Source organism: Streptomyces sp. NPDC048353, from assembly GCF_055587165.1.
Genome location: NZ_JBVJGU010000001.1, coordinates 624010 through 735392, shown reverse-complemented (window position 1 = coordinate 735392; position 111383 = coordinate 624010). Strand labels below are relative to the sequence as shown.

Here is a 111383-nt window from a genome sequence, read left to right as displayed (position 1 = left end):
CTGGTTCATCTACGTCCTTCCCCTGGCTCGCATCGGGGAGTTCGCCCTCGGCATCCTGCTGGCCCGGATCGTGCTGGAGAAGCGCTGGATCACCGTTCCCCTGTGGCTGGCCTGGCTCGTTCTCGCAGGTGGCTACGCGGTGGTGCTAAACGCCCCGAAGGACTACGCGATCGTCGCGGTCGGCGTCCTGCCGGTCGCGGTACTGATAACAGCGGCGGCCATGTCGGACGTACAGAAGCGCCGCTCCCTGCTGTCCGGGCCGGTCATGGTCTGGCTGGGAAACATCTCCTACGCGTTCTATCTCCTGCACTTCTTCGCGATCCAGGTCGTCCTCCACGTCATCGGGCTCGACTTCCGGGCGACCCCTATGAGTTCCATCGCGTTCGTTCTGGGCTCCCTGGCAGTCTCGGTCGTCGCCGCGTGGGCGCTGTACGAACTGGTCGAGAAGCCGATGATGCGGAGGTTCGCCACGAAGCGCCGCGGCGAGGGCCGGCCGTCCGCCGTCGTACGTTGACGGCGCTGGTGAGCATGCCCCCGTGAGGTGTCTGTCGCTACCCCACGCGGCAAGCCCCCCGAAAGGCAGGAAAGGGCCTCCGACGCAGGTCAGAGGCCCTTTCTCCGGCAAAGCCGCAGGTGAGCGGCAGACGAGTCGGGCTGTACGCCGGGTTCTGTACCCCGGGGCCTCGCGGTCGTCGGGGTGACGGCCATCCATCTAGGACCGGCGTTGCCGCCGGTCTCGTGCGGTCTACCCGCGAACTCGGGCGGGCCGCCCTCGATCGTTCGCGCAGGGACACCGAGGTGTCCCCTCTTGACCTTGCTCCGGGTGGGGTTTACCTAGCCGCCTGAGTCACCTCAGGCGCTGGTGGTCTCTTACACCACCGTTTCACCCTTACCGAGGACCGAGGTCCCCGGCGGTCTGTTTTCTGTGGCACTGTCCCGCGGGTCACCCCGGGTGGCCGTTAGCCACCACCCTGCCCTGTGGAGCCCGGACGTTCCTCGGGAGGATCCGGGGATCCCCACGCGGCCGCCCGCCCGGCTCGTCTGCCGTGCCGACCATGCTACCCGCCGCGCCGCGCCCGCTTGACCTTGTCGCAGCGTCAGGGTTTGTACTGGGCTCATGCGAATCGGCGAGATCGCCGCCCTCGTCGGGATCACCCCGCGGGCCGTGCGGCACTACCACCACCTCGGGCTGCTGCCCGAGCCCGTACGGCGCCCCAACGGCTACCGCGAGTACGGCATCCGGGACGCCGTACTCCTCGCCCGGATCCGCCGGCTGACCGAGCTCGGCCTCGGCCTCGACGAGGTGCGGGACGTGCTCGCCGAGGACGCCGGGCGGGAGCTGGTGGAGGTCCTGGAGGAGCTGGACGCCGACCTCGGCCGGCAGGAGGCCGTCATCCGGGAGCGGCGGGCCCGCCTCGCGGATCTGCTCGGCGAGGCGAGGGCCGGGCGGCTGACCGCCGAGGGCCCCGTCTCGCCCGAGCTGGCCGGCCTCTTCGCCGGCCTCGGTGAGGTCCCGGAGTCCCCGATGGCCGCCAAGGACCGGGAGCTGCTGGCGCTCCTCGACACGGTGGCCCCGGACGAGGAGCGGTCGCAGCTCATCGGTGCCATGCGCGCCATGACCGAGGACCCGCTGATCGTCGCCCGTGCCCACGAGGTGTACGCCCGGCTCGACGCCCTCGCCGACGCGGACGCGGACGACCCGCGCGTCGCGGAGGCGGGCCGGGCGCTCGCCGACATCCTGCCGGACACGCTCGCCGCGCAGATCGGGGACGGGGACGGCCTGCCGTCCGGGCGGCTCACCGACGCCTTCTTCGGCGACTTCTCCCCCGCCCAGTCCGCCGTCGTCCACCTCGCGATCCGCCTCGTCCAGGAGCGGTCCCGGTGACCGCCGTGATCCGCCTCCTGCGCGGCACCGGGTACGCCCTGCTGCCCGCCGAGGCCGTCCTCCTCGTCTGTCTGGTCAGCGGCGTGCGGACACCCGCGCCCGTCCTGGCCGTCACCGAGGCCGCCGGTCTCCTGCTCCTCGCCGCCGGACTCCTGGTGTACGCACGGCTCCGGCGGAGCGGGCTCTCCGCGCGCGGCGCCCTCGGGGAGCTGGTGCCCCTGCCGGTGCTGCGGCTCGTCGGACACGAGCTGCGGCTGCTGGCGAGCCTCGGCCTGTGGGCGGCCCGGCGCCGGGCCGGTGTCCGCCCCGGCGACCGCGTGTTCCCGCACGCCCGCGACCAGGCCGCGCTCCTGTACGGCTTCGCCTTCGTCTGCCTCGTCGAGACCGTCGGGATGTCGTACCTGCTCGCCGACTGGCCCGTCGTCCACGCCGTCGTCCTCGTCCTCGACGTGTACACGGTGCTCTTCGTCCTCGGGCTGCACGCCGCTTCCGTGACCCGGCCGCACGTCATCGGGCCGGGCACCCTCCGTCTGCGGCAGGCCGCCCACGTCGACCTGCTCGTCCCGCTCGACCGGATCGCCTCCGTCCGGCACGAGCTGGTGTTCTCCCACGAGAAGAAGGAGGGGGAGCTGAACCTCGCCGTCGGCTCGCAGACCTCCCTCACCCTGGAGCTGACCGAGCCGCTCGACGCGCCCCGGTTCCTCGGCGGGCCCCGGGCCGTACGGATCGTGCGCTGCCACGCCGACGACGCACGGGCGCTCTACCGCGCGCTCACCCAGGCCACGCAGGCCGCGGCGGTCGCTCCGGCTACGGGAGCTGCGCATGGCGCGGACTCCCCGGAGGTCACGCGGGAGCGAAGCGCACCTTCGCCGCTCCCGGGTCCGCCTGCGTCAGCCTGACCCGGAGCCATTCGCCGAGCGGGAGCCGGTCCGTGCCGCCCTCGATGCGGGCGACGACCGCGGGATCGTCCAGGTGGACGGTCCCGACGGCCGGTTCGCGCTCCTTCACGTCGATCACGTACGCGTCGAAGATCTCGCCGACCCGGCCGCTCATCAGCGCCGCCTCGACGATGTCGACGGAGTCGCGCTCGACGGCGTTCGCGCGCCGCGAGCCGGTGGCCATCTCGTCGGGGAGGGCGCCGAGCGCCGCCCGTACCCATTCCGGCGGCTCCTCTCCGGCCACGGCGGCGACGCACAGCTCTCCCGCGTACCGGTCGACGAGCCGCCGCAGCGGCGCGGTGCAGTGGGTGTACTCGTCGGCGACGGCGGCGTGGACGGCCGGGGAGGGGATGTCGCCGTCGGTGAAGACGGTGTAGCCGGCGCCGCGCAGCAGGGTGGTGCACTCCTGGAGGAAGGCGGCCTGGCGCGGGTCGGTGGGGTCGGCGGCGCGCACCACGTCCGCGTACGAGACGTGGTGCGGCCAGTCGACGCCGAGGGCGTGTGCGGAGCGGCGCAGGCGGGCGACGGCGCCGTCGGGGGCGGTGGGCAGGGTGCGGAGGATGCCGGTGCCGGCGGCGGTCATCAGGTCGGCCGCGGCCATGCCGGTGAGCAGCGAGATCTGGGCGTTCCAGCCCTCGGCGGGGAGCGGGGCGCGGTAGGCGAGGGAGTAGGAGCGGCCCTGTTCGACGATCTCCTGTTCGGGGACGTTGAGGGAGATCCCGCCGCGTTCGGTTTCCAGGGCCTCGCGGAGCAGGCCGATCTCGCGCAGCAGGGCGAGGGGTTCCTCGGCGGTGCCGGTGTCGATCCGCCGCTGCACGTCCGCGTAGTCGAGCTTGGCGCGGCTGCGGACGAGGGCGCGGCGGACGTCGGTGGCGACCCGGCGCCCTTCGGCGTCGAGGTCGATCCGCCACAGGAGCGCGGGCCGGGTCTCGCCGGGCAGGAGGCTGGCGGCGCCTTCGGAGAGGACGGCGGGGTGGAGGGGCACCTTGGCGTCGGGGAAGTAGAGGGTGAGGATCCGGCGGTGCGCCTCGGCGTCGAGGGCGGAGCCGGGGGCGACGAAGGCGGCCACGTCGGCGATGGCGTAGTGGACGCGGTAGCCGCCGTCGGCGCGGCGGGCCAGGTGCATGGCCTGGTCGAGGTCGGTGGAGTCCGGCGGGTCGATGGTGAGGAGCGGCAGGTCGGTGGCGTCCTGCCCGGGGAGCGCGGGTGCCTTCGCCACGGCCTCGGCCTCGGCGAGGACGGCGGGCGGGAAGGCCTGCGGGATCTCCGGCTCGCTGCGGAGCGCGCGCAGGGCGGCCCGCAGCGGAGCCTCGGCTGCGCCGGTCACGTGAAGGGGGCGGCGGGGCATGGGTCGAGCGTAGGGGGTGCCGTGTCGATCCGGCCGGATTCAGGGAGCGGCGTCTGGTGCCGTGGATCGCAAGGCGGAGGAGGGAGTCAACGCGGAGCGTTGGCGACCGACGACAACGCGGCGAGGCATGGTGCCAGACGCCGCGACCCCGGCAGGATCGGCACGGCGCGCCCTAAGGGGTGCCGTGTCGATCCGGCCGGATTCAGGGAGCGGCGTCTGGCCGAAGCCCGGTCCCCACGCCCCCCAGGGCGTGGACGGGGGACGGCGGGTCGTGCGGTGCTTTGTAGGCTGAACAGTCGGGGCCGCACCCCCACCCCGTACGTACGAAGGAGAACCGCCGTGCTCGTGCTGTTGCCGCCCTCCGAAGGAAAGGCCTCCTCGGGCCGCGGTGCGCCGCTCAAGCCGGAGTCGCTGTCGCTGCCCGGTCTGGCCGGGGCGCGGGCGGCGGTCATGGACGAGCTGGTGGAGCTGTGCCTCGCCGACGAGGAGAAGGCGCGCGAGGTGCTCGGTCTGAGCGAGGGGCTGCGCGGTGAGGTCGGCAAGAACGCCGAGTTGCGGACGGCCGGGGCGCGGCCGGCCGGGGAGATCTACACGGGTGTGCTGTACGACGCTCTGGGCCTGGCGACGCTGGACGCGGCGGCCCGGAAGCGGGCGCGGGCGTCGCTGCTGGTGTTCTCGGGGCTGTGGGGCGCGGTCCGGGTGGACGACCGGATCCCGTCGTACCGCTGCTCGATGGGGGTGAAGCTGCCGGGGCTCGGGGCGCTGGGCGCGCACTGGCGCGGGGCGATGGCGTCCGTCCTGCCGGAGGCCGCGGGGGACGGGCTCGTTCTGGATCTGCGGTCGTCGGCGTACGCCTCGGCGTGGAAGCCGAAGGGCGAGGTGGCGGCGCGGACGGCGTCGGTGCGGGTGCTGCACGCGCCGACCCGGAAGGTGGTCAGCCACTTCAACAAGGCGACGAAGGGCCGGATCGTACGGAGCCTGCTGGAGGCGGGTGCGGAGCCGGCGGGGCGGGAGGAGCTGGTGACGGCGCTGCGGGACCTCGGGTACGTGGTGGAGGAGGGCAAGGCGGGCGTGCTCGACGTGCTCGTGGACGAGATCCACTGACGCTTCCGTCTCCTCGCCACCGTCTCGTCGTTGCACTGTGCGCAACGCTCGTTGCGTGGATCGCTCGTCGTCGGCAGGATGGGCGCCATGCCGAGCGTGTATGACCTTGCCCCCGAAGCCCCTGTCGTCCCGGTCGTCGTGATCGAGGACGCCGCCGATGCCGTGCCCCTCGCCCGCGCCCTCGTCGCGGGCGGGCTGCCGGCGATCGAGGTGACCCTGCGGACGCCCGCCGCGCTGGACGCCGTCCGCGCGATCGCGGCGGAGGTCCCGGACGCGGTGGTGGGCGCGGGCACCGTCATCTCGGCGGCGGGGGTGGCGGACGCGGTCGCCGCGGGGGCGCGCTTCCTGGTGAGCCCCGGCTGGACGGACGGCCTCCTGGACGCCATGCGGGCGTCGGGGGTTCCGTTCCTGCCCGGGGTGTCGACCACCTCGGAGGTGGTGGCCCTCCTGGAACGGGGGGTGCGTGACATGAAGTTCTTCCCGGCGGAGGCGGCGGGCGGCGTCCCGTATCTGAGGTCGCTCGCCGGGCCGCTCCCCCAGGCCCGCTTCTGTCCGACCGGCGGGATCTCGCTCGCCTCGGCTCCGTCCTACCTCGCCCTGCCGAACGTCGGCTGCGTCGGCGGTACGTGGATGCTGCCCGGGGACGCCCTCGCGGCCCGCGACTGGGCCCGGGTCGAGTCCCTGGCGCGCGAGGCGGCCGCACTGTCCCGGGGCCCGCAGGGCGCCCCCGCCTGACCCGGCGCGACGAACCGGAGCGACCGGGTGGCCCGGCCGAGTGCTTGGGGGTCGCCCTGCCGTGAGCGGGGGGCTCCGGTTGCCCGGGCCCGCCGCTCACCGCCGGCCGCGGGTCACCTCAGGTGCGAGGTGTCGTTCAGGAGCCGTACGGAGGCGTTGCCGTCGGCGTAGTACGCGACCGCCGACAGCGAGGCGGCCGAGAGCTCCATCCGGAACAGCGACTCCGGCGGGGCACCGAGCGCCAGCCGGACCAGGGTCTTGATCGGCGTGACGTGCGTGACCAGCAGGACGGTCCGGCCCGCGAAGGCGGCCGTCAGCCGGTCGCGGGTCGCCGAGACGCGCCGCGCGACCGTCGCGAAGCTCTCCCCGCCGCCGGTGGGCGTGGCCTTCGGGGAGGCGAGCCAGGCGTCGAGGTCGTCGGCGTACCGCTCCCGCACCTCGGCGAAGGTCAGGCCCTCCCACGCGCCGAAGTCGGTCTCGCGCAGCCCGTCCTCGATCCGGACGTCGAGGCCCAGGCGGGCGGCGACGGTCTCGGCGGTCTGCCGGCAGCGCTTGAGCGGCGAACTGACGATCTCCTGGACCGTCCCGCGCGCGGCGAGCGCGGCGGCCACCGCCTCGGCCTGCCGCGACCCCGCGGCCGACAGGTCGGGATCCGTCCCGCCGCTCCCGGAGAACCGCTTCTCCGGTGTCAGTGCGGTCTCGCCGTGCCGCAGCAGCACGAACGTCGCCGGGGCCCCCAGGTCGGGCGCGCCCCAGCCGGGCGTGGACACGGAGCCCGCGGCGGCCTGTCCGGCGTGGGCCAGGACCCCCGCCTCCGCCTCGAAGTCACCGCCGGCCACGGCAGCGCCGCTCGCCTCGCGCTCGGCCGCGCCGGCCGAGGCGAGGGACGCCCGCGCCCGGGCCGCGACGGTCTCGTCGGCCGCGAAGAGCCCGCCGTCGGACGGAGCGCCGGACGCCCCGCCCGTCCCGGAGACCGCGCCCCGGTCCGGGGCCGCCCCGCTCCTCGCACCGCCACCCGCGCCGGCGCCGGAGAGGGCCGCTCGGGCGCGGGCCGCGCCCGCGGTGGCGTCGCCGGGCGGGCCCGAGGGGGCCGGGGCCGCGGCGTTGCGCGCCGCGCGGCTGTCCAGGCCGGCCGTGGAGGCCGAGGGCTGCCACTGCCGGCCCTGCTTGCCCGCGTCCATCGCCTCGTTCGCGAGGCGGTCGGCGTGCTTGTTCTCCGCGCGCGGAATCCATTCGTAGCGGACCCGGCCGGCGGGGAAGACCCGGGCCGCCTCGGCGGCCAGGGGCTTCATGTCCGGGTGCTTGATCTTCCAGCGGCCGGACATCTGCTCGACGACCAGCTTGGAGTCCATCCGCGCGTGCACCGTCGCGTCGGGGAACAGCTCGCGCGCCGCCTTCAGCCCGGCGATCAGGCCCCGGTACTCGGCGACGTTGTTGGTGGCGACGCCGATGTACTCGGCCGCCTCGGCGAGCGTCTCGCCCGTCACCGGGTCGAGGACCACGGCGCCGTAACCGGCGGGGCCCGGGTTGCCCCGGGAGCCTCCGTCGGCCTCGACGATCAGTTCCCGCACCGCCATTACAAGCCGGACTCTGCCGTGCGGACCAGGATGCGGCGGCAGTTCTCGCAGCGGACCACCGTGTCGCCCGCGGCCGCGCGGACCTCGTTCAGCTCGGTGATGTTCAGCTCGATGTGGCAGCCCTCGCACTTGCGCTGGTACAGCCGGGCAGCGCCGACGCCGCCCTGCTGCTCGCGCAGCTTCTCGTAGAGCTTCAGCAGGTCGGCCGGGACCGAAGCGGCCACCAGCTCCCGCTCCTTGCCGACGGTGGCCGCCTCGCCGTCCAGCTCGCTCTGCGCGGCGTCGCGGCGGGCGACCGCGTCGTCGGCCTTGGCCTGGACGGCGGTGGCGCGCTCGGTCAGCTCGGCGACCCGCTCCTGCGCGGACTCACGGCGCTCCATGACCTCCAGGACGATGTCCTCCAGGTCTCCCTGGCGCTTGGCGAGGGAGGCGATCTCCCGCTGCAGGCTCTCCAGGTCCTTCGGGGAGGAGACCGCGCCGGAGTCGAGGCGCTGCTGGTCGCGGACGGAGCGCTGGCGCACCTGGTCGACGTCCTGCTCCGCCTTGGTCTGCTCGCGGGCGCAGTCGCTCTCCTCCGTCTGCGCGGCGACGAGCAGGTCGCGCAGCTGGGTCAGGTCCTTGGTCAGCGACTCGATCTCGGCGTGCTCGGGGAGGGACCTGCGCTTGTGGGCGAGCTGCTGGAGGCGGACGTCCAGGGCCTGGACGTCGAGAAGTCGGATCTGGTCGGCGGGCGCGGCGTTCAGTTGGGGGCTCCAGGGGAGTGGTGGTGGGAAGACCAGGGGTCGGTGACCGTCGTCGAGACGTGGACCCGGAGGTCCCAGCCGTGGCGGTCGGAGATCTCGTCGAGCTGGGCGGCGGCCTGCTGGCACCAGGGCCACTCGGTGGCCCAGTGGGCGGCGTCCACCAGCCCCAGCGGGGAGTGCTGGGTTGCCTCGGACACCGGGTGGTGGCGGAGGTCGGCGGTGAGGAAGGCGTCCACGCCGGCGGCCCGCACGGCGTCGAAGAGGCTGTCGCCCGAGCCGCCGCTGACGGCGACCCGGCGCACGGTCATGGCCGGGTCCCCGGCGACGCGGATGCCCTGCGCGGTGGCGGGAAGCCGCTTCGCGGCGCGGGCGGCGAACTCGCCGAGCGTCTCGGGGTGGTCCAGCTCGCAGATCCGGCCGAGGTTGTTCTCGGGGACGAGCGGGCCGGTGACCCGCAGGTCGAGGGCTCCGGCGAGGGCGTCGGAGACGCCCGGGTCGGCGGTGTCGGCGTTGGTGTGCGCGACGTGCAGGGCGATGTCGTGCTTGATCAGACCGTGCACGACCCGGCCCTTGAAGTGGGAGGCCGCGACCGTCGTCGTACCGCGCAGATAGAGCGGGTGGTGGGTGACGATCAGGTCGGCGCCGAGCTCGACCGCCTCGTCGGCGATCTCCTGGACGGGGTCGACGGCGAACAGCACGCGGCGGACCTCGGCGTCGGGGTCGCCGCAGACCGTGCCGACGGCATCCCACTGCTCGGCCCGCTCGGGCGGCCAGAGAGCGTCGAGTTCGGCGATGACTTCAGACAGACGGGGCACGAGGAAAGGCTACCTGCCCGCCGCGCCGCGCCGTCCTGCCTGTGGGCAGCGGGGATTCCGCTTGCTCCCGGGCGGCTCCGCGCGGGTGCTGCGGCGGCGTCGGGAAGGGTGTACGGGGGCTCCGGTCGTCGGCGCCGTCGCGTCGTCAGGGGGTCGCGGCGCGGCCGCCGGGCGCCGTGCGCGCCGGCCGGATCCGGCCGGCGAGGCACAACCGTCCCGTCCCGCTCAGCCGAACCGGCACACGGCCACCCTTATGTGTGAAGTGACAGGGGTCGTGTTGTCCGGCTGGACGTGCGAAAACTAGCTTCGGTGGCCGGAGGTGACGAGTCGATGACAGCCTGTGCCATCGAGACGGCGGCGGAGGACGACGGCGCGATGTGGCCGACGAGGTTCACGATCACCGCGAACGGCGCGTACGCGGCCCGGCTCGCGGGGTCGGGAGACGCCCTGTACGCGGAGCGGTGGACCCTCGACGGGCCCGAGCCGTACGCCGTGCCGCTTCCCGTCGGCCAGCCCGAGGAGCCGACCGCGCGGCTGCTGCCGCTGGCGGACGGGCGGGTGCTGGTCGAGCGCCGGGTGGACGGCGACCGGCACACGTTCTCGCTGCTGTACCCCACCGGCCCGGGGACGGGCGAGCTGCCGCTCGGCGCGGTCGCGGCCGAGGAGCTGACGCTGCTGCCGCCGTCGCCGGACGGCATCTGCGCGTACGCGATGGTCGTCGGCCGGGACACCACCACGCTGTGGCTGGTGGCGGGCGGGGCGTTCGGCCCGGAGCAGGTCGCGGAGATCGAGGGCCGCTGTACAGGCGGGGTCTGGCTGGACCGTACGGGGCGGATGCTCGCGCTCGACCGGCGACTCGACGGCGGGCCGGTGAAGGCGGTGGCGGTCGACCTGGAGCGGGGCGGGGAGGTGACGCCGCTGCTCCAGATCACCGACGAGAGCACCGACCGGCTGCTGATGGCGGATCCGGACAGCGGGCTGCTGCTGATCCGCTCCGACGCGCCGTCCCCGGGCCACGAGCGGCTGGGGTGGGGGGTCCTGGGGAGTCTGCTGCCGATCCGCTTCCCCGAGTGCCTGCGTCTGGACGACGCGGCGGTGACGCCGTTCGCGGTGCAGCCGGGGCAGGTACTGCAGCCGGAGAGCTGCTCGGTGGCGCTGCGGATCGACGGGGCGGCGGGCAGCTGGGTGGGCGTGTGGCGGCCGTCGGGCCGCCGGATGCACCACCTCGCGGCGCCGCCCGGCTGGCTGGCGGGCGCGGGGCTCTGGACACCGCAAGGCGTCCTGCGGCTGCCGTACACGACCGACGGGGTGCGGTGCGGGCTCGCCGCGGTCGACGTCCCGACCGAACCGGAACCAGCGCCGCCGGAGCCGGTGGTGTGCCGCCCGGTCCCGTTGCAGCAGGCACCCCTCACGGACCGCAAAGCGGCTGGTTAGACTCACGGCCGCAGCAACAGCGATCAGTACGGGGTGAGTTCCACCATGTCGGAAGCACGCACGGACGGGATGGAGCCGCACGGCTCCGGTAGGCACCGCGGTGAGGCGGCGCCGTCGGAGGACTCCGGGTCCTCCGCACGCGGCCGCCACCGTCGCGACCCGGAAGAGCAGTGACAGGGAACGGGCCCCGGGGATCTCCCCGGGGCCCGTTCCTTTCCGACCGTCCCGACGCGCGGGGCCGTACCCGCCGCGGCCCCGACCGCCCGTCAGCCGGCGCTGTCGAGGAGGAGTTTCGCGGCCACCGCCGCCCCGTCGCGGCGGACCGCGCCGGCCACGGCCTTCGCCCTGGCGCCGGTCTCGGGGTCCAGGGCCGTCGCGAGCGCGGCCGACAGGGAGGCGACGGTCGGGACCGGGCCGTCGTGGGCGACGCCGATGCCCAGTTCGGCCACCCGGCCGGCCCAGTACGGCTGGTCCGCCAGCTGCGGCACGACCACCTGCGGGGCGCCGGCCCCCGCGGCCGTCGTCGTCGTCCCCGCGCCGCCGTGGTGCACGACGGCGGCCACCCGCTCGAACAGCCGCTGGTGGTTGGCCTCGCCGACGGCGAAGCAGTCGTCCCGGTCGTCGACGAGGCCCAGATCCGCCCAGCCGCGCCCGACGAGGACGCGGCGGCCGTGCGCGCGGACCGCCTCGACGGCCGTCCGGGCCGTGTCCTCTCCCCCGCTGACGGCCATGCTGCCGAAGCCGACATAGACGGGCGGCGCACCGGCGTCCAGGAAGGCGAGCAGCTCCGCCGGGAGCGGCCGCTCGTCGGGCAGGACCCACGCGCCGGTCTGGACGACGTCGAGGTCGGGCGTCTCGCGCCACGGGTCCAGGACCGGGTCCGTCGCCAGCCAGGGCCGGTCGCCGAAGGCGTAGTCGCGGACGCCGTCCACCGGGGGCAGGCCGAGCGAGGTCCGGTTGGTGTTGAGCGCCTCGCGGAACAGCGCGTCGATGCTGCGGGCGTCCAGCTCCCACAGAGCCCGGTTGTCGGTCACCTCCGGCGGGAACGGCCGTCCTGGGTACGCCAGCGGCGGGCGCTGCGGCGAGGGCAGGGTCAGCTGCTGGAAGATCGCGGACTCGTAGCGGATGCCCAGCTTCTCGGCCACCGACCGCGCCCCGGCGATGGCGGGCATCGCGCCCGTCGCCACCAGCACGTCGCAGCCCTCGGCCGCGGCGGGTATCACCTCGAACTGGCCGGCGATCAGGGCGGCCGCGCGCTGCGGCAGATTGGCCGCCGAGGGGCGCGTCGCCGAGGTCGTCAGGGCGCGCGCCGACGGCCCGAAGGCCACCACGGACACGCCGACGCCGGCCAGCCGCTCCGCGAAGTCCTCGTCCGGCGGCGCGCACACCCGCACCTCCGCGCCGTGTTCCCGCAACCGGACCGCGAGTCCCACCAGCGGTTCGACGTCCCCCCGCGACCCGTAGGTCGACAACAGCACACGCACGTCGTGCATCTCCTCGTTCGCGTCTTCTCGCGGCCGGGCCGGCCGTCGTGACGTGCGGCCCGGCCGTGCCTCACCTCCGGAGATCCAACCACCTCGAAGATCATTCCGTGCGACGTTCCCGGCCCCGCGCGCTCTCGCTCGGCCTGGTTCGGTCCCGGTCAGCCCTTCTTCAGGGCCAGGACCTCCGCGGCCGCGAACGTCTCGCCGGCCGGGCGCCCCGCGTAGTACGGCGAGAGCAGTCCGTCCAGCTCCTCGTAGGTGAAGGCGTCCTTGGCGGTGTCGAACTTCGCCGCGACCCTCGGCCGGTCCACGATCGCCACCATGCCGCCGTGGACGACGAGGAGCTGCCCGTTCACCCCGGCCGCGGCCGGTGAGGCCAGGTACCCGACCAGCGGGGCGACGTGCTCGGGTGCCAGCGGGTCCGTTTCACCCGCCGCCGGCTCGGCGAACCCCGCGAAGACGTCCTCCGTCATCCGCGTCCTGGCCCTCGGGCAGATCGCGTTCGCGGTGACGCCGTACTTGGCGAGGGCGAGCGCCGTGGACGTCGTCAGGCCCACGATCCCGCCCTTCGCCGCCGCGTAGTTCGGCTGGCCCGCCGAGCCTGCCAGGAAGGCCTCCGACGAGGTGTTGACGATCCGGCCGTACACCCCGGGCTCGCCCGCCTTCGCCCGGGCCCTCCAGTGCACCGCCGCGAAGTGCGTGGTGTTGAAGTGGCCCTTGAGGTGGACCCGTATCACCGAGTCCCACTCGTCCTCGCTCATCGAGAAGACCATCCGGTCCCGCAGGATGCCCGCATTGTTGACCAGGACGTCCAGCTTTCCGTACGTGTCCACCGCCAGGTCGACCAGGGCCCGGGCCGTCTCGAAGTCGGCAACGTCGCCGACGTGCGCGACCGCCCGGCCGCCGGCGGCCCGGATCTCCTCGGCGACCTCCTCGGCGGGTCCGGCCGAGGCCGCACCGGAGCCGTCGCGTCCCGGCCTGCCGTAGTCGTTGACGACGACGGCGGCGCCCAGCCGGGCGAGTTCCAGCGCCTCGGCCCGGCCGAGCCCGCGCCCGGCGCCGGTGACGATCGCGGACAGGCCCTCAAGAGGGAGTGACATCGCGTGGCGGTCCTCTCAGATCTCGATGCAGGTTCGCAGGGCCACACCCGTGCGCATCTGCTCCAGCGCCTCGTTGATCCCGGACAGCGGCACGCGGTGGGTGATCAGCGACTCCAGGTCGATCCGGCCGGCCCGCCAGAGCGCGATGGCCCGTTCGTACGAGCGCAGGACGTCGCCGCCGCCGTACATCGACGGCAGGATCCGCTTCTCGTCGAAGAACAGCTCGAACATGTTGAGCTGCAGGAAGTCGTCGAGGGCGCCCGCGCCGACCACGCACAGGGTGCCGCCGCGGCGGGTGGTGTCGTACGCCGTGCGGGCGGTGGCGGACTTGCCGACGACCTCGAAGACGTAGTCGAAGCCCTCGCCCGCCGTGATCCGCTGCTTCGCGTCGGCGAGGGCGTCGGGGGCGACCGCCTCCGTCGCGCCGAACCGCAGGGCGGCCTCGCGGCGGGACTCCACCGGGTCCACGGCGACGATCTGGGCGGCGCCCTGGAGCCGGGCGCCCTGGATGGCGGAGATGCCGACCCCGCCGCAGCCGATGACGGCGACCGAGGAACCGGCCTCCACCTTCGCGGTGTTGACGGCCGCGCCGAGCCCGGTGGTCACTCCGCAGCCGATGAGGGCGGCGATGTCGAAGGGCACGTCGTCGGGGATCGGGACGGCGCAGCCCGCGTCGACGACGACCTCCTCCGCGAAGGTGCCGGTCCCGGCGAAGCCGAAGACGTCCCCGCCCGGGCGCTTGAAGTTGGGGGTGCCCGCGTTCATGAATCCGGCCAGGCACAGCTGGGTCTGGCCGCGCTTGCAGGCGGGACAGCTCCCGCAGGCGGGGAGCCAGCAGATCAGCACCCGGTCGCCCGGGGCGAGTCCGGTGACGCCGTCACCGACGTCGAGGATCTCGCCCGCGCCCTCGTGGCCGGGGACGAAGGGGGCGGGCTGGGGAAGGACGCCGCTCATGGCGGAGACGTCGGAGTGGCACAGGCCGGTGGCCCGGACCCGGATCCGCACCCTGCCGGGGCCGAAGCCCACCGCCTCGACGTCGTCGTGGACCTCGAGCTTGTCCTGGCCGATCTCGTGCAGCACGGCTGCGCGCATGGTGCGGCTCCCTTCGGGATGGGTCTACGAGTGTTCGACGAGCGTGTCGGCGAGGACGGGCGCGTCGTCCCGCTCCACCGCCGTCACCGACACCTGGACGCGGCCGTCCCCGGCCCACATCCGCAGGCGCAGCGTCTCGCCGGGGAAGACGACTCCGGCGAAGCGCGTGCGGTACGAGCGGACCCGGGTGACGTCCCCGTCGAGGAGGGTGTCGACGACCGCCTTGAGGGTCATGCCGTACGAGCAGAGTCCGTGCAGGATCGGCCGGTCGAAGCCGGCCAGCTTGGCGAACTCGGGGTCGGCGTGGAGGGGGTTCCAGTCGCCCGAGAGCCGGTAGAGCAGCGCCTGGTCCTCGCGGACGGCGCGCTCCACGGTCCGGTCGGGCGCCCGGTCGGGGGTGGCGAGGCGCTCGGAGGGGCCGCGGTCGCCGCCCCAGCCGCCCTCCCCGCGGACGAAGATGTGGGCGTCGCTGGTCCACAGCGGGCCGTCGTCGTCGGCCGCCTCGGAGCGCAGGACGAGGACGGCGGCCTTGCCCTTGTCGTGGACGGCGGCGACGCGCGAGGTGCTGACCGCCCGGCCCTTGACGGGGAGCGGGCGGTGGAGGGTGAGGGCCTGTCCGCCGTGCAGGACGGCGGCGAGGTCGACGTCGATGCCGGGGGCGGAGAGGCCGCCGACGACGCCCATGCCCGCGCCGGCGACGGTGGCGAAGCTGGGCAGAACGTGGAGCTTCGACTCGAGGGTGTAGCGGAGCTCGTCGGGGTCGGTCGCCGGGGTGCCGGCTCCCAGGCCCAGGTGGTAGAGCTGGACGTCCTTGTGGTCCCAGGCGATCTCGGCGCTGCGGGGCTCGGCGGCGACGGCCTTGGCGGCGTCAATGGGCATCGGCTTGCTGCTCCTTGGAGATCCGGGCGGGTCCGTGGGGACCGGTGGACAGGAGAAGACCTCGGCACGACCGTCCGCACCGTCGGCCGCACCGAGGCCGTGCGGGGACCGTCCCGTACGCGCCCGCCGTTCTAGAACGCGTTCTAGGTCGGTGATGCACATGTATAGCCGAGCGGGTGGGAGTTGTGAACCCTCCTGACGGCGCGTCAGATGAACCGGTGCGGACCGGCGGCGCACCGGGGTCACGCCCGGGACCGCGAGCCGAACGAAAGACCCTAGACCTTGGTGCGCTCCGGCCTCGGGAGCCACAGCAGCATCAGGACCGCGGCTGCCACGAGGACGACTCCCGCCGTGCGGAAGGCGAGGGCGTAGCCCGCCGTCAGGGCCTCCGGGGTGTGGCCGCCCGCCGTCCTCGCGGCCGCGACGGTGGAGAGGACCGCGAGGCCCAGCGCGCCGCCCATCGTGCGGGAGGTGTTGACCAGCCCGGAGACGAGACCGGCCTCGCCGGGCTCGGCGCCGGCCGTGGCGAGGGTGGCCAGGGGCGGCATCAGCAGGCCCATGCCGGCCATCATCAGGATGCCCGGGCCCAGGATGATCGACAGGAAGGTCCCGTCCGTCGTCATCGTCGACTGCCAGCCGAAGCCCGTCGCGGCGACCAGGGCGCCGATGACGGCGAGGTTCCGCGCGCCGGTCACGGGCATCAGCCGGGGCGCCAGCTTGGAGCCGATGATGACGCTGACCGAGCTGGGGACCAGGGCGAGTCCGGCCTGGAGCGGGGTGTAGCCGAGGACGTTCTGGGCGTACACGGTCATGAAGAACCACATGCCGAACGAGGTCGAGGCGCACAGCAGCAGCGCCGCGTTGGCCGAGGTGACGGCGCGCGAGCGGAAGACCCGCAGCGGCATCAGCGGGGCGGCCGTCCGCGCCTCCACCGCGACGAAGGCGCCGAGGAGCGCGAGCCCGCCGAGCAGCGGGGCCAGGGTGACGGGGTCGCCCCAGCCCGCCTCCTCCGTCTGCACGATGCCGTACGCGACGGAGGCGAGGCCGCCGGTGACGAGGACCGCGCCGGGCAGGTCGAGCCGCCGGCCGCCGTGGGCCCGGCTCTCGGTCAGCCACACCAGGGCGCCCATGAGCACCAGGACGCCGACCGGGACGTTGATGAGGAGGACCCAGCGCCAGGAGAGCAGGTCGACCAGGAGCCCGCCGACGAACCCGCCCGCCGCGCCGCCGGCCGCGCCGACCGCCGTCCAGGTCCCGATGGCCCGGGTCCGGGCCGGCCCGGCGGGGACGGCGGCGGTGACGATGGTGAGCGTGGCGGGCGCCAGGACGGCGGCGCCGAGGCCCTGGACGGCACGGGCGGCGACCAGTTGCCAGCCCTCCTGGGCGAGGCCGCCGGCTATGGAGGCGGCGGTGAAGAGACCGAGGCCGAGGAGGAACATCCGCTTCCGGCCGAAGAGATCGGCCGCCCGTCCGCCGAGCAGCATGAAACCGGCGAAGGCGATCGAGTACGCGTTGAGGACCCACTGCAGGCCGGTGGCCGAGAGTCCGAGGTCGGCCCGCATCGACGGCAGGGCCACGTTCACCACCGACACGTCGAGGACGACGAGGAACTGCCCCGCGCAGGCGGCCAGGACGACGAGCCAGGCGCGGCGGTCGGATCGTAGGGAGGCGGTCTTGGCGGCGGACTGGGGCGCGGACCGTTCGGCGGCCGAGTCGGTGTGAACCATGCATGTCATGGTCGCAGAGCATGAATGGTCCGTACATGCTGCGAGGGATGTACGGGCCCCCGGCCCAGGGTCCTACGACCTCCCCGCCTCACGGCCTCCCGGCCTCCCGGCCTCATGGCCTCATGGCCTCATGGCCTCATGGCCTCCGGAGCATCGTCACCACCGCCGCGCCGCCCAGGCCGATGTTGTGCGCCAGTCCGACCCGTGCGCCCGCCACCTGGCGCGGCCCCGCCTCGCCCCGCAACTGCCAGACCAGTTCGGCGGCCTGGGCGAGGCCGGTGGCGCCCAGCGGGTGGCCCTTCGAGATCAGCCCTCCCGAGGGGTTGACGACCCAGCGGCCGCCGTACGTCGTCGCCCCCGACTCGACGAGCTTGCCGCTCGCGCCCTCCTCGCACATGCCGAGGGCCTCGTAGGTGAGCAGTTCGTTGATGGAGAAGCAGTCGTGCAGCTCGACCACGTCCACGTCCTCGATGCCGAGGCCGGAGCGCTCGTAGACCTGCCGGGCCGCCGCCCGGGACATGGGGCGGCCGACCGCGTCGATGCAGGAGCCGGAGGTGAAGGAGTCCTCGGTGTCGGTCGTCATCGCCTGCCCGGCGATCTCCACGGCCTTGTCGTGCAGGCCGTGTTCGACGACGAACCGCTCCGAGACGACCACGGCCGCCGCCGAGCCGTCCGAGGTCGGCGAGCACTGGAGCCGGGTCAGCGGGCGGTGGACGGTCCTGGCGGCGAGGACCTCCTCGACCGAGTACACGTCCCGGAACTGGGCGTAGGGGTTGTCCGCCGAGTGCCGGTGGTTCTTGGCGCCGACGGCGGCGAGCTGCGCCTCGGTCGTCCCGTACCGCTCCATGTGCTCGCGGGCCGCGTTACCGAAGATCTGCGCGGTGGGCGGGGACGTCTCGAAGCCGTGGGCGGCGGCCATGATGCCATAGTGCCGGGCCACCGGGGAGGTGCTGAAGTCGGCCGCACCGCCGGAGCCGCCGCCCAGCGAACCGCGCGCCATCTTCTCGAAGCCGAGGGCGAGGACGCAGTCGGAGACGCCGCCCGCCACGAACTGCCGGGCCATCATCAGGGCCGTGGACGCCGTGGCGCAGTTGTTGTTGACGTTGTAGACGGGGACGCCCGTCAGGCCGAGTTCGTAGGCGGCGCGCTGGCCGGCCGTGGAGGTCTGGAAGCAGTAGCCGACGGGCACCTGTTCCACCCGTTCGTAGGGGATCCCCGCGTCGGCGAGGGCGGCCGTCCCCGCCTCCCTGGCCATGTCCCAGTACTGCCAGTCGCGTGTCTCCGGCTTCTCGAACCGCGTCATCCCGACGCCGACGATGTACGCCTTCCCCATGGTCGCGTTCCCCTTCCGTTCAGTCTCGCGGCAGGCCGAGCAGGCGCTCGGCGACGACATTGAGCTGGACCTGTGTGGTGCCTCCGGCGATCGTCAGGCAGCGGGACATCAGCAGGCCGTGGACGGCCCGCTCCCCCGGCCCCTCGCGGACCGCGCCCGCCGGGCCGAGCAGTTCGAGGGTCAGCTCGGCGACCTTCTGCTGGTGGAGGGTCTGGACGAGCTTGCGGACGCTGGCTCCCGCGCCCGGTTCGAGCCCGGAGACCTGGAGCATCGTCGTCCGCAGGCCGATGCAGGCGAGGGCGTGCGCCTCGGCGGCGAGCGCCCCGATCCGGACGCGTACGGCGCTGTCGGCGTCGGCGGCCCGGCCGATCAGGGCTTCGAGGCCGCTGTCGAAGGCGACCTGGTCGGCCATGTGGACGCGTTCGTTGCCGAGGGTGTTGCGGGCGACCCGCCAGCCGTCGTTCACCTCGCCCACGACGGCGTCGGCGGGGAGCGGCACGTCGTCGAAGTACACCTCGTTGAAGAGCGCGTCTCCGGTGATCTCCTTCAGGGGCCGGATGTCGATGCCCGGGGTGTTCCTCATGTCGACGACGAAGTAGGTGAGCCCCTGGTGCTTGGGGGCGTCGGGGTCGGTGCGGGCGAGGAGGATGCCGAAGTCGGCCCACTGGGCGGCGCTGGTCCACACCTTCTGTCCGTTGATCCGCCAGCCGCCGTCGGCGGCGCGTTCGGCCCGGGTGCGCAGGGAGGCGAGGTCGGAGCCCGCGTCGGGCTCGGAGAAGAGCTGGCACCAGAGCAGGTCGCCGCGGAGGGTGGGGCCGAGGAAACGGGTCTGCTGCTCGGGGGTGCCGTACGCGAGGAGGGAGGGGACGACCCAGGTGGCGATGCCGAGTCCGGCGACCCGCACTCCCGCGTCGGCGGTCTCCCGCTGGACGGCGAGCTGCTGGAGCGGCCCGGCGCCGAGTCCGTACGGCGGCGGGAGGTGCGGGGCGGCGTAGCCGGTGGGGGCGAGGAGACGGCGGGCGGCGGCGGGGTCGAGCCCGGCGGCGGGGGCGACGGCCTCCCGGGCGCGCGTGCGGTGCTCGTCCGCCTCCGGGGGGAGTTCGAGGCGGAGTTCGCGGCGGGTGCCGCCGACGGCGAGGCGGACGGCGTGGGCGCGGTGCCGGTCGCCGGGGCCGAGGAGCTGGCGGGCGACGAGGGCGCGGCGCAGGTACAGATGGGCGTCGTGCTCCCAGGTGAAGCCGATGCCGCCGAGGATCTGGACGCAGTCCTTGGCGCAGCCGTACGCGGCGTCGAGGGCGGTGGCGGCGGCGAGCGCGGCGGACAGGGACCGGACGTCGGCGGGCTCGGCGGGTGCGGCCGCCGAGACGCGGGCGGCGTCCCAGGTGAGGGCGCGCGCCTGCTCGACGCGGACGAGCATGTCGGCGCAGAGGTGCTTGACGCCCTGGAACCTGCCGATGGGCCGGCCGAACTGTTCGCGGGTCCTGGCGTGTTCGGTCGCCGTCCGCAGGGCGCGGGCGGCGGTTCCGCAGGCGTCGGCGGCGAAGAGGACGGCGGCGAGATCCTGGACGAGGGCGGAGTCGATGCCGAGGATCCGGTCGGCGGGGACGCGGGTGCCGGTGGCGGTGACCTCGGCGGTGGGCCGGGTGGGGTCGGCGCTCTCGTGGGGCCGGAGGGCGAGGGTGTCGGCGTCGACGGCGGCCCAGACGGTCCCGCGCGCGGTGGTGGCGGCCAGGACCAGGAGCCCGGCCTGTGCGCCGCAGAGGACGGGCGGGGCGCTGCCGTCGAGGAGGAGCCCGTCGGGGGTCTCGACGGCGGTCAGTTCACCGGGCCCGAGGGCGACGGCGGCGATGCGGCGGCCTTCGGCGATCTCCGCGACGAGCCGGCCGAGGCGCCTCCGCCGGGCTCGGCGGGAGTCCCCCGCCTCCCCCGCCTCCTCCGCGCCCCCTGTCTCCCCCCGTTCACAGGCCGGGGGCCGGGCGGCGCGGGTGAGGAGTTCGGCGGCGAGGACGGTCGGGAGGTACGGCCCCGGCAGCGACGCCCCCGCCGCCTCCTCCAGTACGACCGCGAGGTCGACGAGGTCGCCGCCCCCACCGCCGTACTCCTCGGGGAGGTGCACCCCGAGGAGGCCCTGCTCGGCGAAGGCGTCCCAGTAGACGGGACGGCCGGTGGCGGTGGCGGGGACGTCCAGGTGCTTGCGGACCTCCTCGGCCGGTACGACGCGGGCGAGCCGGCCGCGGACGGATCGGGCCAGCTCCCGCTGTTCCTGCGTGATGGCGATGCCCATGGCACGGCAGACTAGAACACGTTCCAATCTGACGGAAGGTCAGATACGCGCCGAGTAGGAGACGACGGCGGGCCGGGGGTTCCCGGCCCGCCGTTCGCGGGATCGGTCGGTCTCAGGCGAACAGTTCGGCGAGCAGCTCCGGGCCGAGGGGCAGGGGGGCGGGCCGGTAGGCCGGCGGCTCTGTGCCCATCAGTGTGCGTACCAGGAAGTCCCAGGAGCGCTTGCGGACATAGGTCAGGCAGTCGATGAAGGTGTGCTCGGCGCCGGGCACGACGAGCAGCTCGAAGTCCTTGTCGGCCGCTATCAGCCGGTCGGCCAGTCGCAGCGTCAGGTCCGGGTGGACCTGGTCGTCCATCTCGCCGTGGACGAGCAGGAGCTTGCCGGCCAGCCGGTCCGCGAGGTCCACGTTGGAGGCGCGTGCCCAGGCCTCGGGCGCGTCCGCGCCGTCGTAGGACTCGGCGAAGCCGGCGTTGAAGTAGCGGAGGTCGTGCGAGCCGGAGAGGGCGGCTCCGGCCTTGTACACCTCGGGGAAGTCCAGCATCGCGCGCACCGCGGCGAAGCCGCCCCCGGAGTGGCCGAACACGCCCACCCGGTCCAGGTCCATCCACGGCCGGGTCTCGGCCAGCTGCCGCAGCGCGGCGACGTGGTCCGCCAGGCCGCCCGCGTCGGCGACACGGCCGTAGGAGGCGTCGTGGAAGGCCTTGCTCCGGCCCGGCGTGCCCCGCCCGTCCAGCGCCACGACCACGAAGCCGAGCGCCGCGAGGGGTTCCGCGTCCATGCCCATGCCGCCGGGGTCGAAGCACGGAGCGACCCGGTTGACCTGCGGGCCGGGGTAGAGGTTGTCCACCACGGGATAGCGGCGGGCGGGGTCGAACCCGCGCGGCCGGTAGAGCACGCCGTAGATGTCCGTGACCCCGTCGGCCGCCGTGACGCGGAAGCGTTCCGGGGCGGTCCAGCCGGTGGCGGCGAGCGCGCCGACGTCGGCGCGCTCCAGCTCGACCAGCACCCGGCCGGCCCAGTCGCGGACGCGGGTCACGGGCGGGGTGTCGACGGTCGACGCGGAGTCGAGGAAGTACTCCTGCCGGCCCGGCAAGGTGTCCGCGTGGTCCGGCAGGGTGACGCCATGGTCCTGGTCGTCGTCCGTGACCCTGGCGAAGCCGGAGCCGTCCAGTCCGACCCGGCAGACGGTGCGGCGGTACGGATCCCCGTCGACCAGCCCGGAGGCGGTGAAGTACACCACCCGCCCGGCCTCGTCGACGCGCAGGATCCGCCGCACCGCCCACGGCCCGGAGGTGACCTGCCCGAGCAACTCACCGGTGCGCAGGTCGTAGCGGTACAGATGGCCCCAGCCGTCGCGCTGCGAGTACCACAGCACCTCGTCGGCGAGGACCCGCACGATCGGCTGCTCGTACGCCCACTGGTTGGGCTCCACGCGGGTGTCGCCGGTCTCGCGGATCACCGTGGTGACCGCGCCGGTGTCCGGATCCAGCCGGTGCAGGGTGAGCGTGCGCACGTCGCGCGGCCGGTCGAGGTAGTACACGGCCGAACCGTCCGGGGCCCACCACGCCCAGGAGATCGCGATCGGCGACATCACCGGCATGAGGAGCGGCTCCGTCCGCGCACGGACCACCGCGCCGGTGGCGACGTCCAGGACGACGAGCTCGGCCTTCGGCACGTGCTCGTCACCGGGGTAGGCGTACCGCTGGGTGTGCGTGCGGGGCGCGCCGCCGTCGGCGGGCCGGCTCTCCCGGAGGTGGGTCTGCCGGACGCGGCGCTCGTCGGTTCGGTGGGCGAGGACCTTCGTCGAGTCGGGCGACCAGGCCACCGCGGGCGGCAGGTGGGGCAGGCCGATCTTGCGGAGCAGGGTGGGGTTGGCGGTGGACTCGGGGCCGTAGCCGTAGCCGTGGCCGGGCTCGCCGTCGGTGGTCAGCGGCCACTCCCTCCCGTCGGAGAGCGAGCGCGCCCACAGGTCGTGGCCCCTTCGGGAGACCGCCGTCTTCCCGTCCGGCGAGAGCACCTCCAGCGGGTTGCCGGGCGGCGCGGGCTCGGCCCGCTCGCAGGCGTAGTCGTCCAGGCGGCAGCGCCAGTGCTCGCCGAAGGCGTCGAACTCGACGGCGTCCTCGGCCGGATCGACGGCCGCGAACGGCAGGGCCTCGGCGTCGACCGGCCTGCCGGAGGCGGCGGCCAGCGCGGCGGCGAGCCGGCCGTGGTCGAAGGCCGGGAGGCGGGTGCCGGCCGCCGGGTCGACCCGCACGAACCGCCGGCCGGGCCCGTCCTCGACCGCGTACCAGAAGCGGGCCCCGCCGTCGGTCCACTGGGGCCTGACCTTGGCGCCGACGACCAGCTCGCCGGGCCGGAGCGGGCGGCGCAGGAGTCGTTCCGCGGCCTGGTAGTTCTCAAGGGTGCTCATCGGGTGGGGCCTTCCTCGGGTGTCGGTCATGGCAGCGGGTCGGTTCCGTGGGCCGCGAGCCCCGTGTCCGTCGGGGGGCTCGCGGCTCTGGCGGCGGGAGCCCGTAAACGTCCGGGGGCTCGCGGCACTGGGGGCGGGAGGCCGGTCTCCGCGCGGAGGCTCGCGGCGCTGGGGGCCGGTCTCCGTTCCGGGATCCGGACCGGGATCCGCTCAGAGGCTTCGGGCGGTGATGTCGCCGTAGCCCGTGGTGGCCTGGATGGTGAGGCCGGCGGCGGCGCCGTCGGCGTTCTTGAGGGAGTTGCGAATGCGGCCAAGGGAGGTGCCGGCGTCCAGGGTGGCGGAGACCCCGCGGGCGACGTCGACCGACACCTCGCCCGACGCGGCGCGCAGGACGACCGCGCCGCGCACGGCCTCGGCGACGCGGATGTCGCCCTTCTGGACGCTGATCTCCGCGGGGCCGCCGAGGCGGCCGACCGAGATGTCGCCGGCGAGGAGGGTGATGCGGGCACTCGCGACCTCGTCGATCTTGACCGGGCCCTGCGCGCTGTCGAGGACGACCTCGCCGAGGCGTCCGACGCCGCGGAACTCGACGCCCGCGCCCTTCGCCTCGACGTGGGAGCCGGCGGGCAGCTGGACCGTCACCTCGACGGAACCGGAGTTGCCGAGGACCGCGCTCTTCGGCCGTGCGGCCGCGATCCGCAGGACCCCGTCGCCGTACGTGACGCCGGTCTGCTCGGCCGCCTTCACGTCGCGGCTCTTGGCGGCGTCCGCGGGGAGGATCTCGACCGTGGTGTCCGCCCGGTCGGCGGCGATGAACCGGACGCGGCCGGCGGGGATGTCGAGGACGACGGAGACGGGGGCGGTGGTGGCGAACTTCTGCATGACGCTCTCCTTCTGCTTCAGCGTCCGCTCTCTGCGGCCGCTGTTTCCGATGAAGGAAAAGCTACGTTGCGTTCACCCAACCGACAATGGCGTTGTCGAGCATCAACGCCATAACTACTGGTCAAACAAGGGAAATTGTTGCACTGGTGCTGCAGCTTAATGCAACGATGCCGCCATGACGCGTTGCAATGAAATGGAAGCGAACGCTACTCTGGCCGCGCGAAGGAACCAGGGACCACGAAGGAGACCCCGACATGCCCGGAGGCAGGCTCACCCAGCAGGAACGCCAGCAGATCGCGCTGGGAGTGGCCGACGGCCTCGCGTACGCCGAGATCGCCCGGCGTCTCGACCGGCCCACCTCCACGGTCACGCGCGAGGTGATGCGCAACGGCGGCCCCACCGCCTACCGCGCCGATCTGGCCCACCGCTCCACCGAGCACCGCGCCCGGCGGCGCGGACAGACCCCGCCCCGGGAGGCACAGGCCCCGCCGCAGGCCCACGGGCGCGACGCCGAGGCGGTGCGGGCGTACGAGGAGGTCTTCGGCGCCGTCCTCATGCAGGCGGGCACGCCCAGGATGATGGCCCGGGTGATGGCCTGTCTCTACCTCACCGACGAAGGCAGCCTGACCGCCTCCGCACTCGTCCAGCGGCTCCAGGTCAGCCCGGCGTCCGTCTCCAAGGCCGTCGCGTTCCTCGAGAGCCAGGGCCTGGTCCGCCGGGAACGCGACGAACGCCGCCGCGAGCGCTATGTCGTCGACGACGACGTCTGGTACCAGGCGATGATGGCCAGTGTGCGGTCCAACGCCCTGATCATCGAGACCGCGCGGGAGGGCGTCGGGGTCCTCGGCTCCGGCACTCCGGCCGCGACCCGGCTGGAGAACATCGCCCGCTTCCTCGACTTCGTCTCCGAGGGCATCACGCGCGCGGCGGAGCAGTCCCGCGCGATCCTCCACACGAAGGCCGACACGGCCCCGGACGCTTCCGTCTGAGGCCGTGTCGGCTCCCGCGTACGCGGTTCGGCCCGCCCGCCCGACCGGCGGGCCGGGGCGGGGCGGGCCGAACCGGGTGCCCGTCAGTCCGTGTCGCGCGGGTCGAACGACCGGGTGTCGACCGTGAGCGGCTTCGGGAAGGCGTGGGCCACCGCGTCCCACGGCGTCAGCTTGAAGTTGGTGCCCTCGCGGTCCCCGTCGGCCGGGGTCGCCTCGCCGTCGTGGGTGACCAGCAGCCCCTTCGGGAAGGCGCCGCCGAGGGGGACGTTGACCACGGTGGAGCCGTCGGAGTGCTGCACCCCGTCGACGGAGGGTCCGTCGGCGAGGGTGAAGGAGCCGAGGTGGTCGTTGTCGCCCTTCCGCCCGTACACCGCGAAGACGTTGTCACCCTGGCTGGAGGCGAGCACGTAACCGGCGCCGTTCGCCGCGTGGTAGACGGTGACGCCCTCGGCGTCGGCGCTCAGGTGCTCACCGCCGAAGCCGGGGTCGGCGGCGGTGTCGAGGACGCACTCCTCCTCGGCCGGGTCGTACGTCCACGGCGTGCCGTACTCACGGACCCGGTCGATCATCTCGGGCCGCTCGAACTCCTCGTCGTCGAGGTCGATGCGCCACAGCCCCACGGCCTCCTGGGCCGCGTAGAGGATGTGCTCCTCCTGGTCGACGGCCATGCCCTCGACCTGCGGGCGCTCCCCGGGGTCGGCGCACGGCTTCCACGCGGTCCCGTCGGGCAGGGTGAAGCCGCCGGGCAGATCGAGGGTGTCCTTGGTCCGGTACCCCACCTTCCCGCCCCGGTCGACCAGTTCGAGGAGCCGCAGACGGGTCTCCGCCCGCTGCGACACCACGACGTACGTGTCGTCGTCGTCGCGGAACGCGGCGAGTCCGTACGCCGTGCGCTGCTCGTCGACCTCGGCCTCGTCGGCGGCGAAGACCGGCCGCACGTCGGCCGCCGTCACGTCCCTCAGGGGCGGCCTGCCGGCCGCGACGGCGGCGGGGTCGATCGCGTAGGCGCGGACCCGGTCGCGGCCCCGGTCGCTCACGAGCGCCAGGTCCGTCTTCCTGCCGCGCAGGGTGAAGCCGTAGACGACGTCGACGTTGTTGAACCGGCCCGGTGCGGCGTCCTCGCCGGGCGCCGCGGGCGCGGCTATGTGCTGCAGGCGCCGCCCGTCGAGACCGTAGACGTCGAGGCCGGCCTCCTTCAGCGTGCCGATCACGATGCTGCGCCCCGGTCGCTTCGGGTCGACCCAGACCGCGGGGTCGTCGGCGTCGGCGTTGCCGCCCGCCTCGTCGTCGTAAACGGCGGGTGTCTCGACGGGCGCGGTCAAGGACACCGGGGCGGGGTGCGCGGGGGCTCCGGAAACCAGCAGGAACGCGGCGGCCAGGGCCGACACAGCGGAAGCGCTCACGATACTCCTCGGTAAGGAAGCGGACGGGCGAGAGGCTAGGGGGTGTCTGACGATTCCCCGGCGACGCCGCGGGGAATTGTCAGACACCCCCTAGGGCCGCCGGGTGAGCGGGGGCGGTCGTCGCCGTGAACATCCGATGACCCGTCAGCTCCGTGCTCTCGCGGCCCAGGAGAGGCGGCCGGCGAGGACGGTCCGGCGCCGGCGGGGCGGCCGGTCCGGCGCGGGCTCCCGCGGACGGTGTGGTTCGGACGGGGCGGGTAGGGCACGATGGCGCTCGCACGAACGTACCCGCCAGTAGGAGGACCCGCCCATGCCCGCCGAGCCCGCCCCCGAGATCCTTGCCGCCTTCGAGGCCGCCAAGGGCTTCATGCCCGCCGAGGAAGGGCTCGCGCTGTACGGGGCCGCCGCCGAGGCCGCCGGTCTCGGCCTGCCGCTCCTGGAGGTCGGGACGTACTGCGGCCGGTCGACGATCCTGCTCGCGGACGCGGCCCGGGCGGCCGGGACCGTCGTCGTCACCGTGGACCACCACCGGGGCAGCGAGGAGCAGCAGCCGGGGTGGGAGTACCACGACCCGACGGTCGTCGACCCGGAGGTCGGCCGTATGGACACGCTGCCGACGTTCCGCCGGACGCTGCACGCCGCCGGCCTCGAGGACCACGTGATCGCGGTGGTCGGGCGCTCGCCGCAGGTCGCGAAGGTGTGGGCGGGCCCGCTCGGTCTGGTCTTCATCGACGGCGGCCACACCGACGAGCACGCGACGGCCGACTTCGAGGGCTGGGCCCCGAAGGTCGCCGCCGGCGGCGTGCTCGTCATCCACGACGTCTTCCCGGACCCGCGGGACGGCGGCCAGGCTCCGTACCGCGTCTATCTCCGGGCCCTGGAGTCCGGTGACTTCGAGGAGGTCTCCGTCACCGGCTCCCTGCGGGTCCTGCGCCGCCGTCCGGGCGCCTGAGGCGGACGGCACTACGTTCCAGCCCCCCTAGAAGCCGAATCCCGTGGTGACGTAGAGGCAGTTCGTGTAGCTGTAGCCGGGTTCGATCGTGGCCGTGCTCGACTTGTTCACGGGAGAGGTCGTGCCCGTCGCGTCCCGCTTCTGCAGGAGGTGGTAGCTGCCGGCGGGGAGCGTGATCGTCGTCTTGGGGTACTTCGACGACGGCCCTGAGCACGCCTTGATCTTCGGCGCGTTGCGGGCGAGGCTCCCTTGGTACGCCTTGCAGGTGCCGCAGGCCTTGATCGTGACGCGTCCCGTCACGGGCCCGGTGTAGAGGAGTTCGACCTCGCCCGGGCCGTCGTTCGAGACGACCATCACCATCCGCGCACCGCCCGGGGCCGTGGCCGGGGGCAGCCGCTTGCCCGCCGCCGCGTCCTCGGCGGCGATCTCGGCGGCGATCGCGATGGACCGGGCGTGCGCGGCCTGGGGGCTGCCCGGGTGCTGCTTGGTGTACTCCGTCATCGTCCCGATGGCGTCGGTGTACTTCTTGTCCCGGAACTGCCGGACCCCGCAGGCGAAGTCGCCCTTGCCGACCGCTTCGCCGTTCGCCCGGGAGAGGGAGGCGAAGGCGGGCCGGGGCAGCAGGTCGACGGTGGTGCCGACGCGGCGCAGTTCGGTCACGGTGTCGCAGGGGTCGGCGGCGGAGCCGTTCAGCGTGGCCTCGCGGCTGCGGATGCTCTCCCGGACCGCGGTCTCCACCTTCGTGGCGTGCGGCGACTGGGGGAACGTCGACAGCAGGGCGTTGAGCTGCTCGGCAGCCGTCGCCTCGGCGCCGGCGACGCCGATGCGGCTGGTTCCGCACGCGTACCAGGAGTGGGCCAGCGGCTCGTCGGCCTTGCCGGCCAGGTCGCCGAGGAGGGCGCGGTCCACGGTCGACGGCAGGCCCCGCAGGTGTTGGAGGCGGGGGACGGCCTCGCAGTAGTTCTTCGAGCCGTACGGCGCGGAGACGGCGGCGTAGTAGGCGTCGAGGCGGCCGGGGACGAGGCGGCCCGCGCGGGAGCCGGCCCGCCGGGTGCCGAGGTCCTGGTAGGTGAGGAGCGCCTCGCGGTAGTCGGCCTGGACGCTGCTGAAGCTCTGGCCCTCCGCCGACTTCACCAGGGCGTCGGCGGCGGCGAGGCGGTCGAGCAGGGACTGCTCCACGGCCTCGTCGCGGGCCGCGCCGTAGGCGAGGGTGCCGCCGACGGGCACGACCAGGAGGGCCAGGGCGAGGGCGATCGGGAGCGCGGCCGGGAGGGCGAGGGAGCGGGCGGGGGCGCGCAGCCCGCGCCGGGCGCCGTCCGCGGCGGCGGCCAGCAGGAAGAGGCCGTAGCCGACGAGGACTCCGGTGGGGACGCCGTCCACGTCGGCCGGGAGGGCGAGGAGGAGCAGGACGGCCGTGGCGGCCCAGCAGACGGCGGCGAGGGCCCACTGTCTGAGCAGCACATAGCCGAGGCCCAGGCAGGAGAGGTTCAGCAGGCCCGCCAGCGCGGCCTGGGCCGGGCGCGCCTCGCCGGGCGGCGGCGGCACCCGCGGCGGCCCCACGGGCGGCGGCGGCACCGCCCCGCCGCCCCAGCCGTCGTAGGGGTGCGCGGGAGCGCCGTACACGGGTGTGCCGCCGCCGGCCCCCGGGCCGTAACCGCCGCTGGACGCACCATCCGAGACCGGCGGAGCGCCAAGCCCCGCCGCCGACCCACCGTCCGAGGCCGACGGACCGCCGTGCCCCGCCGCCGACGCACCGTCCGAGACCGGCGGAGCGCCGTGCCCCGCCGCCGACCCACCGGCCGTACCGTCCGCACGGGGACCTCCCGGACCACTGGACCCTCCGGCCCCGTCCGGCCCTCCGGCCCCGTCCGGTCTTCCGGCCGTCCCCGGCCCGTCCGTGGTCCCCGGAGCCGGCCCCCACCCGCCGGCCGGACCCGCCGTCCGGGGGTCGTGGCCGCGTGCGCCGTTCGGGTCGTTGTCGTCGTGCGCCCCGTGCGGCGCGTCGTTCGGTTCCAAGCCCGCCACAGTGCCCCCCGTGGTCCCGCGCGGTGTCGGATCACCGGCGCGCCCTACCCCTACCCGCCACAGTCCCTCCACAGACTCCTCGCGTCAACGGACTATTCGGCCTGTCGCGAGGCCGCCTCGCATTAGAGTCGCGACGTGCCGTACGACCACCGGAAGACCTTCGCCCCCGTCCTCGCGCCCGCCCTCGCCCTGCTCGGATGCGTCACGCTCGCGGGGTGCGGCGCCACGGCGGGTGGCGGGACGCCGCCCACGCGGCCCGGACAGGCCGCTCCGCCCGCGTCGGCACGGCCGGGGGGCGGGACCGGTGCCACCTCGTCGGTCCCGGCGACGGACACCGGCGCGCTCCCCCTCTCCGGTCGAACCGTCGTCATCGACCCCGGGCACAACCCCGGCAACTTCCGTCACACCCGTGAGATCAACCAGAAGGTCGACATCGGGACGAACCGCAAGGAATGCGACACCACCGGTACGTCCACCGACGCCGGATACACCGAGGCCGCGTTCACCCTCGATGTTTCACACCGTCTCCGCGATCTCCTCAAAGCCCAGGGCGCCCGCGTCGTGCTCACCCACGACGCCGACCGCCCCTTCGGCCCCTGTATCGACGAGCGCGCAAGGACCGGCAACGCGGCCCGCGCGGACGCCGTCGTCTCCGTGCACGCCGACGGCTCGGCGACCGGCAACCGCGGGTTCCATGTGATCCTGCCCGCCCGGGTGACCTCCGGCGGCGCCGACACCACGAAGATCGTCGGCCCCTCCCGTACCCTCGGCGAGGGCATCGCCCGGCACTTCGCCCGCTCGACCGGGACCGCGCCCGCCAACTACCTGGGCGCGGGCACGGGGTTGGACGTCCGCGACGATCTCGGCGGACTCAATCTCTCGACCGTGCCCAAGGTCTTCGTCGAATGCGGCAATATGCGTGACCCGAAGGACGCCGCGCTGCTGACCGACGCGGCGTGGCGAGAGAAAGCGGCGCGCGGAATCGCCGACGGCATCAGGACCTACCTCAAGGGGTAGAACCCGCGGGCGATAGATTCGCTCCGTACGATGGGGCCGCCCCCGTGCTCCGCGCCATCCCTACGAGACGACCCGACGAAGGACTCTTACGTGAATATCCGCTCCCTCACTCGAGGCGATGGCGTGGTGATCGGTGCAGCGGTGGTGCTGTTCATCGCCTCGTTCCTCGGCATCGCCGGCTGTGAAGGCGACTTCTGCGACAACATCGAATCCGCGAACGCGTGGGAGATCTCGCCCCTGGGCTGGGGCGCGTTCCTCCTCGGTATCGCGGGTGCCGCGCTCGTCGTCCTCTCCCACGCGCTTCCGCAGCCGCGGAAGGTCGCCGGGCTGGAGCTGGGGCAGGTCGGTGCCGCGTTCGCCATCGCCTCCGCCTGGACCCTGCTGATGTGGATGTTCGAGTCCAACAACGCCGGTGCGGGCCTCATCCTCGGCCTGATCGCCGCGCTGGTCCTCGCCGGTGCCGCCGTCGCCGCCCCGCTGGTCCCGGCCCTCAAGGCCCCGCTCCTGAGCGCGCCCAAGCCGCAGACCGCGCAGCCGTACGGCGTGCAGCCCGGCCAGCACGGCCAGCCGGGCGTCCCCGGGGGCTACGGCTACCCGGGCGCCCAGCAGGGGTACGGCGCCCAGCCGCACCAGCCGTTCGGTGGCCAGCCGCAGCAGCACGAGGCCCAGCCCGCCGCGCACACCCCGCAGCCCGGACCGGCCCAGGGCCCGTCGCAGGGTCAGGGCCAGGCGCCGGCTCCGGCCGCGGGTCAGGGACAGCCCCAGGCCCAGGCGCAGCAGCCCGCGGGCGACTTCGCCCCGTTCTGGTTCGCGGTCCCGGTCGCCCGTCCGCTGTACGCCGAGGACGGCTCCCCGACCCCGATCGCCGAGCTGGCCCCGGGGACCTGGTACCTCGCGGTCGAGCAGCGCGGCCCCGGCCTCGTCGCCCAGACGCAGGACGGCCGCCGCGGTGTCCTGCAGGACACCACCGGTATCCAGCGCGGCTGACCGGCCGCCCCGCGCGCCGGGTCCGCCCGCGCGCGGCGCACCTCGCCGACGGCCCCTCCCCCGGACCTCTTCCGGGCGAGGGGCCGTCGGCGTACAGTCCCCCTCCAGAACTGACGTACCGTCAGAAAGGTTGGTGGGGACATGCGGCTCGGACTCGCCCTCGGCTACTGGGGCCGCGGCCCCTCCCCCGCCCACCTCGACCTCGCCCGCGAGGCCGAGCGGCTCGGCTACGACTCCGTGTGGACCGCCGAGGCCTGGGGCTCCGACGCGTTCACCGCGCTGACCTGGATCGCCGCGCACACCCGCCGGATCCGGCTCGGCACCGCCGTCGCCCAGATGGCGGCGCGGAGCCCGACCGCCACCGCCATGCACGCGCTCACGCTCGACCACCTCTCCGGCGGCCGGATGATGCTCGGCCTCGGCCTTTCCGGACCGCAGGTCGTCGAGGGCTGGTACGGCCGGCCCTTCCCGCGCAGCCCGCTGACGGCGACCCGCGAATACGTGGACGTGATCCGGCAGGTCCTGCGCCGTGAGGGGCCGGTGGCGCTCTCGGGACGGTTCCACTCCCACCCGTACGCCGGAGCCGACGGCACCGGGCTCGGGAAGGCGCTCAAGCCGATCACCCATCCCCTCCGCCCCGACCTGCCGGTGCTCCTCGGCGCCGAGGGGCCCAAGAACATCGCCCAGACGCTCCGGATCGCCGACGGCTGGCTGCCGCTCTACTGGTCGCCGACGCGGTACGCGGAGGTGTACGCGCTCCCGGAGCGGCTGCCGGAGAACTTCCTCGTCGCCCCCATGGTGCGCGCCGCGCTCTGCGACGACCCGGCCGAGGGGCTGCTGCCCGTGAAGGCGATGCTCGGCTTCTACATCGGCGGCATGGGGCACGCGGCCCGCAATTTCCACGCCGACCTGATGGGGCGGATGGGGTACGCGTCCGAGGCCCGGCGCATCCAGGAGCTGTTCGCCGCCGGCCGTCGCCAGGAGGCCGTGCTCGCCGTCCCGGACGCGTTCGCCGACGAGATCTCGCTGGTCGGGCCGAGGGAGCGGATCGCCGAGCGGCTCGAACTGTGGCGCAAGGGGCCGGTCACGGACCTCCTGGTCACGGCGCCGGACGTGGCGACCCTCCGCGTCCTCGCGGAGCTCACCGGCTGACGCCGAGCGGCCGGAGCCTCAGCCGCCGAGCTGGGAGGTGCTCGGCACCCGGTCGGTGACCTCGGCGCCCGCGCTCTTCCCGGCGTCCTTCACGCTGTTGATGACGTTCTCGAACGCGCCGACGTCCGCGTCGCTCGCCTCGCCCTTCCGCAGCTTCGTGCCGAGTTCCTTCAGCGAGTCGATTCCGGCCGTCAGCGGGGCCACCGCCTTCGACAGCAGCGGGTCGCCCTTGGCGTTGTTCACCGCAGCCTTGAGCCGGTTGTAGGCGAAGGTGCCCGCGAGGCCCGCCTTCACCAGGGCGAACGTCCGTCCTTCCGTGCCCTTCTTGAACTTTCCCGCGCGGTACGGCTTGACGATCCACTGGTACGTGGCACCGGCCGCCAGGCCCGCGTTGGCGACGAACCGGGTCTTGGCGAGCCGCTGCTGCTCGAAGGTGCCGCTGCTCGTCGGGCTCGCGCCGGCGCTCGCGCTCCCGTCGTCACCGCCGCAGGCGGTCGTCGTCAGGAGCAGGGCGCAGGACAGGACGAACGCCACGACCGCACGGCGTAGCGGAACGGGACCGGGCACGGCAGGACCTCCCTGGGGGGTTTCGGCCCCAGCCTCCCGTCGGCTCCACGCCTCCGCCACTCGGGCGACTCCGTCCGGGCGGTGGGCCCCGCCCCGGGGCCCAGGCCGGTGGAGAGGTCACCCCTCGGCCGCCGTCCGGGCGGCGGGGGCCGGCCCCCGCCGGACCCCGGGGAGCCCGGCCACCACCTTCCAGGGCCGCCACACGGTGGTCCCGGCACACTGCCCGGAGCCCGTGCCGGGGGAATGTGCCGGGGACATCCGGGCCCACGACGGGGTCACCCTGAGAGACCGTCGGTCGTGTGACCGGCGCTCCTTGTGCCGGATCGCCGCCAGCCGGGAGCGTCTGAGGTGCGAAAACTCATTCGACGAGCGGCAGGAGGCAGGACCGGAATGTATCCCATCGCTACGCACAGTGATGAGGACCTTTTCATGGATCTGAGCCGCGAGGTGTTCGCCTCGCTGCGAAGGAGCGACCAGCGGCGCACCGCGGACCAGTACCTGCGCGGCATGCTCACGGCGCCGGGGCGGAAGACGGCGCGGAACCTCGCGACGCACTCCGGGCAGCCGGCGGCCGAGCAGCGCTTCCACCACTTCATCGCCAGCTCCGGCTGGGACTGGCGGCCCGTCCGCGAGGCGCTGGCCCACTTCCTGGAGCGGACCGCCCCACCGGCGGCGTGGGTGGTGCGGCCGTTCACCCTCCCCAAGACCGGGGAGCGGCTGGTGGGGATCGACCGGCGCTGGGTGCCGGAGCTCGGGCGGACCGTGAACGGCCAGTTCGGTTACGGGTTGTGGCAGACCTCGTCGAGCGGTGAGATCCCGGTCAACTGGCACCTCGACCTGCCCGAGAGCCTCCTCGGCGACCCGGCCGAGCGGGCCCGGGCCGGCGTACCGGCGGAGTACGCGGCGCCGGTGTCACCGGAGGACTCGACGGTGACCACCGCCCTGGAGCTGCCGCTCCGGCGCGCCTCGGCATACCGGCCCGTGGTCGTCGACGCCCGGCGCGCCGCGCTGGGGACGCTGCTGCACCGGTTCGAGGCGGCGCGGGTGCCGCTGCTGGCCCGGATCAGCGGGACCACCCGGGTGCCGGCCGACGGCAGCGGGCAGTCAGGGGTGCGCCAGGAGTCCGTCATGGCGCGGCAGTTGCTCTCCTCGGCGGGGGTGCGGCGACCGGTGACACGGGCCGACGGGTGCCGGATGGCCGTGACGCTGCGGGTGGGTCTGCCGACGGGAGCGGGTGAACCGGGAGGCCACCGGCGCCCCGGCCAGTCGGGCGAACGGCTCCTGCTCGGGGAGTGGTTCGGGCCGCAGGCGGCGCCGGACCGGTTGTGGCTGACGGACCTGACGACGGCGCCGCTCTCCGCGCTGCTGCGACTGACCGAGCTGGCGGGCCGCCACGCGTCGGCAGCCGCGTCGGAGGACTCGCCGGAGAGCGGGTCGGTCGGCCGGTCGGGGCTGCACGACTACGGCGGCCGGTCCTTCGCCGGCTGGCACCGGCACATGACGATGGTGTCGGTGGCCCGGGCGGTGCGGACGCTCGCGCCACGGGAGCCGGCCGGGCCCGACGTGGGCGGCCCGCTGGCACAGGGGCGGCCCCCGGGGCCGTGGGTCCACCCGCGACCGCACCGGCGGACCGCCGCCGTGCCGGTCTGAGCCGTGCCGGTTCGAGGCGTGCCGGTTCAAGGCGTGGCGGCGCCCCGAAGCGGACCGAGCCGAAGCGGTCCGAGCCGTCGACGTCCGAGCCGTCGCGGACCGCCGTCGGCGCCGACATCCGCGCTGGTGGTCCGCTCCGGCCGGCGGTCGGCTCAGCCTTCCGCCGAAACCGGGCAGGGGGCGAGGGACTCCCGGGTCCGGTGGAGGCGCAGGGCGAGCTGGATGTCGAGGCCCGCGGTCAGGTCCTGCCACTGAGGGCCGAGGAGTTCGGTGATCCGGTCGAGCCGCCGGGAGACGGTGTTGGGGTGGAGGTAGAGGCGGCGCGCCGCCCGGGTGGGGCTGCCGCCCGCCGCGTAGTACGCCTCGAGGGTGACCGCGAGGTCGGCGGAGCGCCGGGCGTCGAAATCCAGGACCGGGCCGATCGTCGCCCTGATGAAGCCGTCGACGTCACGCTCGTGGGAGAGCAGGGTCATCACCGGGCCGAGCTGCCCCGCGGACGCCGCCTTGCCGGTGGCGCCGAGCGCGATGAGGGTGCCCAGGCACCGTACGGACCGGTCGTACGCGGCGGGCAGGGCGCCCGGGCCGCCCGTCACCGGACCCGCGGCGCCCACGGTGGCCGGGCCGCCCATGCCGCGGGCGAACGCCTCGACCGTGCGCGCCGCCTCGGCCGGGTCCTCGCCCGGCAGCAGCAGGACGAGGTGGTCGTCGATCCGGACCCGCAGGCCCCCGTTGTCGCGGGTGTAGGCGGCGGCCCAGGCGAGGGCCCGGTCGGTGAGTCCCGCCACGGGCCGGGCGGCCACCACGACGAACGGCGCCGTGAAGTCGAGGCCCACGGTCCGGCCGTGGGCGAGCAGCCGCTGCCCGATCCATTCGCCGCCGACCAGCAGGGCCTCGGCGAGCTCCTCGCGCAGGACGGTCTCTTCGGTGGCCGCGCCCGGTCGCACCAGCAGCGCCACGGACTGGCCGCAGAGCCGCAGCAGGCCGGCGTCCTCGGGGGTCGGCGGCTTCGCCCGGTGCAGCACCAGGTGGCCGAGCCGGTCGTCCGCGCCGCGGACCGGTGCGATCCACACCCCGGGTGCCGACTCGACCGGTGTGTCCGTCGCCCCGGCCGCCCGGGCCGCCGCCGTGAACACCTCGGGCGCCACCTGTGCTTCGGCGGCCCCGTTCCCCACCACCGTACGGCCGGCCGCGTCCGCGAGCAGGACGCTTCCGCCCAGCAGATCCCCGGCGGTGGCCAGGAGCTGGGGCAGCGAACTGCCGTCCAGGGCACGCTCCATCAGCGCGGCTTGTGCCTCGGCGAGCCGGCGCACGGAGCGCAGCTCCTCGCCGGCCCGCACGGCCTCGGTGGCCCGCGCGGTGGTCTCGGCGCTCAGCTCGTCCAGGAGTCCGGCGTTCTCCAGGGCCGCCCCCGCCATCTCGCTCAGGGTCCCGAGCAGCGCCACCTCCTCCGGGGAGAAGTGGCGGACCGTGCGGTGTCCGGCGTACAGGACCCCGGCGGAGGTGCCCTTGGCGCCGAGCGGGACGGCGATGATCGCGCGCAGCCCCTCCGCCCGCACCACCTCGTCGATGGACGCGGAGTGGTTGATGCGGGCGTCGGCGAGGTAGTCCTGGGTCCACACGGGCGCCGCCCGCCGGGTGGCGGGGTTGGCGAGTCCCGCGCCGGGCGGCACCACGAAGCCCGGTGTCAGGTCGGATGAGTGGCCGTCGACGGCCTCGACGACATGGCTGTCGGTCTTCTGGTCGTACAGGCAGAGGTACGCGATGTCGAGGCTGAGCAGTGTCCGGGCGCGGCGGCAGGTCAGCCGCAGCAGCTCCTCGACGCCGTGGCCGGCGAGGAACTCGCGGGCCGCGTCGAGGAGGGCCGTGCTCCCCATGTCCCGGCGCTGCTGCCGTTCGAACATCCCCCGTATCTCGCGGGCGAGCTGCCGCGCCCGGTCGGAGGTGGCGCCGTCGCCCGGGGCGTCGGGGTCGGCCCCCGGGACGTGGAGCAGCGGGTCGTCGAAGTGGGCGGCGGGCGCCTCGCGCGCGAGCAGCTCAAGGTAGGCAAAGGCGTCGCGGGTGGCGGCGGCCGGCCCCTCGTCCACGGTTCCCCCCGACGACTGCGGATCTCTCCGTCATGACTGGTCAGCGCCTCATCGTAGGGAAGTTCGACCGAGGTCACGAATGCGTCTCAACAGGCGTGCAACGACGGTTCCCGGAAATGGCCTGAACATTTCGGCGGGCCCGGTGGGCGGGAGAGAGTGGCGTCCTCCGCCGCCTTCGGCGGCACCGTTCCTTCCAGCCGAGGTTTCCGTGCGAGAGACGCAGAGTTACGAACGATCGCTGGCCCGTAGCGCCGAGTCGCGCGCACGGGCCGACCGCCCCCGGGTCTTCTCGATGCGGGGGTACGAGTGGGATCTGCTGGACGAGGTGTTCGCGCCGGTCCACTCCCCCTCGACGGAGACCGCGCTCGACTTCCTGGGCCTCGGTCCCTCCGGCCCGGACGCGCCGGCCGAGCGGCTGGGCGCCTTCCTGGAGATCGGCTGTGGTGCGGGGGTGATCTCCGTGCTCGCCGCGCTCGCGGGCTGCGACCGGGTCGTGGCGTCCGACATCAACCCGAAGGCCGTGCGGAACACCGAACTGAACGCGGCCCGGCACGACATGACCGGGCGGATGCGGGTCGTGCACAGCGACCTGTTCGACGCGCTGGACGCAGGGGAACGGTTCGACACCGTGTTCTGGAGTTCCAACTACGTCCTCGCGCCGGACGGCTACCACTACGGCAACGACCACGAGCGCGCCTATGTGGACCCCGGCTACGCCGCCCACCGGCGCTTCCTCGCCGAGGTGACCGGCCGTCTGACACCCGGCGGCCGGGCCCTGCTCCACTTCAGCAGCCGGGGGAACCTGCCCCTGCTGCACGGGCTCGCGGAGGAGTGCGGGCGCGAACTGCGCCGGGTGGGGTCCGTGGACGTGCCGGAGGGCGACGGGCCGGTGGAGCACCTGCTCCTGGAGATCCGGGAGGCCGGGCCGCGCGCGACATGACGGACATCGGGGCCACTTGACGTGATGCCCGCGCGTGCGTTGCCGCATGCGCGGCCCTTCAGGATGCTCGACCGGGCAGCGCGGGCCAGGCGCCGACGCCGGTCCCCGCGGACGCTCCGCGACCGAAGGGTTTCCCGCATGTTCCTGCAACGCATCGGCAACAAGGGCATCCGGCTGGGCACGGTCTTCGACCGGGCCGCCGCGCGCCACCCCGCGAACCCGGTGTACCTCGATCACGACCTGGACATCGCACCGCGCCTGGGGCGTCGGCCGACCCTCACCGAGCTCGCCGATCTCGTGGACGATTTCGCCTCCCGGCTGTGGGCCGCGCACGTGCGGCCCGGCCAGCGGGTCGCCGTGTTCAAGACGGACAACTTCGACATCTCCCTGCTCGCCTACGCCGTGGCCCGGGTCGGTGGCGTGCCGGTGCTCCTCTCCCCCAAGCTCGACGGCGAGACGGTGGCCCGGCTCCTGGAGCGGCTCGACGGGCCGGTGCTGCTGACCGACGCGGCGAAGCTGGAGGGCGAGCTGCCCCCGGAGGTGTTCACGCTCGCCGACCGTGTGGTGACGGCGGTCGGCGACTTCCCGGGCGCGGTGGGGCTCGAAGGGCTCGCGGGCGTTCCCCGGGTCGCCCCCGTGACCATGCCCCAGGACGGCCCGGCGCTGGTCACCCACACCTCGGGCACGACCGGGCTGCCGAAGCTGGCGGTGCAGACGGGGCTCACGATCCAGGCCCGCTGCCGCCCGCAGTCGGCCGTCCTGGCGGCCGTCGGCCGGCACGAACCGCTGGCCCTGCACGTCTCGTTCGCGCACTCCCGGATGATCAGCGGGGTCGCCCTGTTCGCGCTCCGGGGGCACCCCCTGATCGTGTTGCGGGACGACGACCCGGAGTCGGTCGCCGAACTGTTCGCACGGGTGCCGCCGGGGGTGATCGAGGCCCATCCCAACACGCTGCTCGCCTGGGAGGTCCTCGCCGACCACCCGGCCCGCCCGTTGGCCCGGGTCACCTGCTTCAGCAACACGTTCGACGCCATCCATCCGAGGACCGTCCGCACCCTGCTGGCCGCCTCGCGGCGGCGGGCGCCGTACTTCGCCCAGACGTACGGGCAGAGCGAGACGGGGGCCATCGCGGCCCGCACCTACACGCGCCGGCACCGGGCGGGCGCGGAGGGCCGGTGTGTGGGGAGCACCTTCCCCGGCATGACACGGGTGCGGGTGGTCAGCCGCGACGGACGGCCGGTGAGCCGTACCTCCCCGGGGCGCATCGAGGTCCGCAGCGGAGGAAGGATCCTCACCTATCTGGGCGAGGAGGAGCGGTACGACGAGCAGGTCACGCCGGACGGGTGGTGGCGGATGGGGGACCTCGGCTACCGGACGAAGTACGGCTGTCTGCACCTGCTCGACCGCGAGGTGGACGAGATCCCGGGCATCCCCAGCACGCTGGAGATCGAGGACCGGCTCTTCACCCGCCTCCCCTCGCTCGTCGAGGTCATCATCGTCCCCGGTCCCGACGGCAGGGCCGTCCCGGTGGTGTGCACCCGGGACGACGAGCCGCTGGACCCGGTGGAGTGGCAGCGGGCGGTGGCCGGTCTGCCGGTGCTCGCCCGGCCGGTGCAGCGTCGCCTCGACGAACTGCCGCACACGGCGACGACCAAGGTGAAGCGGCTGGAGCTGGCCCGGCAGCTCGCGGAGAGCTGACGTCGGAAGGGCGGCACGCAGCGGGGAGGGGGATCCGCCGGACGCGGATCCCCCTCCCCCGTGGTCCTTTCAGGCCGCTTCGGGTGCGACCACTTCAGGCCATGTTCGGTGCGATCCCGGATCGGTTCCGCCCGGGACGATGCACTCCACGAGCACGGGCCGGTCGTGCACGGCGTGGGCCCGCCCGACGGCGGCGGTGAGACCGTCCGGATCCGTGGGGCCGAGGGCGGAGCAGCCCATCGCCTCTGCCATGCCGCCGAAATCGGCGACGGCCCCGCCCTCGTCCCGCAGCACGAGGACCTTCAGCGGCACCTGGTTGAGCGCCGCCGTGACCAGCTCCCGACCGGTGGCCAGGAAGCAGCCGGGGTCGGTGACCACCCAGACGTCGCGGTCCGGCAGGCCCATCCGTGCGCCCAGGCCGGCCGGCAGGGCGTAGCCGGGGGTGCTCCACTGGTGGGAGGCGAGCGTCGAGTCGCCGCTTCCCCGCCACACATGGTGCAGTTCGCCGCCGAGGACGTGCAGCGAGTCCGGGCCGGTGGCGCGGGCCAGGGTGGCCAGGACGGCACCCACGGGGGTGTCCGGGCACGCCGCATCGGTGGGGGCCACCGGGGGCGCGGGCCTCGGGCGGACCGGGGCGGGCCGGTACGGGAGGGCCGGTTGCCGCACCCGCCGCTGGAGCGCGTCCTTGGTGATGTCGACGACGACCGGGCCCGGGTGCTCGCCGCCGGCGATGCGGAAGGCCCTCAGGACGCGGTCCGCGATCTCGGCGGGGTCGCTGACGAGGTAGCTGTGCCGGGTGACGGGCCGGGTGACGCCGCAGAAGTCGACCTCCTGGAAGGCGTCGGTGCCGACGAGGTCCTTCGGCACCTGACCGGTGATCACCACCAGGGGCACGTCGTTGACCTGTGCGTCCGCGATGGCGGTGACCAGGTTGGTGGCGCCGGGCCCCGAGGTCGCCATGCAGACGCCGACCCGGCCGGTGGCCTGGGCGTATCCGACGGCGGCGTGCCCGGCGCCCTGTTCGTGCCGGACGAGGACGTGCCGGATCGAGGGGGCGTCGAGGAGTGCGTCGTACGCGGGGAGGATCGCTCCGCCGGGCATGCCGAAGACGAGGTCCGCCCCGGCGGCCTCCAGGGCGCGCATCAGGCAGTCGGCGCCGGTGATCTCGGGCGCGAGGTCCGGTGCGGGATCCGGTGCGGGGTCCGGCGCGAGGTCCGGAGCGGAGTGGGGGGCGGGGCGCGGTGCGGGGTTGGGTGCGACGGTCATCGTGGTGGTCCCCTTCACGGACGCTTCATGAGGAGCGCGCCGGCGCGGAGCCAGACGAGCGAGGCGACGGCGAGGATCCCGCCGATCAGGTAGACCAGCCAGACGCCGGTGGGCAGGGCGAGACCGCCGATGACCGTACCGATGCCGATGCCGAGGTAAATGCCGGAGGAGTTGAGCGACACCACGAGGGCGGCCTCCTGCGGGGCGGCGGAGATCAGGCGGTGCTGCTGCGGGGGCGTCTGGCACCAGCTGCTCGCTCCCCAGGTCAGGGCGAGCACTCCGACCAGGACGGGGATGTGCGCCGCGGCCCCGGCGAGCCAGGCCAGGATGCCGAAGGTGGCGGCCATGACGACATAGCCGACGGTGAGCACGCGGACGGAGCCGACGCGGTCGGTGGCCTGTCCGGCGACGAAGTTGCCGACGACGGCGCCGACTCCGTACAGGAAGAGCATCAGCACCACGCCGGACTGCGGCACGCCGACGGCCTTCAGGGTGGGCACGCTGTAGGCGTACGCGGTGTAGCAGGCGGCCATGCCGAGGACGGTCAGCGGCAGCACGGCGATCACTCCGGGCTTGCGCAGGACGGCGAGCCGCGTGGCGAGCGGGACGCGGGGGCCGCCGGGCAGGTGGGGCATGACGAGCAGGACGCCGAGCGCGCAGATCAGGCCGAGCACCGCGACGGCTCCCAGGGCGACGCGCCAACTCGTCCACTGCGAGGCGGCGTTGCCGAGCGGCACGCCGAGCGCCGTGGCGATGGTGAGGCCGCCGATGACGACGGCGAGGGCGCGGGCGCGCAGTTCGGGGCGGACCAGGGCGGCGCTGACGGCGCCGGCGTTGGGGGTGTACGCGGCGGCGCCGGCGGCCGCGAGGACCCGGCTGATCAGCAAGGTGGGGTAGTCCTGGGCGAGCGCGGAGAGCAGGTTGGCCAGGGCGAGGACGACCAGCGCCGACACGAGCAGGGTGCGTCGCGGGACGCGCGCGGTGAACGTGGCGAGGACGGGCGAGAGGACCGCGTAGGCGGCGGCGAAGAGGGTGACGGACTGGCCCGCCGCGGACGTGGAGACGTCCAGCGACTCGGCCATGGAGGGCAGGAAGCCGGCCACGACGAAGGCGTCGGTGCCGACGGCGAAGGTGCCGAGCGCGAGGACGAAGGTGGGGCCGAGTCCCCGGCTTCCCACCTCCTGGTCCGCCGCCTTCGGTTCCTTATTCTGGATAGTTTTCATCTCGAATCTCCCGCTGGGAGGGTCAGGTCAAGGTCGGGGGTGCGTCGGGGTCAGGGGCAGCCCGCTGAGCCCACGCCTGATGTGCTCGCGAGGCTCAGGTGGAGACGCGGTCGTAACTCCTGCGGATCCTGCGCGGCGTCGTGGCCGGGGCGGATGTCATCAGATCGGCAAGGGTCTGGCCGGCGAGTTCACGTCGCCACGCCATCTCGGCCCGGCGCATCACGGTGGCGATGCCGCACGGCTGCAGGGACTCGGATGCGGGGATCTCCGCTCCGCCCGCTCCCCGCTGCCGCAACTCCGAGCAGCGGAAGAGTTCGTCCCGGCCCTCCAGGGCCGAGACGATGTCCATGACAGTGATGGCTGCGGGGGCCTTCGCCAGGCGAACGCCCCCGCGGGGCCCGGAGGTGGAGGTCAGAATCCCCGCCCGGACCAGTCGTTGCAGGCACTTGTTGAGGTACGAGGGCGACAGGTCGAACAGCGCCGCCAGCTTCGCCGACGGTGCCGGCTGCTTCTCGTCGAGCCAGGCCAGGGTCAGACAGCAGTGCAGACCCCACTCGACGACTTCACCCGTACGCATAATCCGGAGTCTAACTATCCAGGATGTGTCGCGCCAGCCACCTCGCGCTCGACGACGTCCTTGACGCGCCGCACCGTGGCCTCGAGGTCGCCGGCCACCTTGGTCTGCCACTCCGCGAAGAAGCGCGCCCGGGTGGGGTCGTCCATTTCCGCGGTGATTCCCCGGATTCCCTCGGTGGGATTCCCCATGCGGAAATGATGCGTCAGGAGGCTGCCGGATCCGTACGGTTCGACGTCGAATCCCCAGACGCTGTCCTGACGTTCTCCGGAACTGTTCCGCATCGACCAGCGAAACGTCACCCCGAACTCGGCGGCGACCACTTCGGCCTCCGTGCGCCAGGTGCCCCGGACCACGGGAGCCCAGGCCACGACCTCGGCGCTGCGCTCGTTCTCCCCTCGGAAGACCGATCCGACCGCACCCGGTTCACCGGACACCCATGCGCCCCCGAGGCATTCGGGGCTCCATTCCCCGCTGCGGGGGAGATCACTGACGACGGAATAGACGACATGCGGCTCGGCGGAGATCACGACGGCCGACCGCGCTTCCAGCAGCACACTCCGGGAGTTCTCTGTCTGAGGCATGTCCCGAGCGTCCTCCGGGCGACGGGCACGGGTCAAAAAACCCGCGCCCCGATGTGTCACGTCACGCCGCACCGCCGCCGGCCCGGCCGGGTGGACCGGCCGGGAGCCGTTCCGGACAACCCCTAGGGGGTGCCTAGCCGCAGCAGTCCGGTTCCAGGCCCGCCGGAAGCCGTTCGCCGCCGAAGACCGCGACCGTCGCCTCGTCGCCGCCCAGGGCCGCGACCGCGAGCAGCAGGGAGCCGGCCGTCCACGAGGTGAGCTCCTCGGGCCAGACGGCCCGGTCGCCCTCGAAGACGTACCCCGTCCAGTACATGCCGCCCTCGGCGCGCAGGTGCTGGATGGACTGGAGGATCTCCAGGGCCCGGTCGGACTCGCCGATCGCCCAGAGGGCGAGGGCGAGTTCGCAGCTCTCGCCGCCGGTCACCCACGGGTTGGGCAGGACGCAGCGGACACCGAGGCCGGGGACGACGAAGTCGTCCCAGCGCGCGTCGATCCGGGCCCTGGCCGCTTCGCCCGTCACCGCGCCGCCGAGGACCGGGTAGTACCAGTCCATGGAGTAGCGGGACTTGTCGAGGAAGCGCTCGGGGTGGGCGCGCAGGGCGTGGCCGAGGGCGCCCGCCGCCAGCTCCCAGTCGGGCTGCGGCTCCTCGCGGGCCTCGGCGATGGCGAGCGCGCAGCGCAGCGCCTGGTGGATGGAGGAGCTGCCGGTGAGCAGCGCGTCCTCGACGGCGGTGCCGTCGGCCTCCCGCTTCCAGCCGATCTGGCCGCCCGGCCGCTGGAGGGCGAGGACGAACTCGACGGCGGCGTAGACGACGGGCCACATCCGGTCGAGGAAGGCGTCGTCGCCGGTGGCGAGGTGGTGGTGCCAGACACCGACGGCGATGTAGGCGACGAAGTTGGACTCCCGGCCGCGGTCGGTGACCTCCCGCGGGTCGCCGTCGTGGTAGGCGGCGTACCAGGAGCCGTCGGCGTTCTGGTGCCGGGCGAGCCATTCGTACGCCCGGGCGGCGGCGGCGTGTTCGCCGGCCGTGTCCAGGGCCATGGCGGCCTCGGTGTGGTCCCACGGGTCGAGGTGGTGGCCGCGGAACCAGGGGATCGCCCCGTCCTCGCGCTGGACGGCGAGGATCCCGGCGACGGTCTCGGCGGCCTGCTCGGCGGTGAGGACCCCGGGCAGCAGAAGGTGCTCGGCGATGCGCTCGGGAGAGGTCACCGGGCGACGTCCGCGACGGTCCCGGCGTCGGCGGCGGGCAGGTGCGGCTTGGTCGCGTACACCACGAAGCTCTTGCCCACGACCGGGTTGAGGAGCTGCTCGGCGACCCGGGTCAGCGCGGGCTTCTTCATGATGTCCCAGACCAGGAGCTTGTGGTACGCGCGGACCGGGAGCGCCTTGTCGTTGTCCACGCCGAAGGCGCACTTCAGCCACCAGTACGGCGAGTGCAGCGCGTGCGCGTGGTGGGTGCCGTACGGCTTGAGGCCGGCCTGCCGGATCTTGCCGAGCAGTTCGTCGGCCTTGTAGATGCGGATGTGGCCGCCCTCGACCTCGTGGTAGGCGTCCGACAGGGACCAGCAGACCTTCTCGGGGCCGTAGCGGGGGACGGTGACGGCGATCCGGCCGCCGGGCTTGAGGACGCGGACCATCTCGGCGAGCACGCCCTTGTCGTCCGGGATGTGCTCCATGACCTCGGAGATGATCACGACGTCGAAGGACTCGTCGGGGAAGGGCAGGTTGAGCGCGTCGCCCTCCATCGCGGTGGCGGTCGCGCCGGCGGGAGCCTCGCCGGCCTCCTTCATCGCGGCGAACCAGGTGGCGACCTCGCGGATCTCCTCGGCGTTCTGGTCGAGGGCCACGACCTGGGCGCCGCGCCGGTAGCACTCGAAGGCGTGCCGGCCCGCACCGCAGCCCAGGTCGAGCACGCGGTCGCCGGGGGCGAGCGGGAAGCGGGTGAAGTCGACGGTCAGCACGAGGGCCTGCCTTCGCGGTCGGGGTGGTCCACGGATGGGGCCGCTGGGCGGCCGTGAGTCGTGCCCGGGGCCGGCGAGCGGCCGTGGGGCGTGCCCGCGCTGCGGGCGCGGGGGTGCGCCTCGGGGCGGGCGGGGGGCTGCGCCACCACTCCGGCGCGGGGGTGCGCCGGAGGGTGACGGAAGGGTGCGGTCACCTGCGGGCCACCCGGCCCTGACGGGCGATCGCCTCGCGGTACAGGTCGGCGGTGCCCTGCGCGGCCCGGGCCCAGGTGAAGCGGTCCAGGACGCGGGCGCGTCCGGCGGCGCCGAGGCGGGCCCGCAGCTCGGCGTCGCCGAGGACCAGGCGCAGGGCCTCGGCCAGCGCGTCGGGGTCGGCCGGGGGCACGGCGAGGCAGGTCTCGCCGTCGCGGCCGGCGACCTCGGGGATCGCGCCGCCGGTGGTGGCGACGAGCGGAGTACCGGTGGCCATGGCCTCGGCGGCCGGCAGCGAGAACCCCTCGTACAGCGACGGGACGCAGGAGACCTGGGCGGAGCGGACGAGGTCGACGAGCTCGGCGTCGGTGATGCCCTTGACGAACCGGACGGCGTCCTGGAGTCCGTACCGCTCGATGGCCTGGGCGACCGGCCCGTCCTCGGCGCGCTTGCCGACGACGACCAGGTGGGCGGCGGGGTGGTCGGTACGGAGCTTGGCGAGGGCCTCGACCAGGTGGACGAGTCCCTTGAGGGGTACGTCCGCGCTGGAGGTGGTGACGATCCGGCCGGGGACCTCGGCGACGGAGGGGTCCGGGGACCACAGGGCGGTGTCGGCGCCGATGTGGACGACCCGGATGCGGTCGTCGCGGACGCCCAGGTGCTCGACGATCTCGCGGCGGGAGGTGCCCGAGACGGTCAGCACGGACGGCAGCCGGCGGGCGACCCGCTTCTGCATCCGGGTGAAGCCGTACCAGCGGCGGACGGAGGCGCGCCGCTTCCAGTCGGCGGCGGCGTCGAGGTCGAGCCGCCGGTCGACGGTGATGGGGTGGTGGATCGTGGTGACGAGCGGTGCGCCGATCGCGCCCGGGCCGCCGAGGAGTCCGTAGCCGAGGGTCTGGTTGTCGTGGACGACGTCGAAGTCGCCGCGCCGGGCGGCGAGCATGCGCCGGGCCCGCAGGGAGAACGTGAGCGGCTCGGGGAAGCCGCCGGTCCACATGGTGGCGACCTCGAGGGCGTCGATCCAGTCCCGGTACTCGTCGCGTCCGGGCGTGCGGAAGGGGTCCGGCGAGCGGTACAGGTCCAGGCTCGCCAGCTCGGTGAGGGTGAGCCCGGGCAGCCCCTCGTCCAGGACGGGGTACGGCTGCGAGCCGATGACCTCCACGCTGTGGCCCAGCCGGGCGAGTTCGCGAGAGAGGTGGCGGACGTAGACGCCCTGGCCTCCGCAGAACGGGTTGCCCTTGTACGTGAGCAGAGCGATCCGCAGCGGACGGTCGCCCTCGTCGGTGACGCCCTGGCGGGGGCCTGACTCTATGGCCTCAGCGGTCACTCGCTGCCCCCTTCGAGCGTACGTTTCGCCGGAGCGTAACCGCTCGCGCTAATCTAGAACAAGTTACAGACTTGATCGCTCTTGATCGTTCAAGGTGCACTGAATCTACCGGCAGGTAGCCCCCGCTGTAGGAACCGGATCAGGTGATTCGCGCCACGGCGGAACCCCCGCCATACTGTCGCTCCCCACCGCACGGAACGGGACTCCATGACCGCGGAAGACAGACCCGCCTCGCCGCCCCTGACAGAGCGCCAGGAGGCGCGCCGCCGGCGCATCCTGCACGCCAGCGCGCAGCTGGCCGGGCGGGGCGGGTTCGACGCCGTGCAGATGCGCGAGGTCGCCGAGGCCGCCGGGGTGGCCCTGGGCACGCTGTACCGCTACTTCCCTTCCAAGATCCACCTGCTGGTCGCGACCATGCAGGACCAGCTCCAGCACATGCACACGACCCTGCGGAAGCGGCCCCCGGCGGGCGACAGCTCGGCGGAGCGGGTGGCGGAGACGCTGATGCGCGCGTTCCGGGCGCTCCAGCGGGAGCCGCAGCTCGCGGACGCGATGGTGCGGGCACTGACGTTCGCGGACCGGAGCGTGAGCCCGGAGGTGGACACGGTGTCGCGGCTGACGACGGCGATCATCCTGGACGCGATGGAGCTGGAGCACCCGACTCCGGAACAGCTCTCGGCGGTCCGGGTCATCGAGCACACCTGGCACTCCGCGCTGATCACCTGGCTGTCGGGGCGCGCCTCGATCGCCCAGGTGAAGATCGACATCGAGACGGTCTGCCGGCTGATCGACCTGACCGTCCCCGGCGGCCCGGCCGCGCCCACGACGGCGCGCCCGCGCGGACGGGCCGGATCCACCGCGTAAGTCGTGTCCGGGGCTCGGAGCCGCCAAGGCCGCCCGTCGGCCACCGCGTCCGGACGCCGGGCCGCCGGGCCGCTCCCCGTCGCCCGCCGGCTACTCCTCGGGCGGAAAGACCGGTTCCCCGCCGTCGAGGAGCGTGATCAGGATCGCCTCCACCGGGCAGCCCTCGGCCGCCGCGAGCACGCCCTCGTTCGCGTCCGCCTCCGGGCGCGTCGGATGCGACTGACGGGCCGAGTCCAGCCGGAAACCGTCCGGCGCGTGGTTCACGCACATGCCGGAGCCGATGCACACCCCCCGGTCGACCTCGACGTGCCAGCGGTCGCCCATCACGCCCCACCCGGCCCCTCGTACCCGGCCGGCAGGTGGATCATCTTGTGCTCCAGGTACTCGCCGAAGCCCTCGGGCCCGAACTCCCGGCCCAGGCCGGAGTTCTTGTAGCCCCCGAACGGGCCGAGCATGTCGAGGCTGAAGGTGTTCACGTTGAAGGTGCCGGTCCGCACCCGCCGGGCGAAGTCGATGCCGTGCTCCACGTCCCCGGTCCAGACGCTGCCGCTGAGGCCGTAGTCGGAGTCGTCGGCGATCCGGAGCGCCTCCTCCTCGTCGCCGTACGGCAGGAGGCAGATGACCGGCCCGAAGATCTCCTCACGCGCGATGCGCATGGAGTTGTCGACGTCGCCGAAGAGCGTCGGCTCGACGTACCAGCCGCGCTCCAGGCCGGCGGGGCGGCCGCCGCCCGCGAGGACCTTGGCGCCCTCCTCCTGGCCGATGCCGATGTAGTCGAGGGAACGCTGCTGCTGACGGCGGGCGACGAGCGGGCCGACCTGGGTGGCCGGATCGAGCGGGTCGCCCACCACCAGCGCGCCCGCGGCGGCGGCGAGCGCCTCGGCGATCTCGTCGTAGCGGTTGCGCGGCGCGAGGATCCGGGTCTGGGCGACGCACGCCTGGCCGTTGTTCATCCAGGCCGCCGGGACGATCCCGGCGACGGCGGTCGCCACGTCGGCGTCGGGCAGGATGACGGCGGCCGACTTGCCGCCCAGTTCGAGGGTGACGCGGGTGAGGTTGCGGGAGGCGACCTCCATCACGCGCTTTCCGGCCGCGACCGACCCGGTGAAGGAGACCTTGTCGACCCCGGGGTGCCCGACCAGGTACTCGCTGACCTCGCGGTCGGCCGGCAGGATGCTCAGGACCCCGTCGGGGAGTCCGGCCTCGGCCGCGATCTCGCCCAGGATGTACGAGTCGAGGGGGGATTCCGGCGACGGCTTCAGGACCACCGTGCAGCCGGCCAGCAGCGCCGGGCCGAGCTTCGCCGCCGCCGTGAACTGCGGGACGTTCCACGGCACCACGGCCGCGACCACGCCCACCGGTTCACGCCGCACCATGATCGGCCCGAGGACCCCGGCGCGCCGCGACTCGTAGGTGAACTCCCGGGCGACGGTGATCGCGGAGTCCCACACCATCATCGCGCCGAGCGCCTGGGCGAGCACGCTCCAGGAGTACGGGGAGCCGTTCTGCGCGCTGATCGAGCGGGCGATCTCCTCGTGGCGTACGGCGATGGCGTCCTTGATCCGGGTGACGACCTCGATCCGCTCCTCCAGCGTCGCCCGGGGCCAGGGGCCGTGGTCGAAGGCCTCCCGGGCGGCGGCGACGGCCCGGTCGACATCGGCCCGCGAGGCGTGCGGCACGCGGCCGACGACCTCCTCGGTGTGGGGCGAGATCACCTCGATGACCTCGCTGCCCAGGGGATCGGTCAACCGCCCGCCGACGAAAAGCCTTCCGTGCTCCACAAGCTCGGTCATGACCGACTGCCTCCCGGAACCCGCGACGTTATCTGACTGTGTTTCAGAACTGATACCAGTTCTACTTATGATGGGCAATGCTCGAACGGATGCCGTCGGATGCCGTGCCGTCGCGGCGCAAGCCGCGGAGAGATGAGGGCCCATGAGCCAGGTGACCGAGCACGGCGGAGGCGTCTGGTCCCTCCGCGTCCCCATCCCGGACAACCCGCTCGGCCACACCCTGGTCCACGTCGTCGACACGGACCGCGGCCCCGTCCTGATCGACACCGGCTGGGACGACCCCGCCTCCTGGGACGAACTGGCCGCCGGGCTCGCCGCCCTGGGCACCTCCGTGGGGGACGTCCACGGCGTCGTCATCACCCACCACCACCCCGACCACCACGGCCTGTCCGGCCGGGTACGGGAGGCGTCCGGCGCGTGGATCGCGATGCACGCCGCCGACACCGCCGTCGTCCGCCGCACCCGCGAGTCGGAGCCCGAGGTCTGGCTCGACTACCTCGCCCGCAAACTCGCCGCCGTCGGCGCCCCCGAGGAGCACACCGCTCCGCTCCTCGCCGCCCGCGGGAGCGGCCGGATGCGGACCCTGCCCGGGCTGCGCTCGGCCCTGCCCGACCGCGAGATCGTCCCCGGCGAGCTCCTGGACCTCGCCGGGCGGCGGCTGCGCGCCGTCTGGACCCCGGGCCACACCCCCGGCCACGTCTGCCTGCACCTGGAGGAGGCCCACCCGGCGGGGTTGCCCGGCCACGGCCGTCTCTTCTCCGGTGACCACCTGCTCCCCGGGATCTCGCCGCACATCGGCCTCTACGAGGACCCGGACGACGACACCGTCACCGACCCCCTCGGCGACTACCTCGACTCGCTGGAGCGGATCGGCCGCCTCGGCGTCGCCGAGGTGCTCCCGGCCCACCAGTACGCCTTCTCCGACGCGGCCGGTCGGGTCCGCGAACTCCTCGTCCACCACGAGGAGCGGCTGACCGGCCTCCTCGGCCTGCTCGCCGCCCCCCTCACCCCGTGGCAGCTCGCCGAGCGGATGGAGTGGAACCGCCCCTGGGAGCAGATCCCCTACGGCTCCCGGACCATCGCGGTCAGCGAGGCCGAGGCGCATCTGCGGCGGCTGGTGAAGCTGGGCCGCGCGGAACCGGTGCCCGGCTCGGACCCGGTGGCGTACGTCGCCGTCTGAGGCGGCACGCCGACGGGCCGGGGCGGACGGGGGCACGCCGACGGGCGCGGCGGGGGGACAGGGCGGGGGCGGGGGCCGGGGCGCTCCGCGGGGGCCGGCCCGGGCACGGGCGCGTCGCCGACGGGGCCGGACCGCGGGCGCCGGCCCCGCCCCCGGTGTGAGGCACCTCGCACTCCCCGGCCGCCCCCGCTACGGGCCGGTAGAGTGGGCCCGTCGTCATCATGCCCGTACGGGGGGAAGCCGGTGGAAATCCGGCACTGACCCGCAACCGTGAGCCACCCCGCGTGGTGAGTCGGAATGCCCCGCCCGGGACGTGAACGCCGGCACCGTCGAGGAATACGGAGCCGAGCCTGGTGCCCTTGCGCGTGCCGGTCCTCGGCCGCAGGAGAGGCCAGCACCCATGACCACCGTCCGCCGCGGCGCCGCCGCGTTCGCAGCCGCCGCGCTGCTCTGCACCGGAACGGCTGCCGTCGCGTCCGCCGCGCCCTCCCCGACCCCGGCTCCCGCGATCCCCTCCGGGCTGTACGGCACGAAGGACCCGACGTACGACGGCGTCTGGCGCCAGTCGCTCGCCTTCATCGCCCAGCGGACCAACGGCGTCCAGCCCGCCGAGCAGGCCGTGAGCTGGCTCCAGCGGCAGCAGTGCGACAGCGGCGCCTTCTCCTCGTACCGCCCCGACCCCACCAAGCCGTGCGCCCCGGCCACCATGCTGGACACCAACGCCACCGCCGTCGCCGTGCAGGCGCTCTCCGGCGTCAAGCGCGACAGCGCCGACCCCGAGGCCCTCGCCAAGGCCGCCACCGCGGGCGCGGGCTGGCTGAAGGGCGTGCAGAACAAGGACGGCGGCTGGGGCTACAACCCCGGCAGCCCCAGTGACGCCAACTCCACCTCGATCGTGATCGGCGCCCTCGCCGCCCTCGGCGAGAAGCCGGGCGAGGTCGAGTCCGCCGACGGGAAGACGCCGTACGACGCGCTGCTCGGCTTCGCCCTCCCCTGCACCGACAAGGACGGCCCGGGCGCCTTCGCCTACCAGCCGGACAAGGCCGGCAAGCTCCTCGCGAACGCCGACGCCACCGCGGCCGCCACGCTCGCCGGGCTCGGCAAGGGCGTCACCGCCCGCGGCGTGAAGCCCGCCCAGGCCCCCGCCTGCGTCGGCCAGCCCCGGCAGACGGTCGAGCGGGCCGCCCGCAACGGCGCCTCCTACCTGGCCGGCGCGCTGGCGAAGACCGGGCACCTGAACACGCCGCCGATGCCGGGCGCCGCCGAGTCGGCCCCGCTCCCGGACTACGGCAACACCGCCGACGCCGTCGTCGCGCTCGCCGCGACCGGCGCCACCGAGCAGGCCACCGGGGCGCTGACCTGGCTGGAGAAGAACTCCGCCGCCTGGGCCAAGGAGAACGGCCCGGCCGCCTACGCCCAGCTGGTCTTCGCCGCCAACGCGATGGGCGCCGACCCGCGTGCCTTCGGCTCGGCCGACCTCCTCGCGCAGCTCGCCGCCACCGGCCCGGCGCCGCAGTCCTCGCCGTCCGCCTCCGCGGACGACCGGAAGGCCGCGGAGGACGGGGACTCCGGCTCCTTCAACATCTGGTGGATCGTCGGCATCGGCACGGTGGTCGGCGTAGGCATCGGCTTCCTGCTGAGCGGCCGCAAGAAGTGAGGTCCCGGCGCTCCTCCGCCGCCGCGGCCGTCACGGCCGCGGCGGTCGCCGTCCTGGCCGCGTCCGTCGCCACCCCCGCCCACGCCGGGACCGGATACCGCTACTGGTCCTTCTGGGAAGGCGACGGCGCCGGCCGGTGGACGTACGCCACCCTCGGCCCGGCGAGCGCGCGGCCCGCCGACGGCGCGGCGATCGGCTTCCGCTTCGCGGTCAGCCAGGACACGAAGGACGCCACCCGGCCGTCCGCGGCCGCCGACTTCGCGCGGATCTGCGCCGGTACGGAGGAGAAGCCGGACACCAAGCGGATCGCGGTCGTCGTCGACTTCGGCACCGCGGCCGACGCCCCCGGGGGCGAGACGCCCCCGGACCCGGCGCTCAAGACCGGCTGCGCGCGGCTCCACGAGGACGCGACGGGCGCGGAGGCGCTGGCGGCGGTGGCGAAGCCGCTGCGGTACGACAGCGCGGCGATGCTCTGCGGGATCGAGGGCTACCCCGCGAAGGGCTGCGGCGAGCAGGTCGCCGGGACGCCGACGTCCTCCGGGACCGGCTCGGAGACGGCCGGGACCGCGAAGCCCGAACGGACCGGCCCGACGTCCTCGGCCACCGCCGCCGACGGCGGCGCGGGGAACGACGGCGGGCCCGCCCTCGGGATCGCCGCCGGTGGAGCGGCCGTCCTCGTCCTCGGTGGCGCGGCGGTCTGGAAGGCCCGCCGCCGCGCATGATCCGTGCCCCCGAGGCGAACCGTTCCAACGCCCTGCACGCGGGCGCCTGGTGGCTCTGGGCGCTCGGTCTCGCCGTGGCCGCCTCCCGTACCACCAACCCGCTGCTCCTCGGTCTGATCGTCGGGGTCGCGGGCTATGTCGTCGCGGCGCGCCGCACCGACGCGCCCTGGGCCCGTTCGTACGGCGCGTTCGTGAAGCTCGGCCTGTTCGTGGTGGGCCTGCGCGTGGCCTTCTCGGTCGTCCTCGGCTCGCCGATCCCCGGCACCCACGAGCTGTTCACGCTGCCCGAACTTCCCTTGCCCGACTGGGCCCAGGGCGTCCGGATCGGGGGTCGGGTCACCGCCGAGCAGATCGTCTTCGCGGTGTACGACGGGGCGAAGCTGGCGACGCTGCTCATCTGCGTCGGCGCGGCGAACGCGCTCGCCAACCCGGCCCGGCTCCTCAAGTCGCTGCCGGGGGCGCTGTACGAGGCCGGGGTCGCCGTCGTCGTGGCGATGACGTTCGCGCCGAACATGGTCGCCGACGTGGTCCGCCTCCGCACGGCCCGGCGGCTGCGCGGCCGCCCGACGGGCGGGGTGCGGGCGGTGCTCCAGATCGGGCTGCCCGTCCTCGAAGGCGCGCTGGAACGGTCGGTCGCGGTGGCGGCGTCCATGGACGCGCGGGGGTACGGGCGGACCGCGCGGGTCCCGGCGGCGGTGCGGCGGACCACGAACGTGCTGACGCTGGGCGGCCTGCTCGGGGTGTGCGCCGGTTCGTACGGGCTGCTGGCGGCGGAGGGCGCCGGCTACGGCCTCCCGCTGGTCGGCGCCGGTCTCGCCGCCGCCGTGGCCGGTCTGTGGCTCGGCGGCCGGCGGACGGTGCGCACCCGCTACCGCCCCGACCGCTGGGGCGTGCGGGCCTGGGTGGTCGCGGGCTCGGGAGTGGCGGTGGCGGCGTTGCTGATCGCGGCGGACGCCTCCGCGCCCGAGGCGCTCCGGCCGGGAGTCGTGCCGCTCGTACCGCCGACGCTGCCGGTGTGGCCGGCGCTCTCGGTGCTGGTGGGCCTGGTGCCCGCGTTCGTGGCCCCGGTGCCCGCCCCCGCCCCCGCCTCCGCTTCCCCTCCCGCTGCCGCGCCCGGACCCGCTTCCGGGTCCGCTTCCGTCGCCGCGTCCAAGGAGTCCCGAACCCCGTGATCCGCTTCGAGAACGTCTCGGTGACGTACGGGGACGCCGACGCGCCCACCCTGCGGAACCTGGACGTGACCGTCCCCGAGGGCGAGCTGGTGCTGCTCGTCGGCCCGTCCGGTGTCGGCAAGTCGACACTGCTCGGCGCGGTGTCGGGTCTCGTCCCGCACTTCACCGGCGGGACGCTGAGCGGCCGGGTCACGGTCGCGGGCCGGGACACCCGGACGCACAAGCCGCGCGAACTGGCCGACGTGGTGGGCACGGTGGGCCAGGACCCGCTGGCGCACTTCGTCACGGACACGGTCGAGGACGAGCTGGCGTACGGGATGGAGTCGCTGGGCCTGGCCCCCGCGGTGATGCGGCGACGGGTGGAGGAGACGCTGGACCTGCTGGGCCTGGCGGAGCTGCGCGACCGGCCGATCGCCACCCTGTCGGGGGGCCAGCGGCAACGGGTGGCGATCGGCTCGGTGCTGACCCCGCACCCGAAGGTGCTGGTCCTGGACGAGCCGACGTCGGCGCTGGACCCGGCGGCGGCCGAGGACGTCCTGGCGGTGCTGCAGCGCCTGGTCCACGACCTGGGCACGACGGTCCTGATGGCCGAGCACCGCCTGGAACGGGTGGTGCAGTACGCGGACCGGGTCCTGCTCCTGCCGGAGGGCGTGATGGGCCCGCCCGCCGACATCATGGCCGTCTCCCCGGTCCACCCGCCGGTGGTCGCCCTGGGCCGCCTCGCGGGCTGGTCGCCCCTCCCGCTGACGGTCCGCGACGCCCGCCGCCGCGCGACCGGCCTGCGCGCGCGCCTGGAGGGCCTGACCCCCACGACGCCCGCCGCCCCGACCACGACCGAACCGATCACACCCACGACCACGACCGAACGGCTCACGACCGAACCGCCCGAGGCCGGACCGGAGCCGCGCACCCGGCTCGCCTTCCTGCGGCGGCGCCGGACCCGGGCTGCCTCCCCGCCCGGCGAGCGCCCGGACACGCGCCCGGGCACGCCCCTGGTCGAGGCCGACGGGCTCGGGGTCCGGCGCGGCCGGATCGAGGCGCTGCGCCGCGTCGACCTGCGGGTGACCGCCGGGGAGACCGTCGCCCTCATGGGCCGCAACGGCGCCGGCAAGTCCACCCTCCTCGGGAGCCTCGTCGGGATGGTCCCGCCGACCTCCGGGAGCGTGCGCGTCGGCGGTCTGGTCCCGCACAGGACCGAGCCCCGCGAGCTGATCCGCCGCGTGGGTCTCGTACCGCAGGAGCCGCGCGACCTGCTGTACGCCGACACGGTCGCCGCCGAGTGCGCCGCCGCCGACACGGACGCGGGCGCCCGCCCGGGGTCCTGCCGCGCGCTGGTGTCCGAACTGCTGCCGGGCGTGGCGGACGGCACGCACCCCCGTGACCTGTCCGAGGGGCAGCGCCTGGCGCTCGCCCTGGCCGTGGTCCTCACCGGGCGGCCCCCGCTGCTGCTGCTCGACGAGCCGACCCGCGGTCTCGACTACGCCGCCAAGGCGCGTCTCGTCGCCCACCTGCGGACGCTGACCGCCGAGGGGCACGCCCTCGTCCTGGCCACCCACGACGTGGAGCTGGCCGCCGAGCTGGCGCACCGGGTGGTGATCCTGGCGGGCGGCGAGGTCGTCGCGGACGGCCCGACCGCCGAGGTCGTCGTCTCCTCCCCCGCGTTCTCCCCGCAGGTGGCGAAGATCCTCGCCCCCGAGCCGTGGCTCACGGTCGAGCAGGTCGCCCCGCACCTGCGGGAGGTCCGGTGACCTCCCGCCGGGGGGTGGCCCGCCCGCTGCGCCTGGGCCCCCGTGCGGTCGCCGCGCTGGTCCTGATCTCGGTCGTGGGCGTCCTGGCGTTCGGCTGGCCGCTGCTCGCCGACTCCTCGGCGGCCGTGACCTCGCACGCGGCCGACGCCCCCTGGCTCTTCGCCGCCCTGCTGCCGCTCCTGGTGGCGGTGGTCGTCGCCACCATCTCCGACGACGGGATGGACGCGAAGGCGGTCGCGATGCTGGGGGTGCTCGCCGCCGTGGGGGCGGCCCTGCGGCCGCTGGGCGCGGGGACGGCCGGTCTGGAGCCGATGTTCTTCCTGATGGTGCTGAGCGGCCGGGTCCTCGGCCCCGGCTTCGGCTTCGTCCTCGGCTCGGTGACCATGTTCGCGTCCGCCCTGCTCACGGGCGGGGTGGGGCCCTGGATGCCGTTCCAGATGCTGTCGATGGGCTGGTTCGCGATGGGGGCGGGGCTGCTGCCGGGCCCCGACCGGCTCAGGGGCCGCGCGGAGCTGCTGATGCTCTCGGCGTACGGCTTCCTGGCGGCGTTCGCGTACGGCACCGTCATGAACCTGTACGGCTGGCCGATCGTGGCCGGGCCGACCGGTGCCTCCTTCGTGCCCGGCGATCCGGTGCACGAGAACCTGGTGCGGTTCGCCGCCTACGTCCTGGCCACCTCCCTCGGCTGGGACCTCGGCAGGGCGTCGCTGACCGTCGTCCTCACCCTCACCGTCGGCGGGACCCTCCTGAAGGCGCTCCGGCGGGCGACGCGGCGGGCGAACTTCGAGGCCCAGGTCACATTCGAGGCCCCTGCGGGGTCCCGTGACGGTGAGGCGCCCCACAGGACCTAGGTCACGTACGGTCCGGGTTAGGAGACGGAGGGAACGGGCCGAATGCCCTCCCTTCACCCGGCTGACCTGCGCGGACGCGGGGGCCGCCGGGCCGGGGCCGTTCGCGGGCGGTGCGATCGGGGGTAGTACCGGGGGTCGTTGCCGACGCGCTCCCGCTTTGCTTCTCTGGTGGACGTCGCCAGGCAGCCGGCGCTCAGCGCAGCTCCTCGGACGGGCCGATTCCGCACGTTCCCGGTCATCCCGGGCTCTGGTTCCGGCTTGCCTGAAACGCCCGGCGCAGTCCACGTCCCCGACGACAGGTGCCTGCCTTGTTCCGCTCCCTCGCCACTCGTGTCTCCCCCCGCAAGAAGACGCTCGCCGCCTCCGCGGCCGTACTGCTGAGCGCCTCGGGCGCGGTGCTGGGCACGACGGCCACGGCCTCGGCCGCGACGCCGCAGGAGATCGCCAAGAAGATCGTGCCCGCCTCGCAGTACCAGGCGTTCAGCAAGATCGTCGAGCACGAGTCCGGCTGGAACTTCACCGCCACCAACTCCTCCAGCGGTGCCTACGGCCTGGTCCAGGCCCTGCCGGCCTCGAAGATGTCCTCGGCCGGCTCCGACTGGAAGACGAACCCCGCCACGCAGATCAAGTGGGGTCTGAACTACATGAACGAGCGCTACGGCAGCCCGAACGCCGCCTGGTCGTTCTGGCAGGCCAACGGCTGGTACTGACCGGCCCGCCGGCACCGGCCTTCCGCACGGCCCCGCCGGCCCCACGGCCTTCCGCACGGCCCCGCCCTCCGCACCGGAGGCGCGGGGCTCGTCGCGTTCCCGGGGCCCCGCGCCGTCCGGACGGCCGGCCGGCGCCGGCTTCCCGCCCGCCGTGCCCGCCCGCTCCGGCCGTTCCGCCCCGCTACAGCCGTTGGATGATCGTGCCGGTGGCCAGCGCCCCGCCCGCGCACATCGTGATCAGCGCGAACTCCTTGTCCGTCCGCTCCAGCTCGTGCAGCGCGGTGGTGATGAGCCGGGCCCCGGTCGCGCCGACCGGGTGGCCGAGTGCGATCGCTCCCCCGTTCACGTTCACCTTCGCCAGGTCCTGGTCGAAGACCTGCGCCCAGCTCAGCACCACCGAGGCGAAGGCCTCGTTGATCTCGACGAGGTCGATGTCCCGGAGCGACATCCCGGCCTTGCCGAGCACGGCGCGGGTGGCGTCGATGGGCCCGTCGAGGTGAAAGTGCGGGTCCGAGCCGACGAGGGCCTGGGCGACGATCCGGGCGCGGGGCCGGAGCTTGAGCGCGCGGGCCATCCGCTTGGAGGCCCACATCAGCGCGCAGGCGCCGTCGGAGATCTGCGAGGAGTTCCCTGCGGTGTGGACGGCGGTCGGCATGACCGGCTTGAGCCGGGCGAGGGCCTCCATGCTGGTGTCGCGCAGCCCCTCGTCACGGTCCACCAGCCGCCACATGCCCTGTCCGGCGGCCTGCTCCTCCTCCGTGGTGGGCACCTGGACGGCGAAGGTCTCGCGCTTGAAGCGCTCCTCGGACCAGGCGACGGCCGCCCGTTCCTGGGAGAGCAGCCCGAGCGCGTCGACGCGTTCGCGGGTGAGTCCGCGCTTGCGGGCGATGCGCTCGGCGGCCTCGAACTGGTTGGGCAGGTCGACGTTCCACTCGTCCGGCCACGGCTTTCCCGGCCCGTGCTTCGATCCGGAGCCGAGGGGGACGCGGGACATGGCCTCCACCCCGCAGCTGATGCCGATGTCGACGACCCCGGAGGAGATCATGTTGGCGACCATGTGGCTCGCCTGCTGGGAGGAGCCGCACTGACAGTCGACGGTGGTGGCGGCGGTCTCGTAGGGCAGCCCCATGGCGAGCCAGGCGTTGCGCGCCGGGTTCATGGACTGCTCGCCGGCGTGGGTGACCGTACCGCCGACGATCTGCTCGACGCAGTCGGCGTGGATGCCGGTGCGGCCGAGGAGTTCGCGGTAGGTCTCGCCCAGGAGGTAGGCGGGGTGCAGATTGGCGAGCGCGCCTCCGCGCTTGCCGATGGGGGTGCGTACGGCTTCGACGATGACGGGTTCCGCGGCCATGAGCTCGTCCTCTCCTCGCCCCGGCGGGGTGTCCCGGCACTCCGCCCCAGGGAACTAGTACGCGTTCTAGTTCTGAGTGCAGTCTTATGACTGCTACCGCCGGTACGCAAGGGTCGTGCACGTACCCTCTGCACCCTTTCCCCGCAACAGTTCCCGCCACGGCCCTTGCCACTTGTAGAACTCGTTACTACCTTTCCGGGAGCTTCTGATGGACCGTCAGACGAACGCGTCTCAGACATGGAGTGTGTTGCCGATGCCCTGCCCTCACCTCCCCGAAGGGTTCGACGCCACCGACCCCGACCTGCTCCAGGCCCGCATCCCGTTCCCGGAGTTCGCGCGGCTGCGGCAGACCGCGCCGGTGTGGTGGTGCCCGCAGCCACGGGGCATCACGGGGTTCGACGACGAGGGCTACTGGGCCGTCACCCGCCACGCGGACGTCAAATACGTGTCCACGCGCCCGGAGTTGTTCTCCTCCACCGAGAACACCGCCGTCATCCGCTTCAACGAGCACATCACCCGGGACCAGATCGAGGTCCAGAAGCTGATCATGCTCAACATGGACCCGCCCGAGCACACCCGCGTCCGTCAGATCGTCCAGCGCGGCTTCACCCCGCGCGCGATCCGGACGCTGGAGGCGGCGCTGCGCGCCCGCGCCCGCGCGATCGTCGAGGAGGCGAGGCGGAACGCCGGCACGGACGGCACCTTCGACTTCGTCACCCAGGTCGCCGTCGAGCTGCCGCTCCAGGCGATCGCCGAACTCATCGGCGTACCGCAGGAGGACCGCTCCCGGATCTTCGACTGGTCGAACAAGATGGTCGCGTACGACGACCCGGAGTACGCCATCACCGAGGAGATCGGCGCCGAGGCAGCGATGGAGCTCATCGGGTACTCGATGAACCTGGCCGCGGCCCGCAAGGAGTGTCCGGCCCAGGACATCGTCACCCAGCTGGTCGCCGCCGAGGGGCAGGGCAACCTCTCCTCGGACGAGTTCGGCTTCTTCGTCCTGCTGCTCGCGGTGGCCGGAAACGAGACCACCCGCAACGCCATCAGCCACGGCATGCACGCCTTCCTCACCCACCCCGACCAGTGGGAGCTCTTCAAGCGGGAGCGGCCCGCGACCGCCGCCGAGGAGATCGTGCGGTGGGCGACCCCGGTCGTCTCCTTCCAGCGGACGGCCACGCAGGACACCGAGCTGGGCGGGCAGAAGATCCGCAAGGGCGACCGGCTGGGACTCTTCTACTCCTCCGCCAACAACGATCCCGACGTCTTCGAGCACCCCGAGGCCTTCGACATCACCCGCGACCCCAACCCCCACCTCGGCTTCGGGGGCGGAGGGCCGCACTTCTGCCTGGGCAAGTCCCTCGCCATCAACGAGATCGAGCTGATCTTCAACGCCCTCGCCGACGAACTGCCCGACCTGACCCTGGCGGGCGAACCCCGCCGGCTGCGGGCGGCCTGGCTGAACGGCATCAAGGAACTGCGGGTCCGCGTGGCCGGCTGACGTGGGAGGCGGGGGCCCATCCCCCCTGCGCCCGGCCCCCGCCTCTCTCGCCTCGCCCTCGCCTTCCCGGCCCCGCCTCTCCCGGCCTTCTCTTCTCCCGCTCGGGGCGTCCGGGACGCTCGGGACACCCGGGAGCAGCCGCGCACGGAACCGGACGCCCGGGCCGCGCGTCTGAGCCCGCATGCGGGGGAGACAGAGAATTCTGGCCATGATCGTCGCGCTGTTCGCGCTCCAGCTCGGCTCGCTGGTCGCCCCGGCGTACGCGTGCGGCTGCGGCGCCATGGTGACCGACCGCGCCCAGGCGATCGGCGTGGACCGGGAGACCTCGGCCGTACGCTGGGACGGCCGCACGGAAGAGATCGTCATGCGGTTCACCGTGCGCGGGAACGCCGAGCGGGCCGCCTGGATCATGCCCGTACCGAGCCGGGCAGACGTCCGGCTCGGCGACGCGGCGCTCTTCGACGCACTCGACCGGCTCACCCGGCCCGCCCACGTCGACCGGCACTACTTCTGGCCGCGCGGGGGCGACTGGCCCTTCACCGACGGCGACACCGACGGCGCCGGGGCCGCCCCGCCCGGCAGCGCCGCCGGGGACGTCGGGGTCGTCGGACGCGAGCGGCTCGGCCCCTTCGACGTGGCCCGGCTGACCACCGCCGCCCCCGAGGCGCTGAGCGGCTGGCTGGAACGGAACGGCTTCGAGCTGTCCGACCGGCTGGCGACCGAACTCAGGCCGTACACCGACCGGAAGTGGGAGTACGTCGCCGTGCGCCTCGCGCCCGACGACGAGGGGGCGGTGCTGCGCGGGGAGCTCGACCCGCTGCGGATCCGTTTCGCCAGCGACCGGCCGGTCTATCCGATGCGGCTCTCCCGGCTGGCGAAGACGCCCCAGTCGCTCCACCTGTACGTCCTCGCCGACCACCGCATGGAACCGCGCGACACCATCGGAGGGGCACGGCCCGAGGTCCGCTTCGCCGGGCCCGTACAGCCCCAGGGCGCGGTCGCGGACCTCACCGGCGGGCAGCGGGTCTACCTCACGGCGCTGCGGCAGGAGTTCCCCCGGCCCGCGCGCATCGACGGCGACCACGAACTGAAGGCGGTGGCCGACACCCCCTACCGGGAGACCCTCTACTCCGACCGGCTGCTCACGGTCGGCGACGGCGTCCCGGTGTGGCTCCTGACCGTCGCCGGAGCCCTGGTCGCCGGGGTCGCGGCGGTCGTGGCGATCCGCGGACGGCGACGGAGCGCCGGGGTAGGTTCGGCCGTATGAATCAGGAGCAATGGACCGCTGTCGACCACTACTTCACCGATCGGCTCGTCCCCGCCGACGAGGCGCTGGACGCCGCGCTCAGGGACTCCACGGCGGCCGGGCTGCCCGAGATCGCCGTCGCGCCCAACCAGGGCAAGCTGCTGCACCTGCTCGCGGCGACGACGGGGGCGCGGTCGGTCCTGGAGATCGGCACGCTCGGCGGCTACAGCACGATCTGGCTGGCCCGCGCCCTGCCCGCCGACGGCCGGCTGATCACCCTGGAGTACGACCCCGCGCACGCCGACGTGGCCCGCGCCAACGTCGCCCGCGCCGGGCTCGACAAGGTCGTCGAGGTCCGCACGGGCGCGGCGCTCGACACCCTCCCCCGGCTGGAGGCGGAGGGGGCGGGCCCGTTCGACCTGGTCTTCATCGACGCCGACAAGGTGAACAACCCGCACTACGTGTCCTGGGCGTTGAAGCTCGCCCGCCCCGGAACGCTGATCATCGTCGACAACGTGGGGCGGGCCGGCAAGGTCGCCGAGGAGCACCCCGACGACCCGGCGATCACCGGCACGCGCGAGATGTTCGACCTGGTCGCCCGGGAGCCCCGCCTGGACGCCACGGCGTTCCAGACGGTGGGGACGAAGGGGTACGACGGGCTGCTGCTGGCCCGCGTGGTGAGCTGACGCCCGGGGCGCCCGGGGGCGGCGGGGACGGGACGCCCGGAGCGGGAACTACGCCTCGCCGTCGGCGCCGGTGCGGGGCCGGGGCGCGCTCGACCGCCAGCCGGTGAAGAGCGGCGTCCCGCCCGAGGCGTCCAGCACGACCACACCGAAGGGCCGGTCGAAGGCGATCTCCTCGATCACCTTCCGGCGAGCGGCACCGCTGCGGGTCATGGCGACGGCCGTGACGGCGGCGGCCTCCACGCCCTGTTCGGCGACCTCGACGAGGGCTTCCTGGACGGCCTTGGCGAGGTACAGCGGCCGGGGCGAGAGGCTGGAGAAGTCGGCCCCGGGGCGGATGGCCCGGGTGATCCCGAGCGCGGGAAGCCGACCGTGCACATCGGTCCTGGTCCGCAGGGAGAAGCGCGGCAGGGCGAGGGCGACACCGTCGGCCCGGAGCGCCTCGCGCCTGCCGTCCCCTGCCCAGGCGGCGGCGAGGGTCCCGGCCGGTTCGGCGCCGGCCGCCCCGAGGACGAACCGCACCCGCGCGGCGCTCCCTTCGAACTCCTCCGCCTTCTCGGTCCCTTCGGCCCTCCCCGTCCCTGCGGGTCCTTCGCAGGGCAGTTCGACGACGGTCGTCCCGCCCACCCGCCAGGCCCAGGAGGAGGGAATCCGCTGGTGCATGGTCGGTACGGAGGTGGTGTCGCCGTGCCTGTCGGTGAACGGCTCGTCCCGCGTCGCCTCGACGGGGAACGCGTGGCGCCAGGCGACCTTCAGGGCCAGGGCGTTGGCCAGGACCAGATCCTCGGAGCCGTCGAGCGCGAGCGGGAGCCGGCCGATCCGGCCGCCGGTCGCCTCCGCCACCCATGCGTCGATCACCCCCTGCGCGCCACCCGCTCCCGCTTCGGCTCCGGCTTCGGGTCCGGCTCCCGCTTCGGGTCCGGCTCCGGCTCCGGCTCCGGCTCCGGCTCCGGCTCCGGCTCCGGCCAGCGTCCCGAACCCCACGTCGGGCAGCCCGCGCCGGAAGCCGTCGAGGAGCGGCACCGCGCTCCACAGGCCGGTCGCCACGGCCAACCCTCCGGTCCGGCCCAGCCACCGTCCGGCCCGGGTCACGGCCCCGGCCGCCTCTCCGGCGTCGACGCCGAGCAGCTCCCCCAACTCCCGTGCGGTATCCGCCCGCGCCCCGGAGGCCACCGCCCCGAGCGCCAGCCACAGCCCGGCCGGCGAACACACGAAGTCCTGGTCGCCGAACCGCGGCAGCCACCGTTCCGCGAGCGCCCGCACGGCCTCCGCGTACGCGCCCGGATCCCTTCCGCCCATCTCCACGCCCTCCCTCTCCCGCCCCCGGCCTTCCGACGACCCGGCCTTCCCGGGACCGCTCGGTCCGCCTGTCCGCCTGTCCGCCTGTCCGCCCCGGGGGTGCCGGCCGCCTCCAGGGGTCGCCTCGCCGGTTCCCGTCATCCGTACCCGCCCACCGATGTAGCAGACTGCACGCAGGTGATCGAGGCCCGGCTCCCCGCCCGGCCCGTGTTCTCTGAGAGGTGTCGTGTGCCCAGCGTCGTAAAGATCAACGTCCTGACCGTGCCCGCCGAGCAGCGCGAGGTGCTGGAGCGGCGCTTCGCCTCTCGGGCCGGGGCCGTGGAGGGGTCCGACGGGTTCGAGTGGTTCGAGCTGCTGCGCCCGCTGGAGGGCACCGACCAGTACCTGGTGTACACACGCTGGCGGAGCGAGGAGGACTTCCAGAACTGGATGAACGGTTCGATGAAGGCGGCCCACCAGGGCACCTCCGGAGGCGAGGCCGAGAGCGGGGCGGAGCGGCCGAAGCCCGCGGCGACCGGGTCCACCCTGTGGTCGTTCGAGGTCGTCCAGCAGGCCTCCCCGAAGTAGCCGCCCGAGGCGGGCGCGTAAACGGGAGGCGGCCCCGGCCCGGCACGCCTCACAATGGCGCGCATGACCTGGCACTTCTCCCCCGAGCGCGTCGACACCCCGGCCGCCACCGCCCTGCGCCGCGACTACTACGCCGAGGTCGCGAGCCGCTACTGGAAGCGGCCCGCGACCGAGGCGGAGATCGACGAGGGACTGGCCGGTGACGGCGTGGAGCTGCTGACCCCGCCGACCGGCAAGTTCCTCGTCGGCACCTTCAAGGGCGAGCCGGCGGCCTGCGGCGGTGTCCTGCTGCTCGACGGCGAGCGCGCCGAACTGACCCGGGTGTACATCCGGCCGGCCTTCCGGGGGAACGGCGGTGCGGGACTCCTGATGGGCGGTCTGGAGGCGGCCGCGCACGCGCTCGGCGCCCGGCGGATGGTCCTCAACACCCGTCTCGACCTCATCGAGGCCCGCACCCTCTACGTCCGCCACGGATACGCGGAGATACCGGCGTACTGCGAAGGCCCGTACATGGACATCTGGTACGGGAAGACCCTCACCCAGGCGGTGTAGCGAAGCACCCGGCGAGCCCGGCGACCGCGCCTCGCGGGTCGGGGCCTCGCGGGTCGGGGCCCGGCCCGTCAAGCGTCGAGCGTCGTTCGTCAGGCGTGGTGGTCGCGCGGTGGCTGGTGTCCGTGCGGCCGTTCCGCGTCCGAGCCGCACAACTCGGCCGTCAGTTGCTCCACCAGCTGGACCAGGTCCGTCGGCCGCTCCGGCCCCCACCAGTCGCCGAGCAGTTCCGCCAGGGACTCCTCGCGCGCCGTGGCCAGCCTGGCGGCCGTCTCGACGCCCGCGTCGGTCAGGATCAGCTGCAGCCCCTCCCGCCGGGCCAGCCGTCGCTCCTCGACCTGCCGGGCCGCCTCGGTGACGGCCCGCAGCGGTACGGGTGTGGTCTCGGCGAGACGGACCGGCTCGACGGTGCCGTGGCGGCGAATCCGCAGCAGCAGCCAGCTCGCGGCCGGCAGCAGGTCGAGCCCCGCCTTGTCGGTGATCTTCTCGTAGACCGCCTTGCGTCCCTCCCGGGAGCCCAGCACCGACAGGGCGCGGGCGCACTCCTCGTACGACGACCGCTGCACCGGGTTGGAGGCGAGCGTCTGGCTGGTGTCGGGGGCGGTGACGGAGCCGCGCAGCTTGTCCTCCTTGAGGAACCAGGCGACCACGAAGGCGACCAGGACGACCGGCGCCGCGTACACGAACACGTCGGTGATCGAGGTGGCGTACGCGTGCAGGACCGAGGGGCGCAGGCCGGGCGGGAGCGCATCGATGGTGCGCGGGTCGGCGGCCAACCGCCCCCCGTCGACGCCCGGCGGCACCTCCTGCCCGGCGAGGGCGTCGCCGAGGTTGTCGATGAGCCGGTTGGTGAAGAGGGTGCCGAAGATGGCGACGCCGAAGGAGGCTCCGATGGAGCGGAAGAAGGTGGCGCCCGAGGTGGCGACGCCGAGGTCCTCGTAGGAGACGGCGTTCTGCACGACGAGCACCAGGACCTGCATGACCAGGCCGAGTCCGGCGCCGAAGACGAAGAAGGTGACGCTCATCGCCCAGGTGGAGCTGGTCTCCGTCAGGCGGTGCAGGAGGAGCAGTCCGAGGGCGGTGACGGCGGTGCCGGCCAGGGGGAAGACCTTCCAGCGGCCGGTGCGGGAGACGATCTGGCCGGACGCGGTGGAGGTGAGGAGCATGCCGACGACCATCGGCAGCATGTGGACTCCGGACATGGTCGGGGTGACGCCCTGGACGACCTGGAGGAAGGTCGGCAGATAGGTCATCGCGCCGAACATCGCGAAGCCGATGACGAAGCTGATGACCGAGACGAGGGTGAAGGTCCTGATCCGGAACAGCTTCAGCGGGAGGACGGGCTCGACGGCCCGCTTCTCGACGTGCACGAAGCAGACCAGGAGGACGGCGCCGAGAACGGCGAGCCCGATGATCTGCGGTGATCCCCAGCCCCAGGTGGTGCCGCCGAGGGAGGCCACCAGGACGAGGCAGGTGGCCACGGAGGCGATGAGGAAGGTGCCGAGGTAGTCGATGGTGTGCCGGGTGCCCCGGGCCGGGATGTGCAGCACGGCGGCGATGACGAAGAGGGCGACGACACCGATCGGCAGGTTGATGTAGAAGACCCAGCGCCAGGAGAGGTGTTCGGTGAACAGCCCGCCGAGCAGTGGTCCGAGGACGCTGGTGGTGCCGAAGACGGCACCGAACAGGCCCTGGTACTTGCCGCGTTCCCGGGGCGAGACGAGGTCGCCGACGATCGCCATCGACAGGACCATCAGACCGCCGCCGCCGAGGCCCTGGATGCCGCGGAAGGCGATGAGCTGCGGCATGTTCTGGGCGATGCCGCAGAGGACGGAGCCCACGAGGAACAGGACGATGGCCGCCTGGAAGAGCTTCTTGCGGCCGTACTGGTCGCCGAGCTTGCCCCACAGGGGCGTGGCCGCCGTGGAGGCGAGCATGTAGGCGGTGACGACCCACGACAGGTGCTCCATGCCGCCGAGTTCGCTGACGATCGTCGGCAGGGCGGTGGAGACGATGGTCTGGTCGAGTGCGGCGAGCAGCATGCCGAGCAGCAGCGCACCGATCGCGACGATGACGGTCCGGTGGCTCTGCCCCTCCCCCGGGGCGGGGCCTCCGCCGACGTCCGGCGCGCGTACTTCCTGGGCCATGGGCACTCTCCTCGGGTCTCCTCCGCGGATCCTGCGTACCCCCCATATTGATCGTTATGTCCTGTTATGGCCTGCCGAAGGGAACGGCTGTTCCTGGGCCGTTCGGGTGGGCCTGCATAATCGCTCGCAATCGGAATGGGGAGGGGACCCACTGTGGCCGGACGCGTCTGTCCAGATTGCGGTGTAGAGAGACGGGGCTGCGCCTGCGCCCGGGCGGAGATCGCGGCGGCGGAGGACTTCGACCCGCTGCGGATACGGCCGTACGTGACGCTGGATCCGCCGAGGGCGGCGCCCGGGGACGCTCCCGCGCCGCCCCAGGGGGCACGGTCTCCCGGCGCGCGGCCGGCGGAGCGGCCGGGGACGGCGGGCCGCACCGGGTCGGCGGACGGCACGGGGACGGCGGACGGCACGGAGTCGGCGGGGGCGGATGGGCCGGGACCCTCGCCGTCGGCGTTGCCGCCCTCACCGCTCTCATCACCCTCACCGCTCTCACCGTCCTCTCCACTCTCGCCGCCGCCCCCGTCGTCGTCGGAGGTGACCGCGCCGCTGCCGGTGACGGCGCCCGCGCCCGGCGCGCCGACTCCCCCACACACCCCGCACATCCCGCACGCGCACCCCGCCGGCGATCCGTCCGAGACGATGCCGCTGCTGCTGCGCGGGGTGGTCGGCGACCCCGGCTTCGAGACCGGCCAGGGTTCCGGGGCCCGGCGGGAGGGGCCGGCCACGCGGCGGCGCGGCGTGTTCGTGGCGCTCGCGGCGGCCGTCGCCGTGGCCGTGATCGGTACGGCGGCCCTCGCGGCCGGGATGCTCGACGGCGGGGACGACGCCGAGGACCGGGCGGCCGTGCCCACGGTCACCGCGAGCGCGTCGGAGAACGTCGCCGTGACGGAGTCCCCGAACCCCTCGCCTTCCGGGTCCACCTCGGCGAGCGCGTCGCCCTCACCCACGGCGTCGAGGACCCCGTCCGCCTCCGCCTCACCCTCCGCCCGCACGGCGAGCCCCTCGGCCTCGGCGTCCCGAAACTCGGTGGCGCCTTCTTCCCCGGCGGCCGGAGGGCCCGGGTCCCCTTCGCCGAGCCGCGCCCCCTCCGCCCCGGCCGTCGCCCCGACCGAGACCCCCGAGGGGACGACCCTGCGCCCGGGGGACACCGGGGGCGAGGTCAAGGAGCTGCAGCGACGGCTGCGCCAGGTGGGGGCGTACGACGGCCGGGCGGACGGCAGGTACGACGACGAGGTCGAGGAGGCGGTCGCGCTCTACCAGTCGTACAAGCACATATGGGAGGACCCGTACGGCGTCTACGGACCTCATACGCGCCGCACACTGGAGGCCGAGACGAGCGGGTGAGGTCCGTCATACGGAACGGGTTGGCGTGAGCGCCCCCTGTTTTGTATCGTGTAGGAACAAAGTGGCCCCGCTCGCACTCCCTGACCGGTGAGCGGGTCCACTTCGTTCTCCGCCCACCCCTTTTGGAGACCGTTCATGGCCGCCGTCACCCCGGCAACGCTCACCGCCCGCGCCCTCCTCCTCGACATGGACGGCACACTCGTCAACTCCGACGCCGTCGTGGAGCGCTGCTGGCGCCGCTGGGCCGTCCGCCACGGACTCGACCCCGAGCAGGCGCTGAAGGTCGTCCACGGCCGCCAGGGGTACGCGACGATGGCCGTGCTCCTTCCCGACCGTCCGATGGAGCAGAACTACGCGGACAACCGGGTGATGCTGGCCGAGGAGACCGCCGACCTGGACGGTGTCGTGCCCGTCCCGGGCGCCCCCGCCTTCATGGACGCGATCGCCGCCCTGCCGCACGCCCTGGTGACCTCGGCGAACGCGGCCCTCGCCGCGGCCCGGATGAGCGCGGCGGGGCTGCGGATGCCGGACGTCCGGGTCACCGCCGAGTGCGTCGGGGCCAGCAAGCCGGACCCGGAGGGCTTCCTCAAGGGCGCGGCCGAGCTGGGCTTCGGTCCGGCGGACTGCGTCGTCTTCGAGGACTCCGAGGCGGGCATCCAGGCGGGTCGCGCGGCGGGCATGCGCGTCGTCGGCGTGGGCCCCCGCGCGGCCGCCCTGGCACCGGACGCCCATGTGGCGGACCTGACGTCCCTCCGGGTCACCACCACGGCGGACGGCACGATCGAGCTGACGGTCCTGTAGCCCCTACGGGGCTCTCGCTCCCGCGGCTTGGTTCGCCTCCGGCGCGCTTCGTGCGACTGCCGACGGTCGGACGTGCTCGGTCCCTCGTACCTCGGGACCTGCGCGCGACCTCCCTTTCGACAGCCGCGCGCCCCTTCGGCTCACTCGCCGAAGAGGCTCCGGCGGGGGCGAGCCGCCCGTCCACCGGCGGGTCGCTCGCGCCGGCCCGTCAGTGCGGGGCGCCCCGCGCCGGCCTTCCCCGCGCCGTGACCCGTCAGCGAGGCGCCCGCGCCAGCCTTCCCCGCGCCACCAGTTCGAGCACCACCGCGACCGCCACCGCCTGGACCACCATCAGGGCGACCAGGACGAACAGCTGCACCGCCCCCGCCTCCCAGGGTGACGCGCCGCCGAGCAGCATCCCCACGAAGGCCCCCGGCAGGGTCACCAGGCCCACGGTCCTCGTCTGGTCGAGCCCCGGCAGCAGCGCGTCCGAGGCCGCCTTCCTCGCCACCTCCAGTCGGGCCTCCCGCACGAGGAGGCCCAGGGCGAGCCCGGCCTCCACCTCGCCCCGCCGCGTCTCCAGTTCGTCCAGGGCGCGGCGCCCGCCGAGCACGGTGGCCGTCAAGGCACCGCCGATGAGGATCCCGGTCACCGGGATCAGCGCGACCCCGCGCACCGGCACCAGACCGGTCAGCACGAGCGTCCCCACCACCGGCGCGACCCCCGCCGCGATCGGCGCGGCGGCCCACCACCAGCCGCGCCCCGGCGCGGGGACGACCCGTCGCCCCGCCGTCCACACCGCGACCGCGAACATCAGCAGCAGGAACCCCAGCAGCAGCGGCACATGGCGCATCACCCAGCCGATCACCAGCGACACGGCCACGAGCTGGACGGCCGCCCGCCCGCCGGCGATCAGACTGTCGCGCGGCCGGCCCAGGCGCGCGACGGCGACCACCCCCGCGGCCACGGCGAGCAGAACGGCGAGAACCACCCCGAAAGTGACATTGACGTCCAGGAGCACGCCGCAACCCTAGGGGGTGTCCTGCCCATCGGGCCCGGCCCGATCGACAAGACACCCCCTAGGGCCGAAAAGGGATCTGTCGGCCCGTCACCCTCCCCGCACCTCTTGATGTGACGTGCCCATGTCGTCACGCTGTTACCCGGCGCACCCCCTACCGCAACCCGGCGCCGCCACGATGACCGGGCCGCCCGGCGCCCGCCGGCGCACGGCACGGACAAGGTCCCCCCACGTCAAGGGAGTTCACATGCTCGCCGCCAGCGTCTACGCGCGTCGCACCCTCCGTCGCGCGAGCGTCCTCACCGCCACCGCCGCCCTGGCCGTCACGGGCCTCCTCGCCACCGCCCCCGCCGCCCAGGCCGCGCCGCCCACCCCGGTCAGCGCCGCCACGGCCCGTACGTACCTCGCCTCACTCACCGTCAAGGCGGAAGGTTCCACCAGCGGCTACAGCCGGGACCTCTTCCCCCACTGGAGCACCCAGTCGGGCGCCTGCAACACCCGCGAGGTCGTCCTCAAGCGCGACGGGGTGAACGTCGTCCAGGACTCCAGTTGCGCCGCCGTCAGCGGCAGCTGGTACTCCGAGTACGACGGAGCCACCTGGACCGCCGCGTCCGACCTCGACATCGACCACGTCGTGCCGCTCGCCGAGTCCTGGCGCTCGGGCTCCAATGCCTGGACCACCTCCCAGCGCCAGGCCTTCGCCAACGACCTCACCCGCCCGCAGCTCATCGCCGTCACCGACAACGTCAACCAGGCCAAGGGCGACCTCGACCCGGCCAAGTGGATGCCGTCGCGCACCGCGTACCGCTGCACGTACGCCCGCATGTGGGTGCACGTGAAGTACCACTGGAACCTGAGCGTCGACTCCGCAGAGAAGAGCGCCCTGCAGTCCGTCCTCAACGGCTGCTGACGAGCCTCGACGCCCCTCGACGGCACGCGGGGAAAGCTTCCTGCACCCTCCGTCGTTCCGTACCGTACGGCGGAGCGACGGAGGGGATGCCACGATGGACGCCGGACACGGACCCGGAGAAACACCCAAGGACACAGCGACCCGCGGAACCCCGGACGGGCCGAGCGGCGCGGCGCGACCCACGGTCCCGCCGGGGATCCCCGATACGCCGGGGCTCGCGGTCACGCCGGAACGCGTGCCCGGACCCGCGGTCGGGCTCAGACTCGGGCCCGTGCTGCGGTACGTCGACGGGGTGACGGGCGACAGCGCGACGGTGTGGGTCGAGGCCGACCGCCCCTGCACGGCGGAGATCCGCTGCGCGGACGGGGCCGGCGGCCGGACCCGTACGTTCCAGATCGCCGGTCATCACTACGCCCTGATCCCCGTGACCGGCCTGACCCCGGGCAAGGCGAGCCCGTACGAGGTGCTGCTGGACGGCCGCCGGGTGTGGCCGCTGCCCGACTCGCCGTTCCCGCCGAGCACCATCCGCACCCCGGCCCCCGACGGCGAGGAGACCCTCCGGGTCGCCTTCGGCTCCTGCCGCTGGGCGGCGAGGCCCGCGACCGGCCGCGACCCGGTCGGCCCGGACGCCCTGGACACCCTGGCGACGGCCCTCGCCACCGGAGCGGACGCCGATCGCCCCGATGTCCTGCTGCTGCTCGGCGATCAGGTGTACGCCGACGAGACCTCCGCCGTCACCCGCCGCCGGCTGGCAGCCCGCCGCGACCCGCGCGACCCGCCGGGCTCCGAGGTCGGGGACTACGAGGAGTACACCTGGCTCTACGACGAGTCCTGGCGCGCCCCCGAGGTCCGCTGGCTGCTCTCCACCGTCCCCAGCTTCATGATCTTCGACGATCACGACATCGTCGACGATTGGAACACGAGCGCCGCCTGGCTGGCGCGGATCCGGGCCACGCCCTGGTGGCGGGAGCGGATCCTGAGCGGGCTGATGTCGTACTGGGTCTACCAGCACCTCGGCAACCTCTCCCCGGCGGAGCTGACGGCCGACCCGCTGTACGCCGAGGTGTGCGCCGCGCCCGACGGGACGGAGCGGCTGCGGCGGTTCGCGGCGGAGGCGGACACGGATCCGGCGTGCGTGCGCTGGAGTTACCGGCGGGACTTCGGCCGGACCAGGCTGCTGATGATCGACACCCGGGCCGCCCGCGTCCTGCGGGAGGACGCCCGGGAGATGCTCGACCCGGCCGAGGCCGACTGGGTCCGCGCGCAGGCGCTGGCGGACCCCGGCTCGTACGACCACCTGCTCATCGGCACCTCCCTTCCGTGGCTGCTGCCTCCGCTCGTCCACGACGCCGAGGCCTGGAACGCCGCGCTCTGCCGGGGCGAGCGGGGCGGGCCCGACGGGCGCTGGGCGCGACTGGCGGAGGACCTGCGCCAGCGGGCGGACCTGGAGCACTGGGCGGCGTTCCCGGAGTCCTTCGAGGCGCTGACGGCGCTGGTCGCGGAGGTGGCCGGCGGGCCACAGGCGCCGGCCACGGTGTGCGTGCTGTCGGGGGACGTCCACCACGCGTACGTGGCGGAGCCCGAATGGCCGGAGGCGGGGGGCCGCCTGGGGTCCGTCGCGACGGGTCCGGGTGCGGGGTCTCGCACGTCGGGGCCGGGCGCGCACGTGGTGCAGCTGACCTGCTCGCCGCTGCACAACGCGGTGCCGGCCTCGATCCGGGTCGGCTTCCGCTTCGGCTGGAGCCGGGTGGGCCGCCGCCTGGGACGGGCGCTCGCCCGGCACGGCCGGGTGGGCCGGCCGGTGATCGACTGGCGCAAGGCGGGCGGCCCGTGGTTCGGCAACCAGCTGATGACGCTGACCTTCCGCGGCCGCCGGGCTCACCTGTCACTGCGTCAGGCGCGGGCGGGAGACCGGCTGGTGACGGCCGATGAGCGGATGCTCCACGACGGGGGCGACGCGGGGTGACGACGGCGGGGGGTGATAGCGCAGGGAGGACGGTGACGACGCAGGGAGAACGGTGACGGCCGGACGCGAGCGCGGGTGACGCTCGCCACAGTGGCACCCTCAGCCGAATGTTGAACTTGCAAGTACTACTGAGGCCAACCTAACCTGACGACCTCATCGGTTCCGTCCCCCCGCGTTCCGTTCTCCGTGAACGGAACAGACCGAAGGAGTCCGTCCCCCATGAACACCCTGGTCAACCGCCTCCATCACGCCCAGCCGTACGCGCTCGGGCTGTTCCGTATCGTCGTCGGCCTGCTCTTCGCAAGCCACGGCGCCGCCTCGCTCTTCGGCGTCCTCGGCGGCGCGATGGGTGGCGGCACCATCGCGGCCGGCACCTGGCCGGGCTGGTACGCGGCCGTCATCCAGCTCGTCGCCGGCGTCCTGGTCATGGCCGGGGTGGGGACGCGCAGCGCCGCGTTCGTCGCCTCCGGCTCGATGGCCTACGCGTACTTCAAGGTGCACCAGCCCGAGGCGCTCTTCCCGCTGCAGAACAGCGGCGAGGGTGCGGCGCTCTTCTGCTGGGCGTTCCTACTGCTGGTCTTCACCGGCCCCGGGGCCCTGGCGCTCGACCGGCTCTTCGGCGCCCGCCCCGCCGAGCCGGCCCGCACGGAGGAGCAGCGCGCCCCCGCGACGGCCTGACCCGACAGGCCGCGCGGCCGGCGCCCGGTCCGTCCTGGGGCGGCCTTCCCTCGTCTCGGGGCGGCCCGCGCACGGTGGGGGGCGCACCCCTTCTTCACCGCGCCCCCACCCCGTCCCCCACCGCTTCCGCACCCCCGCGTACGCTCTGCCTCTGTGAACGTGCTCGACAGCATGGGGTCACTGAGGTCACTGACCGCGGGCCCGTGGATCTACGCGGCGGTGGTGACGTCGGTACTTCTCGACGTCTTCCTGCCCGTGCTGCCGAGCGGAATCCTGGTGATCACGGCCGCCACGGCGGCGGCGACCGCCACGGCCGCGTCCCCGGACGTGCCCTCCGTGCTGCCGCTGCTGCTCTGCGCGGCCACGGCCTCGGTCCTCGGCGACTTCGTGGCGTACCGCCTGGCCTGGCGCGGCGGGGCCCGGCTCGACCGGGCCATCGCCCGCTCGCGCCGCCTGACCGTCGCGCAGGAACGTCTCGGCGCGGCGCTGGCACGGGGCGGTGGCCTGCTCGTGGTGATCGCCCGGTTCGCCCCGGCGGGCCGGTCGGTGGTCTCCCTCGGCGCGGGCGCGGCGAAGCGCCGGATCAAGGAGTTCCTGCCCTGGTCGGTCGTGGCGGGGGTGGCCTGGGCCGGTTACAGCGTGGGTCTGGGCTGGCTCGGCGGGCAGTGGCTGGGCGCGACCTGGTTCAGCGCGGGTGTCTCGGTCCTCGCGCTGTTCCTCGCCGGATCCCTCGCGGCCTACGTCATACGGCGTCCGGCTGCGGCTCCCGCTCCGGCGTCCTGACGCGCTGACGGGCACCCCGCGCCCCGGTGTCACCGTGCGCGTCCCGCTCGTGCCGGCCGTTCTCGGCGTGGGCGTGGTGCCCGTCATGACTGTCGTGGTCGGCGTGACCGTGGTGAGCGGCGCGCGTGGCGCCGGTCGTCCCGGCGGCTCCGGTCTGCCGGTGCGCGCCCCGCACCTCCAGTCCGTCGAGGAGTCGTGCGGTGGCCTCGGCGATCTCGGCCACGGCCCGGTCGAACACCTCCCGGTTGTGCGCGGCGGGCGCGCGGAAGCCGGACACCTTGCGGACGTACTGCAGGGCTGCGGCGTGGATGTCGTCCTCAGTGGCCTCTTCGGGCAGGACGGGCGGTCGGAGGGTCTTGATGCTGCGGCACATGCCTCCAGTGTGACGCGCCCCACTGACAGACGCCCCGCACAGCCGCCGGCCCCCGCATGCGACCTGCGTCTTTCCCCACCGGGCTCATCCGCCGCGGGCGCGCCGGCTCCGGGCGTTGATCTCCGCGGCGCGGGCCCTCAGCTCCCTCAGGGGCGTGGCGGGCTGCACGTCCGTCGGCTCGGCCTCCCACGCGTGGCCGCCGTCGACGGGCCGGATCAGGCACCGGCCGGCGACGCTGTCCAGATAGAACCCGACCCGCCCGGTGGCGGCGTCGCGCACGAGGTCACCGGCCTCGGGCAGCGGCAAGGGCAGTGGCTGCACGAATCGCCTCCGTCCCGGAAATCCTGTCGTCCCAGCTCTCCAGAGATACACCCAGGGAAGCGGCGCGCCCCCTCCCTGTCAACGTATCTCTAGAGATGTCCCCCGATGGATGGATCGGCCTCCGGCGTCGGACGGACGACGCCCGCGGGCGTGCGCCACCGCCCGGAAGTGCGCCGTAGGGTGTCCCGCAGACGAAGGGAGTGGCCCACCCATGGCTGACCGGGACAGCGGTCGTCGGCCCAAGTACCAGCGGATCGCCGACGAGTTGAGAACCGCCATCGAGTCGGGCGCCTTCGCCCCCGGCGACCGGCTCCCCGGCGAGAACGACCTCATGACGACGTACGAGGTGGCCCGGATGACGGCCCGGCAGGCGCTGTCCGTCCTGCGCAACGAAGGTCTCGCCGAGGCCCGCAAGGGCGCCGGCGTCTTCGTCCGCACCTTCCGCCCGTTGCGCCGCCACGGCATCCCCCGGCTCGCGCGGGAGCACTGGGGCACCGGCCGTTCGGTCTGGGCCGCGGACATCGAGGACCGGGCGCTCACGGTGGACGGGATCGAGGTCGGCGAGGCGCCCGCGGGCGCCCGGGTCGCCGAGGCGCTGGAGCTGCCGCCGGACGCGCCCGTCTGCGTCCGCAGCCGCCGCTTCGTCCTCGACGGCAAGCCGGTGCTGCTCTCGGTGTCGTACCTCCCGGCCCGCCTCACCCACGGAACGCCGATCACCACGCCGGACACCGGCCCCGGCGGCACCTACGCGCGGCTCGCCGAACTGGGCCACCAACCCGTCCGCTTCCGCGAGGAGATCCGCTCCCGGATGCCGACGGCCGACGAGTCGGCGCGGCTGGCGCTGGGTCACGGCACGCCGGTCATCCTGATCTGCCGAACGGCGTTCACGGCGGCGGGCGTCGCGGTCGAACTCAACGAGATGACGCTGGACTCGGCGTCGTACGTCCTGGAGTACGACTTCGACGCATGACGGCGAAGACGCCGCCGGGCGCGGCGTACTCCACGCTCCCCGGGAACCGCTCGGCCGCGGCCGCACCGCCTGCTGGTCGGGGGCGTGTGAGGTGGTCCGGTGCGGCGGTCCCGGGGCCGTACGGCGACGATCCCGGGCCGTACGGCGGCGCTCTCGCGGTCCGCTCCGGCGCTCCCCCGGCACTTTCCGCGCCGCGCGAGTGACTCCGTGCGCCGTCGTCGGCGGGCCTGGGGGTTCTCCGCGACGGGTAGACCCGGCGAGGAGGAGGTGGGGGGATGCCGACGGTACGACCCGAGGACTACGGCGCCGTTCCGGGCAAGGACGCGACGGCGGCCTTCCGGAAACTGTTCGCCGATGTCGACGAGCGGCTCGTCCGCGACGCGGGCGGCGGGGTGCCCGTCGCGACGACGGACATCCTCCTGACCGGCGTGTACACCGTCTCGGGCAGCATCATGCGGCCCGCCGCCGGCCGCGCCCAAGGTCTGACGGTGCGGGGCATCGGGAAACGGGCCTCGGAGATCGTGATGACCGGCCCGGAGCCGCTGTTGGTCAACAAGGACCGCTGGATGGGCGTCCGCTGGTACGACGTGAGCTTCCGTTCCACCAACCCGAAGGCCACGTATCTGTACGCGTCGTCGACGGGCGCCTGCCAGGACTGGGGGTGGACGAACTGCGAGTGGCGCGGCACCTGGCAGCGGGGCATCGGCCTGGACGGCCCCCGGGCCAGCAACACCAACTCCGAGATGTTCTGGACGAACTGCCACGTCAACGGCGCCTACGCGGACGCCTTCCTCCGTATCGGCATGACCCCGGCCCACCCGCAGCAGGACCAGTTCCTCAACTACTGGTTCACCGGCTGCAAGATCGAGTACGAACACGGCGACTTCATCCGCGCCGACAAGGGCGGGTTCATCTGCGTCGAGAGCGGTTCCTTCATCGTCAAGGGCCGGCGCCCCGACGGCGGCCCGTCGCGCTTCTTCCATTTCCCGACCGCCGGCCACCACGACTCGGTCCAGCACCTCCACGTACGCGCCGTCCGCTTCGAACTGCGGCACGCGACGACCAAGGTCATCGAGTCGAAGTGGGCCGGCCACACCGTCTTCGACGGCTGCTCCGACACCGCGCTCGGCTTCCAGCAGCACTCCCCCGCGCTCGTCGCCCACGAGTACACCAACCCCGGGGTCGTCACCTACCGGAACTGCGACCTCGTCGGGAAGCACGCCTACCATCTGACGGCTGCCAACCCGAGACAGCGCGTCATCTACGAAGCCTGCACCCGCCGGAACAACCGCACCCGCGCCGCCTTCCTCGCCGTCGACGGCCCGCACGCACCGAAGGCCCCGCCGATCATCCACGTGAACGACGCGGACGGCATCAGATAGCCGCCCGCGCCATGCACCTTGTTCTCCGTTCAGGCGGTTCAGGCCGTTCAGGCCGCTTACGCCGTTCACGGAGACGGCGTCACCTCGTCCGCACCGCCCCCTCCGGCTTCAGGTGCGGGGCGGCAGGTCCCGAACCGCGTCGAGGGCCGACCGCCACGGGAAGGCCGCCGGATCGCCCTGCCCCGGCGGGTGCGGCACGAACCCGCCGTCCCCGTACAGCACCGTCACCCCGGCGCCGCGCAGCGCCGCCACCGACCGCTCGAACTGCGGGTGCTGGACGTACGCCGCGTTCACGCACGGCACCGTCACCATCGGGATCCGCTTCCCGATGCCCTCGGCCATCACCCCGACGACGAACGTGTCCGTGATGCCGAGGGCCCACCGGTTGACCGTGTTGAAGGTGGCCGGCGCGGCGAGCACCGCGTCCGCCGGTGGCCAGACGTCGGGCTCCCCTGGCAGTCCGTAGTCCCAGCGCACCGGGTGCCCGGTGAGCGCCGCGAGCCCGTCGAGGGACGGGCCGAGCCAGCGGGCGGCGGTCGGCGTGAGGCCGAGGCAGACGTCCCAGCCGTCGGCCTGGGCGCCCTCGACCACCCGGGCGATGTCGAACACCGGCGGGGCGGCGCTGCTGAACAGGTACAGGGTCCGAGTGCTCATCCGCCCATCCGATCACATGCGGCCGCGCGCGTCCGGAGCGGAGCCGGAGCACGGGCCGGCGGACGGTCGGGAGCCGGACACGGATCGAGGCCGGAGCCGGGAGCCGGGGCCGGACACGGATCGAGGCCGGAGCCCGGAGCCTGGGCCGACACGGGTCGGGCCGGGACCGGGTCGCGCGCATGTCGGACCGGAAGGGCCGGCCGGTCAGGCCCGGCAGCGCAGCATCTCCAGCGGCGGCTTCGCGATCAGGTCCGCCCAGAACTCCTCGCCGTACTCACGGACACCGGCCTCGGACACCGTCAGCGGAACCCACTCCACCTCGCGGAACCCGGCCGCGTCCAGACAGCGTTCGTAGACCTCGCGGCGCGGGGCGGCCGCGCGAATCCTGATCGGCTGCGGGTCGAGCAGCGCCGTCACCCACACCCCGGGCCCCGTCTCGGTCTCCTCGCCGGTGGGCTCGCAGCGGAACCCGTACCGCTCCAGGGACGGGCAGTCGAAGCCGTAGTCGGGCTTCTGCGCGAAGACGAAGAACTCCCCGCCCGGCACCAGGTTCTCGTGGATGTTGCGGCACATCCGCTCCATCGTCGCGATGTCCGGAGCGTAGTTGAGGCACTGCACCGCGAGGGCGACGTCGAAGCGCCGGCCGAGCGGCGCCAGCTCGGCGACGTCGCCGACCTCGTAGCGCACCCCCAGCGGGTCGCGCCGTTCGATCTCCCGCGCGGCGGCGATCATCTCGCCGGAGATGTCGACCCCGAAGACCTCCGAGGCGCCGCGCCGCTTGAACTCGCGGCTGTAGAAGCCCGTCCCGCACGCCAGGTCGAGCACCGACTTCCCGTCGACGTCCCCGACCATCCCGAGGAAGCTCGGCACCTCGCCGAACCGCGTCAACGGCAGCGCCTTGAAGCCCTCGAACGCCTCACCGATCTCGTCATACTGCTGCACGCTCATCGTGCCGCCCCCTTCTGTACGTCGTCCGGTACGCGACCGCGCCGGCCCTCCGGCAGCGGAGGCCTCATCGGGCCGCGGTCGTGGCAGAGAGTCTGCTCCGCCCAGGTCCGGCGCCCGTACTGGCGGATCACACAGAGAAGCCGACGGGTCGAACCTCGTATCAACCAACACACCCGCGCCGAGCAGCCACGACCCCGTACCGCCCCTGATAAACCGTCACGACCGTTCACCACAACCGGTGTTCCCTTCGGGCCACCTAGGCGCTTCCGTCGAAGACGGGCGTTCCCCGGTGGCATATCGCGGGCGTATCGAAAATCGCATACGCCACCACTACGGCCCTCGGTCTGTGATGGGGCCATGAACCACACGGCACCCCTCTCCGCACCGCCGCCCCGCCGCGCGCGCGGGGCGGTACCCCTCGGCCTGGCGTTCCTCGCGGTCCTCGGCGTGGCGGGCGCCCTGTTCTTCCTGCGGCGGCCGCTGATGATGTCGGCTCCGACGTGCCTGGCGGGGCGGTGGCACGGCTGCTTCGACACGTTCAACGGCGTGGTGCTCATGACCTTGGTGACGCTGCCGTTGGCCGTGCTGGTGGCCGGGGGGCTGGCGTGGCGCCGACGGGCGGTCGGCGTGCCGTCGGCGTGGCGGCTGTCGCTGGCCGAGGTGGGCATGGTCCACGGGACGGTGCCGTTCGTGTGGCTGACCATGATGCCGGGGGGCGGGGCCGGCGTCGTCCCCGCGCGGGTGAGCCTGGTCCCGTTGCGGGACCTGGTCACCATGGGGTCCCTCGGGATCGTCGGCAACCTGCTGGTCTTCGCCGCGCTGGGCTTCTTCGCGCCGATGCGGTGGGCGGCGATGGCGTCCGTGCCGCGGATCCTGGCGCTCGGGGCGGGCTGCTCGGCCCTGGTCGAGATCGCGCAGTACGCGCTGCGGCTGGACCGGGTGTCGTCGGTGGACGACGTCCTGGTCAACGCCACCGGGGCCGTGCTGGCGGGGCTGGCGTCCCGCCGCTGGTGGCGCACGGAGGGCTGAGCACCCCGCCCGCCCCCGCGCATACGTCATCGATATGCGGCGCTGCTTAGGCTTCGGACATGCGTGTACTGATCGTGGAGGACGAGCCCTACCTGGCGGAGGCGGTCCGGGACGGTCTGCGGCTTGAGGCGATCGCCGCCGACATCGCGGGCGACGGTGACTCCGCCCTGGAACTGCTCGGCGTCAACTCCTACGACCTCGCGGTCCTGGACCGCGACATCCCCGGCCCCTCGGGCGACGAGGTCGCCCGGCGCATCATCGCGTCCGGCAGCGGGATCCCGATCCTCATGCTCACCGCCGCCGACCGGATCGACGACAAGGCGTCCGGGTTCGCGCTGGGTGCCGACGACTACCTCACCAAGCCGTTCGAGCTGCGGGAGCTGGTCCTGCGGCTGCGGGCGCTCGACCGCCGGCGCGCGTACGCCCGGCCCCCGGTCCGCGAGATCGCGGGCCTGCGTCTCGACCCCTTCCGCCGGGAGGTCTTCCGCGACGGACGGTACGTCGCCCTGACCCGTAAGCAGTTCGCGGTGCTGGAGGTGCTGCTCGCCGCGGAAGGCGGGGTCGTCAGCGCGGAGGAACTGCTGGAGCGGGCCTGGGACGCGAACGCCGACCCCTTCACCAACGCCGTCCGGATCACTGTCTCCGCCCTGCGCAAGCGCCTCGGCGAACCGTGGGCCATCGCCACGGTGCCGGGCGTCGGCTACCGCGTCGAGACCGGCAGCGCCGGAACCGTCGGACCCGGCGGTACGGGTGCGTAGACGATCGGGGCTCAGCGCCCGGCTGAAGCTCACCCTCAGCTACGCCGGCTTCCTCGCCGTCGCCGGTGCTCTGCTGCTGGCCGTGGTGTGGGGGTTCCTGCTGCGTTACGTACCCGACAACGCCCAAGGCCTGCTCGGGATCTCTCCCAACCGCTACCTCCTCGTGCGCACCTTCGTCCCGGCGGCGGCGGTGGCGATGGGATTCCTACTCGTGTTCGGCCTCGTCGGGGGCTGGATCCTCGCCGGCCGGATGCTCGCACCGCTCACCCGGGTGACGGCGGCGGCCCGCCTGGCGGGAACTGGTGCGCTGTCCCACCGGATCCGGATGGAGGGCCGCCGGGACGAGTTCCGGGAACTCGCCGACGCCTTCGACACCATGCTCGACCGGCTCGAATCGCACGTCGCCGAACAGCAGAGGTTCGCCGCGAACGCCTCCCACGAACTGCGCACGCCGCTGGCCGTCTCCCAGGCGCTCCTGGAGGTCGCCCACGAGGACCCGACACGGGACCGGGGCGAACTCATCGCACGCCTACGGGCCGTGAACACGCGCGCGATCGGCCTCACCGAGGCCCTCCTGCTGCTCAGCCGCAGCGGCCGCGGGACGTTCACCCACGAGGAGGTCGACCTCTCCCTCCTCGCCGAGGAGACCGCCGAAACCCTGCTCCCCCTGGCCGAACGGCGCGGAATCACCCTCGACGTGACGGGCGGCCCGGCACGGACCAGCGGCTCGGCGGAGCTCCTGCTGCGGATGGTGACGAACCTCGTCCAGAACGCCCTCGTCCACAACCTGCCCACCGGCGGCACGGTGACGGTCCACACGGAGACGCGGGACGACACGAGCCTGCTCCGGGTCGAGAACACGGGCCCTCCCGTCCCCCCGGACCTGGCCCCGACCCTGATCGAACCCTTCCAACGCGGCACATCCCGCACCCGCACCGCCGAACACGCGGGCGTGGGCCTCGGCCTCGCGATCGTCCACACGATCACCCAGACCCACGCCGGCACCCTCACCCTCACCCCCCGCCCGACAGGCGGCCTCTCGATCACGGTCCGCCTCCCCGGCCAGCCGTAAGAACAGGCCGCGGGCCGGAAGCGGCCGGCCGGCCGCCACGCGGTGCCGCGACCGCACCAGATCGCCGTCACGTCCGCCGTCAGGCTTTCGTGTCATGGATGGTCAATCAGCCTCCGCCAGCCGCGCGTGCGCCGCATGATGAACGCCTCTCATCCGCAACACCGAGGGACGATTATGCGCACCCCCACCACGACCGCTGCCCTCGCCGCCGGCCTCCTCCTCACCGTGACCGGATGCGGTGCCGACCACGTGCGACCGACATCCGGCCCCACCGCGACGGCAGCCTCAGCCAAGCCCAGCCCCTCACGAAGCCCCACTGCGATGGGCCCGCTGCCCTTCGGTGCAGCGATGAAGGTCACGGACACCGAGGACGGCACCGCCGGCACCGTCACCGTCCTCGGCTACGAGCAGCGCGGGATCACAGCACAGACCAGCGCTGACGAGGAGTTCGGCACCAGCGGATACGTGTGGGCCACGATCGAGCTCAAGGTGTGCAGCACGAGGGGCACACTCGGCGCGACCCGTTACCCATGGGCCCTCGCCTACGCCGACGGCTCCCGCATCGAGCCGAGCGGTGTCACCTACGGCGACTTCCCCAAGCCCGAGTACCCCTACGAGGCGAAAATCAAGGCGGGCGACTGCGTCCGCGGCAAGACCGTGTTCGCCGTCCCCGGCGCACAGCGGCCCGAGCGCGTCCTCTACACGACCGACCTCTTCGACACCCCGCCCGAGTGGACCGTCTTCCTGGCATAGAGGCAGAAGGCTCCCGTATCCGGCCGCCCCGGCGGCGGTGGTGCAATCCCGTGATTGCACCACCGCAACTTCACATCAGGTGATAGGCGCCGACCCCGCCATGATCGGGGGGACCTTTTCCCTGGTGGCGCGTACAGTTTCGAACCACCGACACCTGCTTCGTAAGCTCGCCCGACGGCGACTGAGACCCTGGCGGCCCTGGCGATCACTGCCGCCCTCAGCCCTCCGGAAGTGCCTCTGTGCGCCGACGTTGATGCCAGCAGTTGGTGTCAGATCACGGGTTCGGCATCTGCTCGTCAGCCGCCCTGCGTGGCCGTGCAATGGCTTCCGCGGCACGCCTGTCAGCTGCATGCTTTCGCTCGATGGATGCCCGCAGTTCCTCAGGGGTCGGCCATGGCGCATGCCGGTGGATCATGCGGTGACAGTTGGCGCATATGAGGGCGAGATCGCTGAGCTTGGTCCGCCCCTCCCCCGCTTCGTGCAACGGCACGACGTGATGGCACTCGATGTACCCAGCACCACGGTCACCGTAGACCTGCTCGAAGTCGAACCCACACGCCTCACACGCCAGCCGCCCACCGCGCTGAACCACAGAAGCGATCTTCTTCTTCCGCAGGCTCTTGTTCCGCTCCCGGGCCTGATGTCGGCGCATGAGGAGCCGTCCCTCGGGAGCGCTGTAGTCGTCGAACTCCTCGTCTTCGGTCGGCGCAAGGCTCTGCAGCTCGCCGATCGCGATGCCCTGCCGCAGGAGCCGAGCGACTTCGGTCATCTCGTCGGGCCGGGCAAGGAACTGCATCAGCACCTCAACGTCGAGGGCGCCGCCGTTGGTGGGTCTGCCCTGGTACTGCGGATGGCGCGTGGCGATGTCGAACGTCTTGCGCGCCACTCCGTTCGGGTTGCGGAACTTCTCGTTGCGCTCCGCCTCGGCGTGGAGGGGAAGCAGCTGGAGCAGGCCGGACAGCTCGACCACTCTGGCGTCCTGAGCGTCCAGCCCCTTCCAGCCGTTCTCCATCACGAGCTGACAGGCAAGGATGATCTCGTCCCGGGCCCAGTCAGGATTCTTGACGGCCTTGACCTGGAAGCCTGCCCGCTTCAGCCACGCCGCGGCGTGCTCTTTGCCTCCGCTGAACTCATCCGGTCTGAGGGCTCGCCCCTGATCCCACTGGTGCGCCACGCCCGCTATGGCTTTGGAGTCGTACTCCCGCCCGTCGTACACCACAACGTACGAGCGGGCCTCTCCGAAGCCGTACCTCGCCAGGAACTCATCCCGCCCCAACTTGTCATACTCTGCGATGGCTTTGAGTACGGACGCCTGTGTGATCGCTCCTCTACGCATGGCGGCAGCGTACGACCCCACGCTGACGGCCACCTGCCGCCCGAAGCAACCGACGCCGGGCGCCGGGCGCCGTGCGCCTCGTCATGCGCCCCATGCCCTCTTGCGCGGCTCACACCCAGCCTGCACGGTTTCGTTAATGCTGCTCGGCACTCAGGTGCCACGAGGGGGAAGGGCGGTAGGCCGTGGCAACCGTGACTGGGTGGGCCGAGAAGACCTTCGGCGACGCCGCAGGCCCGTTAGCCGACCTGGTCCGCGCCAGCTTGGTTCGAGCCCATGCCCGAGCCCGCAGCGGCCACGAGGGAGTACAGACCCAGACGCTGGAGGCATACGGACACGGCCTGTACGCCGCGCAGTACGAGGAACTGGAAGTGGGCCTCGCCGCACTCCCCGAGGCCACGCCTGTGCGCTTACAGGGACGAACGCTCATGATCCTTGGCGACCATGTGATCTACCCGCTCCGCTACGCGAAGAAAGACGTCCCCGTCACGGCGGCACGACTGCGACGCGCCACAGGCTTCCGGGCCGACCTGATTCGCCGGCACGGCCCCGAGCCCATGCAACAAGCCTTCGACCTGGGCCTCGACGAGTTGGACGAGCAAGAAGCCCATCCCGACCTCGCGCTGCTGTCAGAGGACGTCAAGCTCGTACTCGTGGCCTACGCCTGTTCCATGACGCAGGGCGTCATGCGCATCGAGTGGGGCTCCGCCGAACTGCGCCGCGAGGACCGCTACCTCATCTGGCACCACCATGAGCCACTCCGCTCACCACCGCGATAGAAGACACCCCATCAGAGGTCGGCGGAGCGGCTCTGGGCTGGAACTGCTTTGAGGCGAGTGATCACGGCCCCGTAAGCTTCTGGCGCGTCGGGAAGCTAATGGACCTGCCCGGTGCAGTACGACGTTGGAACCATGCCCTCAGAGGCTCGCCCCAGTAGCTGCTCTCAGCCGTAGAGCTGACCGCTCCAGCCACAGAGGGGTTCCCCACCCATCGACCCGAGCCGTCAGGCGAGGTCCCTGACCCGCGTCGCGAAGAACGCCGGTCTCCGCTCGTCCGGCTGCACAACGCCCGGCACGGTACGGCGACGCTCCTCACCCGCCGCCACCAGGTCCCACAGGGGCGCTACCGGACGCGGGCGACAGCCGGGGTTGCGGAACCGGGCTGCTGCACCGCAGGATCCTGGCGGGGGTGATCATGGAACGGCACGATCTGGAATCGCTGTTGTCCGGTCATGACGAGGCGTCCGTGATGGCTCTGGCCACCCTCCGCAGCGGCGCCACCTACTGGGTGGGAGACCGGGCACAGCCCGCAGGCCAGCATGCCGGAGTCTTCAAGCGCCGACTTCAGCGCATGCGGATGTACGGACTCGAACCGCTGGGGCTGGAACGGGCAGTACAGCTCGTCCGCGAACATGGCCGACCCGTGCGCACAGGGATGATCCATTCTGCCGATCGAACATGGACCACCCTGCTCTTCCTCACCGAGGACGGCAACGCGCTAGTGGCCTGCGCCGGCTGGCAGCTGCCGCTGGTAAGGAAGCCACCGCTTTAGGAGTTCGATCGGGCGGTGCTGGCCGGGGAAGGAGCGTTGCTGACGGCTACTGTGGCTGACCGGGCGCGACTGCTGCTGTCCACCGTCGTTGATGTCAGCAGTCGATGTCAGAGCGCCCTGACACCCTGCGCGCGTGAGAATGACATGGGCCGACTTCTGGGCGCTGATAGCCACCCTGAACGGCGAAGCGACTGAAGAGAGCTGCCACCGCCTCGCCGAGGAGCTGAGCCGCCGTCCCGCCGCCGACATCGTCGGTTTCGCGGAGCGGCATGCCGAGGCGCTCTACCGCCTGGACCAGGAGAAGTTCGGCGCCCTGCCCGTGGTCGACCTGACGGCCCGGTTCGGCAGTCCGTTCCCGCAGTCGTCCGACGGGTTCCTGTACGCGCGCTGCGCCGTGGTGGCCGCGGGTCAGGCTGTGTGGGAGAGCGTCTTCTTTGACGTCGACAAGTTCGCTCCGTACACCTCAAGCGAGCGTGACGGCGAATGGTTGCTGTACGTGCCGGACAAGGCCTACGAGCTGGCCACCGGCGAGGAGTGGGACCGCTCGACCCGATACTGCTTCGAGAGCTACTCCAACAGGGACGGATGGCCGGACCTGCGGAGCTGAGGCGAGCTACCGCTTGATCGGGATAACCGCATCGTCGGGCTCGTCGGAGGCACGCCGTGCGGTCACCAAGTAGCCCGCGAAGCAAACGTCCGGCCTGGCCTTCGCCCACCCGTCCGCCGCCTTGACCGGGACCAGTACGGTCGTGCCCGGAACGGGGTAGTTCACCTTGTCCGTGGCGCCTGGGGGTACGCCGTAGCTGCAGTGCACCTCGACGATCGACACCACCTCCACCGAGGTGGGCGCGTGCCCCTCCCCCTGGCCGTGATGCTCCTCGCGGAAGTCGATCTCATCCGCACGTTCGCTACCGACGACGGCGGCGTAGTCCTCCGGATCGACCTTCAACAGCGTCCACGAGACAACATCCCCCGACGCGAAGTTCTCTCCGCAGCACTGCATCTGCCAGTCATCAACCCAGATCGTCAACGTCATGTCGCCGTTGTCTGCTGCCCTGAAGCCCGTCGTTGTCGACGGTGGGCGTCAGCGATCCAGGTTGGGGATGGGGCAGCGCTCCAGAGGTTCGTGCTGGCGGTCGGCCCAGTGCCACCAGAGACTTCGGTCCGGGCAACGCCACAGGGAACGACAGACTCGCTTGTCGTCTTCCTCGCGCAGGCAGAGGAAGAATCCCTTCCACTCCATGGATCGGTTGCACTCGGGGCAGTGAAGGGGCCAGTCAGCCATTGTGTGCAACCTGTCTCGGTTGTTGCCAGTGGTCGGTCGTAGCGTCCGTCAGCCGATGGGGATCTCGTAGACGATCTCGCACAGTGCTGTGGGCACGACGATGTCCGCAGTCTCCACGGGCTGGCTGCCGCTTGGTCGCTGTAGTAGGTCCGCCGGATGTGCGTGACGAGGGCGGGCTTCCGGACCCCAAGGAGCGACGCTTCCTCAGCGGTGGCCTGCCGCGGCTCGGGCTGCTCGATGGCGTGGCTCGCGCGCTGCGGACCGCACCATCCGTACCCGCTGCCGGGGTTCGGCCACATAGGTCCCGGATCCGGCCCGCCCCGGCGAGGACGGGTATGGCCGGCATAACTCAATCCGCTCCGCCCTGCGTCTCGATGGCGACGCCGCAGGGCTAGGGGCTGTCCCGTAAAAGATCTCCGGACCTCTGCGGTGGGCTACCCCATGACGGCGCGAGCCGTGTCGAGAAACGCCGATCGGTTGCCCTCGAGGTAGTCACGCACGCTCTCGCCATCGGGCAAGCCTTCCCACACGGTTCGGTTGAGGTCGAGGAAGTGTACGTGTGCGGCTTCATGCACGGCTGGAGGGAACTGGATGCGGATGAGCCGGTCCGCGACCCAGAAGCGGTACATCACATCCCGGGTCGTGAGGTACCAGTCGTCGGTGTCCTCCCAGTCGGAAGGCCGGGCGTACGCGCAGCGTTCCGCCTCTGCCGACACCTCGATGAATCGCTCCAACAGTGACAGCCGCTCCGCGCGCCGGGTTTCCGACAACGCGATCTGCTGCCGTTCCTGTTCAGCGCGTTCCGCTGACCGCTGAGTCCTGTGCTGGACGAGGTAGGACAACATGCCGCCGAGGACAACGCCGCCCAACGATATGAGTGACAACCAGACCTGACCTGACATGACGATCATCATTTCATGACGTCGATCTCTGAGACGATCGCAGTGTGGCTGGTGTGACCACGGCGTCGACGCCGCCCTGGATAGCCCCGATAAACACGCACCTGACGACGCGTCAGCTCGCCCTGTTGTTCGGGGTGTCCAAGTCGGCGGCGGACCGCACCATCAACCACCTCGGGCCAATGCTCGCACTCCAACCCCGCAAACGGTTCTCCAGGTCGCCATCGACGCCGACACCCGCCTGGTCGTCGCGGTCGGTCGGCCCCTCGCCGGCTAGACGAGGCGCCCCCACGAGGGACAACGACGCCTGAGGCAGCTCGTAGATCATTTACGGGACAGCCCTCAGGCGCAGCGTGCGCAACTCGAACACCTGTTCACGCGAAGAGTGAATAACGGATCGTCCGTACATCCGTTAGGCGCGGCGGGCGGTCGTCCCTATAGACGTGTCGGGGCGCTCAACTGCCGGCCCCGGGTCGGCGCCTCCGGCGCAAGGCGACCCCCCTCCGACGCTCCGAGGGGGGCGCCGCTCGTGGGCCCATCGACCTGCTTCTTCCGGCCGGTTCCCGCAGGGTTGAGGGCCGGGAAGGTGTGGCGAGACTGCGCGAGAGCGCGTCCAACGTGCAGTCACAGTGCGGTGGAACGACTAAGGCCCAGGCTGAGCAACGCTCTGACCTGGGCCTTCGTTGACCTATGGCAAGGTCAGCGCGGTGGGCGCGGACGGTTTCGAACCGCCGACATCTGCTTTGTAAGCCTGGCGCCCGCAGCCGAGCCGTCGCCGCAGCCCACCCCGTCTGCACGCTGCGACGGCTCTCACGAGGTGTCGATCCCGCAGCAACCCTCTAGTGACCATGGTTGACCACTCGATCTGGCACGCATCTGGCACGCACGCTCAGAGCTCAACCCGCTTGCTCAGGACGTTTTCATCAGGCTCCCCGTAGCGCAGCACTACGTGCGCCGGCCGAAACGGAAGCGCACGCAAGCCCGGCTCCATCACGCGGTATAGAGCGTCCGCATCAGGCCCGTAGGCAAAGATGACCACCTCGCCCCCACCGAACTCGTTGCCGTCAACCTCGCCAACACCCGCAGCTGCGACCGTGGCCCCGATGGACCGCTCGGCCTCGAAGACCAGTGACCACTGATCAGGTTCACCGAGGTCGTCGCTACCCAGCTGAAAGCGAGCAATCACGGCGTGCTCAGGAGGTGCCGCCGGCAAGTCGAGAGGTGAGTCCTGCATGGCGGCACCCTCCCATCAGGCACTGACAGTCGGCGTCGGCCGGAGCATCCGAGCCTGCGACAGCCCGCTACCGCTTCTTCCGAAGCTTCTTCATCTTGGCTTCGGCTTCCTTCTTCTTCCGCTGCTCGACCCCGTACGGGGACCACGGCCCCTGGTGCTTGGAGCACCGAGAGGTACCTGTGATCGCCTTGTTCTGGCAGCGGCCCCCGCTCTGGGTAGGAGCACCGCATTTCGACTGAACCATCCTGCCCCCTTCTTCGCCGGACGCTGGAATGCTTCCAGCGCTCGATGCAGAGCGGGGAGGCGCAACCACGGCGGACAGCAGCACACCGACAGCACGCGACCCGGGAAACGGCCTCAGACTTCGCCCGCCGCGCCAACCGCCTGCCCGGATGCGCACTGCCCGTCCGCCTCCGGCTCCCCGCCCTTCAAGGCCGCAATGGCCGTTCGACGCCATCGGCTGACCACGACGGCTACAACCACCAGCACCACGAGAGCGGCAACAGGTGAATCCCAGATCAGACCGCCGATGGCGAAACCGAGTGACTCCATGACTCCCCCGTGCGTGGTGTTCCGTCAGCGATTGATCGGGATCTCGTAAACGATCTCGCATAGTGCAGCGGGCACGACGATGTCCGCCGTCTCCACGGGCCGGCCCTGGTCGCTGTAGTACGTCCGCCGGATGTGCGTGACGAGCGCGGCCTTCTGGACCCCGAGAAGCGAGGCTTCCTCGACGGTCGCCTGCCGCGGCTCGGGCTGCTCAACGGCATGGCTGACAGTGACGCCGATCTCCGCCATCCGGTTCACAACGCCAGCCCCGGCATGCGGCCCGCCCTCAGGAAGGACGACAAGGGTCCCGCCGGTGAGGTCGTACGGCTCCCAGCTCGTAGACAGCTGCACAGGCCGTCCGTCGGCGAGGAACTCGTACACGGTCCGGACGCACAGCTCACCCTCACCGATCCCGAGCCGCGCAGCGATCTCCGCCGGCGCGGGCACCTTCGCATCGGTCCGGCTCTCCCAGCCACCGTTCCGCCCGACGGCCTTCATGTCCGCCCGGAACGGCGACCCGTCGGGCTGCTCGCGCGCTGCGGACCGAACCATCCGCACCCGCTGCCGGGGCTCGGCTACATAGGTCCCGGATCCGGCCCGCCCCTCCAACACCCCCTGGGAGATCAACAGCTCCTGGGCCCGGCGAACGACGTTCTCGCCCACCCCGCACTCCTGGCCGATCTGGGCCCGCGAGGGCAGCCGGTCTCCAGGACTCCACTCGTGCTCCGCGATCCGCCGCCGCAGTTCGTCGGCGGTACGGAGGTATGGCGGCTGCTCAGGCATATGGAAAATCTAGTCCACTAGCTCTAATCTAGTTAACTAGCTTCACTTAAAGTGATCACCGGTAACGGAGGCTCCCCTGTGCCTGCTCCCGAAGTAAGCGCGGAGGCCCTCGCCGCCCGGTTGTCCGCCCTCGGACTCACCACACGCGTGCTGGCCCACACCAGACACACGTCGATCGAAGGGGAGGTACCGGAATCCCTCCCGGCAGAGACATGGCGGGAGGTCCTGGAAGTCCTGGCACAGGCAGACCGCTTCGGTCTCCTCGCCACCAGCCTGGGCGGCCGGACCCTCTGGGCCGCCGTGAACAAGCGGTCCCCGCGACACGCGACGTCCGGGGACCCGGCCATCAGCGATGGGAGCTGATCAGTATGTTCAACCGTATGCGTCACGCCATCAGGCGCACCAGGGAGCGGCACGCCCCAAGGGGCCGACACCCCATGGCCTTAACGCCAACGCGCCCGACGCTCATCCAACCCAAACCGTCCGACGAACTAACGCTGTTCCTCCGGCAGCTCGGAGACCGCACGAACTTCCTCCCGGGTGAAGAGACGGCCCTCGTCCGCCCGTACGTCCTGGCCGACAAGCATTCCACTCGGCATAGCTCGGTGCCGGTCCCGCACCTCCTCCCCGCCCACACCTGCTTCGCGCCAGCGGAGTCCCTCGGATGACCCGCGTTCCCTCGACGCCGGCCATGCCCTACAAGTCCAGCGCATGCCGGATCGGCACCCATCAGGAGTGCACGCACTCCTCCCCGGCGGCGGCGCCGATCGGCATCCCGGTCGTCTATGAGGTGTGCGCCTGCTCCTGCCACTCCGCGACTACGCCACCGGAGGCGGCCTCGTGAACGGTATGCCCCCTGGTGGCGCGCTCGCCTCCCCGGTCGAGATCACCACGACCACCGTGCAGCGGGGCGACATCATCCAGATCGGCGGCCAACCGTGCCGAGTAGCTGACCTTCGCCAACTACCCGGCGGCGCCAAGCGCCTCCTATTCGAATCGGGCGAACTCCTGACGATGCACATCCGCACGCGCCTGATCGCCGTACGCGTGCTCAGAAGGTGGTGAGCACCCTCATGCCGTCCCTACGCCAGACCATCGCCGCCGACCTCCGGGCTCAGATCACCACCGGGCAGCTAGCGGCCGGCGCCCGCCTCCCCTCGGAGCCCCGGCTCGCCGCGGAGTACAAGGTCAGCACCCCGACCCTGCGCAATGCCCTTGCACTCCTCCAGGCCGAGGGTCTAATCGAGAAGATCCACGGCAAGGGCAACTTCGTCCGCTGTCCTTTCAACAGACTCACGTACGCCGAAGGTCGCCTCACCCCGGAGACAGACCTCCACGTCACAATCCGCACCACTAACCTCCAAGCACGCGGAGACCTCATCCCCCTACTTAAGGTCCCTTCGCGCACCCCGCTGACGGAGTTCCTCTGCCTCACCCACCAGGGAAAGAGGCCGCACAGCCTGGCCCGCATCTACATGCCGCGCGACCGGGAGCCGGCTGAACTGCCGCGGCCTCGCCCCGGAGGGGCGGAGACCCGAGAAGTGGTCACCGCCCGACTCCCCACCCCAGAAGAGGCATCCACTCTCCGGCTCAGCACGACGCTGGCCGTGCTTGCGATCACGCGAGTGTCTGCCGACATCACAGGCCGCGTGATCGAGGCGGCTCGCCTGACCCTTCCCGGCGACCGCGCCGAAGCACTCTTCACCACTCACCACACGACCCAAGAGAGGGGAACGGAAGGATGACGGCCCACAGCGAGCTTCGCCTCCTCCCGTGGTCGGGCCCCAACGGAAAGCCCTGCCACCTGAGCACCGACGACTCAAACAGCCACCTGTCCCGCCTCGCCGATACCACTGAAGCAATCCAGCTCGGCCTAGCCGACAAGCTCGTGACACATGCGCTGGAAGTACTCGATGACAAGCGGACGGATGCGAAGGACCTTCGAGAACTGTCTGCGGACCTGGTCGGAGCCCTGCGGGACGCCCTCCGCGTAGCGACAAGCCGCGGCCAACGCCTGTCAGCCGCGCAACCCTCTGCTGAGGACGAGGACGACACCCCTCGGCCGCGGGCAGCAGCCTTCGAGTAACGGTGCTGCCCCGACCTGAAGGGAATGGCCCCGGGACTATCCCGGGGCCTACTTGCGCCGCTGAACGTCAAGCAGGGAGTGGCCGTTCCGCGCATCTTTGCTGGTCACCGACCCTCTGTGCAGAGGTCCGGCCGCGTCTGTCCACGAATGGGCCGAGCCCAATGGCGGCGGAGAACGGTTCGGGCGAGTCGCCGAAACTACCACGCCATTCAGCCCGCCAGCAGTTGCTGCGCGCTTGCGCTCCGTCCGCGCCCCGCCCACCCCGCGGCGACATGGCTGCTTGGCGCGGCGTCACCGCAGTTGCCACGGCTGCATCACGCACGACCCTGGCACCTCGTCAGGCCACTGCAGATACTTCTGCAGTAAGACCCCAAACGACGTGGGACAGCTATCCTGGGCAGATCAGCACGCCGGTGAGGAGACACATGCGTTCCGGACTTGACACCCAACCGAGCGCCACCACTTTCGACCTTGAGGAATTGGTCGAGAGGGCCTGGAGCGGCCATGTGCGAGTTCCTCATTTCCAGCGCGACTTTCGATGGACCCGAGCGGATGTAGCCCGTCTATTCGACAGCATCGTTAAGGGATACCCCGTCGGAAGCTTGCTCCTGTGGGTACGCCCCGCCCCCAAGGGCATCGTCCGTCTAGGCCAGCTGGAGATCGATGCACCTCAATCAGATAACGCCCTTTGGGTCGTCGATGGGCAACAGCGCGTAACGAGCCTAGCGAACGCGCTTCACCCTGAGAGTGAACGCGACTCCCGCTTTTCCCTGGCCTACGATCTGCGCACTTCCCAGTTCACCCCTCAGCCTGCACAAATTGATCCGTGGGTCGTCCCCTTGCCGGTGATTTTCGACCTGCAAGGCGTTCTCACATGGTTCTCGAAGTATCCAGAGGTTTCCAGTCACCTACAGGAAGCCACGTCCGTAACGAAAAAGCTCCGACAATTCAATATTCCCGCGTACCTCGTCAGACAGAATGACGAGGCCGTTCTTCGAGACATCTTCGATCGCATGAATAACTACGGCAAGCGACTGAGTCGAGCTGAGATCTTTTCGGCTCTCTTTGCCGGACCGGAAGAGGGCGCCAATGAACGCCTAGACATTAGCCTAATCGCAGAACACATCAACGACTCGTTCGGATTCGGCATCATCGATGACGACACCGTTCTGCGCGCCATTCTCGCTCGTCGCGGACCTGACCCGGCACGTGAGATCCGAAGTGAATTTTCCGACGAGATTCGTCGTGGGCTAGTTGAATTTCCGGGCGAAGACAGAGATGCCGCATACCAGGCTGGCGAAGAGGCACTAAGGCGAGCGGTCCAGTTCCTCCAGAGCGTCGCTGGCGTTCCACACTTCACATTCCTTACCTACCGGTATCTACTTGTTGTATTGTGCAGATTCTTCGCCCATTTCCCTGAACCGGATGACCGAAGCCTTCAGCTTCTCCGACGGTGGTATTGGCGTACCACTCTGGCTGGACCTGAAATCTTTAAGGGCAGCTTTACGAACGCCATGCGCGTACTCTGCTCGCGCATCCGGAAGGGCGACCTGATTGGTTCTGTGCAGCGTCTCCTTGAGCCCGTTGATCGACTTGATCAGCCGATGCCAGACCTTAAGCGTTTCCGAACAAACGAGGCCGTTGGGAAAATGGCGCTCTGTGCGCTCTGGAGTCTCCAACCTCGATCTCCACGTTCGGGCCAGCCGTATGAAAGGGCGCAGCTTACAGAGGTCCTTACTGACCGCCCGACGGCGGCGGATGCAGTTCGACACGTCGTTAGCCAGCGAGTCACCCCTCCGGAATATCGCCTCTGGGCCGCCAATCGAATCATTGTCCCTAATGATTTCGAATCTGTAGATGAGATCCTGGGACGCCTTGCTCAATATCCCCTCGACATGGAAGAGGGCAGGTGGCATGACGTCCTTGCTTCGCATGCCATAACCCCTGCTATGGCACACTGGCTTGCTGCAGGTGAGGTTGTCCGGTTCCTTCGTGCACGCCAGGAATCTCTTAATATACTGTTCCGGGACTACTTGCAGGCTATGGCTGAATGGGGTTTCGAGAACACGCCTCCCCTTAACGATCTGGTAATTCCCGACGACGAAGAAGATGCCGATGAGCCTTCCTGAGTCCGCCTATGGGGTATGGCTGCACGGCAGAAGGGTGGGGACACTTCACCAGCGTGGGGATCATACTCGTTTTCTTCTCGACAGCGCATATGTATCCGACGGCAGAAGGCCCGTAATGGGCCTTCGCTTCGAACAGAACCTTGAAGGGCGTTACGCGGCGGCTCTTCGGCTCCCCCCATGGTTTTCGAATCTCTTGCCCGAGGGCCCTTTGCGTGAATGGATCGCAGAAGACAAGGGTGTTTCGCTGGATCGCGAGATGGAGTTGCTTTCGCGAGTCGGGCACGATCTTCCTGGGGCAGTCGAAATCATCGCCGAAGACGCAGTGGGCGATTGTCTCGAATGGGGGCCAAGCGAATTTTCCGAGGAAGTCCCGGCAGGGATAGTCTTTTCTGACCCATCGAGCCGATGGCGATTTTCACTAGCCGGCGTGGCCCTCAAGTTCTCCATGCTCGCTAGAGGGGATCGCCTCAGCCTTCCCGCATTCGGGGTAGGCGGTGACTGGATCGTAAAGTTGCCCGATCACCGCTACCCTAACGTTCCGCACAATGAATACGTCATGATGGCCTTTGCCTGCGCTCTAGGTTTGGACGTCCCCCAGGTTCGGATCGTTCATCGAGATGACCTAGACGATATTCCATCGAACATGTGGCCTAACGATGAAGAGTGGGCCTATGCGGTTCGCAGGTTCGATCGCGACGAAGATAGACGAAAGATCCACATAGAAGATCTAGCGCAGGTGCGCGACTTTTATCCAGTAGCAAAATATCAGGGCAATTACGAAACAATCGCCTCACTGGTTTACCGAAAGAGGGATCTCGACTCCCTGCGCGAGTTCGCTAGAAGGCTCGCATTTTCAGTAGTCATCTCGAATGGTGATGCGCATCTGAAGAATTGGTCGCTGATCTACAGGGACGCTCGAATTCCCACCCTGTCGCCTGCTTATGACCTGGTTTCAACGTCGCCTTACAGAACCGACATGGATGGCCCGGAAGATTTGGGCCTGAAATTCTTCGGCTCTAAGCGCTTTGAGACCGTTTCCCTGGCAACTTTCCAGAGACTGGAAAGGCGACTGGACGCCACTGGAGCTGACCTTGTAGGGGTAGTTTCCCAAGTCGCAGAGAAGGCTACCCTCCTCTGGCCTGACTTTGAGCATTTGCTTGACATAAACCCTAAGCTTCGCGACCTAATCGGCGCAAGTATTCGGCAAAACTCTGCGACGCTCCTACGGGCTAGCCCGCGCTGAATGACGTAGATAGGTCGGCGGAGCGGCTTTGGGCTGGAGCTGCTTTGGGGCGAGTGATCATGGCCCCGTAAGCTTCCGGCGCGTCGGGCAGTCTGTGGACCTGCCCGGTAAAGCACGACGTTGGGGCCATGATCTTAGAGGCTCGCCCCAAAGTGGCTGCCTAAAGCCGTGGAGCCGACCGCCCCAGCCACAGCGGGTGTTCACCACCCATCAACCCGAGCTGTCAGGCGCGCGGTCGGCGGCCGGGCTGGAGCGGGGCGGAGACAGGAGCGCAGGCCCGGGCAACGGGCCGCGCGCGTCGCGCCTTGCGCGGCGGGTGCCTTGATGAAGTAGAGAAAGTTTTACCGCGCTGTCCTCAGAGGGCGATCGGCTTGTAGGCCATGGCCCTGTCGACGACCTTCTCAGGCGTCAGATCGGGATCGGGGTCCCAGAAGACGTAGTCGCTGATGTGCGGGCAGGACAGGCCCCATTCAAGGGCGGCCAGGATCTGGGAGGACTCTTCCTCTGGCGTCTCTGGGTTCATGAGGCGTTCGACGAGGAGGATCGCTTCTTCGCGGGTCATCCGCGGTGCCGGTTGCGTGGTCACTTATGCAGGATCAGCTGGCGACCGTCGTGGCTGCGGACGTGGGGGCCGTTTTCGTCCAGGGCGTCCAGGAGGCGGATCGCGTAGACCTCCGCCATGCGCTCCTTGACCTCGGCCGGCGTGAGCCAGTCGACCGCAGTGGACTCGTCCGAGGTTCGCTCCGTGCCGCCGGTGGGCTTGCAGCGGAAGACCAGGGCAACGATGCCGCGCGTCGTGTTCTTGTAGACCCCGGTCAGCTCGTCCACCTCGACGTGGATGCCCGTCTCCTCCAGGACCTCGCGGGCGACGCCCGCTTCCGGCGCCTCGGTGAGCTCCAGGACTCCGCCCGGGAGTTCCCACGTGCCATTGTCCGCTCGGCGGATGGCCAGGAGCCGGCCATCTTCGCGCACTACCGCTCCGGCCACGGACACGGAATGCAGCGGCGTTGACTTTGTTCCCGCGCTCCCACTACTCATGTACAGGAGCATATGAGAGTGGGTAGGACTGTGGGAACTCCAGCAGGAGCTGGCAGGGCCGTACCTCGGTACGTGCAGATCGCCGACGAGATCGTCCAGCAGATCCGGTCCGGCGTACTGAAGCCCGGCGACATGGTGCCCAGCGAGTCCGAGCTCGTCGAACGGTACGGGGTCGCCGGCGGGACCATTCGTAAGGCCATGGTCGAGGTACGGGCCAGCGGGCTCGTCGAAACCCGACACGGCAAGGGCTCGATCGTGAAGGACCGGCCTCCCGTACGACTTCGGTCCTCGGATCGGTTCCGCGCTTCACATCGGCGGGGCGGTAAGGCCGCCTACCTCGCCGAGTCCGAGCAGTCCGGCGCCACGGCCAAGGTGAGCGTCCTCTACATCGGGCCCATGGAGGCGCCGGCGGACATCGCTGAACGGCTCGGTGTCGACGCGGGGACTCAGGTGCTCGCGCGGCGTCGGCTGTACTTCCGGAATGGGACGCCCGTCGAGACCGCCTCGTCGTATCTGCCGTGGGACGTAGTGAAGGACATCCCCGAGCTGTTCGCCGAGAACCCCGGCCCCGGCGGCATCTACGCCCGGCTCGAAGACCACGGCCACACCTTCGCCGAGTTCGTCGAAACGCTTCAGGCTCGGCTAGCCGCCAAGGCGGAGGCATCCGAGCTGGCGCTGAGCCCCGGGGCGCCCGTCGTCCACCTGTTGCGGGATGCCATGACGAAGAAGGGGCGGGTCGTGGAGGTCTGTGACACGCTCATGGCCGCTGACCAGTTCGTCTTCCAGTACCGGATCCCCGCGACCGACTGACGCTCACTCAACTCCCCTCAACCCGCCGCGGTTTCTTCCCGCGGCGGGTTGACTCATGTACAGGAGTGATGCACTCTTCTTCATGTCACTCCTATACAGGAGTGAAGGAGACCAGCCTCTATATAGGAGTGATCCACTGTGCGTCAGATCCCCGTCGACACGTCCGCCGCGATGGTGATGGTGGCCCAGCCCCCGGCCCCGAAGATCGCGAACCGTCAGACCGGTGAGATCGCCACCGATCGGGACACCGGCGCGCCGCTGATGACGGTCGACGTCATGTTCGTCATGGACGGCAACGCCGAGATCCTGAACCTGACCGTTCCCAAGACCGGCATCTCCGAGGAGCTGTCCATGGGCACCCCGGTCGCCTTGACCGGTGTCGTCGCCCGGCCGTGGGAGAACGAGTTCAACGGCCAGAAGCGCCACGGCATCAGCTTCCGCGCCGTCGCCGTCACCTCGCTCGCCGCCGCAAAGGTCGGCTGACCCATGACCGCCTTAACGGTCACCCTCGCGCTGGTCACCTCGGTCGCGCTGCTGCTGCGCTGGCAGCGTCCGGCCTGGTACTGGATGAGCTTCGGCGTCGTCTTCGCCGTGGTGCGGATCCTCGCCCGGTACGCGTCGGTCATGGACGCGTGTGGGCTGACCGTCCCGCCCTCGCGCTGGAGCCTGGCACTGGCCCGGATGACCGGCCGGCCCATCCCCGACTCGCGGGCGCCCCGGATCCTGCGGCTGCGGCCGACGCGTACCGGGCTCGTACTGCGGGTGAAGCTGCGGCCCGGTCAGGACGCATTCGACTTCTCCGCTGCCTCGGCCCGGCTACGGCACTCGTTCGTCATGCAGAACGTCACCGCCAGGGAGGTCCGCTCGGGTGTCGTCGAGCTGCGGATGACCGGGTACGACGTCCTTAAGCGGGTCCAGATGCCCGCGGCTGCCCGCGGTGGGGTGATGCGGGTTCCGGTCGCCATGCGGGAGGACGGGGAGGTCTACTACCGCGACTACCGCCAGACCCCGCACGCCCTGAACGTCGGTGCCACCCAGTCCGGGAAGTCCGTCTATCAGCGCAACCTCGTCGCCGCGCTCGCCACGCTGGATGTCGCCCTGGTCGGGATCGACTGCAAACAGGGAGTTGAACTCGCCCCGCTCGCCCGACGGTTCACCGCCTTGGCCGACAATTCTGACGCAGCTGCCGACCTCCTCGACGCCCTCGTCGAGCACATGGAGGAGGTCTACCAACTGATCCGACGCGAGCAGAGATTGAGTGCAGACCTGCCAGACGCGGAGATCACCGCCGACATCTGGGACCTGTCCGATCACCTGCGACCGACGCCGATCGTGCTCCTGGTCGATGAGGTCGCCGAACTCGCCCTCTTCGCCACGAAGGAGGAGGAGAAGCGACGGGATCGAATCATCACCTCCCTCGTCCGGCTCGCCCAGCTCGGCCGTGCCGCCGGCATCTACCTGGAGATCTGCGGGCAGCGCTTCGGCTCCGAGCTCGGCAAGGGCATCACGATGCTTCGCGCCCAGCTCACCGGCCGCACCGCCCACCGCGTCAACGACGAGACCTCCGCCAACATGGCCTTCGGCGACATCGCCCCGGACGCCGTCCTAGCCACGGTCCAGATTCGCACCGACCGTCCCGGCACCGCTGTCGCTGGCGACTCCTCTGGTGGGTGGGTCCGCATCCGTACTCCCCACCTCACGCTCCGGCGGGCCGTGAACATCGCGAACTCCCACGCTCACCGCACGCCCGAGATCCCCGCGCTGGAGGCCTTCCGGACCGTCCTGCCGCCCCTGGGCAAAGCCGCAGCGCCCTCGACCGTCACGGCTCCCGCGATCGCCTGAACCCCCTCGCTCCACGGCGGCGTGACCCCTTCACGCCAGGTCCCTACCCCGCCCATCCCCGAAACCGGAAGGAGGACCCCCGATGCGTCCCATCCGCCGACCGGACGCCGTCCTCGTACAAGCCGTGATCGCCGGCGCCCTGTCCTTCGCTCACCTCCACGACCTGGCTGCGGCTGCCGGACAGTCCGGTTGGAAGGCTTGGGCCTACCCGGTCTCCGTGGACCTCCTGCTCGTCGCCGCCTGGCACCGGCTGCGGACCGCGCGGGCCGCCGGTGAACCTGCCCGCTCCGCCTGGACGTGGTTCATGGTCGCCCTGGCCGCGTCGCTCGGTGCGAACGTCGCCACCGCCGGGCTCCTCAACCTCGGCGACGTCCCCGCCTGGCTGCGCATCCTCGTCGCGGGCTGGCCTGCGCTCGCGTTCCTCGGCGGGACCCTTCTTATCCACTCCCCTGGACATCCGGCGGTTGTCCAACCTGCCGAACTCAACACGGACACCAAGCAACCCTCAGCCGCGGAAGCGGTCATCGAGCCGGAGCCGGAGATCTCCGCCGCACCGGCCCTCCCCTCTCCGGAACTGGAGCCGATCCCGGAACCCGCGCCGGAGCCCGAACCCGCCCCCGTGGCCGTACCGCCGGCGCTCGTCGCTCACGCCCGGAAGGTCGCCGACGACTACCGCGCCCGCACTGGCTACCCGATCGACGCCGACGCCCTCCGCGCCCGCCTCGGCGTCCCGCCCCTGATGGCCAACGCCATCGCCGCCCAGATCGTCTGAAGGGAGACCCTCATGGCCCCTCGCGATCACTTCCACTCCGTGATGCGGATCGGTCCGGTGCAGATCGGCACCCACCGCGACCGTCACGGCCGCACTAAGCACGCCGCGGTGTGCACGGCCGACGACTGCGGCTGGTCCGCCGAGTACTCCAGTTCCTCGGCCGCCCAGCTCGCCGCCCGCACCCATCGCTGCAAGCCCCGCTGATTTCGGAGGAGTCCCGCGTCATGGACGTTCCGCTCTGGCTCGCCCTGATCGTCATCGGCGGCCTCGGCATCAAGCTCATCCGCCCGCCCTGGTGGCTCGTCGCCGTGATCCTCCTCGGCGGCTTCCTCCTCGCCGACAGCGTCCTCGCCCCGCTCATCGACAGCACGATCAACAAGTAGGGAGAACCGTCATGTTCCAGCCGCGCATCCCGGTCAACCCGCTTCCGACCGGCATCGTCGCCCCGCTCGTCCAGCCGACCGTCACCGGCGACATCGAGCCCCACCACGCCACCAACACGGCGGCCTGCAACCACCACGCCCCGGCCCCTGCGCCGTCCTCGGCCCTGCGCCTCACCCCCGCCGGCCTGGCCGTCGTCGTTACCGGAGGTGCCGGAGCCGTCCTGGTCGTCGGCACGGTCCTGGTCTCCATGCTCCTCGCCGTCGCCATCAGCGCCGCGTCGGTCGCCGTCTGCGCCGTCGTCCTGCGCTCGCTCCTCAACGGCCAGCAGCGGCGCCGTTAGTCGGGCCTCCGGGCGGCTCAACCGCCAAGTCTCCACCGCCCGGAGGCCCCGCTCCTAGCCAGCTCGCAGAACCAGAAGGAAGCACTCCATGATGACCGCCCCAGCCGCCTCGTCGGCGGGATTCGATACCGCCCCCCTGGGCGACATGCTCCGGGTGGCCGGGTCCCCCGACTTCGACCGCTGGAAGGAGCAGATCCACCGCACCGGCGGCTGCTCCCACCCCATCCACCTCCAGGGCTGGACCCTCACCCGGGACAAGACCACCGGCGAGACCCTGCACCGCTACTCCACCGACTCCGAGCCGGGGAACCGTCTCCGGATCGCCTGCGGCAACCGCCGGGCCTCCCGCTGCCCCGCCTGCGCCTGGACCTACGCGGGCGACACGTACCACCTCATCCGCGCCGGCCTCGCCGGAGACGACGCCCGCGACATTCCCGCCACCGTCCGCGAACACCCCCGCGTCTTCCTCACCCTCACCGCCCCGTCTTTCGGCCCGGTCCACAACCGCCCCGGCGCCCGGCCGTGCCGCTGCGGGACCCACCACTCCGAGGACGACACCGCCCTCGGCACGCCACTCGCCCCCGGGTCGTACGACTACGCCGCCGCCGTCCTCTTCAACAACCACGCCGGACAGCTCTGGCAGAGGTTCACGAACCGGCTCCGCCGGGAGATCGCCGCCGCGGCCGGCCTCTCGCAGAGGGAGCTGAAGGCTGTCGCCCGGGTCTCGTACGGGAAGGTCGCCGAGTTCCAGAAGCGGGGCGCCGTCCACTTCCACGCCGTTGTCCGCATCGACGGCCCGGACGGCCCCGACTCCCCGCCGCCGTCGTGGGCGACCACCGAGCGCCTCACCGATGCCATCCGCGCCGGCGCCGCCCACGCGTACACGACCGTCACCGTCCACGCCTCCGGTGACCAGCCCACCCGTCGTCTCCGCTGGGGCACCCAGATCGACATCCGGCCCGTGAAGGCGTTCGGCGACGGGTCCGACATCACCGAGCAGGCCGTCGCCTCCTACAGCGCCAAGTACGCCACCAAAGCCGCCGAGACCACCGGCAGCCTCGACCGCCGCGTCGGCAACCGTGAGGCCCTGGTCCTCCTCGGCGTCCCCGACCACACCCGGCGCCTCGTCGAAGCCTGCTTCGACCTCGACCCTCTCTACCCGGACCGGCGCCTCCTCGCCTGGGCCCACATGCTCGGCTTCCGGGGGCACTTCTCCACCAAGTCCCGGCAGTACTCCACCACCCTGAGCGAGCTCCGCCAGACCCGCGCCGACTACCGCGCCGCACAGGAACGTGCTGCCCGCGGCCTCGACGACATCGAGCCGGGCACCGTCCTCGTCCTCACCTCCTGGACGTACGTCGGACAGGGCCACTCTCCCGGCGAGGCCGCCCTCGCCGCCTCCATCGCTCGGGACATCCAGCTCAACCGCGAGACCGCCCGCGAAGCCCTACGCGACCAATTCGCCTTGGAAGGAGCAACCGCATGACCGGCCGACTGCTGACCGTGGGCCAGGCCGCCGAACTCCTTGGCACGACAGAGAGGTTTCCTCGTCGGCTCATCGCTGAGCGCCGGATCGTGTTCGTCAAGGTGGGGCGCCATGTACGCATCCCTGAACGGGCCTTGGAGGAATTCGTAGCCGCCCATACCGTCCAGCCGATCACTACTAGTCGCCGGTTCGGGGCGGTGGCCTGATGGCGAACACCAAGGGCAAGCGTCGCCGCTTCGGTGCAGTGCGCAAACTGCCGTCAGGCCGGTTCCAAGCTCGCTACCACGGGCCGGACGGGCTGACGCGATCGGCACCCGAGACTTTCGCCTCGCAGACCGATGCCGATCGGTGGCTCGTCCGCAAGGAAGCGGAGATCATCGACGGCAAATGGAAGAACCCGGACGACAAGGTTCTCTTCGGGGTGTACGCCGATGCCTGGTTCAAGGAACGCGACTACGCGGCGACCACCCGCGAGCGCAACGGCAGCGCGCTTCGCCTCCACATCCTGCCGGCCTTCGCGGACGTGGTCCTGAGTGAGATCACCACGCCCCAGATCCGCCGCTGGCGTGCCGGCCTCCTGGAGTCGGGTGTCGGTGAGCCGACAGTCGCCAAGGCGTACCAGATCCTCCGCGCCATCATGAACACCGCGGTCGACGACGAGCTGATCCAGCGCAATCCCTGCCGCATCAAAGGCGCCGGAGCGGCCAAGACGGCTGAGCGGCCGTTCCTCGACGTTGCCGAGGTCTTCCAACTCGCCGACGCCGTGCCGTCGCGCTTCCGAGTGTTCATCCTGCTGGCGGCCTTCACCGGCCTCCGCTTCGGGGAGCTCGCCGCACTTCAGCGCCATGACGTCGACCTCGACCGGCGAACCGTCGCCGTACGGCGTTCTCTGGCCGAGACCCGTACCGACGGCATTCTGATCAAGACGCCCAAGAGCGCGGCTGGCGTGCGCACCGTCGCCTTTCCGGCCTCGCTGGCGGAGAGCCTGGCCACTCATCTCGCCGTCTACGCCGAGCCGGGTCGGACCGGGCTGGTCTTCACCGGAGCCCGCGGCGGGCAGCTGCGCCGGAACAACTTCCGCCGACTGTGGCTGCAGGCCCTGAAGGCCACCGGCCTCCGCGACGTCCACTTCCACGATCTGCGCCACACCGGGAACACCCTCGCCGCGACCGGCGGTGCCACGACGCGTGAGCTGATGCAGCGGATGGGGCATTCGTCGGTACGGGCCGCGCTGATCTATCAGCACCTCGTGAACGGGCGTGACCACGCCATCGCCGCCCACGTCGACGAGCAGATCAGGAAGGTCCGGCCGGGCGAGTCCGGCGACGCTTCTGGCACGTAACTGGCACGGCGCCCCGTAGTCGCCTTCCCGGCTGGAGAACGAACAGGGCCCAGGCTCCCGGTTCAGTACCGGTGACCTGAGCCTTTGCCTATCTACCTGCTGGTGGGCGCGGACGGTTTCGAACCGCCGACATCTGCTTTGTAAGAGCAGCGCTCTACCCCTGAGCTACGCACCCGTGGAATGAGGCAACAGCGTACATGGCCCATGGGTGGGTCCCGCAAACCGATACGGGGGCGGGGGGGTAGCCCTACCCCGGGGCGGTGGGTCGCCGGATCGTGGGGGTGGGGGGTCGGTGCGTACCGTGAGGGGACAGTCAGCGTGTCACCAGGGGGTTCGATCGTCATGGCCGCTCGTCGTCGTATCCGTACGTTCCTCGTCGCCGGTGGAGCCGTCGTCGTCGCCCTCGGGGTCTCCGGGTGTGGGGGTGCCGATGTCGAGGGGGCGCCCGTCGAGAAGAAGAGCTTCGCGTTCTCCGGGGAGACGCTCACCATCGACGCCGACAACTCCGAGCTGGAGATCGTGCCCGCCGACATAGAGGACGTGCGCGTCAGCCGGCAGGTCGACGGATGGGTGTTCATGGGGTCGGGGCCCGAGGCGTCGTGGCGGATGGAGGGCGAGCGGCTGACCCTGCGGGTCGACTGTGACGCCGTGGCCAGTGACTGCGACTCCGTGCACCGCATCCAGGTGCCGCGCGGCGTCGCCCTCACCGTCGAGGACGACAACGGGCAGGTCACCGCCGACGGCTTCGACACCGCCCTGACCGTACGGTCCGATAACGGCGCCGTCCTCGTGCGGAACGCCTCCGGCGCCCTCGATCTGTCCAGCGGCAACGGCGAGGTCGTCGTCGAGGGCGGCACCACCTCGCAGCGCGTCGTCGCCCGGAGCGACAACGGGGCCGTGCGCCTCGCGCTCAGTGCCCCGCCGGCCCGCCTGGAGGCCACCAGCGACAACGGGGAGATCGACATCGCCCTGCCGAAGGGGACGTACGACGTCGACGGCCGCGCCGACAACGGCGAGGTCCGGATCGACGTGCCGAGCACCAAGGGCGCCGACCGTGTCGTGACCGCTCGCAGCGACAACGGGGAAATCGTCGTGCGCAGCGCGAACTAAAGGGTTCGTGTGTTCGTCCTTACCTGGTGGGAGAATGAACCGGACCGGGCAGCGCGGCGATCACAGCACGGGAGAGGGACGTGGCGGCGACTCACGCGAGGGGCGGGGCGAGCGCTTCGGCGTCCCCGCGGCGCCCCTGCGGCCTGGGGCTCGCGTTCGCGCTTCCGCTTCTCGGGCTCGCCCTCCTTCCCGCCTCGTTCGCCGGTGGCGGGACCCGCCGCTGGTTCGGCGGGCGTGGCGAGAGCCAGCGGGCCGAAGCCCAGGCCGCCAAGGATGCCGCCGCCGCCGCGTTCTACGAACTCGACACCGCCCAGCGTGACCTGCGCATCTCCATCGAGACGATCACCGCCGTCGACGATTCGCCCGGTGCCCGCCGCGCCGTCGAGGGCTTCGCCGCGCTCGGACGGCGGATCGACGAGGCCAGCCTCGCCTACATCACCGCCGTCGACGCCCACGACCTCGACCGGGACGAGCTGGACGCGGCGACCGCGAGCCGGGCCCGCGCCGAGCTGACCCGCGCCAAGGACGAGCTCCTCCGGGTCAAGGGCGAGCTGGACCGCTTCGAGCAGGGGCTCGGGCCGCTGCTCGACACCGCCGAGACGCAGCTCGCCCGGCTCGCCCCCGCCGTCGAGCGGGCCCGACAGGCCCTTCGCTCCGCGAGCACCGCTCTCGACACGGCCCGCGAGGCGGGCCTGCGCGCCGACGACCTCGCGGCCCGGCTCGCCGCCCTCGGCCCCGACCTCACCAAGCTCAACGAAGGCGCCGGCCGGCACGGCGTCCCCGCCACCCTCCAGCGCGCCGACCGCGTCCTGCGGGACGCCGAGGCCGTACGGTCCGAGGCGGAGCGGTTGCCCGAGCGCGCCGCCGAGACCGACAAGCGCCTCGTCTCCCTCCGTACGCGCGCCCAGGCGCTCACCACCCGGGCCGGGGGCGTCGAGCCCGTCCTCTCCGAGCTGCGGCGCCGTTTCTCCGCCGCCTGCTGGCAGGACCTGCAGCACGTTCCCGACCAGGCGGCCGACAGCCTCCGCCAAGCCGAGGAGAGGCTGGAGGAGGCCGCCGCGGCCCGCGCCGAGCAGCGCTGGCCCGACGCCACCAGCCTGCTGGCCACCGCCCGCGCCCTGCTCAACCAGACCGACGAGGCCGTCTCCGCCGCGGGCGACCGGCTGCGCCGTCTCGACGCCGTCGCCAAGGACCCGCAGCACGAGATCGACCGCGCCCGCTTCGCCGTACGCGACGCGCAGCGCCTCGCCATGGCCGGCCGCACCACCCCCGACCCCCGCCACGCCCGGCCCCTCGACGACGGCGTCGCCCGCCTCGACCGGGCCGTCGCCGCCCTCGACAACGGCCGCCACCCGGACTACTGGCACTTCCTCACCGAGCTGGAGGCCGTCCGCGCCACCGCCGCCCGGGTCGTCGAACTCATCCGCGAGGAACGGGGCGGTGGCGGCGGCGGCCGTTAGCCTGTCCGTATGCCTCGATACGAATACCGCTGCCGGACGTGTGGCGACACCTTCGAACTCAGCCGGCCCATGGCCGACTCCTCCGCCCCCGCCGCCTGCCCCGAGGGGCACGACGACACGGTCAAGCTGCTCTCCGCCGTCGCCGTCGGCGGCACCGCGACCGGCGGCGGCCCCGCCCCCGCCGGTGGTGGCGGTGGCGGATGCTGCGGTGGGGGCTGCTGCGGCTGACCGCCGGTCGGGTGGGTGGGCGCCTCAGCGTCGGCGGCTTCGGGCGGGGCACCTCATTCCGGTACGGGTCCCCCCACGCCGGTCGCGGCGTCCGCCGCACCTCCGGCCACCCCCGTGAGACCGGCTCCGGCCGGCCCCGCGAGACCCGTAGCGCCTGTCGTGCCCGTAGTCCCCGCAACCCCCGCGATGCCGGTGATCGTCTCCGTGATCCCGCCGCCGGGCAGCCGTGCCGCGCGGTGGGCGCGGATCGTCGTCAGGAAGCGGCGCAGGATCTCCTCGCCCGCCGCCACGCCCCGTTCGGCGAGCACCTCCACGTGCGGGGCGGTCCAGCCCGTGTCGGCGAGTTCGCCGTGGCCGGGGCGCCAGGCGCGGTCGGCGGCGAGCAGCAGGTCGGCGTCGAGGAGGGAATCCCCGGCCGCCAGGGTCAGGGCGGCGCCGGACCGGCGGGCGACCTCCCGCATCGCCGCGCTCTTGGTGAGCGGCTTCGGTACGGCGTACACCTTGCGACCCTGCAAGGAGACCGTCCAGCCCCGGTCCCCGGCCCAGTCGCCGAACCGCTTCAGCCACTCCTCGGGCAGCCGCTCCCGCTCGACGACGAGGTACGCGAAGAGGTCCTCGGCGACCCGGTGCTTGCGCACCCAGGACAGGTCGGTGGTGGCGGTGAAGTAGGCGCGGATCTCGGCGAGCGGCGCGCACTCGTCGGCGAGGCGGCGCAGCACGCTCTCGTGCCAGTCGAGGTCGGTCACGCCGTCGACGAGGAGATGGCCGCCGTTGGCGCAGATGGCATACTTCGGCGCGGGGCCGGGGAGTTGGATGCGCTGGTACTGCTTGCGGGTGCGGGTCGTGGTGGGGACGAAGACGGCCTCCGCGGACACCTCCGCCAGCAGCACGGCCGCGTCCTCGGTGAGGTACGACAGCGGCTTGGACTCGTGGACCTCGATGCTGAGAAGGCGGGGCGCCTGCGCGTCGGGCATGCCGAGGGCGAGGGCGGCCGCGGAGTAGATCAGCGTACGGTCGAGGTCGCTGGCGACCATCACGGTCTCGGTGCTCACTGGGAGACCACCGCCTTCCCGTCGGCGCCCGTGGCGCCACGCGTGTACTGGGGGTGGATCAGTCCGACACAGGTGTACGGGAGGTCGTCGACCTCCTCGACCGGCACCCCGCGCTGTTCGGCGAGGAGCCGGACGTGGGCGAGGTCGGCGCCCGCGCCGCGCTGGGCGAGGATCTTCCAGGGGACGCGGCGCAGCAGGACCCGGGTCGTCTCGCCGACGCCCGGCTTGACCAGGTTGACGTCGTGGATGCCGTACTCCTCGCTGATCCGCTCGACGGCCGCCCAGCCTTCCCAGGTCGGGGTCCGGTCGGCGGAGAGCAGCTCCTTGACGTCGGTGTCGACGGCGTCGCCGACCTCGTCGAAGCGGGCGGCGACGGCGTCGAGGAAGTCGTTCGACACATCGGCGCCGGCCAGCTCGCGGTAGTACTTCCCGCCGTGGAAGTCGTCGGGTCCGACCAGGTCGGCGCGGAGGACCGTACGCGATATGAGGCCGGAGACGGTGGAGTTGAGGCAGGCGGAGGGGATGAGGAAGTCCTCGCGGGTGCCGTAGGTGCGCACACAGGAGCCGGGGTCGGCGAGGACCGCGATCTCCGGGTCGAATCCGGGGAAGTCCCGCAGGGCCTCGGCGAGTTCGCGGGTGATGGCGCCCTTGCCGGTCCAGCCGTCGACGAAGACGACGTCGGCGGGGTCGTGGTGGGCGGCGAGCCAGCGCAGCGCGTTGGCGTCGATGCCGCGCCCGCGCACGATGGAGACGGCGTAGTGGGGCAGGTCGAGACCGTGCCGGGCCTGGGCCCAGCGGCGCATCAGGACGCCGACGGGGGTCCCGGCGCGGGCGAGGGAGACGAGCACCGGCGTGCCGCTGCCCCGGCCGGAGCGCTCGGCGAGGACGGTCTCGGTGACCGTGCCGACGGCGCGGGCGATGCGGGTCGCGGAGGTCTCCAGGGCCGCGTGGAACAGCTCCTGGTACTGCGCGGTGGGCTGGTACTCCACCGGCAGCGACTCGGCGTAGTGGGCGCCGCCGCTCTGGATGGCCTCCTCCCGCTCCTCGGTCGGGGCCTCCAGCTCGACGTCCGAGAGGTCCTGGAGCAGCCAGCCGACCTCCTCGGGTGCGTACGAGGAGAAGGCGGGGCCGCGGAGGGGCTCGGGCAGCATGGAGGCCCTTTCTGGGGGAGCGGCGCACGTGTAGGTCGGGACGACGGCGAGGACCACGTGCGGAATGTGCGCGGCGAGCTGGGCCAGGAGGCCGTCCGGGGCGTGCAGCTCGGGCGTGTCGGCGGCGGAGTCGACGACGGCCACGACCGCGTCGAAGCCGGCGCCCGCGACGTTGTAGGCGTACCGCCGGCCGGGGCCGTCGGCGGGCCTGTCGTGGGCGGGGAAGACGAGACGGGTGCGGATGGCGTAGCCGGGGTCGTCGACGGCGAGGACCGGCGAGCGGGTGGTGGTGGAGTACGCGATGTCGAATCCGGCGCGCTCCAGCTCGACGGCGAGCCGCAGCGGGGCGTACATCAGCTCCTCGAAGCCGAGGACGAGGACCCGGCCGGATGCGGACGGGGTTCCGGAGGCCGCGATGGGTACGGACGGGGCCCCGGAGGCCGCCCCCGGTGCGGACGGGGCTGCGGAAGCCGCCCCCGCCCCTGCCGTGAGGGCCGTCGCCAGGCGTCGGGTCATGGCCGGCAGAGCCGCCGTCAGGGCCAGGGCGTGGGAGGCGGTGAAGCCGTGGCGGCCGCCGTCCGGGAGGCCCTCGGGCCAGCCCAGCTCGACCCGTACGGGCGGGGCGCCGAGCGGCGGCCCGGGGGCCGGGGCCGGCTCCGTGTCGTACTCCGCCACCAGGGCCTGGCCCCGCTCCAGGACGCCCTCGGGGAGGCGTACCGTCCCCGCCGCTCCGGCCACGAGGTCGACGCGGGCGCCGATCTCCTCCGCGAAGGCGCGCAGGCGGTCGTGGTCGGCGGGCCCGCGCATGTCCACGAGGGCGACGACCACGTAGCGGTCGCGGGGGTAGCGCTCGTGCAGGTCGCGGATGGTGTTGAGGACGGTGTTGCCGGTGGAGAACTCGTCGTCGACGAGGACCAGCGGCCCGTCACCCGCCAGCAGCTTGGGGTCCTCGGGGAGGAGGAGGTGCGAGGTGGCGTGCGAGTGGGACTCCTCGAAGCCGCCGGCCCGCGCGACCCCGTCCACCGGACGCCGGGTGGAGTGCAGGTACGGCGCGGAGCCCAGCCCGTCGGCGACCGCGTGGCCGAGGGCGGTCGCGGTCTCGGCGTAGCCGACGACGACGGCCCGCCCGGCCTCCTCGCCGCCCAGGAGGTCGCGGACCCGCTCGCCGAGGGCGACGCCCGAGCCGTACACCACCGTCGGGCGCTGGGGTATGTGCTTGCCCAGCACGTGGGAGACGAGGAGGTGCGCCCGCTTGGGGTTGCGGCGCAGTGCGAGGCCCAGCAGTCCCGGGAGCGTCTCGTCGCCGACCAGTTCGACACCGAGTCGCTCGGCGACCCATGTACCCGACCACACCACGTTGTCGATCACCCTTCGTCAGCCGGCCAGTCCGGCGGTCAGCAGATCCACGAAGCCGACGTCCTCGCGGGCGACGCCGAAGACCTCGGCGCGCAGCAGGGTCCGTTCCGCCCAGGCGCGGTGCGGCTTCACTTCGTTCATCTTGTTCGTATACGCGGAACGCATCACCCCGCCGGCACACCGCTCGGGGCGGAGGATGTCCTGGGCGTCGCTGAACTCCTCGTGACTGACGACGGAGAGCGCGTGCACGGGCACCACGTGGGTGGGGTGGATGCAGGTCTTGCCGAGGAGGCCGTTGGCCCGGTCGAGTTCGATCTCGCGCAGCAGCCCGTCGAGGTCGTGCTCGATGAGCGCGGTACGGAGGTCCTCGGCGCTGCCCTCCAGGAAGGGGCTGCGGCGCAGCTGTGGCTTGAACATGCGCTCGCCGGGCCGGAAGTACTCCCAGACCGGGCCGGTGATGGTGAAGCCGCTGCCGTCGGAACGGCCGAGGACGTTGACGACGTCGGCGATGACGTGCGCGACGATCTTGACGTCGTACGCCGTCATGTCGGGCGAGCGGCGCAGTCCGTAGGCGGAGCAGAAGTCGGTGACGCCGAGCCGGAGCGCGAGGACCCGGTCGCGGTACTTGTCGACGATCGCGGCGATGCCGGCGAGGGTCGCGGCCCGGGTCTCCAGGTGGAGCAGCTCGGGGGACTCCAGGACGGGCATGGCGAAAAGTCGCCGTCCGCAGGCCCTCTCCGCCTCGGCGAGGGCCTCCAGGAAGGCGCGGCCGCGACACTCGTCGAACTTGGGCAGGACGAAGCCGGTGAGCAGGCGCACGTGGTCGCCGAGCCGGGCGACCAGATCGGTGATCTGGCGGGGCTCACGGACCCGGATGAAGAGCAGGGGCACATCCGCGACCCCGCCGGCGCCGGGGGCCGTGCCCGCGCCGGAGGCCGTGCCCGCGCCGGGGCCGGTAGCCCCGCCGGGGCCCGTACCCGCGCCGGGGTCCGGCCGGGTCGCAGGGTCCTCGCCCGCCGTGCGGGCCGTGTCGGCGGCGGCCCGCGTGGCGGCGGGCGACACGCCCGTCGCGAGGTCGGCGAACTGGCTGACCAGGTTGGACTCGGCGGCCTCCACATCCGTGTCGGCGATCGAGTCCTCCAGGCACAGCACCATGGAGACGACCCCGCGCGCGGCCTGTTTGCGGACGTCGTCGGCGAGCCGCGGCCGGGTGGCCGGGCTGTACAGCGTGGCACCCAGGGCCACGGCGAGCGTGCTCGCGGGTGAGTCGGCCGTGAACTCGGCCGGCTCCTGGTGGAACAGCCCGGCCCGCGAAGCGGACGGGATGTGCCCGAAATGACGCATGTAACTCCCCCGACTGCCTTTGCGGGCCCTGATGACATGTGGCCGGTAATAGTACGTAGGTGCGGGTGTCCGTAGTTCCCTCCCATCATGAAATCCAGGTAACTCGTCCGCATCCGATCGGTCTCGCCCGGCTCGCCGCGCCCCCCGCGTTGTCCGCGGGCCCGCCCAGCAGGCAGGATGACCGTCATGACGCACGCGATGCTGAAGGGCTCCAACGTCCCTCTCGACACCGCGGCCGTACGGGCCGTGCTCCGCTGGACCCCGGGCCCCGGGGTCCCTGACGTGGACGCCTCGGCCCTGCTGCTCGGCACGAACGGACGCGTGCGGTCCGACGAGGACTTCGTCTTCTACAACCAGCCGCGCCACCCCTCGGGGCTGGTGCGGCGGCTGCCCAAGAAGCGGGTCGCCGAGGGGCTGACCGACACCGTCGAGGCC

The 111383-nt window shown here is 72.4% G+C and carries 104 protein-coding genes, 1 tRNA gene, 1 other RNA gene, 6 pseudogenes and 1 riboswitch (2 of these 113 only partly in view); of the genes and pseudogenes, 63 read left to right on the top strand and 49 right to left on the bottom strand.

All coding sequences use genetic code 11. From position 1 onward, the window contains the following. Positions 1-514 carry the final stretch of an acyltransferase family protein gene (locus ACZ6RC_RS03265; protein ID WP_469578963.1) on the top strand. The gene continues 659 nt to the left of window position 1, outside the view, so 514 of the gene's 1173 nt are visible here — the last part of the coding sequence; its start codon lies off the left edge, out of view; it ends in the stop codon at positions 512-514. Between the two features lie 127 nt (positions 515-641). Here ACZ6RC_RS03265 and rnpB read toward each other — a convergent pair. Continuing rightward, an RNA gene (gene rnpB / locus ACZ6RC_RS03260) (RNase P RNA component class A) lies at positions 642-1040 on the bottom strand. Between the two features lie 77 nt (positions 1041-1117). On the opposite strand from rnpB, the gene ACZ6RC_RS03255 reads away from it, so the two are divergent. Continuing rightward, positions 1118-1885 (top strand): MerR family transcriptional regulator, encoded by a 768-nt coding sequence (locus tag ACZ6RC_RS03255; RefSeq protein ID WP_391140954.1) that lies wholly within the window; start codon positions 1118-1120, stop codon positions 1883-1885. Beyond that, positions 1882-2784, top strand: coding sequence for a hypothetical protein (locus tag ACZ6RC_RS03250; protein WP_469578961.1), 903 nt, complete (start codon positions 1882-1884; stop codon positions 2782-2784). Before ACZ6RC_RS03255 ends, ACZ6RC_RS03250 begins: the two co-directional genes overlap by 4 nt. Here the strand turns inward: ACZ6RC_RS03250 and ACZ6RC_RS03245 are convergent. Then, a complete protein-coding gene (locus ACZ6RC_RS03245; protein WP_469578960.1) occupies positions 2729-4171 on the bottom strand; it encodes an RNB domain-containing ribonuclease in 1443 nt (480 codons plus the stop codon). The two genes, ACZ6RC_RS03250 and ACZ6RC_RS03245, sit on opposite strands and share 56 nt — an antisense overlap. A 339-nt stretch (positions 4172-4510) precedes the next feature. On the opposite strand from ACZ6RC_RS03245, the gene yaaA reads away from it, so the two are divergent. Continuing rightward, complete coding sequence (gene yaaA, locus ACZ6RC_RS03240; protein ID WP_469578958.1) at positions 4511-5275, top strand: peroxide stress protein YaaA; 765 nt, start codon at positions 4511-4513, stop codon at positions 5273-5275. 87 nt (positions 5276-5362) lie between these two features. Beyond that, positions 5363-6010 (top strand): bifunctional 4-hydroxy-2-oxoglutarate aldolase/2-dehydro-3-deoxy-phosphogluconate aldolase, encoded by a 648-nt coding sequence (gene eda / locus ACZ6RC_RS03235; RefSeq protein WP_469578957.1) that lies wholly within the window; start codon positions 5363-5365, stop codon positions 6008-6010. Positions 6011-6123: 113 nt separating this feature from the next. On the opposite strand, the gene ACZ6RC_RS03230 is transcribed toward eda, so the two are convergent. From ACZ6RC_RS03230 to ACZ6RC_RS03220, 3 genes are read right to left on the bottom strand one after another with little or no spacing between them, the layout of a single operon-like run. After that, a complete protein-coding gene (locus ACZ6RC_RS03230; protein ID WP_469579428.1) occupies positions 6124-7581 on the bottom strand; it encodes a bifunctional RNase H/acid phosphatase in 1458 nt (485 codons plus the stop codon). Between the two features lie 5 nt (positions 7582-7586). After that, complete coding sequence (locus ACZ6RC_RS03225) at positions 7587-8330, bottom strand: zinc ribbon domain-containing protein (RefSeq protein WP_391141224.1); 744 nt, start codon at positions 8328-8330, stop codon at positions 7587-7589. After that, positions 8327-9145: a Nif3-like dinuclear metal center hexameric protein gene (locus ACZ6RC_RS03220; RefSeq protein ID WP_391140967.1), complete on the bottom strand. Its 819-nt coding sequence runs from the start codon at positions 9143-9145 to the stop codon at positions 8327-8329. Before ACZ6RC_RS03220 ends, ACZ6RC_RS03225 begins: the two co-directional genes overlap by 4 nt. A 330-nt stretch (positions 9146-9475) precedes the next feature. On the opposite strand from ACZ6RC_RS03220, the gene ACZ6RC_RS03215 reads away from it, so the two are divergent. Beyond that, positions 9476-10579, top strand: coding sequence for a hypothetical protein (locus ACZ6RC_RS03215; RefSeq protein ID WP_469578955.1), 1104 nt, complete (start codon positions 9476-9478; stop codon positions 10577-10579). Between the two features lie 266 nt (positions 10580-10845). Here the strand turns inward: ACZ6RC_RS03215 and ACZ6RC_RS03210 are convergent, their stop codons facing one another. The 9 genes from ACZ6RC_RS03210 to ACZ6RC_RS03170 all read right to left on the bottom strand — a co-directional run bounded on the left by ACZ6RC_RS03210 (position 10846) and on the right by ACZ6RC_RS03170 (position 23770). Further along, a complete protein-coding gene (locus ACZ6RC_RS03210; RefSeq protein ID WP_469578953.1) occupies positions 10846-12072 on the bottom strand; it encodes a glycosyltransferase in 1227 nt (408 codons plus the stop codon). Positions 12073-12221: 149 nt separating this feature from the next. Beyond that, entirely contained in the window at positions 12222-13163 is a 942-nt protein-coding gene (locus ACZ6RC_RS03205) for a 3-oxoacyl-ACP reductase (protein ID WP_391140972.1), read from the bottom strand. A gap of 15 nt (positions 13164-13178) precedes the next feature. Continuing rightward, positions 13179-14255 (bottom strand): Zn-dependent alcohol dehydrogenase, encoded by a 1077-nt coding sequence (locus ACZ6RC_RS03200; protein ID WP_391140973.1) that lies wholly within the window; start codon positions 14253-14255, stop codon positions 13179-13181. Positions 14256-14279: 24 nt separating this feature from the next. Then, positions 14280-15134, bottom strand: coding sequence for a MaoC/PaaZ C-terminal domain-containing protein (locus tag ACZ6RC_RS03195; protein ID WP_391140975.1), 855 nt, complete (start codon positions 15132-15134; stop codon positions 14280-14282). Between the two features lie 275 nt (positions 15135-15409). After that, positions 15410-16870: an MFS transporter gene (locus ACZ6RC_RS03190; protein WP_469578950.1), complete on the bottom strand. Its 1461-nt coding sequence runs from the start codon at positions 16868-16870 to the stop codon at positions 15410-15412. 127 nt (positions 16871-16997) lie between these two features. Further along, positions 16998-18194, bottom strand: a complete 1197-nt coding sequence (locus ACZ6RC_RS03185) for a lipid-transfer protein (protein ID WP_469578948.1) — start codon at positions 18192-18194, stop codon at positions 16998-17000. 19 nt (positions 18195-18213) lie between these two features. Then, entirely contained in the window at positions 18214-20478 is a 2265-nt protein-coding gene (locus ACZ6RC_RS03180; RefSeq protein WP_469578946.1) for an acyl-CoA dehydrogenase, read from the bottom strand. Positions 20479-20590: 112 nt separating this feature from the next. Beyond that, positions 20591-22888 (bottom strand): S9 family peptidase, encoded by a 2298-nt coding sequence (locus ACZ6RC_RS03175; protein WP_469578944.1) that lies wholly within the window; start codon positions 22886-22888, stop codon positions 20591-20593. Positions 22889-23098: 210 nt separating this feature from the next. Continuing rightward, entirely contained in the window at positions 23099-23770 is a 672-nt protein-coding gene (locus ACZ6RC_RS03170; protein WP_453615660.1) for a DUF4097 family beta strand repeat-containing protein, read from the bottom strand. Positions 23771-24024: 254 nt separating this feature from the next. On the opposite strand from ACZ6RC_RS03170, the gene ACZ6RC_RS03165 reads away from it, so the two are divergent. Next, a complete protein-coding gene (locus ACZ6RC_RS03165) occupies positions 24025-24759 on the top strand; it encodes a GbsR/MarR family transcriptional regulator (protein ID WP_391140985.1) in 735 nt (244 codons plus the stop codon). A gap of 83 nt (positions 24760-24842) precedes the next feature. Here ACZ6RC_RS03165 and ACZ6RC_RS03160 read toward each other — a convergent pair whose 3' ends face one another. Then, positions 24843-26162 (bottom strand): phytase, encoded by a 1320-nt coding sequence (locus ACZ6RC_RS03160; protein ID WP_469578941.1) that lies wholly within the window; start codon positions 26160-26162, stop codon positions 24843-24845. A 310-nt stretch (positions 26163-26472) separates the two neighbouring features. On the opposite strand from ACZ6RC_RS03160, the gene ACZ6RC_RS03155 reads away from it, so the two are divergent. Continuing rightward, positions 26473-27114 (top strand): class I SAM-dependent methyltransferase, encoded by a 642-nt coding sequence (locus tag ACZ6RC_RS03155; protein WP_391140988.1) that lies wholly within the window; start codon positions 26473-26475, stop codon positions 27112-27114. A gap of 27 nt (positions 27115-27141) precedes the next feature. Here the strand turns inward: ACZ6RC_RS03155 and ACZ6RC_RS03150 are convergent, their stop codons facing one another. Beyond that, positions 27142-28737, bottom strand: a complete 1596-nt coding sequence (locus ACZ6RC_RS03150; RefSeq protein ID WP_469578939.1) for a hypothetical protein — start codon at positions 28735-28737, stop codon at positions 27142-27144. 537 nt (positions 28738-29274) lie between these two features. On the opposite strand from ACZ6RC_RS03150, the gene ACZ6RC_RS03145 reads away from it, so the two are divergent. The 3 genes from ACZ6RC_RS03145 to ACZ6RC_RS03135 all read left to right on the top strand — a co-directional run bounded on the left by ACZ6RC_RS03145 (position 29275) and on the right by ACZ6RC_RS03135 (position 32295). Then, complete coding sequence (locus tag ACZ6RC_RS03145; protein WP_391140991.1) at positions 29275-30156, top strand: N-acetylmuramoyl-L-alanine amidase; 882 nt, start codon at positions 29275-29277, stop codon at positions 30154-30156. Positions 30157-30246: 90 nt separating this feature from the next. Continuing rightward, positions 30247-31143 (top strand): DUF5336 domain-containing protein, encoded by an 897-nt coding sequence (locus ACZ6RC_RS03140; protein WP_391140993.1) that lies wholly within the window; start codon positions 30247-30249, stop codon positions 31141-31143. A gap of 141 nt (positions 31144-31284) precedes the next feature. After that, positions 31285-32295 (top strand): LLM class F420-dependent oxidoreductase, encoded by a 1011-nt coding sequence (locus ACZ6RC_RS03135; RefSeq protein WP_391140995.1) that lies wholly within the window; start codon positions 31285-31287, stop codon positions 32293-32295. 18 nt (positions 32296-32313) lie between these two features. On the opposite strand, the gene ACZ6RC_RS03130 is transcribed toward ACZ6RC_RS03135, so the two are convergent. Next, entirely contained in the window at positions 32314-32862 is a 549-nt protein-coding gene (locus ACZ6RC_RS03130) for a hypothetical protein (RefSeq protein WP_453615671.1), read from the bottom strand. Positions 32863-33291: 429 nt separating this feature from the next. Here ACZ6RC_RS03130 and ACZ6RC_RS03125 point away from each other — a divergent pair, with 429 nt between their 5' ends. Continuing rightward, complete coding sequence (locus ACZ6RC_RS03125; protein WP_453615673.1) at positions 33292-34512, top strand: IS701 family transposase; 1221 nt, start codon at positions 33292-33294, stop codon at positions 34510-34512. A gap of 152 nt (positions 34513-34664) precedes the next feature. Here the strand turns inward: ACZ6RC_RS03125 and ACZ6RC_RS03120 are convergent, their stop codons facing one another. Then, positions 34665-36596: a helix-turn-helix domain-containing protein gene (locus ACZ6RC_RS03120; protein WP_469578936.1), complete on the bottom strand. Its 1932-nt coding sequence runs from the start codon at positions 36594-36596 to the stop codon at positions 34665-34667. Positions 36597-36804: 208 nt separating this feature from the next. Between ACZ6RC_RS03120 and ACZ6RC_RS03115 the strand changes: the two genes are divergently transcribed. After that, complete coding sequence (locus ACZ6RC_RS03115) at positions 36805-37536, top strand: methyltransferase domain-containing protein (RefSeq protein WP_469578934.1); 732 nt, start codon at positions 36805-36807, stop codon at positions 37534-37536. A gap of 138 nt (positions 37537-37674) precedes the next feature. Further along, positions 37675-39234, top strand: a complete 1560-nt coding sequence (locus ACZ6RC_RS03110; protein WP_469578932.1) for a class I adenylate-forming enzyme family protein — start codon at positions 37675-37677, stop codon at positions 39232-39234. A gap of 69 nt (positions 39235-39303) precedes the next feature. Here ACZ6RC_RS03110 and ACZ6RC_RS03105 read toward each other — a convergent pair whose 3' ends face one another. The 8 genes and pseudogenes from ACZ6RC_RS03105 to ACZ6RC_RS03070 form a co-directional block, all read right to left on the bottom strand. After that, positions 39304-39726: a thiamine pyrophosphate-dependent enzyme gene (locus ACZ6RC_RS03105; RefSeq protein WP_469579426.1), complete on the bottom strand. Its 423-nt coding sequence runs from the start codon at positions 39724-39726 to the stop codon at positions 39304-39306. Between the two features lie 144 nt (positions 39727-39870). Next, positions 39871-40500, bottom strand: a pseudogene (locus ACZ6RC_RS03100) (thiamine pyrophosphate-binding protein); the annotation flags it as partial. A gap of 14 nt (positions 40501-40514) precedes the next feature. Then, positions 40515-41723 carry an MFS transporter gene (locus tag ACZ6RC_RS03095; RefSeq protein ID WP_469578930.1) on the bottom strand — a complete coding sequence of 403 codons (1209 nt, stop codon included), beginning with the start codon at positions 41721-41723 and terminating at the stop codon, positions 40515-40517. A gap of 94 nt (positions 41724-41817) precedes the next feature. Next, a complete protein-coding gene (locus ACZ6RC_RS03090) occupies positions 41818-42300 on the bottom strand; it encodes an RrF2 family transcriptional regulator (RefSeq protein ID WP_391141011.1) in 483 nt (160 codons plus the stop codon). A 14-nt stretch (positions 42301-42314) separates the two neighbouring features. Continuing rightward, the gene (locus ACZ6RC_RS03085) at positions 42315-42854 is read right to left on the bottom strand and encodes an SRPBCC family protein (RefSeq protein WP_469578928.1); all 540 of its coding nucleotides are present in this window, start codon (positions 42852-42854) and stop codon (positions 42315-42317) included. 160 nt (positions 42855-43014) lie between these two features. Next, entirely contained in the window at positions 43015-44091 is a 1077-nt protein-coding gene (locus ACZ6RC_RS03080) for a prenyltransferase/squalene oxidase repeat-containing protein (RefSeq protein ID WP_469578926.1), read from the bottom strand. Continuing rightward, a complete protein-coding gene (locus ACZ6RC_RS03075) occupies positions 44088-44843 on the bottom strand; it encodes a class I SAM-dependent methyltransferase (RefSeq protein WP_391141018.1) in 756 nt (251 codons plus the stop codon). The genes ACZ6RC_RS03080 and ACZ6RC_RS03075 overlap by 4 nt, the downstream gene beginning before the upstream one ends. A 190-nt stretch (positions 44844-45033) precedes the next feature. Continuing rightward, complete coding sequence (locus ACZ6RC_RS03070; RefSeq protein WP_469578924.1) at positions 45034-46362, bottom strand: glycosyltransferase family 4 protein; 1329 nt, start codon at positions 46360-46362, stop codon at positions 45034-45036. A 207-nt stretch (positions 46363-46569) separates the two neighbouring features. Between ACZ6RC_RS03070 and ACZ6RC_RS03065 the strand changes: the two genes are divergently transcribed. Further along, entirely contained in the window at positions 46570-47226 is a 657-nt protein-coding gene (locus ACZ6RC_RS03065) for a TetR family transcriptional regulator (RefSeq protein WP_469578922.1), read from the top strand. Positions 47227-47316: 90 nt separating this feature from the next. Here ACZ6RC_RS03065 and ACZ6RC_RS03060 read toward each other — a convergent pair whose 3' ends face one another. Further along, positions 47317-47550 (bottom strand): ferredoxin, encoded by a 234-nt coding sequence (locus ACZ6RC_RS03060; RefSeq protein WP_391141227.1) that lies wholly within the window; start codon positions 47548-47550, stop codon positions 47317-47319. Then, complete coding sequence (locus tag ACZ6RC_RS03055) at positions 47550-49019, bottom strand: aldehyde dehydrogenase (RefSeq protein ID WP_391141025.1); 1470 nt, start codon at positions 49017-49019, stop codon at positions 47550-47552. Before ACZ6RC_RS03055 ends, ACZ6RC_RS03060 begins: the two co-directional genes overlap by 1 nt. A 142-nt stretch (positions 49020-49161) precedes the next feature. Here ACZ6RC_RS03055 and ACZ6RC_RS03050 point away from each other — a divergent pair, with 142 nt between their 5' ends. The 7 genes from ACZ6RC_RS03050 (at position 49162) to ACZ6RC_RS03020 (ending at position 57059) form a co-directional block, all read left to right on the top strand. Continuing rightward, entirely contained in the window at positions 49162-50199 is a 1038-nt protein-coding gene (locus ACZ6RC_RS03050) for an MBL fold metallo-hydrolase (protein ID WP_469578920.1), read from the top strand. Positions 50200-50433: 234 nt separating this feature from the next. Next, positions 50434-50558: riboswitch (cobalamin riboswitch) on the top strand. Between the two features lie 41 nt (positions 50559-50599). Next, positions 50600-51856 carry a prenyltransferase/squalene oxidase repeat-containing protein gene (locus ACZ6RC_RS03045; protein WP_469578918.1) on the top strand — a complete coding sequence of 419 codons (1257 nt, stop codon included), beginning with the start codon at positions 50600-50602 and terminating at the stop codon, positions 51854-51856. Then, positions 51853-52578, top strand: coding sequence for an SCO2322 family protein (locus ACZ6RC_RS03040; RefSeq protein WP_469578916.1), 726 nt, complete (start codon positions 51853-51855; stop codon positions 52576-52578). Before ACZ6RC_RS03045 ends, ACZ6RC_RS03040 begins: the two co-directional genes overlap by 4 nt. Further along, positions 52575-53750, top strand: a complete 1176-nt coding sequence (locus tag ACZ6RC_RS03035; protein ID WP_469578914.1) for an energy-coupling factor transporter transmembrane component T — start codon at positions 52575-52577, stop codon at positions 53748-53750. Before ACZ6RC_RS03040 ends, ACZ6RC_RS03035 begins: the two co-directional genes overlap by 4 nt. Further along, on the top strand, positions 53747-55498 hold the full coding sequence (locus ACZ6RC_RS03030; protein WP_469578912.1) for an ABC transporter ATP-binding protein: 1752 nt from the start codon (positions 53747-53749) through the stop codon (positions 55496-55498). The genes ACZ6RC_RS03035 and ACZ6RC_RS03030 overlap by 4 nt, the downstream gene beginning before the upstream one ends. Beyond that, a complete protein-coding gene (locus tag ACZ6RC_RS03025) occupies positions 55495-56349 on the top strand; it encodes an ECF transporter S component (protein ID WP_453615708.1) in 855 nt (284 codons plus the stop codon). Before ACZ6RC_RS03030 ends, ACZ6RC_RS03025 begins: the two co-directional genes overlap by 4 nt. Before the next feature lie 308 nt (positions 56350-56657). Continuing rightward, positions 56658-57059: an aggregation-promoting factor C-terminal-like domain-containing protein gene (locus tag ACZ6RC_RS03020; protein ID WP_453615711.1), complete on the top strand. Its 402-nt coding sequence runs from the start codon at positions 56658-56660 to the stop codon at positions 57057-57059. A gap of 181 nt (positions 57060-57240) precedes the next feature. Here ACZ6RC_RS03020 and ACZ6RC_RS03015 read toward each other — a convergent pair whose 3' ends face one another. Further along, positions 57241-58410: a steroid 3-ketoacyl-CoA thiolase gene (locus ACZ6RC_RS03015; protein WP_391141045.1), complete on the bottom strand. Its 1170-nt coding sequence runs from the start codon at positions 58408-58410 to the stop codon at positions 57241-57243. Between the two features lie 253 nt (positions 58411-58663). Between ACZ6RC_RS03015 and ACZ6RC_RS03010 the strand changes: the two genes are divergently transcribed. From ACZ6RC_RS03010 to ACZ6RC_RS03000, 3 genes are all read left to right on the top strand, one after another. After that, on the top strand, positions 58664-59911 hold the full coding sequence (locus ACZ6RC_RS03010; RefSeq protein WP_391141048.1) for a cytochrome P450: 1248 nt from the start codon (positions 58664-58666) through the stop codon (positions 59909-59911). 208 nt (positions 59912-60119) lie between these two features. Beyond that, positions 60120-61178 carry a DUF2330 domain-containing protein gene (locus ACZ6RC_RS03005; protein WP_469578909.1) on the top strand — a complete coding sequence of 353 codons (1059 nt, stop codon included), beginning with the start codon at positions 60120-60122 and terminating at the stop codon, positions 61176-61178. Beyond that, the gene (locus tag ACZ6RC_RS03000; RefSeq protein ID WP_453615714.1) at positions 61175-61843 is read left to right on the top strand and encodes an O-methyltransferase; all 669 of its coding nucleotides are present in this window, start codon (positions 61175-61177) and stop codon (positions 61841-61843) included. Before ACZ6RC_RS03005 ends, ACZ6RC_RS03000 begins: the two co-directional genes overlap by 4 nt. A 48-nt stretch (positions 61844-61891) precedes the next feature. Here the strand turns inward: ACZ6RC_RS03000 and ACZ6RC_RS02995 are convergent, their stop codons facing one another. Further along, on the bottom strand, positions 61892-63139 hold the full coding sequence (locus ACZ6RC_RS02995; protein WP_469578907.1) for a serpin family protein: 1248 nt from the start codon (positions 63137-63139) through the stop codon (positions 61892-61894). 228 nt (positions 63140-63367) lie between these two features. Between ACZ6RC_RS02995 and ACZ6RC_RS02990 the strand changes: the two genes are divergently transcribed. Continuing rightward, the gene (locus ACZ6RC_RS02990; RefSeq protein WP_391141059.1) at positions 63368-63706 is read left to right on the top strand and encodes an antibiotic biosynthesis monooxygenase family protein; all 339 of its coding nucleotides are present in this window, start codon (positions 63368-63370) and stop codon (positions 63704-63706) included. Between the two features lie 54 nt (positions 63707-63760). Further along, the gene (locus ACZ6RC_RS02985) at positions 63761-64258 is read left to right on the top strand and encodes a GNAT family N-acetyltransferase (protein ID WP_469578904.1); all 498 of its coding nucleotides are present in this window, start codon (positions 63761-63763) and stop codon (positions 64256-64258) included. A gap of 89 nt (positions 64259-64347) precedes the next feature. On the opposite strand, the gene ACZ6RC_RS02980 is transcribed toward ACZ6RC_RS02985, so the two are convergent. Then, positions 64348-66402 (bottom strand): MDR family MFS transporter, encoded by a 2055-nt coding sequence (locus ACZ6RC_RS02980; RefSeq protein WP_453615722.1) that lies wholly within the window; start codon positions 66400-66402, stop codon positions 64348-64350. Between the two features lie 534 nt (positions 66403-66936). Here ACZ6RC_RS02980 and ACZ6RC_RS02975 point away from each other — a divergent pair. Together ACZ6RC_RS02975 and ACZ6RC_RS02970 are read left to right on the top strand one after the other, a co-directional pair. Beyond that, complete coding sequence (locus tag ACZ6RC_RS02975; protein WP_469578902.1) at positions 66937-67746, top strand: peptidoglycan-binding domain-containing protein; 810 nt, start codon at positions 66937-66939, stop codon at positions 67744-67746. 135 nt (positions 67747-67881) lie between these two features. Then, positions 67882-68547 (top strand): HAD-IA family hydrolase, encoded by a 666-nt coding sequence (locus ACZ6RC_RS02970; RefSeq protein ID WP_469578900.1) that lies wholly within the window; start codon positions 67882-67884, stop codon positions 68545-68547. Between the two features lie 253 nt (positions 68548-68800). Here ACZ6RC_RS02970 and ACZ6RC_RS02965 read toward each other — a convergent pair whose 3' ends face one another. Then, on the bottom strand, positions 68801-69547 hold the full coding sequence (locus ACZ6RC_RS02965) for an ABC transporter permease (RefSeq protein ID WP_391141068.1): 747 nt from the start codon (positions 69545-69547) through the stop codon (positions 68801-68803). 244 nt (positions 69548-69791) lie between these two features. Between ACZ6RC_RS02965 and ACZ6RC_RS02960 the strand changes: the two genes are divergently transcribed. From ACZ6RC_RS02960 to ACZ6RC_RS02945, 4 genes are all read left to right on the top strand, one after another. Next, positions 69792-70454 carry an HNH endonuclease family protein gene (locus ACZ6RC_RS02960; protein WP_391141070.1) on the top strand — a complete coding sequence of 221 codons (663 nt, stop codon included), beginning with the start codon at positions 69792-69794 and terminating at the stop codon, positions 70452-70454. 271 nt (positions 70455-70725) lie between these two features. Next, a complete protein-coding gene (locus ACZ6RC_RS02955) occupies positions 70726-72420 on the top strand; it encodes an alkaline phosphatase D family protein (protein WP_469578897.1) in 1695 nt (564 codons plus the stop codon). A 219-nt stretch (positions 72421-72639) separates the two neighbouring features. After that, entirely contained in the window at positions 72640-73098 is a 459-nt protein-coding gene (locus ACZ6RC_RS02950) for a DoxX family protein (protein ID WP_469578895.1), read from the top strand. 171 nt (positions 73099-73269) lie between these two features. After that, a complete protein-coding gene (locus ACZ6RC_RS02945) occupies positions 73270-73881 on the top strand; it encodes a DedA family protein (protein ID WP_469579424.1) in 612 nt (203 codons plus the stop codon). A 154-nt stretch (positions 73882-74035) separates the two neighbouring features. Here ACZ6RC_RS02945 and ACZ6RC_RS02940 read toward each other — a convergent pair. Next, a pseudogene (locus ACZ6RC_RS02940) lies at positions 74036-74254 on the bottom strand (DUF2277 domain-containing protein); the annotation flags it as partial. 84 nt (positions 74255-74338) lie between these two features. After that, on the bottom strand, positions 74339-74575 hold the full coding sequence (locus tag ACZ6RC_RS02935; protein WP_391141078.1) for a hypothetical protein: 237 nt from the start codon (positions 74573-74575) through the stop codon (positions 74339-74341). A gap of 211 nt (positions 74576-74786) precedes the next feature. Here ACZ6RC_RS02935 and ACZ6RC_RS02930 point away from each other — a divergent pair, with 211 nt between their 5' ends. Then, on the top strand, positions 74787-75545 hold the full coding sequence (locus tag ACZ6RC_RS02930) for a GntR family transcriptional regulator (RefSeq protein WP_391141081.1): 759 nt from the start codon (positions 74787-74789) through the stop codon (positions 75543-75545). 275 nt (positions 75546-75820) lie between these two features. Then, positions 75821-76927: a hypothetical protein gene (locus tag ACZ6RC_RS02925; protein WP_453614861.1), complete on the top strand. Its 1107-nt coding sequence runs from the start codon at positions 75821-75823 to the stop codon at positions 76925-76927. Positions 76928-77035: 108 nt separating this feature from the next. On the opposite strand, the gene ACZ6RC_RS02920 is transcribed toward ACZ6RC_RS02925, so the two are convergent. Together ACZ6RC_RS02920 and ACZ6RC_RS02915 are read right to left on the bottom strand one after the other, a co-directional pair. Then, the gene (locus ACZ6RC_RS02920; protein WP_469578892.1) at positions 77036-77581 is read right to left on the bottom strand and encodes a flavoprotein; all 546 of its coding nucleotides are present in this window, start codon (positions 77579-77581) and stop codon (positions 77036-77038) included. Between the two features lie 204 nt (positions 77582-77785). Continuing rightward, on the bottom strand, positions 77786-78529 hold the full coding sequence (locus ACZ6RC_RS02915; RefSeq protein ID WP_469578890.1) for a class I SAM-dependent methyltransferase: 744 nt from the start codon (positions 78527-78529) through the stop codon (positions 77786-77788). A gap of 357 nt (positions 78530-78886) precedes the next feature. Here ACZ6RC_RS02915 and ACZ6RC_RS02910 point away from each other — a divergent pair, with 357 nt between their 5' ends. The 4 genes from ACZ6RC_RS02910 (at position 78887) to ACZ6RC_RS02895 (ending at position 82141) form a co-directional block, all read left to right on the top strand. Next, positions 78887-79558, top strand: coding sequence for a VanZ family protein (locus ACZ6RC_RS02910; protein WP_469578888.1), 672 nt, complete (start codon positions 78887-78889; stop codon positions 79556-79558). A gap of 59 nt (positions 79559-79617) precedes the next feature. Then, the gene (locus ACZ6RC_RS02905) at positions 79618-80316 is read left to right on the top strand and encodes a response regulator transcription factor (protein ID WP_469578886.1); all 699 of its coding nucleotides are present in this window, start codon (positions 79618-79620) and stop codon (positions 80314-80316) included. Further along, positions 80309-81388 (top strand): sensor histidine kinase, encoded by a 1080-nt coding sequence (locus ACZ6RC_RS02900; RefSeq protein WP_469578884.1) that lies wholly within the window; start codon positions 80309-80311, stop codon positions 81386-81388. Before ACZ6RC_RS02905 ends, ACZ6RC_RS02900 begins: the two co-directional genes overlap by 8 nt. 348 nt (positions 81389-81736) lie before the next feature. Beyond that, positions 81737-82141: a DUF4352 domain-containing protein gene (locus ACZ6RC_RS02895; RefSeq protein WP_469578882.1), complete on the top strand. Its 405-nt coding sequence runs from the start codon at positions 81737-81739 to the stop codon at positions 82139-82141. A 274-nt stretch (positions 82142-82415) separates the two neighbouring features. Here ACZ6RC_RS02895 and ACZ6RC_RS02890 read toward each other — a convergent pair whose 3' ends face one another. Beyond that, positions 82416-83477: an HNH endonuclease gene (locus tag ACZ6RC_RS02890; protein WP_469578880.1), complete on the bottom strand. Its 1062-nt coding sequence runs from the start codon at positions 83475-83477 to the stop codon at positions 82416-82418. A gap of 182 nt (positions 83478-83659) precedes the next feature. Between ACZ6RC_RS02890 and ACZ6RC_RS02885 the strand changes: the two genes are divergently transcribed. The 3 genes from ACZ6RC_RS02885 to ACZ6RC_RS02875 all read left to right on the top strand — a co-directional run bounded on the left by ACZ6RC_RS02885 (position 83660) and on the right by ACZ6RC_RS02875 (position 85632). Beyond that, positions 83660-84253 carry a hypothetical protein gene (locus ACZ6RC_RS02885; protein WP_391141106.1) on the top strand — a complete coding sequence of 198 codons (594 nt, stop codon included), beginning with the start codon at positions 83660-83662 and terminating at the stop codon, positions 84251-84253. A 415-nt stretch (positions 84254-84668) separates the two neighbouring features. Then, entirely contained in the window at positions 84669-85025 is a 357-nt protein-coding gene (locus ACZ6RC_RS02880; RefSeq protein ID WP_391141230.1) for a hypothetical protein, read from the top strand. Positions 85026-85164: 139 nt separating this feature from the next. Beyond that, the gene (locus tag ACZ6RC_RS02875; protein WP_469579421.1) at positions 85165-85632 is read left to right on the top strand and encodes a DUF4240 domain-containing protein; all 468 of its coding nucleotides are present in this window, start codon (positions 85165-85167) and stop codon (positions 85630-85632) included. A 6-nt stretch (positions 85633-85638) separates the two neighbouring features. Here the strand turns inward: ACZ6RC_RS02875 and ACZ6RC_RS02870 are convergent, their stop codons facing one another. From ACZ6RC_RS02870 to ACZ6RC_RS02860, 3 genes and pseudogenes are all read right to left on the bottom strand, one after another. After that, positions 85639-86061, bottom strand: coding sequence for a DUF6578 domain-containing protein (locus tag ACZ6RC_RS02870; RefSeq protein WP_469578878.1), 423 nt, complete (start codon positions 86059-86061; stop codon positions 85639-85641). Between the two features lie 297 nt (positions 86062-86358). After that, positions 86359-86558, bottom strand: a pseudogene (locus ACZ6RC_RS02865) (GntR family transcriptional regulator); the annotation flags it as partial. Positions 86559-86744: 186 nt separating this feature from the next. Continuing rightward, a complete protein-coding gene (locus tag ACZ6RC_RS02860; protein WP_391141232.1) occupies positions 86745-87221 on the bottom strand; it encodes a hypothetical protein in 477 nt (158 codons plus the stop codon). Between the two features lie 86 nt (positions 87222-87307). Between ACZ6RC_RS02860 and ACZ6RC_RS02855 the strand changes: the two are divergent. After that, positions 87308-87421, top strand: a pseudogene (locus tag ACZ6RC_RS02855) (transposase family protein); the annotation flags it as partial. A gap of 677 nt (positions 87422-88098) precedes the next feature. Here ACZ6RC_RS02855 and ACZ6RC_RS02850 read toward each other — a convergent pair. The 3 genes from ACZ6RC_RS02850 to ACZ6RC_RS02840 all read right to left on the bottom strand — a co-directional run bounded on the left by ACZ6RC_RS02850 (position 88099) and on the right by ACZ6RC_RS02840 (position 89775). Continuing rightward, positions 88099-88443 carry a hypothetical protein gene (locus ACZ6RC_RS02850; RefSeq protein WP_469578876.1) on the bottom strand — a complete coding sequence of 115 codons (345 nt, stop codon included), beginning with the start codon at positions 88441-88443 and terminating at the stop codon, positions 88099-88101. A gap of 357 nt (positions 88444-88800) precedes the next feature. Beyond that, entirely contained in the window at positions 88801-88995 is a 195-nt protein-coding gene (locus ACZ6RC_RS02845; RefSeq protein WP_469578874.1) for a hypothetical protein, read from the bottom strand. Positions 88996-89019: 24 nt separating this feature from the next. Then, entirely contained in the window at positions 89020-89775 is a 756-nt protein-coding gene (locus tag ACZ6RC_RS02840; RefSeq protein WP_469578872.1) for a GntR family transcriptional regulator, read from the bottom strand. Positions 89776-89853: 78 nt separating this feature from the next. Between ACZ6RC_RS02840 and ACZ6RC_RS02835 the strand changes: the two are divergent. The 6 genes and pseudogenes from ACZ6RC_RS02835 to ACZ6RC_RS02810 all read left to right on the top strand — a co-directional run. Further along, positions 89854-90128 (top strand): annotated as a pseudogene (locus ACZ6RC_RS02835) (hypothetical protein); the annotation flags it as partial. Positions 90129-90439: 311 nt separating this feature from the next. Next, positions 90440-90619 (top strand): hypothetical protein, encoded by a 180-nt coding sequence (locus tag ACZ6RC_RS02830; protein WP_469578870.1) that lies wholly within the window; start codon positions 90440-90442, stop codon positions 90617-90619. Positions 90620-90624: 5 nt separating this feature from the next. After that, positions 90625-90840 (top strand): hypothetical protein, encoded by a 216-nt coding sequence (locus ACZ6RC_RS02825; RefSeq protein ID WP_469579418.1) that lies wholly within the window; start codon positions 90625-90627, stop codon positions 90838-90840. A gap of 8 nt (positions 90841-90848) precedes the next feature. Further along, positions 90849-91520, top strand: coding sequence for a GntR family transcriptional regulator (locus ACZ6RC_RS02820; protein ID WP_469579416.1), 672 nt, complete (start codon positions 90849-90851; stop codon positions 91518-91520). Between the two features lie 766 nt (positions 91521-92286). Next, positions 92287-93990: a GmrSD restriction endonuclease domain-containing protein gene (locus tag ACZ6RC_RS02815; protein WP_469578868.1), complete on the top strand. Its 1704-nt coding sequence runs from the start codon at positions 92287-92289 to the stop codon at positions 93988-93990. Next, entirely contained in the window at positions 93977-95233 is a 1257-nt protein-coding gene (locus tag ACZ6RC_RS02810; RefSeq protein WP_469578866.1) for a type II toxin-antitoxin system HipA family toxin, read from the top strand. The genes ACZ6RC_RS02815 and ACZ6RC_RS02810 overlap by 14 nt, the downstream gene beginning before the upstream one ends. Positions 95234-95588: 355 nt before the next feature. Here the strand turns inward: ACZ6RC_RS02810 and ACZ6RC_RS02805 are convergent, their stop codons facing one another. Together ACZ6RC_RS02805 and ACZ6RC_RS02800 are read right to left on the bottom strand one after the other, a co-directional pair. Beyond that, on the bottom strand, positions 95589-95819 hold the full coding sequence (locus ACZ6RC_RS02805; protein ID WP_469578864.1) for an e9imm peptide: 231 nt from the start codon (positions 95817-95819) through the stop codon (positions 95589-95591). Further along, on the bottom strand, positions 95816-96283 hold the full coding sequence (locus ACZ6RC_RS02800) for an NUDIX hydrolase (protein ID WP_469578862.1): 468 nt from the start codon (positions 96281-96283) through the stop codon (positions 95816-95818). Before ACZ6RC_RS02800 ends, ACZ6RC_RS02805 begins: the two co-directional genes overlap by 4 nt. Between ACZ6RC_RS02800 and ACZ6RC_RS02795 the strand changes: the two genes are divergently transcribed. The 10 genes from ACZ6RC_RS02795 (at position 96284) to ACZ6RC_RS02750 (ending at position 103247) form a co-directional block, all read left to right on the top strand. Then, positions 96284-97081, top strand: coding sequence for a GntR family transcriptional regulator (locus tag ACZ6RC_RS02795; protein ID WP_469578860.1), 798 nt, complete (start codon positions 96284-96286; stop codon positions 97079-97081). A gap of 138 nt (positions 97082-97219) precedes the next feature. Continuing rightward, on the top strand, positions 97220-97564 hold the full coding sequence (locus tag ACZ6RC_RS02790; protein ID WP_030688073.1) for an SCO3933 family regulatory protein: 345 nt from the start codon (positions 97220-97222) through the stop codon (positions 97562-97564). Between the two features lie 3 nt (positions 97565-97567). Further along, positions 97568-98923: an FtsK/SpoIIIE domain-containing protein gene (locus tag ACZ6RC_RS02785; protein WP_469578859.1), complete on the top strand. Its 1356-nt coding sequence runs from the start codon at positions 97568-97570 to the stop codon at positions 98921-98923. 82 nt (positions 98924-99005) lie between these two features. Continuing rightward, positions 99006-99695: a DUF2637 domain-containing protein gene (locus ACZ6RC_RS02780; protein ID WP_469578858.1), complete on the top strand. Its 690-nt coding sequence runs from the start codon at positions 99006-99008 to the stop codon at positions 99693-99695. 12 nt (positions 99696-99707) lie between these two features. After that, complete coding sequence (locus ACZ6RC_RS02775) at positions 99708-99899, top strand: mobile element transfer protein (protein ID WP_469578856.1); 192 nt, start codon at positions 99708-99710, stop codon at positions 99897-99899. A gap of 20 nt (positions 99900-99919) precedes the next feature. Beyond that, positions 99920-100078 (top strand): hypothetical protein, encoded by a 159-nt coding sequence (locus tag ACZ6RC_RS02770; protein ID WP_469578854.1) that lies wholly within the window; start codon positions 99920-99922, stop codon positions 100076-100078. 11 nt (positions 100079-100089) lie between these two features. Then, on the top strand, positions 100090-100419 hold the full coding sequence (locus ACZ6RC_RS02765) for a SpdD-like protein (protein WP_469578853.1): 330 nt from the start codon (positions 100090-100092) through the stop codon (positions 100417-100419). Positions 100420-100507: 88 nt separating this feature from the next. Beyond that, the gene (repSA, locus tag ACZ6RC_RS02760) at positions 100508-101905 is read left to right on the top strand and encodes a replication initiator protein RepSA (protein WP_469578852.1); all 1398 of its coding nucleotides are present in this window, start codon (positions 100508-100510) and stop codon (positions 101903-101905) included. After that, positions 101902-102111 (top strand): excisionase family DNA-binding protein, encoded by a 210-nt coding sequence (locus tag ACZ6RC_RS02755; protein ID WP_469578850.1) that lies wholly within the window; start codon positions 101902-101904, stop codon positions 102109-102111. Before repSA ends, ACZ6RC_RS02755 begins: the two co-directional genes overlap by 4 nt. Next, positions 102111-103247 (top strand): tyrosine-type recombinase/integrase, encoded by a 1137-nt coding sequence (locus ACZ6RC_RS02750; RefSeq protein WP_469578849.1) that lies wholly within the window; start codon positions 102111-102113, stop codon positions 103245-103247. The genes ACZ6RC_RS02755 and ACZ6RC_RS02750 overlap by 1 nt, the downstream gene beginning before the upstream one ends. A gap of 100 nt (positions 103248-103347) precedes the next feature. Here the strand turns inward: ACZ6RC_RS02750 and ACZ6RC_RS02745 are convergent. Next, positions 103348-103422, bottom strand: a tRNA-Val gene (locus ACZ6RC_RS02745). A gap of 167 nt (positions 103423-103589) precedes the next feature. On the opposite strand from ACZ6RC_RS02745, the gene ACZ6RC_RS02740 reads away from it, so the two are divergent. From ACZ6RC_RS02740 to ACZ6RC_RS02730, 3 genes are all read left to right on the top strand, one after another. Further along, positions 103590-104357: a DUF4097 family beta strand repeat-containing protein gene (locus ACZ6RC_RS02740; protein WP_469578848.1), complete on the top strand. Its 768-nt coding sequence runs from the start codon at positions 103590-103592 to the stop codon at positions 104355-104357. 80 nt (positions 104358-104437) lie between these two features. Next, complete coding sequence (locus ACZ6RC_RS02735; RefSeq protein ID WP_391141117.1) at positions 104438-105817, top strand: efflux RND transporter periplasmic adaptor subunit; 1380 nt, start codon at positions 104438-104440, stop codon at positions 105815-105817. A 9-nt stretch (positions 105818-105826) separates the two neighbouring features. After that, positions 105827-106045: an FmdB family zinc ribbon protein gene (locus ACZ6RC_RS02730; protein WP_391141119.1), complete on the top strand. Its 219-nt coding sequence runs from the start codon at positions 105827-105829 to the stop codon at positions 106043-106045. A gap of 242 nt (positions 106046-106287) precedes the next feature. On the opposite strand, the pseudogene ACZ6RC_RS02725 reads toward ACZ6RC_RS02730, so the two are convergent. From ACZ6RC_RS02725 to ACZ6RC_RS02715, 3 genes and pseudogenes are all read right to left on the bottom strand, one after another. Continuing rightward, a pseudogene (locus ACZ6RC_RS02725) lies at positions 106288-107079 on the bottom strand (HAD family hydrolase); the annotation flags it as partial. A gap of 14 nt (positions 107080-107093) precedes the next feature. Next, positions 107094-109616, bottom strand: a complete 2523-nt coding sequence (locus ACZ6RC_RS02720; protein WP_469578846.1) for a phosphoribosyltransferase — start codon at positions 109614-109616, stop codon at positions 107094-107096. Positions 109617-109622: 6 nt separating this feature from the next. Then, a complete protein-coding gene (locus tag ACZ6RC_RS02715) occupies positions 109623-110948 on the bottom strand; it encodes an HpcH/HpaI aldolase/citrate lyase family protein (RefSeq protein WP_469578845.1) in 1326 nt (441 codons plus the stop codon). A gap of 177 nt (positions 110949-111125) precedes the next feature. On the opposite strand from ACZ6RC_RS02715, the gene ACZ6RC_RS02710 reads away from it, so the two are divergent. Then, a protein-coding gene (locus ACZ6RC_RS02710; protein ID WP_391141127.1) for a TerD family protein crosses the window boundary here: on the top strand, positions 111126-111383 show its 5' end (the start). 684 nt of this gene lie beyond the right edge of the window; the window shows 258 of its 942 coding nt (coding positions 1-258); it begins with the start codon at positions 111126-111128; its stop codon lies off the right edge, out of view.

Bases quoted from the DNA above. Each gene is read 5' to 3' on its own strand.
- ACZ6RC_RS03255 (WP_391140954.1), top strand. From the start codon at position 1,118: ATGCGAATCGGCGAGATCGCCGCCCTCGTCGGGATCACCCCGCGGGCC.
- ACZ6RC_RS03245 (WP_469578960.1), bottom strand. From the start codon at position 4,171: ATGCCCCGCCGCCCCCTTCACGTGACCGGCGCAGCCGAGGCTCCGCTG.
- eda (WP_469578957.1), top strand. From the start codon at position 5,363: ATGCCGAGCGTGTATGACCTTGCCCCCGAAGCCCCTGTCGTCCCGGTC.
- ACZ6RC_RS03215 (WP_469578955.1), top strand. From the start codon at position 9,476: ATGACAGCCTGTGCCATCGAGACGGCGGCGGAGGACGACGGCGCGATG.
- ACZ6RC_RS03210 (WP_469578953.1), bottom strand. From the start codon at position 12,072: ATGCACGACGTGCGTGTGCTGTTGTCGACCTACGGGTCGCGGGGGGAC.
- ACZ6RC_RS03205 (WP_391140972.1), bottom strand. From the start codon at position 13,163: ATGTCACTCCCTCTTGAGGGCCTGTCCGCGATCGTCACCGGCGCCGGG.
- ACZ6RC_RS03200 (WP_391140973.1), bottom strand. From the start codon at position 14,255: ATGCGCGCAGCCGTGCTGCACGAGATCGGCCAGGACAAGCTCGAGGTC.
- ACZ6RC_RS03195 (WP_391140975.1), bottom strand. From the start codon at position 15,134: ATGCCCATTGACGCCGCCAAGGCCGTCGCCGCCGAGCCCCGCAGCGCC.
- ACZ6RC_RS03190 (WP_469578950.1), bottom strand. From the start codon at position 16,870: ATGACATGCATGGTTCACACCGACTCGGCCGCCGAACGGTCCGCGCCC.
- ACZ6RC_RS03185 (WP_469578948.1), bottom strand. From the start codon at position 18,194: ATGGGGAAGGCGTACATCGTCGGCGTCGGGATGACGCGGTTCGAGAAG.
- ACZ6RC_RS03180 (WP_469578946.1), bottom strand. From the start codon at position 20,478: ATGGGCATCGCCATCACGCAGGAACAGCGGGAGCTGGCCCGATCCGTC.
- ACZ6RC_RS03175 (WP_469578944.1), bottom strand. From the start codon at position 22,888: ATGAGCACCCTTGAGAACTACCAGGCCGCGGAACGACTCCTGCGCCGC.
- ACZ6RC_RS03170 (WP_453615660.1), bottom strand. From the start codon at position 23,770: ATGCAGAAGTTCGCCACCACCGCCCCCGTCTCCGTCGTCCTCGACATC.
- ACZ6RC_RS03165 (WP_391140985.1), top strand. From the start codon at position 24,025: ATGCCCGGAGGCAGGCTCACCCAGCAGGAACGCCAGCAGATCGCGCTG.
- ACZ6RC_RS03155 (WP_391140988.1), top strand. From the start codon at position 26,473: ATGCCCGCCGAGCCCGCCCCCGAGATCCTTGCCGCCTTCGAGGCCGCC.
- ACZ6RC_RS03135 (WP_391140995.1), top strand. From the start codon at position 31,285: ATGCGGCTCGGACTCGCCCTCGGCTACTGGGGCCGCGGCCCCTCCCCC.
- ACZ6RC_RS03125 (WP_453615673.1), top strand. From the start codon at position 33,292: ATGGATCTGAGCCGCGAGGTGTTCGCCTCGCTGCGAAGGAGCGACCAG.
- ACZ6RC_RS03110 (WP_469578932.1), top strand. From the start codon at position 37,675: ATGTTCCTGCAACGCATCGGCAACAAGGGCATCCGGCTGGGCACGGTC.
- ACZ6RC_RS03095 (WP_469578930.1), bottom strand. From the start codon at position 41,723: ATGAAAACTATCCAGAATAAGGAACCGAAGGCGGCGGACCAGGAGGTG.
- ACZ6RC_RS03090 (WP_391141011.1), bottom strand. From the start codon at position 42,300: ATGCGTACGGGTGAAGTCGTCGAGTGGGGTCTGCACTGCTGTCTGACC.
- ACZ6RC_RS03065 (WP_469578922.1), top strand. From the start codon at position 46,570: ATGACCGCGGAAGACAGACCCGCCTCGCCGCCCCTGACAGAGCGCCAG.
- ACZ6RC_RS03060 (WP_391141227.1), bottom strand. From the start codon at position 47,550: ATGGGCGACCGCTGGCACGTCGAGGTCGACCGGGGGGTGTGCATCGGC.
- ACZ6RC_RS03055 (WP_391141025.1), bottom strand. From the start codon at position 49,019: ATGACCGAGCTTGTGGAGCACGGAAGGCTTTTCGTCGGCGGGCGGTTG.
- ACZ6RC_RS03050 (WP_469578920.1), top strand. From the start codon at position 49,162: ATGAGCCAGGTGACCGAGCACGGCGGAGGCGTCTGGTCCCTCCGCGTC.
- ACZ6RC_RS03045 (WP_469578918.1), top strand. From the start codon at position 50,600: ATGACCACCGTCCGCCGCGGCGCCGCCGCGTTCGCAGCCGCCGCGCTG.
- ACZ6RC_RS03035 (WP_469578914.1), top strand. From the start codon at position 52,575: ATGATCCGTGCCCCCGAGGCGAACCGTTCCAACGCCCTGCACGCGGGC.
- ACZ6RC_RS03015 (WP_391141045.1), bottom strand. From the start codon at position 58,410: ATGGCCGCGGAACCCGTCATCGTCGAAGCCGTACGCACCCCCATCGGC.
- ACZ6RC_RS03010 (WP_391141048.1), top strand. From the start codon at position 58,664: ATGCCCTGCCCTCACCTCCCCGAAGGGTTCGACGCCACCGACCCCGAC.
- ACZ6RC_RS03005 (WP_469578909.1), top strand. From the start codon at position 60,120: ATGATCGTCGCGCTGTTCGCGCTCCAGCTCGGCTCGCTGGTCGCCCCG.
- ACZ6RC_RS03000 (WP_453615714.1), top strand. From the start codon at position 61,175: ATGAATCAGGAGCAATGGACCGCTGTCGACCACTACTTCACCGATCGG.
- ACZ6RC_RS02995 (WP_469578907.1), bottom strand. From the start codon at position 63,139: ATGGGCGGAAGGGATCCGGGCGCGTACGCGGAGGCCGTGCGGGCGCTC.
- ACZ6RC_RS02985 (WP_469578904.1), top strand. From the start codon at position 63,761: ATGGCGCGCATGACCTGGCACTTCTCCCCCGAGCGCGTCGACACCCCG.
- ACZ6RC_RS02980 (WP_453615722.1), bottom strand. From the start codon at position 66,402: ATGGCCCAGGAAGTACGCGCGCCGGACGTCGGCGGAGGCCCCGCCCCG.
- ACZ6RC_RS02970 (WP_469578900.1), top strand. From the start codon at position 67,882: ATGGCCGCCGTCACCCCGGCAACGCTCACCGCCCGCGCCCTCCTCCTC.
- ACZ6RC_RS02960 (WP_391141070.1), top strand. From the start codon at position 69,792: ATGCTCGCCGCCAGCGTCTACGCGCGTCGCACCCTCCGTCGCGCGAGC.
- ACZ6RC_RS02950 (WP_469578895.1), top strand. From the start codon at position 72,640: ATGAACACCCTGGTCAACCGCCTCCATCACGCCCAGCCGTACGCGCTC.
- ACZ6RC_RS02945 (WP_469579424.1), top strand. From the start codon at position 73,270: ATGGGGTCACTGAGGTCACTGACCGCGGGCCCGTGGATCTACGCGGCG.
- ACZ6RC_RS02930 (WP_391141081.1), top strand. From the start codon at position 74,787: ATGGCTGACCGGGACAGCGGTCGTCGGCCCAAGTACCAGCGGATCGCC.
- ACZ6RC_RS02925 (WP_453614861.1), top strand. From the start codon at position 75,821: ATGCCGACGGTACGACCCGAGGACTACGGCGCCGTTCCGGGCAAGGAC.
- ACZ6RC_RS02920 (WP_469578892.1), bottom strand. From the start codon at position 77,581: ATGAGCACTCGGACCCTGTACCTGTTCAGCAGCGCCGCCCCGCCGGTG.
- ACZ6RC_RS02915 (WP_469578890.1), bottom strand. From the start codon at position 78,529: ATGAGCGTGCAGCAGTATGACGAGATCGGTGAGGCGTTCGAGGGCTTC.
- ACZ6RC_RS02910 (WP_469578888.1), top strand. From the start codon at position 78,887: ATGAACCACACGGCACCCCTCTCCGCACCGCCGCCCCGCCGCGCGCGC.
- ACZ6RC_RS02905 (WP_469578886.1), top strand. From the start codon at position 79,618: ATGCGTGTACTGATCGTGGAGGACGAGCCCTACCTGGCGGAGGCGGTC.
- ACZ6RC_RS02895 (WP_469578882.1), top strand. From the start codon at position 81,737: ATGAAGGTCACGGACACCGAGGACGGCACCGCCGGCACCGTCACCGTC.
- ACZ6RC_RS02890 (WP_469578880.1), bottom strand. From the start codon at position 83,477: ATGCGTAGAGGAGCGATCACACAGGCGTCCGTACTCAAAGCCATCGCA.
- ACZ6RC_RS02880 (WP_391141230.1), top strand. From the start codon at position 84,669: ATGGAACGGCACGATCTGGAATCGCTGTTGTCCGGTCATGACGAGGCG.
- ACZ6RC_RS02875 (WP_469579421.1), top strand. From the start codon at position 85,165: ATGACATGGGCCGACTTCTGGGCGCTGATAGCCACCCTGAACGGCGAA.
- ACZ6RC_RS02870 (WP_469578878.1), bottom strand. From the start codon at position 86,061: ATGACGTTGACGATCTGGGTTGATGACTGGCAGATGCAGTGCTGCGGA.
- ACZ6RC_RS02860 (WP_391141232.1), bottom strand. From the start codon at position 87,221: ATGATCGTCATGTCAGGTCAGGTCTGGTTGTCACTCATATCGTTGGGC.
- ACZ6RC_RS02850 (WP_469578876.1), bottom strand. From the start codon at position 88,443: ATGCAGGACTCACCTCTCGACTTGCCGGCGGCACCTCCTGAGCACGCC.
- ACZ6RC_RS02845 (WP_469578874.1), bottom strand. From the start codon at position 88,995: ATGGAGTCACTCGGTTTCGCCATCGGCGGTCTGATCTGGGATTCACCT.
- ACZ6RC_RS02840 (WP_469578872.1), bottom strand. From the start codon at position 89,775: ATGCCTGAGCAGCCGCCATACCTCCGTACCGCCGACGAACTGCGGCGG.
- ACZ6RC_RS02830 (WP_469578870.1), top strand. From the start codon at position 90,440: ATGACCCGCGTTCCCTCGACGCCGGCCATGCCCTACAAGTCCAGCGCA.
- ACZ6RC_RS02825 (WP_469579418.1), top strand. From the start codon at position 90,625: ATGCCCCCTGGTGGCGCGCTCGCCTCCCCGGTCGAGATCACCACGACC.
- ACZ6RC_RS02820 (WP_469579416.1), top strand. From the start codon at position 90,849: ATGCCGTCCCTACGCCAGACCATCGCCGCCGACCTCCGGGCTCAGATC.
- ACZ6RC_RS02815 (WP_469578868.1), top strand. From the start codon at position 92,287: ATGCGTTCCGGACTTGACACCCAACCGAGCGCCACCACTTTCGACCTT.
- ACZ6RC_RS02810 (WP_469578866.1), top strand. From the start codon at position 93,977: ATGAGCCTTCCTGAGTCCGCCTATGGGGTATGGCTGCACGGCAGAAGG.
- ACZ6RC_RS02800 (WP_469578862.1), bottom strand. From the start codon at position 96,283: ATGCTCCTGTACATGAGTAGTGGGAGCGCGGGAACAAAGTCAACGCCG.
- ACZ6RC_RS02795 (WP_469578860.1), top strand. From the start codon at position 96,284: ATGAGAGTGGGTAGGACTGTGGGAACTCCAGCAGGAGCTGGCAGGGCC.
- ACZ6RC_RS02785 (WP_469578859.1), top strand. From the start codon at position 97,568: ATGACCGCCTTAACGGTCACCCTCGCGCTGGTCACCTCGGTCGCGCTG.
- ACZ6RC_RS02780 (WP_469578858.1), top strand. From the start codon at position 99,006: ATGCGTCCCATCCGCCGACCGGACGCCGTCCTCGTACAAGCCGTGATC.
- ACZ6RC_RS02775 (WP_469578856.1), top strand. From the start codon at position 99,708: ATGGCCCCTCGCGATCACTTCCACTCCGTGATGCGGATCGGTCCGGTG.
- ACZ6RC_RS02770 (WP_469578854.1), top strand. From the start codon at position 99,920: ATGGACGTTCCGCTCTGGCTCGCCCTGATCGTCATCGGCGGCCTCGGC.
- ACZ6RC_RS02765 (WP_469578853.1), top strand. From the start codon at position 100,090: ATGTTCCAGCCGCGCATCCCGGTCAACCCGCTTCCGACCGGCATCGTC.
- repSA (WP_469578852.1), top strand. From the start codon at position 100,508: ATGATGACCGCCCCAGCCGCCTCGTCGGCGGGATTCGATACCGCCCCC.
- ACZ6RC_RS02755 (WP_469578850.1), top strand. From the start codon at position 101,902: ATGACCGGCCGACTGCTGACCGTGGGCCAGGCCGCCGAACTCCTTGGC.
- ACZ6RC_RS02750 (WP_469578849.1), top strand. From the start codon at position 102,111: ATGGCGAACACCAAGGGCAAGCGTCGCCGCTTCGGTGCAGTGCGCAAA.
- ACZ6RC_RS02740 (WP_469578848.1), top strand. From the start codon at position 103,590: ATGGCCGCTCGTCGTCGTATCCGTACGTTCCTCGTCGCCGGTGGAGCC.
- ACZ6RC_RS02730 (WP_391141119.1), top strand. From the start codon at position 105,827: ATGCCTCGATACGAATACCGCTGCCGGACGTGTGGCGACACCTTCGAA.
- ACZ6RC_RS02715 (WP_469578845.1), bottom strand. From the start codon at position 110,948: ATGCGTCATTTCGGGCACATCCCGTCCGCTTCGCGGGCCGGGCTGTTC.